Origin of the sequence: Nocardia sp. NPDC127526 (genome assembly GCF_042672265.1) — a bacterium.
Lineage (GTDB): Bacteria > Actinomycetota > Actinomycetes > Mycobacteriales > Mycobacteriaceae > Nocardia.
The window spans coordinates 256,063-369,992 of the sequence record NZ_JBHXVO010000005.1 but is presented as its reverse complement, the minus strand read 5'-3'; the positions used below and the strand labels follow the sequence as shown (position 1 = coordinate 369,992).

The window sequence follows — 113,930 nt, the reverse complement described above, 5'->3', positions numbered from 1 at the left end:
GTGGAGTCGCGCGGGAACGGCACCGCGCCGGTGAGCAGGTGGTAGAGGGTGCAGCCCAGGGCGTAGACGTCCACGCGCCGATCGAGCGCGTCCCCGCGTATCTGCTCCGGCGCGGCATAGGCCAGCGAGAACGGCGATCGCCGCGCGCTCGTCGAATCGTCTGCCGCGCCGGCGATTCCGAAGTCCGTGACCAGCACCCGATCCGGCCCGACGGCGGCTGGTTCGAGGAGAATATTGGCCGGCTTCACATCCCGATGCAGCAGCCCGGCGCGATGCGCCTCGTCCAATCCGGCCGCGGCCCCGGCGATAATGTCGATCACCCGCTCGAGCGGCACCGGCCCGGGACCACCGAGCAGTTCCGCCGCGTTGTATCCGGCGACGAATTGCATGGCGATCCACCACATGTCGTCGTCGACACCCCGGTCATGGATCGCGACGATATTCGGATGGTCGAGGCGCGCCGCGACCTGCGCTTCGCGATGGAATCCGGGCCCGTCATCGGTGTGATGTTCGGCGAACAGCACCTTGAGCGCGACCTTGCGCGGCAGCCGCGGATGCCGCGCCAGATAGACCGCGCCCGCGCCGCCGGTCCCCAGCAGCCGCTCGATCCGATACCCGGCGACGACCGATCCGGGCCCTAATGTCCGCATTCCCGCTTCAGCGGCCCTTGACCAGCAGCGCGTACTGCGCCGCCGCCATCTGCAGCGCCGACTGCCGGTCGGTCGCAGTGACATTCGCGACATACCTGCCGTCCATGACCTGGCAGTAATAGAACTCGAACCGCGGATCCCGGCTGCGGAAGCAGGCCGCGTCGTCGACCCCGGCCGGCCCGGCGATCTTCTCATCGGTCGTGCCGAACTCCGCCGCGCGCGCATCGAAGTACTGTCGCGCCCGAGCCGGATCCTGCAAGCGCAGCAGCCAGCGATCGTCGACCACGCCCATCCGGTCGACGACGGGCCGATCGGGCGAGGTGTTGTTGACGTCCCGGGTCCACTGGTCCGCGCCGCCGGGCCCGTAGACCACGCCGGTCGCGGCGTGCAGTCCGCCGTATCCGGCTGTGGTGCCGCGATCGAGATTGGTGATGGCGGGGTACGGCCACTTCCCGGTCTGCGCGGGCAGCATGCGCCGCAGCATGCCGTCGGTATCGAAGGCCAGCGTCGCCAGTTTGCCCGCCGGCGTCGCGGTGAACGCGCCCAGCCGCGATAGCTGGGCATCGAAGGTGGCCGTGGCGACGGCGGTCATCGCGGCAAGGTCGGTGGCCGCATCGGTGATGAAGAGGGTGACGACATAGGGCCCGCGTGCGACGGTGGCCGCGAGGGTCGGCACCTGCGGCCGCCAATGCGCCCGCGCCTCCGCGTATCCGGACAGCGCCACGGTGACATTGTCGGCGCTCACGGCGGCATCCGCGGTGTCGATCTCCTGGGCGGCGGCGCGGGCCGCGGCCTCGTCGGGCATCCGCAGCACCGTGATGCGCAGCGATTTCGATGTGCCGATGATCGGCTGGAAGTTGCTCGGGTCCACGGTATCCGCGCCGCCGACGCTGTATCCGGTGATCATGCCGCGGTTCGTCAGCACCGGGCTGATGGCGCCGGCCAGGATTCCGGTGGTGTCCTGCGGCGTCGGCAGCAGCGAGGGATGGCCGAAGGCGTAGGGCTTGCCGATGTCGTACGGATTGACGACGGCCTCGCCCAGCCGTGCCGCCTCGATGATCCGCCCGTACGACTCGTCGGTGTTCGCGGGCTCGGTCAGCGGGTCGCCGCCGAACGGGCCCACGTCCAGGTGGCTCAGATCCGGCGCCGGCGTGGTCGACGTCGCCGGTGTATTCGATGCCGGGACGCCGGATCCCGGCTCCCCGGTGCAGCCCGTGAGCGGGACGACCGCGAGCGCGATGGCTGCCATCGCTGTCGCACATGCTTTTCGGTCAGACCGGCGCACCCGGCCACCACCTTTCGTAGAGCGTCTGTCCCGACCCGTTGCGGCTGAATGCCGTGAGCAGGCAGAACGATTGGGCCGGATGGTCGAAGCTGATCTGCAGCACGCCGGTGGCGCGGCCGTCGGCGTCCTGCCCGTCGCCCCAGAACGCCCGGCCGCTGCCCGAACTCCGAGTCCATTGCTGTTCACCGGTTTTCGTGACGTCGGGCAGCGCCTGCGCCGGGAACGGGAGATGGGAGGAGTTGCAGGCCAGGGTGAGGCTGGACAGCGGATTGCCGTCGCCGGTGCAGTTCATCGCATCGAAGTCGGGGGAGACGGCCGACGGCATCACGGTCGCATTGACTTGGCTTCTCGTGCATCGCAACCCGCGATAGCCGGTGCCGAGGGTGGTGTGCGGCAGCAGATCGGGGAAGGCCGAGACGATATAGCCGACCTGACCCCACTGGGCCGAGAAGTCGCGGATCCCGGTGGTGGTGGGGGCGGCGGTTGTGCTGGTGCCGGCGGCAACCGCGGGGGAGTCGTCCCGGGATCCGGTGGCCCAGATCCCGATTCCGGCGGCCAGGGCGAGCACGACCACGAGAACGGCTGTGGCTATGACGATTCCGAGTCGCCGCCGGGGTGGCGGGACCGGTTCGGCGGGTTGCTCCTGCCCGCGCAGCGCCGCACCGGCGGCCGCGGCCAGGGCGCCGCAGCTGGGGTAGCGCTCGGCGGGGTTCTTGGCCATGGCCCGCGCGATGACGCCGTCCAGCTGCGCGGGCAATCCCGGAACGATCAGCGAGGGACGGGGCGGCGGATCGGTCAAGTGCGCGAACATGATCGCGGCGGGGGTGGGCCGCGGGAACGGTTTGGATCCGGTGAGCAGGTGATAGAGGGTGCCGCCGAGGGCGTACACATCGGCGCGGTGATCCAGCGGCTCGCCGCTGATCTGCTCGGGCGCGGCATAGGCGACGGTCGCCAGCACCTCGCCGTCGGCGGTCAGCGCCGTGGATTCGGCTGTCGCCCGGGCGATTCCGAAGTCGGTGACCAGGACGCGGTCGGGTGCGCCGGGTTTGGGCGAGACCAGGATATTGGCGGGTTTGACATCGCGGTGCAGCAGGCCCGCCGCATGGGCGGCGTCCAAGCCGCGGGCGGCCTCGGCAATCACGTGCAGCGCGCGTTCGACCGGTAGCGCACCCGGCCCCGACCCCGCCAGGTCGGCGGCATCGCAACCCTCCACATACTGCATGGCTATCCACAGCGCGCCTTCGAAGATCCCGCGGTCGTGGATCGCCACCACATTGGGATGGCTCAACCGCCCGGCCAATTCGGCCTCGCGCAGGAATCGGGCCCGGAACTCGCGGTCGGCGCTGGGACCCTGATTCAGTACCTTCAGGGCGTCGTAGCGGGGTAGGCGCGGGTGTTTGACCAGGTAGACCGAGCCCATGCCGCCGGAGCCGAGCTTGCGGATCACGCGGTAGCCCGCGAATACCTCGCCCACCCGTAGCACTACCGATCCTCCCCGGAACCCGCCGACAGCAGGTCATTCATACCGCACTTCGTGCGCCGCCGCAGAGCATTGGCGGGCGGCGGCTTTTCGTATTTCCGAATCAATTCGAAGGCATTGCCGCGGTAGATGAAAATCCAGCCGAATCTATGGGCTGACCACGGCGTTTCGTAGGAACCTACGAATCCCTCGGGAAGCCCTCGATGTGATTTGACCCACGAGCGCCGACTCGCGTACTTTCGGCAGCACACCCGGCGCATAGGACCTGGAAGGAGGCGACCCGGATGTTCACTCGCTCCGATCTCCGTCGCCTCGCCCACCGCACGGTGTGGGTTCCGGGTCGCGTCGCCCACGGCTTCTGACATCCGTTTTCTTTGATGTCCTGATTCGCTTCCCCGGCCTGTGGGTTTGCGTGCTCGAAGTAGAAAGCGGCCTAGAATGAAAATTCGAGATATAAACATGCCCGGATTCGGAAATGGGGGCGTGTCGTGACTACGCCACAGATCAAAATCAACGGCACGGTAACGCCGATTTCGGCCGCCCCGCACACCTCGATCCTGGACTTCCTGCGCGAGCGCGGTCTGACCGGAGCCAAGGAAGGCTGCGCCGAAGGCGAATGCGGCGCCTGTTCGATCCTGGTGGCGCGTCCCGGCGTCGTGGAGCCCACCGAGTGGGTGGCGGTCAATGCCTGCCTGATTCCGGCGGCCGCACTCGACGGCCAGGAGATCATCACGTCCGAGGGTCTCGGCACGCCCGCTGAGATGCACCCGGTGCAGCGCGAGATGGCGGTGCGCGGCGGATCCCAGTGCGGTTACTGCACTCCGGGCTTCATCTGCAGCATGGCGGCCGAGTACTACCGCCCCGATCGCACGCCCGCGGCGTCGCTCTGCGGCGGTGCGAACGGCAGCGCCTCCGCCAACGGCAGCGACCGGACCAACGGCAGCGCACAGACCAACGGCAGCGCACAGACCAACGGCAGCGTCAGCGCCAATGGCAGCGCCAACGGTCACGGCAGCCCCGAGGGCAATGGCAGCGCCGGCAGCAACGGCGGCGCCAACGGCCACGCCACGCCCTGCGGCGGCCACGGCGACGACGCCGAGCACGGCCCGAACGGTTTCGACCTGCACGCGCTCAGCGGCAATCTGTGCCGCTGCACCGGCTACCGCCCCATTCGCGACGCCGCCTACGCGGTCGGCGCGCCGGAGGCCGACGATCCGCTGGCCCAGCGCCGCGCCGAGGCCCCGGCCGAGCCGGTCCCCACCGTGCTCACCCAGGACGGCCGCACCTTCGTCCGCCCCGCCACCTTGGACGAGGCCCTGCGCCTGCGCCGCGAGCACCCGGAAGCCGTGGTCGTCGCCGGCAGCACCGACTGGGGCGTGGAGGTGAATATCCGTTCCCGCCGGGCGGATTACGCCATCGCCATCGACCGCCTCCCCGAATTGCGCGGTCTGCGTGTGGAATCCGATCGCATCGAGATCGGCGCGGCCCTCACCCTCACCGAGATCGAGCGTCGCCTGGACGGCAGCGTGCCGCTGCTGGCCCAGCTGTTCCCGCAGTTCGCCTCCCGCCTGATCCGCAACAGCGCGACCCTGGGCGGCAATCTCGGTACCGGTTCCCCGATCGGTGACAGCCCGCCGGTCCTGCTGGCCCTGGACGCGTCGGTCGTGCTGGCCGACGCCGACGGCGAACGCGAAGTGCCGTTGGCCGACTACTTCACCGGCTACCGCCAGTCGGTGCGCCGCCCGGACGAGCTGATCAAGGCCGTCCGCATCCCGACGCCGCTGGCCCCGGTCACCGCCTTCCACAAGATCGCCAAGCGCCGCTTCGACGATATCTCCAGTGTCGCGGTCGCTTTCGCGCTCGATATCGAGGACGGCGTGGTGCGTTCGGCGCGCATCGGCCTCGGCGGTGTGGCCGCCACCCCGATTCGCGCCCTCGACACCGAGGCCGCGCTGGTGGGTCAGTCCTGGTCGGAGGACACCGTCCGGCAGGCCGCGCAGATCCTGCAGGCCGCGGGCACCCCGATGAACGATCACCGCGCCAGCGCCCGGTATCGCACCGCGATGCTCGGCCAGAGCCTGTTGAAACTGTATGCGGATACCACCGCCGGGAAGGTGCTGTCATGAGCCACCTGTCACAGCGACCGGAGAACCCCGTGGTGGGTGTCGCGATGCCGCACGAGGCCGCCTCGCTGCACGTCACCGGCGCCGCCCTCTACACCGATGATCTGGTGTACCGCACCAAGGACATCCTGCACGCCTACCCGGTGCAGGTCTTCGAGACGCATGCGCGCATCAAGGCGATTCGCACCGAGCCCGCGCTGGCGGTGCCCGGCGTGGTCCGCGTGCTCACCGCTGCGGATGTGCCGGGCGTCAACGACGCCGGGGTGAAGCACGACGAGCCGCTGTTCCCGACCGAGGAGGTCTGCTTCCACGGTCACGCGGTGTGCTGGGTGCTCGGCGAGACCCTGGAGGCGGCGCGCCTGGGCGCGGCCGCCGTGGAGGTCGACACCGAGCCGCTGCCGTCGCTCATCACCATCGCGGATGCCATTGCGGCCGATGCCTTCCAGGGCGCGCAGCCGCTGGTGCAGCGCGGTGATACCGAGACCGGTTTCGCCGAGGCGGAGCACATCTTCACCGGCGAGTTCCAGTTCTCCGATCAGGAGCACTTCTACCTGGAAACCCATGCCGCGCTGGCCCTGGTCGACGAGAACGGGCAGATCTTCGTCCAGTCCAGCACCCAGCACCCGTCGGAGACGCAGGAGATAGTCGCCCACGTGCTGGGGCTGACCAATTCCGAGGTCACCGTGCAGTGCCTGCGCATGGGCGGCGGCTTCGGCGGCAAGGAGATGCAGCCGCACGGTTTCGCGGCCATCGCGGCGCTCGGCGCGACGCTCACCGGTCGCCCGGTTCGCTTGCGGCTCAACCGCACTCAGGATCTGACCATGTCGGGCAAGCGGCACGGCTTCCACGCCACCTGGAAGGCCGGCTTCGACGCCGACGGCCATCTGGTCGCGCTCGACACCACGCTGACCGCCGACGGCGGCTGGAGCCTGGATCTGTCGGAGCCGGTGCTGGCTCGCGCGCTGTGCCACCTGGACAACACCTACTGGGTGCCCAATGCCCGCTTCCAGGGCCGGATCGCCAAGACCAACAAGACCTCCAATACCGCCTTCCGCGGGTTCGGCGGCCCGCAGGGCATGCTCGTCATGGAGGACATCCTCGGTCGCTGCGCGCCGCTGCTGGGCTTGGATCCGATGGAGTTGCGCCGCCGCAACTTCTACCGTCCCGGCCAGGGCCAGACCACCCCGTACGGCCAGCCGGTGCGGCATCCGGAGCGCATCGAGGCCACCTGGGAGCAGGTCATCGAGAACGGCAATATCGAGGCCCGCAAGCGGGAGATCGAGCTGTTCAACGCCACCCACGAGCACACCAAGCGCGGGCTGGCCATCACCGGCATCAAGTTCGGCATCTCGTTCAATCTGACCGCCTTCAACCAGGCCGGCGCGCTCGTCCTCATCTACAAGGACGGCTCGGTGCTCATCAACCACGGCGGCACCGAGATGGGGCAGGGCCTGCACACCAAGATGCTGCAGGTGGCGGCGACCACCCTCGGCGTCCCGCTGCACAAGGTGCGGCTGGCTCCGACGCGAACCGACAAGGTGCCCAACACTTCCGCCACCGCGGCCAGCTCCGGCGCGGATCTCAATGGCGCGGCGGTGAAGAACGCCTGCGAACAGCTGCGGGAGCGCCTGTTGCAGGTCGCCGCAACGCAATTCGGCGTCAACCCGTCGGATGTGCGCATTGCCGACGGCATTGCGCGCCCGCTCGGCCCGGGTGAGAAGCAGCTGGAGTGGAACGACCTCTGCCGCACCGCCTACATGCAGCGCGTGCAGTTGTCGGCGTCGGGTTTCTACCGCACCGAGGGTCTGCACTGGGATGCGAAGACCATGCACGGTTCGCCGTTCAAGTACTTCGCCTACGGCAGCGCCGCCACCGAGGTCGAGGTGGACGGTTTCACCGGCGCGTACCGCATCCGCCGGGTCGACATCGTGCACGACGTGGGTGACAGCCTGTCCCCGCTCATCGATATCGGCCAGGTCGAAGGCGGTTTCGTGCAGGGCGCGGGCTGGATGACCCTGGAGGACATGCGCTGGGACGTCAGCGACGGTCCCGGTCGCGGGCGGCTGCTGACCCAGGCGGCCAGCACCTACAAGCTGCCCAGCTTCTCGGAGATGCCCGAGGTCTTCAATGTGACGCTGCTGGAGAACGCCACCGAAGAGGGCGCGGTGTTCGGCTCCAAGGCGGTCGGCGAACCGCCGCTCATGCTGGCGTTCTCGGTGCGCGAGGCGCTGCGCCAGGCGGCCGGTGCGTTCGGTCCGGCCGGGGTGAGCGTCGAGCTCGGCGCGCCCGCCACGCCCGAGGCGGTCTTCTGGGCGATCGATTCGGTGCGCAGCCGGGCCGAATCCGCCCCCGAACCGGGTCGAGTCGGTGTCTGACATGACGTGGGTGGCCGCGGTCGCGCGGTTGCGGGCCCGCCGGGAAACCGGCGTGCTCGTCACCGTCGCGACCGTGCGCGGTCACGCACCTCGTCCGGCCGGCGCGAAACTGGTTGTGGGCCGGACGGAATCGTGGGGATCGATCGGCGGCGGCAACGTCGAGGCCGTCGCCATCGACCGCGCGCGGGAGCTGCTCGGCAAGGCCGATGCGGAGCCCGAGCTGATGGAATTCGCCTTGAACGACAAGGTGACCAACCGCCACGGCGTGCAGTGCTGTGGCGGTGAGGTCACCGTGCTGCTGGAGCCGCTGCCGGTGGTGCCCGCCGTGGCGATCTTCGGAATGGGCCATGTCGGAATGGAATTGGCGCGCATTCTCGCGCGCCACGATCTGGATCTGCACCTGATCGATTCCCGGGGCGAGATGCTGGAGGCGGAACGCCTGGCGGCGCTGTCGGATTCGGTGGCGCAGGTGCATGTGCACCACACGCCGCTGCTGCCGGAGGAGGTGCTCGAGCAGCTGCCTCGGGGCACTCACATTCTGATCATGACCCATGATCACGCGGAGGACGCCGCCCTCTGCGACGCCGCCCTCCGCAGTGATCATCTGGCTTCCATCGGCCTGATCGGGTCCTCCGCCAAGTGGGCTCGCTTCCGCAAGCGCCTCACCACCGAGGGCGGACATTCGGAGCAGGATCTCACTCGCATCAAGACGCCGATCGGCCTGCCGGATATCGCGGGCAAGGAACCGGCCGTCATTGCCGTGAGCGTCGCCGCCGATCTGCTGCTCGCCTTCGAGAAGCAGCGCGCCAACCACTGAGCTCGCGCCGGCCGCCGAACTAGGGAAGCGGGTTGCTGTTGAACAGCGCCCACATCCGATTCCGCACATCGGCGCCGCGGTCACCGGCGGGCCAATCGTGCGCCTTGGTCACATCCTCGGGTCCGTCGTAGAGCCGGTAGACGACCTGGGTTCCGGCCGCGCAGTCGAAGCGCTGCCCGCGCAGTACTCCGGGCCCGGATTCGCTGTGCTCGGCGCCGCAGTCGTTCATCTCCCGCCAGTGATCGCGATGCTGTTCGGCGACCCACTGCCAGATGACCGGATCATTGTCGTTGAGCATCACCCCGAAGGCGATCGGGCGGTTGGTGGGGCATTCGTTCGCGCTGGTGTCCCACGCGCCCTTCGCGCCCGCCCAGACGGCCGCCGAGGCGATCAGATCCGATGCGTCACAAGCCATTCGCGAGGTCATCTGCCCGCCGTTGGAGTGGCCGACGAAATGGATTCGTTCGGAAGCGACGCAATATTTTCCGGTGATTTCGCCGACGACATTGCGCAGGAAGGGTACATCCGGCCCGACATTGCGGGCGAACTCCCATGCCCACTTGTCGGTGCCCTCGTTCTTGCTGCCGCGCGGATAGGCCACGATGACCTTGTTGGCACTGGCGAAGCCGGTCCACCCGCTCTCGCCCTCGAATTTCGCCGGATTGCTCTGTCCGCCATGTAAAGCCACGATCAGCGGTGCGGGTCCGGACAGCCCCGGCGGTACGAACAGCAGGTACGGCCGCCCGCCGATGTCCTCCTCGATCGTCTTGCCGGTGGAGGTGGTCGAGCAGGTCGCGGCAGGTTGGGCCGCCGCCGGGGCGTCCGTCACCAGGAACGAGGCCGCCAATAATGCCCCCGCTGCCGCCACCGTCGGCCATTTGATCCGCAATTTCATGAATGAACCTGTCTATCAGTCACTTTCGCGGTGACTGTAGCCAAGCGGCGCCCGCGCTGCGCCGGTCTCGGGCATTTCCGGGGTGGCGCAAACGAGTCGCTCGTACCCGGTCGTGAATTACGAAACGATTGTGAATTAGTCAAGGCTAATATAGGTTAGCCTAGCTTTTCACGCCGTGAAGGGCATCGCGCCTGAAGGAATGCTCATGAGAAACACCACCCTGCGGATGGCGGCCCTGGCGGCGGTCGCGGCCTTCGCCCTCACGGCCTGCTCCGGCAACGACGGCGGTACGGACCGCGCCGACGAGGTCGCCGCGAACTGCGACAACTCCGGCGATCCCAATACGGTCACCGTGTATTCGGGCCGCACGGAGAAACTGGTCGCGCCCCTGCTGAACTCGATCGGTCCCGACGTTCTGGGCGCCGGCGTGAAGATCGAGGCGCTCTACGACCAGAAGCCGGTCAAGGTCCTCGAAGAGGGCGGGAAGAGCCCCGCCGACGTCTGGTTCGGCCAGGATGCGGGCGAACTGGGCGCCCTGGCCGCGAACGGCTATCTGAGCGAACTCCCGGCGCAGGTCCTGGGGGCGGTGCCCGCCCAATACGCCGATCCGGGCAAGCGATGGGTCGCCATCACCCTGCGTTCCCGGGTGCTGGCCTACGATCCCCGCCAGATCCCCGCCGCCGACCTGCCCGGCGGCATCGACGGTCTGGTGGACGAGAAGTGGCGGGGCAAGATCGGATACGCGCCCACCAACGCCTCGTGGAAGAGCTTCGTCACCGCCCTGCGCGTGCTCCGCGGCGAGGACGGCGCCCGCGCCTGGCTGCAGAAGTTCAAGGCCGTCGAGCCCGTCGAATTCGACAAGAACAGCGCCGTTTTGGATGCGGTCGACCAGGGCCGGCTCACCCTCGGCCTGATCAACCACTACTACTGGTTCATGAAGGCCGCCGCCCAGGGAGCCGATAACGTGACCGCCAAGATCCACTACTTCAAGGGCTCCGAAGAACCGGGCGCGCTCGTCAATATCGCCGCCGCCGGCGTCCTCACCTGCTCCGACAACAAGGAAGCCGCCGCCAAACTCGTCGAATTCCTGCTCAGCGCCCGCGCCCAGCAGTACTTCGCCGACGAGACCGGCGAATACCCCGTGATCGCGAACATCACCTCCAAGCACAATCTCCCCACCCTGACCGAACTGAGCCCGCCCGCCATCGACCTGAACCAGCTCTCCTCGGTCTCCGAAACCGAGGCCATGCTCCGGGATGTCGGTCTACTCAAGTGACCCCTCCTCGCGCCGCAGCGACACCGCCCCCTGGGGCGGCGGGTTCGCTTGGTGCCGTGGTGAACTCGCCGCGCGGCGTTGGTGATCGGGCCTCGGCATGGCGGTGAAGGTATCCCCGGATCTGGTGCGGCGAGCGGTGCTGTCGCTCGCCGTGCTGCCGGCGGTCGCCATTGCTCTGCTGCCGTTGGTGTACACGGTGTTGCGGGCCACGGATCGCGGGTGGGCGCTGGTGTGGCGGTACACCTGGTCGGCTCGCACCGGGGAGTTGGCGCAGAACACGCTGAGTCTGCTGGCCGTCGTGACGGTGAGCGCCATGGTGCTCGGCACCGGGGCGGCGTACCTGCTGGCTCGGACGGATCTGCCGTGTCGGCGGATGCTGTTGCCCTTATTGGTGATGCCGCTGGCGATTCCCTCCTATGTGTCGGCATTCTCGTGGCTCACGCATTTCCCGGGGCTGGCGGGGTTCACCGGGTCGTGGCTGGTGCTGGCGACCAGTAATGCGCCGCTGGTGCTGTTGCCCGTGTATGCCGCGCTGCGGGGCGCCGATGCCGCGCCGGAGGAGGTCGCGCGGTCGCTCGGCGCGGGGCCGGTGCGCGCGTTCTTCTCCGTGACGCTGCCGCAGATTCGGTTGGCGTTGCTGGCGGGCGGGCTGTTGGTGGCGTTGTATGTGCTGCACGATTACGGCGCGGTGGCGATGATGCGCTACGAAACCTTCACCAAGGGAATCCATTACGCGTACAACGCCAGTTTCGATCGCACCGCCGCCGGGGTGATCAGCTTGGCGCTGGTCGTGCTGGCGCTGCTGTTCGCGGTGGCCGAAGCGGGGGCGCGCGGCCGGGGCGCGACCCGGGTGGGCGGGGGAGTCGCGCGCCCCGCCGCGCCACTGCGGCTGGGTCTCGCGCGGCCGGTGGCGTTGCTGGCGTGCGTGATTCTGGTGGCGGCGTCGGTGGTCATGCCGCTCGGCGGTCTGCTGCCGTGGCTCACCGGTCGCACCACCGGAAGCCTGGATATCGGCGAACTCGTTGCGGCGCTGGGCAACACCCTGTCGTTCGCGAGCTGGGGCGCGGTGCTGACCATACTGCTGGCGCTGCCGGTCGGCATTCTCGCCGCGCGCTCCGGGGGCCTGTTCGCTCGCGGCGTGGAACTGGCCGCGTACGCCGGATATGCGTTGCCCGCCATCTCGGTTGGGTTGGCGTTGGTGTATTTCGGGATCAATGCGGCGACGGCCTGGTACGGGCGCGGGCAGATGATCGTGCTGGCCTATATCGCCTTGTTCCTGCCGATCGCCATCAGCGCAGTCCGGGCATCGGTCGCGTCCTCGCCGCGCCAGTTCGAGGAAGTGGCTCGCTCACTAGGGAATTCCGGATTTGTCGCCCTGGCCCGGGTGACGGTGCCATTGGCCGCGCCGGGCATCCTGGCCGGTGCGGCTCTGGTATTCGTCAGCTGCGCAAAGGAATTGCCCGCGACACTCATCCTGCAGCCGCCGGGCCGGAACACCCTGGCACTGGAGCTGTGGAAGCACGCGGAGGTCATCAACTACACCCAGGCCGCGTGGTACGCGCTGGCGCTGGTAGTCGTGTCGGTGGTCCCGACGGTCGTGCTGCAACGGGTGGCCGAGGGGCGCGGTCGCGCTCCGCGGCCGGGGCCGCCGGGTGCGGGTGGAGCGGTGGGGCTGGGAACGCCGGGCGCGGGTGGAGCGGTGGGGCTGGGAACGCCGGGCACGGGCGGGGTGGCGTGGCTGGACGCGCCAGCCGCTGGACGCGTAGACAGCAGCTCCGCCCGTGGTCTAGCCGTGAGTTTTGCCCGTGGTCCAGCCGGGAGTCTTGCGCGTCGTCTCCCCGCGAGTCCTGCCCATCGGCTCGGCGCGAGTTTCGCCCGTCGTCTCGGCGTTGGTCCCGCCCGTCTCCTCGGCAGCGTCACCCGTCGTCCCGGTAGTTCCGGCCGTTTTCTCGGCGGTTCCGCCCGTCGTCCCGGTAGTTCCGGCCGTTTTCTCGGCGGTTCCGCCCGTCATCCCGGCATGCTTTTGGCCGGGATCTCGCCCGACGTGGTGGATTCCGGCCAAAAGTGCGCCGGAATGACGAAAGGGCTGGCGAAAGGGCTGACGAAAGGAATTGCGGGCTCGGGCGGCGGTGCGGCGACGGAGGTATTCCCATGAGCGAGTTGCGGATTCGCGGGCTGGACGTAGGGTACCGGGGTGTCGAGGTGTTGCGCGGGGTGGATCTGGATATTCCCGCGGGGAGTCTGACTGCGGTGCTCGGTCCCTCCGGGTGCGGGAAGACCACGTTGTTGCGGACGGTGGCGGGGTTCTTGCGGCCTACGGCGGGGGAGATTCGGGTGGGTGGTCGCGTGGTCGCGACGGCCACGTCCGTGCTGCCGCCGGAGCGGCGGAAGGTGACCATCGTCCCGCAGGAGGCGGCGTTGTTTCCGCACTTGTCGGTGGCGGCCAATATCGGTTACGGCCTGCGCGGCTGGAATGTTGCGGCGCGGCGACGGCGGCGCCGGCGGGTGGGGGAGTTGCTGGAAGTCGTTGGGTTGCAAGGTTATGCCGAGCGGCGGCCGCACGAGTTGTCCGGCGGGCAGCAGCAGCGGGTGGCCTTGGCGCGGGCGCTGGCTCCCGGGCCCGCGGCGGTGCTGCTGGATGAACCGTTCTCCGCCCTGGATGCCGGATTGCGCGGTCAGGTGCGGGATCAGGTGCGCGAGATTCTCACCGAACTCGGCGCCACCGCGGTGCTGGTCACCCACGATCAGGACGAGGCGCTGTCCATGGCCGACCAGGTCGCGGTGCTGCGCGAGGGCCGGGTGGCGCAGGCCGGGCCGCCGGAGGAGATCTACCGCAGACCGGTGGATATCGCGCTGGCCCGCTTCCTGGGTGAGGCGGTCCTGCTGACCGCCACCGCCGACGGCCCGGTGGCGCGCACCGCGCTGGGTACGGTGCCGCTCACCGCTCCGGCCAGCGGAAACGGCTCACTGCTGGTGCGACCGGAGCAATTGCGCCTGCGCCCGGTGACCGAATCCAACGGTCACGCCACCGCCATTGTGCGGCGGGTCAGTTTCCACGGCCACGACGCGGTCGTGCTGTTGCGCGCCGCCACGGGCGCGGATCTACTGGCCAGGGTGCCGTCACCGCTGCCGGTGCGACTCGGTGACGAGGTGGTGGTGGAGGTGGCGGGCAGCGCCGTGTTCTATCCCGAGGATTCCACGGGCGACCCGGTCAGTTCGAGTGCACGATGTGATCTCTGATGATGTCCTCGACCGGTTGCCCGGCAAGGGAATCGGTGGGTTCCGCGCCCTCGAGGATCGTATCGAGAATGTCGGCCCCGTCGAGCGTGGCCGGAAACCTGTGCGCCGCACGGGCACTGACGATGACGGCGTGCAGCACGGTGGCATAGACGCGCGAGCGCGGCGCGGTCAGCCGCCATCCGTGGCGCTCACGTTCGTGTAGCCGCGCCTCGACAATGTCCAGCACATCTTCGATCACACGGATTTCGATCTGGTCGCGCTCGTCGGTGTCCATTACGGGCCTCCGGTCCGGCTGATGTGATGTAGCCCGAGCACACCACTGGCATCGCCCCTGCGTACGGAGAATCGGGTGTTTGGGACCGGTTGCGGGAAATCGGCAGGAAGCGTTCCGTATTCGACGTACAGTCCGTTCCACGCGGGTATGTGTTTCCGTTCCGAATATTGCGGAGGGTACAGACATGACCAGCGCGGATGAACCGACGAGACTGCCCCGGCGCCAGCTGGGGAGGTTCCTGCGCGAGGCTCGTGAAGGCCAGGGGCTGTCGCTGGAGCGAGTCTCGCATCTGATGGAGCTGAGTAAGACCGCGTTGCACCGCATCGAAACCGGCGGGGTCAAGAAGCCTCGCATCCGGGACGTCCAAAGGCTGTGCGAGCTGTACGAACTCACTTCGAGCGACATCGATCGTGCGGTCGAACTCACCAAACAGGCACAGGTCGCATCCTGGTACACCGCCTTCGGCGGGCTCTACAGCGATACGACGTTCAACATGTACGTCGGGCTGGCGGCTGCCGCACGGCAGTTGATCGCCTACCACGAGATCGTCCTGGGTTTGGTGCAGACGGCCGACTACGCCCGGGCAACGATCAGCGCGTTCTACCACGATAGAGACGCCGAGGAAATCGACCGCCGCGTCGAGTTCCGTTTGCGGCGGCAGACGATCATCACTCGTAAAGCCGATCCAGTGAAACTCGAACTGCTCCTGCACGAGTCAGCACTGCATCGCGTTGTCGGCGGACCGCGCGTCATGGCAACTCAGCTGCACCACCTGGCGGAAGTCAGCAAGCTTCCCAATGTGTCGCTTCGCATACATCCGTTCACGGCAGGCTGTAGCTGGGGCGTGCTGCATGGACCGTTCGTACTTCTCGACTTCGGGATCGATTCCAAGGGACGCCAAGTGGAACCCCCGTTGATCTACTTCGAAGGCAACGGGAAACCAGACTTGTACCTGGAACACGCCGACGATATCCGGCGCTACCATGAAATGGCCTCGGCCATACGGCGTACGGCCTTGGACGAGACCCACACGCGAGACCTGCTCCGGCGGGTGGCGAGGAGTTATGTGACGTGAATACCTATCTCCCCGAGGCGAACTGGTTCAAGAGCAGCTACAGCGGTGGTCAGACCGACTGCGTCGAAGTGGCTTGGTTGCCGGAAGGCATTGTCGGCCTGCGTGACTCGAAGGACCCTAGTGGCCCTGCTCTGCTGTTCTCCGGAAACGATTGGGCCGCATTCACTGCTGCCGTCAGCAGTGGTGTGTTCTGATCCCAATGTGAAACATCGCCGACCGGGAAACTGTGGCGGCGGCTTCTCGCGAAATGCCGCCACAGTTTCCCGGTGATCTTGTTAGCTGACCAGAGTCAGGAACTCGGCGAGGCTGATGCGCTTGTCGCCGTCCAGATCGGTCTTCTCCAGGATGGCCAGGGCGGCCTTCTCGGCGTCGGCGTGCGAGAAACCGTACGCTTCAACCGCCTTGGTGTACTCCTCGACGGTGATGTACCCGTCGCCATTGGCGTCGACCCTCTCGAAGACCGCCTTGGCCTCTGCGACGGTGAACGCGCCCATGACCTTCTCCTTCATTCGTTCCGGAACAAACTGCCTCAGTCGTATCACATCCGCGCATACCGACCGGTACCGCGAGCGGTGATCGACTGTGTGATCACTGGGTGAACGATCGGGGCGATTGTTTTTCTCCGCGTGGCCCGGCGCTGAGTCGATCATCATAGGAACATGGGTGATCGCGAAGTCGTCATCTTCGACCTGGACGGCACACTGGTGCGGGGCGACAGCTTCTCCCGGTTCCTCACCGAACTGCTGGTCTCGCGGCCCGTGCGCGGGTTCCTGTCCTCGCTGGTCGCCGGGCCCATGCTGGTGTTTCCGCGGCTGCGGCGGCCCGCGGTGAACCTGTGGTTGTGGTGCGCCACGGTCGGCATGTCGGATGCGCACTACGAGCAGCTCGTGGAGTCCTACGTCGATCGCCACTATCGCCCGCAGTCGGGCCGCCGCATCGAGTCCGCGCTGGACCGGGTGCGCGAGCATCGCGCCGCCGGTCACGAGGTGGTCGTGGTGACCGGCAGTGAGGAGCGTCTCGCCCGCCGGATCTGCCGCCGACTCGGTCTCACCGGCGTGGAGGTGCTGGGCTCGACCCTGGTCCGCCGCCGGGGCGCGCTGGCCCTGAGCGTGCACTGCTACGGCCCGGTGAAGCTCGCCCGCCTGCGCGCCCAGGGCTTCCTCGGCCCCATCGCCTGCGCCTACACCGACAGCTCCGCCGACCTCCCGCTCCTGCTGGCCGCGACCGATCGCGTCCTGGTGGAGCCGGGCGCCTGGAACCGCCGCCGCGTGCACGCCAGAATCGGCGCCTGCCCCGTTCTCGAGAAGCCCGCCGATCCGGCTCCGCGCGGTCACCGCGCCTGGATCCGCTTCGCCATGACGATTTCTCGCCGGCCATCGGCCAGGACATCCCCCAACTCCCCGGTGGCCTCGAACCCATTGCGCCGGTAGAGCGCAATGGCCCGCGAGTTCCCGGGCGCCACCGTCAGCCGCAGGCTCCGCGCCCCCGTCTCGACGGCCCACTCCTCGACACCCCGCATCAGCCGATCGCCGACCCCGAGCCCGCGCCCGACCGGAGCGACCCACATCGAGATGAGCTCGGCCGCATCGAATTCGGGCCCGGGGATGCCGCTCGCCATCCCGACAGGCTCGTCATCCACCATCGCGATCAGATTGCGAGATCCCGGAATGCTCAGCCGATCCCGCCATCTCTCCTCCCGATCGCCCTCGCCCTGCCAGTCTTCGAGCCGCGACCCGAACGCGTACGGCGCTTCCGCCAGCGCAGCCAGCCGCAGTCGTCGCCACAGCTTCCAGTCGTCGGGGCTCAGCACTCGTAGGTCGGTCATTCCGAAAGGTTGCCCCGCGTCCGGCCCCGCCGACAAGCGAATTCGGCCGCGGCCCGCGAGCAGGGTGGTTCCACCGCGCTGCCGGATTGCCTCGCCATGCTGTTCATGGGCGAAATGCCGGAGTGAGGGGACAGCGGAGCTGTTAGCTTGCGATGCGTGGACCTCTTCGCACGCTCGTGGACAGCACTGCGCACCGCCGTCGCCGATCTTCCGGACGAGGACTTCGCCCGGCCGTCCGGGTGCGCCGGGTGGTTGGTTCGGGATCTGGTGTGCCACTTGATCATCGATGCCCAGGATGTTCTGATCACGCTGGTGACACCGGCCGACGGCGAACCGACTCGGACCGCGGTGACCTACTGGGAGACCACTGAAAAGCCGCCGACCGGGGACGATCCGCTCGACGCGCTGATCGTGCGATTGGCGGCGGCCTATCAGGAGCCGGGTCTGCTGAAGTTTCATCTCGACGATGTCGGCGCGGCGGCGGGACGGGCTGCCGCGCTTGCCGATCCGGACTTGCGTGTGAGCACTCGCGACATGGTTCTCACCGCCGGTGACTATCTGTCCGCGTATGTCCTGGAGTGGACTCTGCACCACTTGGATCTGATCGAACATCTCCCGAATGCGGCTCAGCCGCCTGCCGAGGTCCTCGCTTACACCCGGCATCTGCTCGAACAGATCGCGGGCACACCATTTCCGGCGTCGTTCTCCGACAATGATGCCCTGCTGATCGGCACCGGCCGCCGTGTCCCCACGCCCGGCGAGCGAGCCGAACTCGACAGCGCGAGCGCCCGTTTCCCCGTCTACCTCGCGTAAAGCGTTTGCGGATAGCGCGCGTTTTCCGGTCTATCGCGTAAGGCGTTTCCGGATCAGGGGAGCGCCCGACCGGCGTAGGCGGCGGCGAGGGTGCCGCCCAGAGCCGAGGCCGACACAATGGTCCAGGCGACGGGACCCAGTGGGACACAACCGAAGAAGGTGTTCACACCGGGCGTCATGATCACCCCGGCCAGCAGGGCGGCGCTGCCCGCGGCGGTCACCCACACCAAGGGGCTGTGGCGGCCGATCACCAGGGTTTGACCCAACTGGGTGGAGATGAGGGCGGCCAGGGCCATGGTCTCGGCTCGGCGCGGCCGTCCGGTGGCGCGGCCCAGCAGCCAGGCCGCTCCCGCGCCGGCGGTGGTGCACGCGCCGCGCACGGCGACCGCGCGCAGGAAATCGCCGCCCAGGTCGGGGCGGGGGAGAGCGCTCAACTCGGCGCCGGCGTCGGCGGGTTCGGTGGCGTCCTCGGCGGTGCGGGTGCCGGAGAGCGCGACGGCCATGGCCGGTCCGAGATCGGTGAGCAAGTTGACCAGGAGGAACTGGCGGGTGCCGATGGGCGCGCGGCCGGACAGCAGGGTGCCGAGCACGGTGAAGGTCACCTCGCCGGTATTGCCGCCGACCAATACTCCGATGGCATCGCGCACCCGCTGCCACATGCCTCGCCCCTCAACGAGCGCAGTGAGCAGCACGGACAGATCGATGCCACCGGGATCGGCTGCCGGGCTTCCCGGACCCGGCTGCGGTGCGCTCGATGCACCGGGCTCTTCACCGTCGGAGTCCTCGCCGTCCGAGCGCGATGCGGGCTCCGTGGTCGCCGCACCTGTCGCGGCCACTGTGTCGCCGAGCCCCTGGTCTGCGCGCCCGGAGGTCTTCGCGTCCCGGGAGTTCTCCGCGTCGTCGGCGGTTCCCGTGTCGTCGGCCGTTGCTGTGTTGTCCGCGGTTGCTGTGTCGTCGGCCGTTGCTGTGGTGTCCGCGGTTGCTGTGTCGTCGGCCGTTGCTGTGGTGTCCGCGGTTGCTGTGTCGTCGGCCGTTGCTGTGGTGTCCGCGGTTGCTGTGTTGTCCGCAGTTCCTGTGCCGTCGGCGGTTCCCGTGTCGTCCGCGGTCCCTGTGTCGTCCTCGGCCCCTGCGTCCTTCTCCGTCTCCGTGTCCTTCTCCGTCTCCGTGCGGATTTCGGTATCCGGTCCGGATGCGCGGTCGGTGTCGCCCGCCGAATCGGCCTCGGCGCGAACGTCGTCCGAGCCGGTGATGATCAGGTCCGCGGCCTCGCGGGCGGCGACCGAGCCGCGGGCGGCCAGGCCGATGCCGATATCGGCGGTGCGGATGGCGGCGGCGTCATTGCTGCCGTCGCCGGTCATGGCGACCACATGGCCGCGGCGTTGCAGGGCGGTGACTATGCGGACCTTGTGTTCGGGGGTGACGCGGGCGAAAACTGTTGCGCGGTCGATCAGATCGGCTTGGGCGTCCTCGTCGAGGGCGTCCAGGTCGGAGCCGGTGGCGACGGTGTCGGCGGGGATGCCGAGCTGTGCGGCGACGGCGCGGGCCGTGACCGGGTGGTCGCCGGTGATCATGCGGACGCTGATGTCGTTGCGGGACAGCTGTTCCACCAGGTCCGCCGTCTGCGGGCGGGGCGTGTCGGCCAGGCCGATGAAGCCGAGCAGGGTGAGTTCCTCGATCTCGTCGGCGACATCGTCGGGTTCGCGCTGGAAGTCGCGGCGGGCCACAACCAGTACGCGGAGCCCGCGTTCGGCGAGTTCGCGCACGGCGTCCTCGGCGGCGGCCTGCTCGTCCGGGGTGAACTTCACCAGTTCGCGGTCGCCGTTCCCATTGGTGCGCAGTACTTGACTGCAATGGGGGAACAGGACTTCCGGTGCGCCCTTCACCGCCAGCCGGATGTGGTGGGCGGTGTGCCCGACGGCCGCCGAATAGCCGCGGCTGCTCTCGAAGGGGATCTCTTCGATGGGATCCCAGGTGTGTGCGGCCCGTGCGCCGAGCGCGCGATCGGCGGCCTCGACGACGGCGCGGTCGGTGGCGTGCACCAGCGGCCCGTCCTCGGGATGCGGGCAGGCGCGCGCGGCGGCGCGCAGCAGTCGCCGGGACTGGGCGGTGTCGGCGGCGTGCTCGGTGTCCCAGGTCTCGTCCGTATCGCCCAGCGCGGCAAGGTGCAGTCGTCCGGCGGTGAGGGTGCCGGTCTTGTCGAAGCAGATGGTGTCCAGCCGGCCCAGGGCCTCGATGGTGCGGCTGGAGCGCACCAGCACGCCGCGCCGGGACAGCCGCCGGGTGGCGGAGAGCTGGGCGACGGTCGCCACCAGCGGCAGCCCCTCGGGCACCGCCGCCACCGCCACCGCCAGCCCGTCGGCGAGCGCCGGGCGCAGCGGCAGGCCGCGCAGGAAACTCGTTGCGGTGACCACGCTTCCGCCGCCGAGGGTGAGCGGCAGCACCCGCGCGGAGAGCTCCCGCAGCTGGGCCTGCACACCCCCGGTGCGCGGCGGTCCGGCCGCGGCCAGCGCGCGCCCCGCCTCGGTGGCCGTGCCCACCGCGACCACCACCGCCCGCGCGGAGCCGTTCACCACGACCCCGCCCTCGAACACCATGCAGTCCCGATTGCCCAGCGCCGCACCGGGTGTGGCGGACACCTGCTTGTCCACGGTCACCGATTCCCCGGTGAGCCCCGACTCGTCCATCTCCAGCCCGTCGGCCTCCAGCAGCCGCGCATCGGCGGGCACCACGTCCCCGCTGCGCAGCACGATGATGTCGCCCGGCCGCAGATCATCGGCGGGCGTATCGGTTTCGTCATCGTCGCGCACCACATGCGCCAGCAGCCGCTCCCCGACCAGCAGCCGATGCAGCGACTGCCCCGCCCGCTGCCGCTGCAAGGCCGACACCACCGCATTCAGCGCCAGCACCGACCCCACCAGCACCGCATCGGTCGGCGACCCCAGCAGCGCCGAGGCCACCGCCCCCACCGCCAGCAGCGGAGTCAGCGGATCCTCCAACTCCTTGCGCACCTGCCCCACGAACTGCATCACCCCCGTCGCCGGCGCACCGATCTTCTCCGCCGCCTTGATAGCCCCCGCCGCCACCACCCCGTGCTCCGGCCGCTCCCGTCCCCCCGGCTCCGGCAGCCGCGCCAGCACCTCATCCGGCTCCAGCGCATGCCACGGCACCAACGGCACCGGCGTCACCTCATCCGCCCGCCCCGCCTTCCGCGCCGCCAGCACCGCCCCCGCGAAACTCAACAGCGTCGCACTCGCCACCGGCGACATCACCGCCACCGGCCGCGCCCCCACCGGCCCACTGGCCAGCAACAACCCGCTCAACGTAGCCGCCGACAACGTCAACGTCCGCCCCCGCTCACTCACCGCCCGAGCCACCCCCGCCGCCCCCACAATCTGCCGCGCACACCCCAAATCCGGACAAACCACATCCGCCTGCCACGGAATCCGCACCCCCGCCCCCATGCCACCACCGTCCGCCGCCCGATCATCGTCGGATGCGGCAGCGGGTTCGTTCGCCTGTCGTTCCAGCAAGCCGATGCCCAGATCCGCGGCGGCCAGGGCCTTGTGCCCGCGCCCGCTCAGGACCGCGACCACGTGGCCCTGCTTCTGAAGCCGTCGCACCACGGTGCTCTCGGACCCACCGGCGGGAACGAATTCGTCGGCGCTGCGCCGCAATTCGCCGGTGGACTCGTCGCCGATCAAGACGACTCGCAACCCGGCGCGGCGGGCCGTCGCCAGCAGGGCCACCGCCTCCGGGTGCAGTTCGAGACCGATCAATACCCGTCCGACGGCGCGTTTCCCGTCGTACAGCCGATGCCACACCGGATCTCCGCGCCGGTCCTCGTCCGATTCCGCTGTCCCGCTGCGTTTCTCGCGACCTTGCTCATCGTCCTGCGCGCGAGTGCGTGCCGGGCGACCGCCGGGCGGAGCCGCGTCGGGCGGCTCGCACTCTTCGAGGCGCAGGCGGTCGCGTTCGCGGCCGCGCGGGGGTGGGATGGGGAGGTCGGATCCATTGCGCCACAGGAGTCTTTGGGCGGCGCTCCAGACGTGTTCGGTGGACCAGGCCGGGTCGTCGGTGTCGGCGGAGAGGACGACCGGTCGGTCGCCGCGGACGGCGTGGCGGTCCACTACCAGGGCGGAGACGCGGTCGAGGCGACGCCAGAGGATGGGGTCGATGGTGAGAACGCCGTGGCCGGCCATGAAGGTGGACAGCAATCCGGCGAAGGTTTCGCGCCCGGCGCGGGCCGCACGCGGTACGCCCGCTGCCACGGCGTCGGCGGCATCGGAGGATTCGCGGCCGCCGGTGAGGGTGGCCAGGGACACCAGAGTCGAACCGGTGCCGACTTGTTCGGCGCACCGCTCGATCGGGCCCTGCGGCAGGGGAGTGGGGCGGGGGCCGGGCGGTTCGTAGTCGTGCACGCCCGGCTGACCGGCATCCGCGATGAGTTCGTCCCACCGCCGCCACTGCGTGTATCGGGAGTACGCCTCGACTACGCGCACACCGCGTTGCAGGCTGTCGGCGAACAGTCCGGCGATCTGCGCGTCGAGCGCCTGCCCGAGCGCATTGCCGATGGTGAGCACCGTATCGGCGCGGTGCGTGCCCAGATGACGCACCAGCAAGGCCCGCACCCGCGGCTGCCCGTCCACGAATGCCACCCCGGCCCGCAGCAGTTGTGCGGTGGGCGACTTCGGAAACACCGAATTCGCCACGGCCAGTGCCATTCCCGTCACATCGCCCACCAACTGCACCGCAGCGGTGAGCACCGGCTCCCGATCCGCGGGATCGGCCCGGTGCCGGCTCCACTCCTCCTCGTCGGTCCCCACCTGTTCTTCCACCGCCGCCAGCCGGGCCTCCACATCCTCGGCGCAGCAGCGATCGGGATCGACCGCGACGGTCACCCGCCCGGTAGCCGCGTTCACCCGGACCCATCGCGTCCCCTCGGCCCCTTCGAGCGCCTCGCGCACCGCGGCCCCCACCCGCGCCGCGTTCTTGGACCGCAATCCCTTCACCTCGGCGTGAATCCGATTGCCCAGCATGGTGACCCGCCGCTGCCGCCGCCCCGCGTGCACATCCAGCAGCGACTCGAAGTCCCGCCCCGCCCCGTCCGCGAGCTCACCCACCACCGCGGTGACCTCATCGGCGAATTCATTGACCGCCTCGGGCAACAGCGGCTCCAGCAGCTCCCGAGTCTGCTGCGCCACCACCACCGCGGGCCGCCCGACCAGCCCCACGGCAATAGCCGTACCCCGCAACGGAATCCGCACCGAAGCACCCACAATCGACCCCAGCACCGACATCACTCATCAGCTCCCGCCGTCCGTCCCTGCACCGCCGACTCACCCGTGGCCCGCGCCGCCCCACGCCGCGCCGTCGCCGAGCCCGCCTCCTTCCCGCCGCCGTCCGCCGGTCCGCCGCCCTCGGGCAGCCTCTCGTTCTCACCGCCAGTGCGCCCAGCGCCGCGCTCGGATGCCCCACCGCTCGTTCGGGATGTCCGTCTCGGCCCGCCCCGCCCCGCCGAGCCTTTGCTTGTCGTGGCCGCCCGGGTGGTCCTGCTGCCAGCGGCAGAGGCCTTGGCCTTGCCGGTGGTGCGTCCGGATCCGGCACTGCTGGACGAGCTGTCGCCGCGACTGGCCGTGCGGGTGGATCCGCTCTTGGCGGACGAACTGCCGCTGGATGAACCTGCGCTCTTGCTGGTCTTGCTGGTCGAGTGTGCGGTTCCGCTGCCGCTGGATGAGTCGATGCGCGCCGCTCCGCTTCGAGTGGAAGTGCTGTCGCTCTTGGGGGATGCAGTCGCGCGCTTGCGTGTCGCGGGCTTCTCGGCTGAGCCGCTGGGCGCGGCGGCCGGTCCGCTCGGGGCGGAGGTGCTCGACTTGGGCCGGGTGGAGTGGCCATTGCCGGCGGCGTGGGATTTGCGCTGTTGGTCCGAATTCCTTTGTTGTCTGGCGCGTTTCACGGCGATGATGACGCCCACCGCTCCGGCCGTGGCCACCACGACGGGCCATTCCACCAGTCCGACCAGTCCGGCTGCCGCCGCGCCGAGAATCACCACCGTGGGTGTATCCAGGCGCGATTTCGCCCCCGAATAGGCCCCGGTCACCGCTCCTCGCGCGGCTCCCGTGGCCGCTCCGGCCGCCGCCCCGCCGGCCGCCGCGATCGCTCCGGTGGTTGCGGAAGCGGTCGCGCCCAACGCTTTTGCTCCCCCGACCGCGGTCGTGCTCGCGACCTTCGCGCCGGCGGCGGCCGTCACTCTCACCGTCTTCGCGGTTGCTGACGCTGTCGTGCTCAGCAAGTTCGCCGTACCCGATGCAATACCCATGATCGTTCCCGGAGATTGAAAGCCAAGACTTGTTGGTCGTGCCCGCGCATGCGGGATGCAAACATCTCCGGACGGGGTGATGTGGCTTTCTCAGGTGCGGCGAGCTCTGGTCAGAGGCCCCGGCTGAGGCGGAACGGCCCGCGGTCCCAGCGCCAGCCGTGGCGGAGGGTGAGGGCGGCCAGATCCAGGAGTTCCATGCCGGTCTCGGCGCGGTGTTCCTGGAGTTCGGACCAGGTCAGGGGACCGGTGGCGAGCCGGTTGCGGAGGATGTTCTCGTGGCGGGCGTCGACCTCGCGGCGCATGAGGTCGGCGACGCCGGAGCTGCTGCCGGTCCAGACGAGCCAGCCCCAGCCCTGCGCGTGGGCGTAGGCGCGCGCGGCCGCGGCTTTTGCCCGGTTCACATGGAATGCCACGTGTCCCAAGGGGATGACATCCAGGAGAACCACACGGCCGTCGGCGAATTGGGCCACGGCGGTGGGGTAGTGGAGGCGTTCCTGGCCGTCGATGTCGTAGACGATCTCGACCGGGTACTCCTGGAAGTGGTCGACGCGATCACTGCCGTCGAGCAGGCGGAGCAGTTGGGCTTGCAGACCGGTGTCGAATGTTGTTTCACGGCCCAGCTTTTCGGAGAAAATCGAGCCGCGTCCATCGTCATCGAAGTCGGCGGTGCGGGCCGGGACGACGGGCAGATCACCGGGAGACCCGTCGCCCCATTCCACCCGGCGCAGCCACGGATTCCAGATGCCCGCGGGCACCTCCTCCGGCTGCTGCGGCGGCAACAGATGCCAGCGCCCCTTCTGCTGCCACCCGGCAATGCGCTGGAATACGAAGCCCGCCATGCGTTTGGAGTCCTGCAGATCGTGCCCCGCCAGCCGCAGCTTGAGATACGCCCAGTCCTGAGCCGCGATATCGGTATCGGTGGCATAGGTTTCGCCGAGCAGCGTACGCACCAGCCGCTCGTAACCCCACCCCACGGGATACCGCTCGCCGAACACGCCCAGATCCGGCTGCCCGGTGGCCTGCGCCTGCCGCACCATATTCCCGACCGCCCGCGTATACAGCTGCCGCGCCCGATCCCGCGACACCCCGAACCGCAACCCCAGCAACGTCAACGTCTCGGGCGGCTCCCCGTCCAGCCCCAGCCGGCAGGTAATCAGCTCGGCCTCGCGCGGCCAGTCCACCGCCCGCTCGGCCACCATCCCCGCCAGCACCTCATTGACATCCTCGAGCCCGAAGGACACCCGCTCGCGCAGGTCGTCACGCAGCCCGGGGCGCAACTCGCCCCGCACCGACTCCATATCGCTGTTCCTTTCTGATCAGGCAGTTTCGGATGCCTTGTCAGTGGTCACCGCCTCCCGGATCGGCCTCACGCAGCACTCCATCACGGACGGCCCGTGCCTCTTCGCCGGTCTGTTCGACGAGCCTAACCGCGCACACCGACAGTTACCGCCATCCGGCGACTTGCCGAGCGCCGCATCGAAGCCTGGTTACACCGGTGAATCTCGACGCCGCTGATCGGTGAATCCTGACGTCATCCCCCGACCGGCGGGATGTCGTATCGGTGGAATATGACGTCAGAGTTCAGCTCGACATCCGACTCTGGCCGGTTCGGTCCGCGCGGTCAGCGGCATGCGCGGATACTCGACGTTCCCCGCCGAGCCGTGTTGTGTATGAGTTGATATGTGAAAGCAGATATCGATGGGGCAGCTCGCATCGCCCGCATCGCAAGCGAATTCGGCTGGACATGGACCGATCGGGACGTGGCTCGTTTCTGTGAAGCCACGCGGTGGAGCATCGTGGACGGAGTGCGAGGTAGCGGTCCTACCCTCCAGACCAACCTCGACGTTCATCAGCCTCGGTGTCACGTTGTCTTCACCAGGCGGTTCATGGACCGGCAGGCCGGAGGTGGTGGGGGCATCGACGAGATGAGGATCTACGTCGCTGATTCCGGACCGACGAAGCCCACGAAAGGCCAGTCCGCGGCGCTTCACCATCAACTCCGAGAACGTCTGGTCAAGGAGTTGGGACCGGAATCTGAGTACGTCTTCGGCGAGGATCTCGACAATGACTACTGGCGACTCCCCAAAGTGGTCATTACGGTTGCCCCGCACGACGATTTCATCCAGTTGGACCTGGTCAACCCGAGATATCAACGGTGCCTGGACGAAGAGGGCGCTCGCGACTTCATGTACGACGAGGACGAAGAGGATTGCGACGAGGACGAGAATGACAACTAGGTTCAGCGTGCTCGGGCAGTCCCGCCGGTAGGCCGGCTCGCACAGCGCGACCAGCGGCATTTGAGTGCGTTCTGTGCGCACCTGGGCACGACGTTGCATCTAGGATTCGATCCGATGGACACCGTGTTCGAAACCGCGCCCTACACAACCGATTGCAGCGAATGCGGGTCGCAGATGGAAGCCACGGTTGTCGAGGTTCTCTCAGCTGGCACCCACCAGTGGGATCTTGAAGGCGATTGTCCGAAGTGTGGCAGCCGCTGGAGCGAGTGTGGTTACGAAACACCGCTTGCCGGGATGCGCACGGCGATCTTGGTGGCGAACGGTCCCGCGACCATGCATCTCATTGGCGGCAACCTCACGCCCGCAGGGGTGATGCGTGCGCTTCGAACAGTTCGGACTCTGACCCTCGCGGAAGCACGAGTCCTGGCCAACGAGCTTGGCGAACGGGGGCTGGAAGGAACCCGAGTCGAGATGGAGGCGCTAGCGGCTCCTCTTCGCGCAGTTGGGGCATCCCTTCGGATCCGGTCCTCCAACACCCGGTGAGCTACTCGCTCATCGGCTGTTCAATGCGTTCGGCCGGCCGCGCGGCCTGGCTGACTCGGTCCGCGCGACCAGCGGCAATTGCGGATGTTGACGGATCAAGGATCGAGATAGGCTGAGCGAGGATTTCGCCAGCACAATCGGGAGGTTGCTCGAAGTGCGCGACAGGGAGCGCATCGTCGGTGAGCTGCGAACACGGGCTCAGCGAGGAGAAACACCAGCCGAAGTGGGCACCTGGTTGGTGCGAGAGCTTGGGGCCGCCCAGAACCGGGGGTTCCAGCTCGCCGGCTATGTGTTCCACGCCTTCGAGATCTCCATAAGGGCTCTCAAAGAGGCCCATGATTGGGTGGGTCTCGGGTACGGCGGCACGATGACAGATGACGAACTGAACCAGCTACTGGGTCCATTGGTTCCCCGGTCCGGTGACCGCGAGTTGGTCCAATATCCGGATGGCTCTTGGCGTGCGTGACCGGGCCCTGCTTGTCTGAACAGCCGATGACGACCGGCTCGATGGCGATTGCAGGGTGCGCGAAGCTCGATACTCTCGCGGGCGTGAACGATGATGTGATGAACTGGCTCCGCCGGCCCGGCCTGGGAAAGTACGCCCAACTCGAAAAGGAGAGGCGGTTCCTGCTTCCGGAGATGCCGGCGCAAGCCTGCGATCCCCGGTTCATCGAGGATCGCTACATCGTCGGAACCCGGCTCCGATTGCGGCGCCTCGAGGTCGGCTCGCAGGTTGTCTACAAGTTCTGTCAGAAGGTCCGCCCGGATGAGAGCGCTCCTTCCACAGCGGCGATCACCAATATCTACCTCGACGAGGCCGAGTACGACACGCTCTGCCAGTTGCCCGCCGCGACACTGCGAAAAACGCGCCGCGTCTGGCAGGTCGGCCACCACACCTTCGTCGTCGATGAGTTCCACGGCGACCTTGCCGGTCTGATCCTGGCCGAGATCGAGCTGTCCGAGCTTCCCCACGACCTGTCGCTACCGACACCAATCGGCAAGGAGGTCACCGCTGACGAACGGTTCACCGGTGGGTATCTGGCCCACGCCTCCGCCGAGGAGAGAACGCTGGTTCTCGCGCTGTGACTCCCTGCGCCGCAATCGATCTCGCGACGCAGAACACCGTCCGACCGTCAGCGGCATGTGCGGATGGTTCGACAGCCGGGGTGCCCAGTCCGAAGATGCTGAGCCAGCGATACTGCCGGTATGGGGAATCTTGTGATTCGGGCAGCCGGCCCTGGCGATCTGTTGGCAGTCTTGGCAATCCACGATCAGGGCGCTACGGCGGGAGGACAGGCCGTCGGAACAGCAACCCAGATGCTCATGCCGAATGTGACCTATCAGTGTGCGCCGACCGCGTTCGTTGAAGCCGTCGTGGTGGCTGTAGAGCATCGCCGGATGCTCGACGCGCGGAACGTCCGGCGGCAAGCGCAGGACTCGTTGACTCCCAGAGGGTTTCAGTCGTCGGTCAGAAGCTGTGATTCGGCCTCGAGTGGAGGCTGTCCCGCACCGGGAGGACAGATCGGCTCCTCGCGGGTTCCGAACAAGTAGTCGCGGAAAGCTCGTAGGTACTCGTCCAGGTCCCACTGATCAGCGAATCTGATTCCGGTTGGGTCGAACCACTCCTCCGGCGTCGGGCGCCACGCGATCATGAAGTCGAGGGCTTCGCTCAGCATCTTCCCATAGGTCGTATCCCTGGCCAGGGCGTCGCGCAGTGCCGAAGCGCTGAGCCGCATCCCGCGCGCGTGCGGGGCGCGGTGCATGTCGACCAGCGGCCACAGCAGACCGTCGATATGCGGAATTTCGTCCCACCATGTGGTGCTCGCGCCCAGGCTCTCGCTGACTCTCGCTCGGCGCAGCGGTTCTGTGACCGGTGCCGGGTAGTCCGGCGGTGCGCCGCTGCGGTCGATGTCGTGGATTGGTCCGGTTGTGAGGTTTCGGGGTGGGTACCACACGCCTCGCCACACCGGGACTCCCAGTCCGCGAGGATTCACGGGGAGGGGCTCGGCCAGGGAGATGTCGGCGACGATTCGACGCACGGGTGGCAACGGTCCGTCGGTGATCAGATCCGCCGCCATCGCCAAGCAGTCCCGCACGTCGAATCCGGTCACACCGATGGCTTTTCCGAACCATGGGGGAGAGCACTCCCGCACGTCGAATTCGATCCAGAACCGGCGCACCATCGGCATGCGCGCGCTCCTCCCCAAGCGTTTACCGCCGAGCGTGCGGTCGGTGGTGGATAGCGTCGCGCTCGCGGTGCGGTCCATCGGACTATCACCCGCACGATACCAACGGATCTCAGCCCAGTCGGCTGATGTCGAAGATCACCGATAATCGCCGTCGGAATTGACCGGCGTAGCCACGAAGTCAGTGTGGGGGCGCGCCAAGCTGGGTATCGGGCGAATCGACAGCTGGGACGCAGTGTCGGCGATGGTGTTTCGGAGATTTCGTATCTTCATCCGCAACCGCTGATCTTGTTGAATGCGCCCATGGCGAACCAGACCCGCATTCGCATCACCTGGCCTGCCGGCCACCTCACCGCCACCCTCGACGATGGCCCGACCACCACCGCCCTACGCGCGGCCCTGCCCATCGCGGCCACTGCGAGCACCTGGGGCGAGGAGGTCTACTTCGACACCGGTGTGTGCGTCGCCCGCGAACCCGATGCCCAGCAGGTCGTGGCTCCCGGCACCGTCGCCTTCTGGACCGACGGCGACGCCCTGGCCCTGCCCTACGGCCCGACCCCGATCTCGCACGGCTACGAATGCCGCCTGGCCAGTCCGTGCAATATCCTCGGCCGCATCGACGGCGACCCGCGCGATCTGGCCACCGTCCGTGGCGGTGACCCGATCCGCGTGGAGCTCGTGAACTAGGACCCCGTTATCCGATGGCCGCGTTCATGATGGTGCCCGCGCTGGTGGCGATGATGCCGCCGATCATGGCTCCCGCCACCATCTTCGGGGAGGCGAGCCCGCCGCCGGACCATTTCTCCCAGGCGAAGCGGCCGCCGGCGTAGGTGATGGCCAGGACGCCGCCCAGCAGCACGAACCAGGTGAAGTAGCGCACCAGTCGCATGAGTTTGTCCGCCGCGGGCGGTGTTTCGGGCGTGGGGTTGCCGATCTGCGCGTACACAGTCTCGTGGAGCGGGAGCACAGTGTCGTGGAAGGCGCTGAGCATGGTGATCACCCGATGAGATTACCGCGAAGAACGGGCAACATGCCCGGGATGTGCGCGAGATCTATTGCGCGGGAAGGGATTTCATTTTCGTCTGACGAGTGACGGGATTCGTTGAGCGGATGACGAGATTCGAACTCGCGACCCTCACCTTGGCAAGGTGATGCGCTACCAGCTGCGCTACATCCGCATGCTCACGTTTCCGGGGCGTTTGCCCCGTCCGGCTTGCGAGAAAGAACCTTAGCCGATGATCTGCCAAGTTCCAAAACGCCAGGGAATTGCCGGATCCACCTGCGTATTCACCGGGGCGTGGCTTCCTCCTTGAGCGGCACGATCGAGGAGACCAGGGTGCGGTTCCCGACCACGGTGGTGATCACCAGCTGGGCGGGCCAGGTGCGCTTGGTCCCGTCCGGATGGGTCTCGCTGACGATCATCACGTGCTGCCCGTCGAACGGCCCGGGCAGGATCTGCACGCAATAGGTGGTGCCCACCGGAATGGTGTCGATCCCGGCCTGGATCTCGGCCGCGGGCGGCGCGATGGCGTCGGGCGCGAACATCTCCCGCACCGCCTGCCCGGAGCGGTCTCCGTAATACCTGCTCTGTAGTGCGAGGATGACATCCGGCCCGGACCCGGTCCCGCCCGGCCCGTTGCCCCGCACATGCGCCCCGTTGACCTCGTTCGGGCATTCGGCCGAGGGTTCGGCGGCCGCCACGGCCGAGGTCGGCGTGGAGGTGGGCCCGGCCAGGGTGGAGATGGGCCGCGGTTCGGTCTCCGGGCTCATCTTGGCGACCTGCACCGCCACGGCCGCGACCACCGCGAGAATGGCCAGCAATCCGAGCAGCGGCACCGCCCACTGCTGCCGCGAGCTCTCCGCCATGCGTCGATGCCCGACCGGCCGCCGTGCCGCGCCCACGCGCCGCCGCGGCGCGGGTTCCTCGTAGTAGTAGTCGTCGTCCTCGTCGTAATCGTCGTAGTCGTCGTCGTATTCGTCGACGGGCTCCGGTTTCCGCGGTTCGGGAATCCAATCCGACCAGGAGCCGGTGTAATCCGCGTCCTCCCGCGGTAGCTGCGGGTCCGATTCGGTGGTGCTCATGGCGTCGCCTGCGGTTGGCCACTGGGAATGATGATCTGATACCCGCTGGTCGGCGCGCCCGAGGTGGTGAAGGACGGCGTCCCGCCGACGGTCGACGGCACGGTGGTCGCGCCGAAGTCGAAGGGCAGCTGCCCGCTGGGCGGGATGGTGGACGGCGCGGTCGACGGCTTGAAATCCAGTCCGCCGCCGGGCCGATCGCTGCCGCCGCTGGGTTCGCCACCGGATTCCACGACCCCGGCCAGATCATTGGCGACGGCCGCGAACCACTTGCCCACGAATTCCGCCGCGCTCTCACCGAATCCGGCGCCCTGCGGGTTGGCGTAGTCGTGCTTCTGCGCGGTGTTCCAGTACTTCACCCAGGTGGTGACATCCAGCAGATCCTTGTTGTCGGTGACATTGGTCACCACCGCGGTGAACGCCTGGCTCACCAGGCGGCTGATGGTCGCCGGCGGCACCAATTCGGTGACGGCCCCGAGCAGTTTGGTTCCGAGCACCGCCAGCCCGGCAAGCGGATTGGCCAGCCCCGCGGTGGCGATCTCGGCGATATTGGCCGGGGTGAGAATGCTCTTCGCCACGGCCACAATCGAGTTGAGCACGATCGAGCCGACCTTGACCACCGCCTGCAACGCCCCGCCCAGATCGACCGTGGTGCGCGGATCGGAAGCCTCGGCCACGCGCTGGGACAACGACTTCTGCGGCGAGATGGACAGATTGGTGATCGAGGTGCCGGAGATGTCCTTGTTCACCACATCGGTGAGCGTCTTGATCGAGGTGGAGGCGAGCGCGTCCACGATCGACCGCAGCGAGGCGATGGGATCCCCGCCCGACAATTCCACCTGTCCGGCGATATTGGCCACGGCCGTCACCAGCGGTGCGCCCGTCGGCGCGTCACACGCCAGATCGCCCGTGGTGCAGAAGCTCGCGACCCGTCCGCTGAGACTGCCGAAATTGGCGGCCGTATCGCTTTCGGGCCCGATGCCCTTCCCGCTGGCCGGCGTCGTCGACTGCGGCGGAGCCGGAAGCGCCGCCACCGCTTGACCATCGGTGCCCGGCGCGGGATCGGGCGCGGTCTTGCCGGGCGACCCCGGGAACAGCGGTGCGTTGGCATTGCGCGTCGGATCGCCGAACAGCGCCACCGCCGCGACCTTGTCGGCCGGGATGGCGCCCTTGCCCGCCCCGACCTCCTGCGCGAACAGCGAGGCCACATGCGCCCCTTGCGAATACCCGGTGATCGCGACCCGCGTCCCGTCGCAGCGCTCGATCGCCTGCTTCGCCATGGACTTCAACCGATCCAGCCCATTGGCGATCGACTGCGAGTACGGCGTCTTGTCATTGGACACCGCCCCGCCGAAGGAGGCCTCGTACGGCACATAGGCGCGGTCGACCATGCCCTCTTCACCGGCCCCGGCCATCATGGGCCGGAAGACCATCGACAGCATGCCGGTATCGGTCTGCACCTCGGCATCCGGCGAGGATTCCCCGGTGCCCTGAATCCCCAGCGCGTACAACGCCGGACATTGTTCGATGGGCAGCTCGGTCTCGGGCGGACTGCCGCCCGCACCACCGATGCCGACCCCCGTGAACACACACACGCTGGTCGCTATGAGCGCCGCATTGCGCATCGCCGCCAGGGGCAGTCGTTGTCGAGCCACGTCGCACCTCGTTCGGGTCAAGAAGCGGTGTCTGCGCCGGAGTGGGCGCGGGCGGTGATCCGCGCGCCGGCCGTGCGGGCGGCGGCGAGGATCTGCTCGGCCAGAAGCCGAACCGGTTGCGGTGGGGTGCGGGTGGGATCGCCGTCGTCACGCGGGGTGACGTCGGCGTCGGGATTCCATTCCGCGAGTTCGTGCGGTTCCAGGGCGCGCCACGGCTCCAGCCAGCCGAGCCGCCAGGATTGCGCGCCGAGGGCTCTGGCCAGGGTTTCGACCTCGTCGCGGCGCTCCTCGGCCCGATCCGGCAGCGGGCGGGCGGAATCGGCGACGGTAATGACGCCGACCACGTGACTTCCGGCGGGAGTGGCATTGTGCCGGTGCGAGAGCAGGGCGCGTTGCAGGGTGGCCAGACCGCGCAGGTGGGTGCGGGCGACCAGCACCACCAGCGGCGAATCCATATCCGCGCCCAGCCCGATGCGGGCGGGCCAGCGCTGTCCCGCGTCCCCGGCCCAGCTGAGGCTGGCGGCCAGCGAACTCACGCCCGCCCCGCCGTGCACGCCGACCAGCCAGACCAGCGGCGGGCGCGACGGCCGGTTCGGGACGGCGCGATGCCACATGGGCACGGGCGGCAGCGTGAGCGCGGTCATCGCAGCGCCCCCAGCAGTGTGAGATAGGCGTCGCGGGTTTCGGCGGCGAGCCGATGCCAGGAGATGACGCCGCCGCCGGCGAGATGAATATCGAAGGGCACCTGGACGACTTCGCGCACCCAGGAACCCAGATGGGTGCGCACGTGCTCGACCACGGTCTTCCCGGCCCCGGGCACCTGCTCGGTCAGCACGATCACCGCATCGCCGACCACGAACTCGCCGAAATTCTCGTCCAGCCATTGCAGGGCGGGCTGCAGCCGGTTGATGGCATCCGGGCGGGCGGCCACCGAGATCACCAGGCCCACCCGCGGATCGGCCAGCAGGGGAGCGGCCAGCCGGCTGGTCACCGGCGCGCCCGCATCGAAAACGGCCAGCAGACCGGCGGTTTCGAGATGCCGCTGCACCGACAGCAGCGATTCCCGCCGAGGCAGCGGATCCGGGCTGCGGTCCAGAATCCGCACACCCGTCGACGCCTGCCCCGAGCACGCGCCCACGGTGGAGGGCAGTTCGGGATGCGGGGTGAGCAGCCAATCCTGCACGGTGCTCACCGGTTTGGCCACGTCACAGCCGCGCAGCGCGAGATCGCCGCCGCCGAGGGTGGCGTCCACCGCCACCGGCCACACCTCGCCCTCGCTGTCCACGGCCGCCGCCGCGGCCAGCCCGAGCGCTGTCGTCGACGCCCCCGACGATCCGGATCCGCCGAGCACCAGCACCGAGGGCAGCGCAGCCCGCACCAGCCGCCCGTGCCCGCCCCGCAGCGGGACCGGGTCGGTGGGCTTGCCCGCGGGCGCGGGCTGCGCGAGTTCGGTTGTCTCGGAATCGCTCGCGCGGCGGATGAGATCGTGGACGTCGACCATCGCTCAACCACCTCCGGCATGGTCAGCGCTGCGGTCGGTCATGGCGGCTCAGCCTCCGGCGACGATCGAGCTGATCCGCACCTGGCCGTCGCGCACGGTGGTGGTCATGGTCTGCTGCCACGCCGATTGCGAACCGTCCAGGCGGCGTTCGTCCACCCGGACGTTCCAGCGGTCGGCGGCGACCTTGGCCACGGTCACGCAGTGCTGGGTGCCGACGGGGATGGCGGAGATCGCCTCGCGGGTGGACTGTTCCGGGGCGGCCAGCGCGTCCGGGGTGAGCAGGCCGCGCACGGCCTTCGCATCGCGCAGCACGTACCAGGAGTATTCGAGGCGCAGAATCACGCCCGGGCCGGTGGTGAGATCGCCTGCGCCGGAACCGCTGACGATATCGCCGCTATTGGCCTCCGGGCACCAGCCCGGCGCGGGCTCGGCCACCGGGGTGACATTCTCCGAGGTCGGCGAGACGGCCTGCGGCGGCTGCGTCTCCTCGGGCGTCACCGTCAGCAGCACACCGGCGATGACCAGCGCGACCACGCCCACCGCCGCCGCGACCAGCGTGATGCGCTGCCGCAGCTGCTGTTTGCGGCGTTCGATGCCCGCCCGCCGCCGGGCCTCCAGCACCAGCGGCGCCATCGGATCCTCGGCGAGCAGTTCCGCGGCCGCAACCCTCGATTTCCGCAGCGCACCGCGCTTGTGGAACGCCCCGTCGGCATCCCGGACCGGCGGCTGATCGCTGTCGAGCCACTCCGCCCATCCCGGAGCCGGTTTCGGTCCGGGGGCGGGATCCTCCTTGTCCAAGATCACCGGCAGGGCGGGCATCGGAGGGCGCGCCGCCGTGGTGTCATCGTCTTTCACGGCGTCACCTTCTCCGTTCCTCTCAAGCGGGCGGGGCCGCCTGCACCGCGGCCAGGAAATCCTCGGGGGTCAGCGCGGGCATCGCGGGCATGTTCGCGAGCGCGGCGCCGAGGGAGTTCACCTGCGTGGTGGCGTCGTGGACGGCCTGTTCGACGTTCTGGGAGAACTGATCGACCGCGGTGGAAACCTGTTCGACCACAGGGGCGACCGCGGCCGCGACGGGTTCGACGGCCTGCGCGATCGGGGCGGCCACATCGACGCCGGGGGCAATGGCCTCGGCCACCGGGGCGACGGCATTGATGATCGGCGCGGCCACTTCCTGGGCCGAGACGCTCGGAATCGGAGCCGAAAGCGGCGCTACCGCAGGCTGTTGGCCGATCGGCAATGCGGCATTCACCGTCGCAGGATCAGGAGGTGCTTGCTGAGGGATTACACCGGACAGACCACCGAAAGCACCGCCGGCGAGTGCGCCGACTGTCGCGCCCACCGCAAAGCCGGGAAGTGCGCCAATCGTGCCACCAACCAAACACCCCGCGCCGCCACCGATTGCTGCGCCTATCGGTGCGCCAGCCCCAGCGGTCGGGATTCCAGCAATCGCGGCGCCTGCGAGAACGCCGACCACACCACCGATCACGCATCCTCCGAGACCGAAGAGCGCTGTACCGGCGATACCGATACCACCGCCGATGGCACTTCCTGCCACGCTTCCTGCGGCCATCCGATCGGATTGTTCACGCGGGAAGCCCAAACCGTCGTACATCGCGGCGATCTGCCACTCGGCCATATCGAGGTAGGCCTGCGCCTTGTTGCGCGTCTTTTCATCGACGAAGTCAGGCAGCTGGATCTTGTTGGTGCCGACACGCAGCTGATGCGGATCAGTCGGCATGACGGATGGGGCATTCGGCCCAGGCACCTGCGGCTCAACCACTTCCGGCTCGCTCTCGCCCGAATCGGGCGTCTGCGGCGTGACCAGCGTGTCGATATTCGGCTGCGTCTGCTGCTGCGGTCTCGGCCGGTTGGGCGGAGCAACCGGCGGATCCGGAATGTAATCCGCCGGACTCGGCGCGGGCGCGACCACCGGCGGTTCCGGGGTGGTGCTCAACCCCGGCTGCCCCTCACCCGGTACCGCCAGCCCGGGCTGCCCGGGCTCCGCGCCCGCCACCCCGTGACCCGCCACCAGCATGAGCGGTAGGACAGATAATGCGAAGGAGGTACGTTTCGAAGTCATTCCCATTCCCCAATTCCCCGAAGATCCTGCGGGCCCTCCCGCTCGAAACCCCCTGCCAGTAGCGCATTGCGCGCCCCTGACCCGCGACATCGCTGATGGCCCATCCGAACTGGTTCGTGACGACCCATGACGAAACCCCACCACCGTGCGATGATCATGTTGCCGGGTCGATATTACCCGTAACCGCGCCCCTCACAAGGGGATACGGAGCAGTCGGAACGAATAATTCAAGCAACGGGTTCCCGCGTCGTAATATCGCTCCCACCCACGCAAGAGCCGTGCGCCGCAATCCCTCTCGCCCGCCCGCCGGTTCCCGGAAGGAATTCCCATGCGTGCCAAGGCAGCACACCTCACGCAACTTTTCTTGACCTTGGTCTTCACCGCCGCCGTCTCCGCCTGCGGAACCCCCACCCCCGCCGTCACCCCCACCACAACCACCCCACCTCCGGACCCGGCCCGCCCACCCGCCGAAATCCGCTGGGAGCCCTACCAAGGCATCCAGCTACCGATCGGCGCACAAGACGGCCCCGCCAAACCGACCCCCGTAGCCATCGGCTACTCCCATTCCCCCCAGGGCGCCGCCCTAGCCGCGATCAACCACACGCTTCGGCTTTCCCTGGCCCCCGACGGCGCCTGGCCCCAAATAGCCAACCTCACCCTCATCACCGGCCCCGCCAAAGACTCCTGGGTCCTCGCCCGAGCCCAAATCTCCATCACCACCCCCGCCGACCCCGCCACCGCCCCCCGCATCTCCGCCTACAAAATCGCCTCCTACACCCCCGACCGCAGCGCCGTAACCATCTACACCACCTACCCCGACGCCAGCATCGCCTCCACCACCCAATCCGTCCTCTGGTCCGCCAACGACTGGCGCCTCCAACTCCCCGACCCCAACTCCCAAGACCCCACCATCCAAGCCATCGACTTCATCCCCTACGACGCGATTCCCCTCGCTCCGCCCGCCTGACAGCGACCGATCAATTCAGATTCACGGTGTGCCGCCTAATGATGTCCTCGATCGGCCGCCCCGAACCGTCTCGGCCCGCCGATTCAGCACCATCGAAGATGACGTCCAGGATGTCAGCCCGATCGAGAGTGGCAGGCAGCCGATGCGACGCCCGCGCACTGACAATGACCGCATGCAGCACGGCCGCATAAACCCGCACCCGCGGCACGGCAAGCCTCCACCCCCACCCCTCCCACTCCCGCAACCGCGCCTCCACGGCATCGAGCACATCCACGATCACCTGAATCTCGATCCGGTCGGGGTCATCGCAACACATGACGCCCCCCGAGAAACACCGCCCCATAACCGAACACCGCAACCCGCATCATCGCGAACACCGACTTGCGCCTTCTCGCCGGCGGCTGCGCGGCCCGCCCATCGAGAACCATGCGCCCGGCCGCGACCAAGACCGCCCGCGCCCGCCGCCGCACCAGGCACCGATCCACCCCACACCCGAGATGCCACTGCATCGCGGTATGAGCCTGCGCAGTGGTCAATTCGCCGGGATCGGCATAACACGACCACAATCCGCGCACCGCATACTCCACCGCCGCCGGATCCGGGGGACCGGAACCAATGGCCCGCCGATTCTCTCGCTCGACTCGCTCAATGATCGTTTGCGCCGCCCATGGATTGGTGTGCTTGTTGCCGAACATCGCTGGCCTCCTTGGCCTCTCGTTGCTCCGGTACACCCGTGGCGCGGGAACGATGGTGAATGTCGGGCCCGGCGTGCCACCAGCACAGCACCAGCATGCGATAGAGACCAGCAAAAACGAGAACTCGATTATGATTGATCTGTTGCCGCAGAGTGGGATCCGCTTACGAGACGGAGTCAGATTCGCTTTCCTATCCGATGTGACTCGATTTCTGGGAGAAGAGCGTGAGCAGCATCGAAGACGACGGTCCTTCCTCGACCCTTCCGCGCCGCCAACTCGGGCGGTTTCTTCGCGAACGACGTGAATCGACCGGATTCACCATCGCCGAAGCGGCCAAACTGGTCGACCTGTCCAGAGCGGTCCTCCAGCGCATCGAGACCGGGCAGATTCAGAAAGTCCGCAAACAGGACGTCGACGCCTTGTGCAAGCTGTACGACGTCGGGGAAGACGAGACCGCGGCCGCCGTAGATCTTGCGGTACAAGCACGGGCCAAGAGCTGGTACCACGCCTACGGCGGGCTGTACAGCAGCGCCTTCAATATGTACGTCGGGCTCGAGGCCGCCGCCCGGCGGTTGACCACCTACCACGATCAACACATCCCGGGCCTGCTTCAGACGGCCGACTACGCGCGAGCGATCATCAGTGCATTGCCCAGCTTCACCAGCCGCGAGGACATAGATACGCGCGTTGAGTATCGAATGAAACGCCAGGTGCTGATCACGCGCCGGACGAACCCGGTAGAGATGGACGTCGTGCTCCATGCGTCGGTGCTCCACCGGGTGATCGGTGGCCCGAATGTCATGGCGGGAGCGTTGCGGCATATGGCCGAGATGTCCAAGCGCCCCAACATCACGATCCGAATCCACCCGTACAGCGCGGGCCTGACGTGGGGACGGCCGCACGGCTCGTTCATCCTCCTGGAGTTCGACCGGAACGCCAGAGGAGAGGCGATCGAACCCCCGGTGGTTTACATGGATGGCGGGCTGTCCCAAGACGTTTACCTCGAGAAGACCGACGATGTGCGGCTCTATAGTGAGCTTGCTACGGCCATCCGGGGTACATGTCTGGGTGATACAGAAAGCAGAAGCCTGTTGCGGCAGGTAGCGAAGGAGCACGAACGTGGTGAACGGTAACCTATCCGCGATGACGTGGTTCAAAAGCAGCTACAGCGAAGGCAGTTCGACCTGTGTTGAGGTGGCCTGGCTCGAGGGGGGAGCGGTCGGCATCCGCGACTCCAAGAATCCCACCGGCCCCGCACTGGTCTTCGCTCCTGGCGAGTGGGATGCCTTCACCGCCAACGTAATCGACGGCAACCTCACCAACCCATAACGAACCCTGTTGGCGCTGACCCCATCACGATCAGCGAAGCGGCCGCTGAGCCGAGAACAACGTGACGTCACCGACGTCGGTGATCTCAACCTCGGCGAACGCTGCCCGCAACGCCGCCTCCAGCCCAACTCGATCATCGGCGGCGTTGTTGAACGCCCCAACGCGTGTGTAAGCAGCGGTAAGCGCACGCCCGAACAGCGTGCGCGGCCGCTGGTTCAGGATCGTCGACCCGAACAACGTGCCATCCTTGGCAAGTACTCGCGCAAAATGCGCGAACGCGACACCTTTCTCCGCGAAAGAGCCCGGCACGCAGTGCATCACGAAGTTCACCCCGACGGAATCGAAACCAATCCCCGCGCTGTCGGGCACCGGATCGAGCACGTTACCGGTAACGGCTCGTACCTCACATCCCTTGCCGCGCAGACGCCGCCGAGTGTGCTCCATCGGGACCGGGTTCAGATCCATCAAGGTGACGACGGCCCCGGCGACCCGCCGCGCGTTGACCAGATACCACCCCCGACCCAGGCCCAACCTCGAGATGCCGCCGCCCAAAATGCTTGTCGTATGCCGCAAGCATGGCCTCAGCCGGACACCGCCACGCAAACCGATCCGACAACCGAATCACCCACAGGTCATAAATCGCCAGAAACACCGGCGTATACGGCCGCACAGCACGAACCGCATCCTCGTCGACCATCATGTTGCACTCCCTCCCGAGCGGCCACCCATTATGGATTCATAAGCAAAGGACGACTCGGTCGCCGCATAATTCTGTGACAGATAGATCGTGTTGAACGACCTATTCAGGACCGCCGAGCGCGATCGGCCGGTACGCCAGTGCCTTGTCGACGATCTGCTCCGGTGTCAGTCGGGGGTCCGAGTCGTCCCAGAAGATGTAGTCGCCGATCCGGGGGTCGGCTAACGAGTCTTTGAGCGTCTGCAGCCATGCGTCTTGCTGAATTTCGTCACCCTGGCCTTCGTAGAGCCGGGTGATGAGTTCGATGAGTTGTTCCCTGTCCAATGCCGCCATGTTTCACCTCAGCGGTTGTAGTCGAACTCTGGGTCGAGTATCTCGGCATAGAAGCGTGGGGTTACGACGGCTAGATTGTCCAGATCGTAGACTCCTCCGCCGTTATGGATCGGATTTATGTGGTGTAGGTTGTACCTTGTTGCGCCGCCGACCGACTGGGAGTCGGCGACAAACGGGGCTTTGCCTTGGGCCATGAGCACTCTGTTGCCCGGGCTGAATTGATTGGCCAGTTCCTTCGAGAATCCGTGAGAACGCCTCTGTGTCCCCGTCGTCCGCGAGTTTCTGAAGGATTCCGCTGCCGCGTTCTGCACAAGCCAGCGCAAAGGCGCCAAGTCCTTCAGCACTTGCGGTTCGAAGTTCTTGATATGACCACATTTCGAGTCAATCGAACTATCCGTCTCGCTTGGACACCGCTCGACCCCACACGTCATCGAACTGTTCGGGCGAGATTACGAATGCGGAGAATTCCGGCTGTGCGGCAACGTCTTCGATCTCGCCGACGGGGATTTCGCTCAATCCTATCTCCGCAGTCTCGTCGGTGCCATCGGTACGCAACAGGCGGCCATCGCGATACTCTTGAACCTTACGGGTTTCGTACCCGTCTTCGGCGATCTCGCTGAAGATTACGATCGGTTCGGCGTCGAAATCATGGTGCCAGATTACTTTCCAGTATTTCATATGTCAGTTCTTTCCATGTCTGAGTATTCGTCCGGATAGATCCAGCGCAGCCTGATTGGGGATTAGATACACGTCCGGCCGCTCTATCGATCGCCATACGTCCAGGCCGCGTACATCAATTTCCAAGAAGTGAGTGTACTTGTGCCCAGCCCAGGGCACCCGCAGGAACGCGTGCGACAACTGGCCTGCTGTCTTCGTTCCAGGTTGAATATCCGATAGGTACTGTCCATCACCGAATCGGGCATCGTTCGGGTTGTGCTCCTTCGTCGATGGGTTGAGTTCTCCGCTGTCCAGAATCCCTTCGTGGCCACGCTCATTCGTGTAGTGGAACAGCGATCCGACCTCATCGCCCGAGACTCGTTCCATGCGATAAGGGTCACATGGAGTCAGGCCGAGCGGGTCGATCCATCGAGTGGGGTTGTTTGGGTAGGTGTTCGGATTGGGTGCGGGTGCCAGCCCGAGGGGATCCTGGGTGAGGAATCTGCCGGTGTCCGGGTCGTATGTGCGGTATAGCGAGTGGTGAAGTCCTGTTTCGGCGTCGAGTATCTGTCCCGGAAATCGGAGTGGTGTCGCGGCCTCGCCGCACCAGTTGGTGGATCCCCATAACGTGGTGAACGCAGCGGCCGTGGAGCGCGCGGTCGCAGGGTCGATGAGTTCGACAGGTGTTCCGACGAAGTCGGTGACGATGGCGTAGAACTGGCGATCAATCGCAGCTTGGTCGGTCTGGGCCAGTGGTGTATGAGTTCCCGGTTGATAGTGCCAGCGCGTCGTAGCATCGCTGGTGGTCTGCTCGACGAGAGATGTTCCGTCCCAACAGTAATCGCAACGTTCGAGGACTGCGCCGTCAGCAGCGAGACGTTGCCTGGTGACACGACGGCCGAGTGCGTCGTAGGTGTAATGCCACCATTGGTGGTCGGGGGTCCAGACGTCGGTGAGCTGGTCGAAGCTGTTGTAGCGATAGTGCCAAACGTCCGGCTTGCGAGACAGCCGGGTGGTGGTCTTGCGGATCAAGCGGCCGGATTCGTCGTAGTGGTAGCGAGTGCGACCGTCACGGATCAGGAGGTTGTTGCGATATTCACGGCGACCGTCGTCGACCAGTTCAAGAGGTTCGGAGTGGAGTTCGGCGATCGCCGTCGCCGTGCCGGAGAGTGCGGGGCTCTGGCTGCGAACAATGTTGCTCAGCGGGTCGTAGTCGAACCTCTCGGTGGAGGCGCCGTTGTGGGTGACGGTTGTGACGCGGCCTAGCGAGTCGAGGTGGTAGTCGCGTTTGAGCGGTCTGCCATCGGCGTGGTGGGTGGCGTGGTGAGTGATGTGCCCGTCGGGCCGCCAAGCGTATTCGTCGGTGCGTAGCTTTCGGGGGCCGGAGCTGGAGCTGGTGTCTAGTCCGAGGTTGAGAAGTCGTACCGGGTTGGCGATCACGTCCTGGCGTAGAAGGCGTCCGACCGAGTCGTGGGCGTTCTCGATGGCTAGTTCGTCGATCTGCCAGCGGGATAGTCGGCCGGATAGATCGTGGGTGAAGCTGATGTCGTGCCCGTCGGCGATCATGCCGCTAGGGCGGCTGGCAAAATCGTAGAACCAGCGGGTTTCCGCGCCGCTGGGGGTGATTCGGCGGGTGCGGCGGCCCAGCTGGTCGAACTCGGATCGCATGGGCGCTTGGTCATCGAGTTGCTGGGAGGATTGCTGCCCGGAGTCTGTGTAAGTGAATTCGAGTTTGTGAGTGATGGTTTCGCCTTGACCATTGAGCGCCGACAGCAGCCGACCCGCTGGGTCGTGCTCATAGCGGATCCAATCCCCCAAATCGGTGCAGATCTCGGTCAGGTGTCCCAGAATGTCGTGAGTGTGTCGGTGAATGATGCCGGTCGGTCGCACCACAGCGGTCGTACGACCGACAAGATCGTAGGTGTATTGCGAGGTCGCCCCGTTATAGTCGGTCTCCGAGGCCAGTCTGCCCGCGGAGTCGTAGCGATAGTGCCAGGTGTGGCCGAGGGGGTTTGAGACTGCGGTGAGACGGCATTCGGTGTCGTAGGAGTAGCGGGTGGTGGAGCCGTCGGGGTCCGTCCGTGAGACGGGCAGATCCCAGCTGCCGTAGGTGTATTCGGTGGTGCCGCCTGCGCGGTTGGTGTGGGTGAGCAGGTTGCCTTCGCCGTCGTAGGTCCACGACTCGTGGTGTCCGTCGGGGTCGAGGCGGCGGAGGAGTTTCCCTTCCGCGGACCAGAGATAGCGGGTGGTGTGGCCGAGGGGGTCGGTGACCGCGATGGGGCGGCCGAAGCCGTCGCGAACGATGTGGGTGGTGGCGCCGAGCGGGTCGACCACCGTAATCGGAAGACCTGCCGTGTCGACGGTGATAGCGGTACGGGCGGTATTGGGTTCGGTGATCGTGGCGACCGCGCCACCCGGGTGATACGTGTAGGCGGTGCGGATTCCACCGAGGTCAGTTGTGGCGGTGAGGTTTCCGTGTGCGTCCCAGTCGCGGTGCTCGGTGCTGCCGTCGGGGTGGGTGATCGTTTCCGGCCGATTGCGCCAGGCGTAGTCGATATCGATCGCGAGACCGTCGGGGCGGACGATGCGGGTGACGTCGCCGTCGGCGGTGTAGGCGTAGTGGGTGACCGCGTTGTCGGGGGCGGTGACCCGCAGAGGTTTTCGGGCGGCGTTGTAGTCGATGCGGGTGTGCCCACCCGCCGGGTCCATGATGTCGCGGACGCGCAGATCGTGGTCGAATCCCCGGGTGGTGACCGCGCCCTGGGAATTGATGTGGCGGGTGAGGTGGCCGGAACCGTCGGGGTAGGCGAGATAGTCGAATCCGGCGTTGAGGATGCCGTCTGTGCCGTGTTGCAGGATCACCCGACCGGCGCTGTCGTAGGTGTTGACCATCGACGTGCCGCGGGAATCGGTCCACGACAGCATGCGGTCGCGGTCGTCGTAGGTGTAACCGGTGGTGGCACCGGCGCCATTGGTCACTGCCGCCAGATTGCCGGCCGCATAACCGAATCGACGCACCACCACGCGCTCAGGGTGATCGGAACCGAACTGGCCGGCCCCCTCGGCATCGTCGAAACCGCCGCTGCCGCTGGACGTTCGGCTCGAGTCGAGGACGGTGAGTGCCGTGACCCGTCCGATGCCGGGATCGGTGGTGATCTCGACTCGGTAGCCGCCACTGTGCGTGATCGCGGCCGGCGCGCCGTCGGCGTCGTAATGGAATCGAATGCGATTGCGGTGCCGATCGGTGATCGCCGCGAGCAGATACACCCCGAACATCCCGTCGAGGCCGGGCTCGGGAGCGAAATGCCAGATGATCTCGCGTTCGGGATCGGCGACGCGGTAGGTGCCGGTATCAGCGCGCACGCACGTGTACCGCACCCCGCCGGTGAGTGGCGGCACCGCGGCACCGGGGTCGGCGTGCGGGTAGGCGAGCAGGAGCCCGTCCTCGCCGAGGAAGGTCACCTGCTCGGCGTCGACGACCACCCGCATATCCAATGTCGAGGACCAGGTGGGCCCGAACCAGCGGCCCCACCGATAATTCGAGCGATGCCGCCGCCGCAACACCAGCGGCAGCACGCCCGGCAGGGTGAGATCGGTTTCGGGCAGCAGGAATTCGCCCGTCGCCGCATCGACCGGGTCACCGCATTCGGCGACGTCACGAGCGGTTTGCGTATTCGCCGGGTCTCCGGCCGCATCGGCGACATCGCGGTTGGGGTCGGATGGGTCCTGCGGTGAATCCGAATCCGGTTGCCCGCCTTGGTTGTCGGGTTCGGGGCTCGGCTCGTGGTTTTTCGGGTCGTGCGGCCGGTCACCGGCATCGTCGTGGTCGCCACGCGTATCGGGATCGCGGCTATGAGGGGAGTCGCTATCGGGAGACGATCCGTGCTCAGGTTCGGTGTGTGCGCCGGGTTCGGGGTCGCGGCGTGGTGTGTCCGGGGCGTCGGAATGCGGGCGCGGCGGGTTTCCGGCGTCCAGGTTGGTGCGTGGAGTTGTCGCGTCACCGGGGTGTGGGCGAGGACCTGCCGGGGTGTCCGGGGCAGGCCGGGCGCCCGGTGCCGGGTTGCTGGTTCCCGGGCCGTGGTGGGCGGGGCTGACCGACGCTGGAGACGACGGACCTCGGCCGGACGGGCTGTCCGCCCGTGCCGGACCGGCGACCGGATCCGGGCGGGTCACGGACCCGGGAGCATCCCGCACCGGGGCTGAAGGGGCGGTCGAGGATACGGGCCCCGCAGTCGGTTCGTCCGCGCGAGAACTGGGTTCCACAGCCCGTTCGGGCGCGGAGCCGGTGGTGTCGGCGCGCCCGGTTCCCTCGGCGGGTGTGTGGCCGCCTGGTTCGGTGTCTGGGGCATCGGATCGGGTTGTCGCCGGTGAGCCTGGCTCGGAATCCGGTTGGTGCCCAGGGCTGTTCGTGCCGGGATCGGTGTGCACCGGACCCGTACCGTCGGGAGTGATATTGGTGTCGGCGCGTGCCGGTGCAGGAGCGTCACCGGCTGGGCGGGTCGCGGGGGAGTCGGAGTCCGGACGTGTGCCGGGGGTAGCCGGGTCGTCGGCTCGTGCCGGTCCGGTCGAGTCGTCCGGGTGTTGCGCCGGTGCGTCGGGCGTCTGATCGAGATGCGTTGGTGGAGTGTAGGTGTCGCGCTCCGGTCCGGGTGGGTCGGAGTCCGGCCGCGTACCGGGCGTGGCCGGGTCGTCGAGTCCGGACCCCGCCGACGGCTCGCCGGCGCGAGGACCGGGCGTGTCGACTGTCGTATCGGGCCGCGCCGTCGGTGAGTCCGGGCTGGGCTGCCCTCGCCCGTCCGACACCTCGACCTGCCCGCCGCCGTCATCGTCGGTGTGCTTGCGACCGCTGGGCTGCTCGCGCGCGGGCGCGGGTTGATCCTGATGTGCCGCTTGCACATTCGCGTCGGGACGCGCCGGTTCCGGGGCTGCGCCCGCACCGCGATCCTGCGGCGGAGCGTCCACGTCCCGTGGGCTCTGGTCCGCCATATCTGGCGTATCCCGTTGCGGCACACCGCTGCTGGTATCGGCATGGTGATCGACCGGCGAGCCGGATCTGTCCGGCGCCGTCCGGCCGAGGTCGGGTGTGCGAGTCGGCGCATGGGGCGACGGGGCGAGATTGTCCACCCTGTTCAGCAGCGACACCGGCTTGGTGGCCAGCCCGGCGCCGCCGGTCGGAATGGCGGTCACCGCGTCGAAGGTCAACGCGCCCAGCGCCTCGAACGGGTTGCCCTTCGCGTCGTCGATCATCGCGTCGACCGCCGGTCCCGGGTCGGCGGCGGTGGTCACCAGGCCCCCGGCCATATTCGACAAATTCTCCAGGTACTCACCCGGATGAGTCAGGTTGTAGACATCGGTAGGGTTGAGTTGCCGGACGAACTGCACCAGTCCCGATCCCGCGGTCGAGAGCCCGTCGATGAAGCTCAACTTCGCGTATTCGCCGATCTGCCCCAGATCTTCGAGATCGGCGCCCATGCGCGAGATGAACGGCGGCTCCTCCGGCGCGAGCGCCTTGGCCGCCGAAAGTGCCGTCACCGTTGTCGCCGCAGCGGTATCACGGTTGGTCCGGGCTCGCGCCAGGGTGTCCCGCGCGGCCTGGAACATTGGTGACCAGGTGTCGACGACCGTGGTCCTGGCCTTCTCCTCATCCGAGAGCGAATTCCACCGCGCCAGCACCCGCCGCCGCTCCTGCACGGCCGCATTCCACTGCGCGATCGCATCCGCGGCCAATCCTTGGGCCGCGAATACCGCCGCCGACCATGCGTCCAACGCGGTCTTGGCATCGGTGAACGCGTCGGCGGCCTCGGTCCACTTCCCGGGTTGCGGGGAGAACCCGACCTGAAAACCGTCCGCGCCCAAGCCCTCCCAGTCGTTCACATTCCCGACCGCACGCAACCCCTCCCCGGTCTGATCCGCCGCGGTCGACAGCTTCCCGAGACTGGTGCCGGCCTCGGTGATCGCCGACGGTTCCCCGCGGATCAGCTCCTTCGGGTCCTCGGTCTCGCCCAGCTCGCGCTCCTCGACCTCACCGCCCAGCGCCGAGGACACCTGATCACCCAGATCGTCGAGGGACTCGCCGAGCGAATCCCACCCGAGTCCGTGTGCGGCGTCCGCGCCGACGTCGAGCACATCGTCGACCGCCTCGCCGAGTTTCGCGGTGGCGGTTTCGGCCGCATCCTCGACGGCCTCCCCGACCTGATTGACCTTGTCCCCGAGCCAGTCCCCGATACCCACGCCCGGCTTACTCCCCCTGACTGGATTGCGGATTCAGCAGCGGCTCGTACTTCTTCTGGATCTGCTCGACCTGCGCGGCCGCGCCCGTGTTCCAGCCCGGCGCCGGCATGCCGTCGACGTCCGTGACCAGCGTCGCCGGATTGGCCACCACACCCAGGTTGGCCGCCGCCTGCGGCCCGACCGCTTGAATGATCTCCATGTTCATCTGTGTGGCAATCGCCGCCCGGTCGAACGATTCCCGGCTGTAATCGGCATTGAGCACCTGCGTGAACGCATTATCGGAGAACGTGTCACCCCAATCCCGGGCAGCGATCTGATCGCGCGTCAGGTGCGGGTTGCTGGCCAGGTTGGTCCACAACACCTTGAACATCTCCTCGGCCTTGGCATCCATCGCGTGATAGCGGCCCGCCGCCAACCCCAACGCCTGCGCGATCTCGTTGCCCGACTGCACCAGCGCCCGCACACCCCACGACCACCGCTCGGTATAGGACTCGAACTCGGTCTGCACCGACGCCTTGCCCGCCTCCAGGGCCGACAACGCCAGCAACGCCAACCCACGCCCGGACGCGGCGGTCTCCTTGAACCCCACCTCCGCCAGCGCATCGATCATTCCCGTAATGCCATTGGCCGCCTGCTCCAACGCCGCCGGATCGACCCGCAACCGCTCATCCGCCACTACCCAGCCTCCCTCATCAGGAATTCCGTGCCCAACCGAATTCCGGCTACATCCGATACGTGATTCGAAGCGGCGCAGCCTCTTCCCATTGCGGGGTTCCGGTGGTGGGCGCCGCTGGCCGGCTGTCGTGTGCGAGCTGCCCCAGTAACTGGGCGGCTTCGGCTTCGGCTTGCTCCCTCGCTCGGCGATGACAGCGTGAGATCACGGCGGCGAGTCGGGCGGCATCGGCTTTCATCGCCTCGGGATCGATCCGCAGGTCCGTGATCGTCCCGTACGCATCCGTCTCGACAACCACCATCCCCCGCGACTCCTGCGCACGCCCACGCACTTTCGACATCGCCTCATCGACCTGCCGGGCGCGAGCGGCCCGTTGCTGCGAATCCACCCTCACACCCCCTCATCCACCACCGAAACCGAGCATGCGCCGATCCGGGCGTCCCGCCCGATGCTAATCACCAGCCGGGAGGCGGACAACTTCGCCCGCGGCATCCCTTTCACCGCGCCTGCGCTAGGCGCGCTTGACCTTCGTTCTCCGCACGAGCCACGGATTCCCGTCCGGTGCCGCGCCTGTGCTCGCAAGTGGCGAGACTGCTCTCGCAGCGATCGGATATGCGTCAGTCGTGCTGTGTGACTACGAGATCAGCTTCAGGCCCACCACGCAGGCGACGATGCCCGCCAGCAGCAGGACCTTCAGCGAGCCGACGGCCTCGCCGCCGGTCGCCATCGAATAGACGACGGTCAGCACCGCGCCGATGCCGACCCACACGGCATACGCCGTACCGACCGGCAGATCGCGCATCGCCCACGCCAGGCCGGCCATGCTGCCGATCAATGCCACACCGAAGAGCGCGGTGGGGCCGAGGCGCGAGAACCCTTCGGACTTCCCCAGCGCGGTGGCCCACACGGCTTCCAGCGCGCCGGACAGCACAAGAATCACCCAAGACATGACAGACCTCCGAGGCCGTCTTGTCGCGCGCCGGGTACGGCTCCCTCGTCCGGGGTTCCAGAGCGGAACCGCCTTCCACCATGGCAAACAATGCGCTATCCGGGCAAGTTCGGGCCCGGTGACTTCGGTCGCCCTCGGGTCGCGCGGGCGAAATAGACGGTGCATGCCGCGTACAGCAGCAGGAACGGTAGCGCCGCCCATAGCGGGACCAACGGGCGATCGGGCTCGGCATCGCTCAGCTGTGGCGTTGCCCAGCTGTTGCGATCCCAGCGCACGACAATGACTTCGCCGGGCTCGAAACCTGCGCGTGCCACGGTGTGGGGGAGTCGCTCGCCATCGAGGGTGGCGATGGCGGTGTGGAAGGTGCACACGCCTTTGACTTTCCGGCACACGGTTTCCACGGCAATGACTTCCCGTGGCTCGGTGAACGCCGCGCGGTAGGCATGGGAGATGTGGGCGGGCACGATCAGAATCAGCGGGAGGGTCGTCAGCACGGCCGCCGCCAGGGGCGCCTTCCAGCTGGGCTGCTCGGAAATACTCGACCAGAGCCAGGCCGTGGCGAAAACACTCGAGATCGTCACCAGCCCGCCGGCGATATTGCCCGGATCGGTATCGCGGAGGCCGATGACCGGCCCGGCGATCAGGGCGGCGGGCAGCCATACGGCGAGAACCGCCACTTTCACCCAAAGCCGCACGGCCGCAGTGTAAGTCCAGCCGGGTGCGGGTAGGGTCTGCTTTCCGGTGTGGGTTCCGGATCAGAGAGCGATGTGGGGGATATGGACCCGGTTGAGCGTCCGAGCGAGTTCGAGCTGTTGCTGCGCAGCGTTACCGAGCCCGAATCCGGGGGTGCTCTGCTGCTCGGGCCGATGGGCTCGGGAAAGACCACCCTGCTGCGCGTACTCGAGGAGTCGCTGAACCGCCGGGGCCGCGCCGTCTTCCTGGTACCCCTTGCCGGGCTGCGCTATCCGGACGGGGTCGGGGAACGCATCGTGACGGTGATCGCGGCGTCGTCCTATGGTCGGCTCGTCGGAACGACGCGTTTTCTGCGTTCTTCCGCCGGCGCTCCGCCGATCCGCGAGACGGCGGCATTCCTGCAACGCTTCGCCGACCGTCTTCCCGCACCGGTGCTGCTGCTGGATTCCCTCGACGATACGGCCAGCCCGTCGCGTTTCGCCGCAGCGATCGAGGAGCTCACCTCGCTGCTCGGCGACTGGAAGTTCGTGCTCGCCGCCCGCGAGGACTTCCGGGAGTATCGCCGCTTCGCGGCCTTGCAGGTGATCCGGCTACCGGGCGTCGCGCCGAACGGATCGTGGGGCCAGGCCGCTCCGCCCGCACCCGGCGCGCCACCGTCCGACGTGGGCGCGATGCCTGCCGCGTCCTCGGCATTCGCCCGGGCAGGATCGCTGGGCGACAGCGTGGACGAGGCGATCGATGCGTCGCCGGAACCCGCGAAGACCGCCCGGCTGCTCGAGGAGATCGCCCTCGCCGGCGGCTCGGAGACGATAGTCGCCCTGGCCGCGAAGACCTCCATCCCGGAGGACGAGGTCCGCAATCTGCTCGCCGCGGTACGGCTGGGGCTGCGACCACTGTATGTCGCGGGCGTGGACGATTCGTCGGTGACAATGGGGGAGCCGCACAAGCGCGCGATTCTCGCCGCCCGCATTCTCGTCCCACGATTTCGATTGGCGGACTTGACGTTCGGATCCGAGGAAGCCGAACGCGACGAGTTTCTGGACCGCAGCTTCGTCCACCGCGGAAAGCTGAAAGCGATTGTCGGCCAGCGCCGCTCCCTCGTCATCGGCGATCGCGGCTCCGGCAAGAGCGCGATATTCCGGAAGCTGTGCACCGATGAGTCGGTGGACCGTACGCGAATCGATGTGCGTCCGGTGGCGAATACCGGTGAGCTGCTGCATCGCATAGTCGATGGCGATTCCTGGCTCGATGTGGACGGTTTGCGCGCCGTCTGGCTGATCGTCGTCGCCTCCGTGGTGGCGTCGGCGCTGCCCGCCTCCGCCTCGAAGCGACTGCGCCGCGACGCCGCCGATCTGCGCGCCGCCCTCGGCATGGCCGAGCCGCCCGGGCCGGGCCGCCGGATGCTCCGCGCGCTGGTTCATCCCCTGCGCGGTACGAGCGTGAAATTCGCGGTGGGACCGGTCAATCTCGAAACCCAACTGCCCTCCGGCGCCGAAACCGGTTCGCGCAGGGCCGAAGTGGATGTCGAAGCGTTTCTGCGGGAGGCGGATCACACCCTGCGGCAGGCGGGGCGGCGGGTGCTCGTGCTGTTCGACCGCATCGACGAGACCTTCAAATATGATCGGGCCAAACAGGAAGCCGTGGTGCAGTCCCTTTTGCAGGCCGAAGGGCGCGTATCGCTGTTCGAGAACATCGGCCTCACCATCTTTCTGCGGACCGACCTTTTCGAGCTGTACGACATTCAAGAGAAGAACAAGGTGGTGTCGCGGACGCTCACCCTGGAGTGGTCCGAGGATCAGTGGTTGCAGGTGCTGATCCGTCGTGTGCTCGCCAATGAGGAGTTGGCGAAACTGGCCGACCGAGCGCGAAATGCGGACGGCTCCCTGAAGATCCGCGCCGCTCTGGAGATGATCTTCCCGACCGAGATCGAGGGCCGGCCGATCGACCGCTGGCTGATCGACTCGCTGCGCAATGGAAACGGCGACATCTCACCGCGCTCGGCCGTACTGCTCCTGCATCTGACCCGCGAACTGTCGAACAAGTCGGACGAGTACGTCACCGACCTGCCGCTCTTCCCCGAAGACTCGGTGACACCCGCCATGACGAAGGTCTCCGACCTGAGCTTCTCCGAGGTCGTCAACGACTTCAAAGTCGCGCCGTCGTTCGTATTGAACTGCCGCGCCGGGAAACTCACCGAATTCGCACTCCACGAAGTCGCCGACCTCTTCGAGGAATCCGAAGGCAAGATCAGCGAACAGGTTCGCCTGCTCGAGCGTCTCGGCTTCCTCGAACGCGTGGTGCGGGAGACCGAGACGGGGACCCGATCGCTGTTCCGGATTCCCCGCCTCTACACGCGCTGCTGGGACTACGCCTGACGGCTCAGGCGAAGCGCTGCACGAACTTCAGCGCGGCCTCGGCGACCTCACGCCAGCCGCTGTCGATGGTGAGGGCGTGCCCGCGGCCCGGGATCTCCGCGAACTCGGTGACATCCGGGTTCCTCCGCTGCTTGTGGAAGGCCGCTTCGCTGATGGCGCGCGGCACGGTGTTGTCCTTCTCGCCCGAAATGATCAGCAGCGGGCCGCGTTCCGGATTCTCGGTGTCGACCTTGTCCTCCGACCACGGGTTCAGATTGGCCGCGGCGGCCTGGAACAGCGGTGCGCCGGGGGCGGCGACGGCGAAGGTGTCGTAGAGCTGCCGCGCTTCGTCCTCGCCGACCGCATTGGCGAAGGAGTAGCGGAACTGCTCGTAGGTCAGCGGGACCGCGCGATGGCGATTGGCCGGATTGGTGAGCACCGGTGCGGCGGCGCGCAGCGAGCTGATCGGCAGGGGCAGCACGCCACGGAAGGGCGCGGCATCGATGGCGACGGTGGCGACGGACAGGCCGCGCCCGGCGATGATCTGGGCGAGCAAGCCGCCGAAGGAGTGCCCGACGACCGCGGGCTTGCGGGACAGCTCGCCGATGACGGCCGCGACATGATCGGCGACCTGTCCGATCGTCTTGCCCGCGAACGCTTCCGGGTGTTCGTGGGCCGCTGCGACGGTCTCCGGGTCATCGGGCCAATTGGCGGTCACGGGCGCGTAGCCGGCGGCGGCGAACACCTCGGCCCAGCGGTCCCAGCTGCTGGCCAGCAGCCACAGGCCGTGGATGAAAACCACTGGCGTGCGGCCGCTCTCATTGGCGCGGGCGATCTGCTCGCGGGTGTGCGCGTCGATGGAGGACGGTGTGGTCACGGCGAATTCCCTCTACTGGGCGGCTTGTTCGATGAAGCCGGCGACGACGGCGGGCTGGGAGACGAGCGAGGCGTGCGAAGCGGTGATCTCGGACCCGTCGGCGCGCAGCGCGGCGGCGACGCCGTCCCAGCTGGTGGCGTCGGCGAACGCGCCATGCACCAGCACGATGGTCGGGGCCGTGGGTGCGGCGGCGGCCGGGACCGCGGCGATCGCGCTCGCCGCCGCCACGGCCATCGCCGCCACCAGGGCTTTTCGTTTTCCGGTCATGATCTCGCCTCTCCTCGGCTGCACCCCCTCCGCCTCACAGTTTTATTGAGGGCCAGGGAGATTCGCCCCACCGAATGCGACACGAAGACCTGAAATCCGGACAAGGCCCCGCGACGCCGGGAGGTCAGCCCGCGCTGCGCATGGCCGACCGGAAGCGCTGCTGATACTTCTTGGGCGAGATCCCCAGCCGCATGATGAAGGCCCGCCGCATGGCCTCGCTATTGCCGAATCCGGAGATCATGGCGGCCTCGGTGACCGTATGCCCGGCCTCCAGCTTGTCCCGCGCCACCGCGAAGCGCACGAAGCTCACGTACTCGGCCGGGGAGCTGTCCAGCTCGGTCCGGAACAGCCGGGTCAGATGCCGCGGGCTCACCCGCGCATGCGCCGCAAGGGATTCCACCGTGTACGGCGACACCGGATCCGACCAGATCAGATCCGCGACCTTGCTCACCAGCGGGCTGCGCGGCAGCGGCCCGGTCGCCGCCGCCGAGAACTGGGACTGCCCGCCCGCGCGCTGCATGTACACCAGCAGCGACTGGGCCACCCGGCGCGCGATATCGGCGCCGTGATCCTCTTCCACCAGGGCCAGGGCGAGATCCACGCCCGCCGCGACGCCCGCGGAGCTGTAGATGTGGCCGTCGCGCACATAGATGGCATCGGGATCGACGTCGATCTCCGGAAACCGCGCGGCGAGGTCCTTGGTGAACTTCCAGTGCGTGGTGGCCCGCCGCCCGTCCAGCAGCCCCAGCTGCGCGAGCACGAACGCGCCGCTGCAAATAGAGGTCAGCCGCCGGGTCCGCCGCGCCAGCCCGCCGGCGGCCGCCAGCAACTCCGGCGTCACGAATCGCGCGGGCGCCCACTCACTGCCGGGAATCACCACGGTGTCGAATGCCCCCGCGTCCGCCGCCGCGGCCGCGACGCCCACCGGCCCGCCGACCGAGGTCTGCACGGGCCGCCCGTCCGGGGACAGCAACACCACCTCATAGGCGGGCAGCGACTGATTGGCCTCGACGAAAACCTCTGCCGGGCCGACGAAGTCGAGCATCTTCACGCCGTCGAACAACAGCACCCCGACACGCTTGCGGGTCATTGCCCGACTCCTTCTCCGAGGCGATGCGCTTCCCGCCACTCCCGTGGCGTCATGCCGTACCGCTCGCGGAAACGCCGATGGAAGTGACTGACATTGGTGAACCCGCACGCCCGCACCACCGCCGCGATGGGCGCGTCATTGCCCGGATCGGCGAGCACCTGACCGGCGCGTTCCAGCCGCCGCCGCAGGATCCACTCGGCCAGCCCCGGCTCGTGGCCCGCGCGCGACCACCGGTAGTACAGCTGCCGCACCGAAATACTGTGCGCCGCAGCGATCCGGCGCGGATCCAGCCCCGGATCGTGCAGGTGCGCGTCGATGAACAGCCCGATGCGCAGCAGCAGCGAATCGTCCATGGCCTCGCCGCGCCGGCTGTCGCGCGCCGCCGTGGCGACCAGCGCCCGGATCAACTGCACCGTGGCCTGCCCGACCGCGAACGCCGCCTCCTCGGGCAGCTCCGTCGGCGTATTGCACAACTCCAGGAAATGCGCCCGCACCAGCGGATACACCGGACTTGACGGCAATGCGGCAGCGGCCGACCGGATGACATCGACCGGCAATCCCAGCAGCCCGGGTTCGAGGATCACCACCTTGTGATCACTGGAGGCCGACTGCCGATACGAATACGGCCGCGTCGTATCCAGCAGGCTCAGCCGGCCCGGCTCGATCACCCCCTGCCCTTCCACCGCCGTCAGCAGCCCCGATCCGCGCAGCTGCATGAACAGCGCGAACTGTTCCGGCGCCCCCTGCGCGACATGCCGGGCATTGCGCACGATGTACAGCCCGGTCCCGCTGTTGCGCAGCACATGCACCCCCGGCCCGAGGTCGTACAGATACATCCGATGCCGCCCGACCGCCTCGGTCGCATACGTCACCGCCTGCGGGCTCTCCTTGTCATTGAAGACCGCGTTCACCGCCTCGACCCGCTCGTGCGGAGCGATCAAGGCCGTGTCGTGCACGAGCATGCCGAATCCCTTGTCACCGAAACCAACCGCCACCATCACACTCCGGAGATTACGGTCGGATCTGCGCGAACACCCCGCCGCGGCGCGAGGTTTGCACGCACAGCAAACAGTGGTGCACGCACGGCGAGGCGTCCGGACGCGCACAGACCGAAACAGCGGAAGGGCCCGGTCGAAACCGGGCCCTTCCGCTGTGCTCTGGTGCGCGATACTGGGATTGAACCAGTGACCTCTTCCGTGTCAGGGAAGCGCTCTCCCGCTGAGCTAATCGCGCATGATAATCCCCCGTTGAGCGGATGACGAGATTCGAACTCGCGACCCTCACCTTGGCAAGGTGATGCGCTACCAGCTGCGCTACATCCGCATTCGCTTGCCGGGGCTCTGGGAGCCGATCGGCTTGCGGGACAGAACTTTAGCGTACAACCGGGGTGCCAATGCAAATCGGCACGTCAAGGGGCCGGGGCGGCTGATCGCGGCGCACCGGTGGCACGGTGGGGCGCTGAGCGGGAGCGCCCGGCAGGACTACGATTGGGCCGTGCCCGGATGTCTGCTGCCGCCCGCGGTGCCGTGGATTCGTCCGGCATCGCGGCGCCGACCATGAACACCGACGACGCCGCCGACAAATACAGCGTGGTCGCCATCGCGTCCTCGGCCGGGGGGATCGGCGCGCTCATCCGGGTACTCGGGGCCCTGCCCGCCACCTTGCCGATCCCCGTGTTGGTCGTGCAGCATCTCGATCCCCGCCACCGGACGATCATCGCCGAATTGCTCGGCCGCAGAACAGGACTGCGGGTCGAGTTGGCCAGGGCGGGGGTGACGGCCGAGCCGGGGACGGTGTACATCGCACCGCCGAACTACCATCTGCTGGTCGAGCCGCACGGCGTGCTGACCCTGTCCAGCAGCGAACTCGTGCATTTCGTGCGCCCCTCGGCCGATCTGCTGTTCGAATCGGTCGCCGGCGCCTACGGCGCCCGCGCCATCGCGGTGGTGCTCACCGGCACCGGCAGCGATGGCGCGATGGGAGTGAGCGCGGTGAAATCCCGAGGTGGCACAGTGATCGTGCAAGATCCCGAGGACGCGGAGTTCCGGGGAATGCCCACGGCGGCCCGGGCGACCGGGGCGGCGGATCTGGTCCTGCCGCTGGACGAGATCGCCGCGGTCGTCCGTGGTTTGGTGGAGCCGGGTGAGGTATGACCGAGTCGAAGAAGGAGATCATGTCCGAACCGAGCGAGACCGCCGACCCGGCGGCCGACGCCGCGCTGGAGGACCTGCTGGTTTTCATTCGTGATTCCCGCGGATTCGATTTCACCGGATACAAGCGCTCGTCGCTGACCCGACGCATTCGCAAGCGCATGAACGAGGTGCGAGTCGGGGATTACCTCGACTACCGGGATTTGCTCGAGAGCAATGCCGAGGAATTCCGCCATCTGTTCAACACCATCCTGATCAATGTGACGAGTTTTTTCCGGGATCTGGAATCCTGGGAGTATCTGCAGCGCGAGGTGCTGCCCGAGATCATTGCGGCCGGTGATCCGGGCGACGAGATCCGGATCTGGAGCGCCGGCTGCTCCAGCGGCGAGGAAACCTATTCGCTGGCCATCGCCCTGGCCGAGGTGCTCGGTCTCGAGGAGGCCGCACGCCGGATCAAGATCTACGGCACCGATGTCGACGAGGAGGCGCTGCGCGAGGCCCGCGCCGGCATCTACCCCGCTCGCGCGCTGGAGAAGATGTCCAAGCAGCTGCGGGACAGGTATTTCGAACCGGTGGGCGACAAGTTCGCCTTCCGCTCCGATCTGCGGCGGCGGGTCATCTTCGGCCGTCACGACATCACCCGCGACGCGCCGATTTCCCGCCTCGACCTGCTGGTGTGCCGGAATACCCTGATGTACTTCAATGTCGAGGCGCAGACGCAGATCGTGGACCGTTTCCACTTCGCGGTCCGCGAGGGCGGTTTCCTGTTTCTCGGGAAGGCCGAACTATTGGTCTCCGATGGTGAACGATTCGAGGTCACCAATATGCGCCAGCGGATTTTCCGCCGCCGGGCGGGGCAGACCGGGCCCGCGTATCTGCCCGGTCCCGCCCGGCTCGACGGCGAACTGGGGCAGGAGGTGCAAGGCTTGGTCAAGAAGCGGCAGCTCGGTGACCTGGCACTCGAGACCGCGCCGTTCGGGATGCTCGGCATCGACGCCGACGGCCGGGTCTCGATCATCAACAGCCAGATGCGCAGCCAGTTCGGCATGGCGGTGCACGATGTCGGCCGGCCACTGAGCGAACTGGAGATCTCGTATCGGCCGGTGGAATTGCGGTCCCTCATCGAGCAGGCGATCAGCGAGCACCGCGCCATCCGGATCAACTCCGCTGAACGCAAGCTGGGCCCGGAGGAGGTCCAGTACTTCGAGGTGCACATTCAGCCGCTGTGGGCCGCGGACGGGACCGGCGTCGGTGTGGCGGTCACCTTCGTCGACACCACGTTCTCCACTCGGCTCTCGATGGAAGTCAAGATCAAGCGCGAGGAGCTCGAGACCGCCTACGAGGAACTCCAGTCCACCAACGAGGAACTCGAGACCACCAACGAGGAATTGCAATCCGGCAACGAGGAACTCGAGACCATGAACGAGGAGATGCGCCTGCGCACCGACGAATTGGACGAGGCCCGAACGTTTTTGGAAGGCGTCCTCTACAGCGTCGGCGCCGGCGTGGTGGTCATCGATGGCGATCTGCGCGTACGCAGCTGGAACCGGGGCGCCGAGGAGCTGTGGGGATTGCGTTCCGAGGAGGTGCAGAACGAGAGCTTCTTCACGCTGGATTTCGGCTTGCCGACCGAGCTGATCCACGAAAGCCTGCAACAGTGCCTGAAAACCGGCAGACGCGTTGGGCCGCTGGATATTCCGGCGCGGAATCGGCTCGGGCGGCCGATCGTCTGCTCGATCGTCTGCTCGCCGCTGGACGGGAGCCGGGACGGCGTGGTGCTGCTGATGGAGGAGTCCACGGCGAGCCCGGACGCGCGTATGGACTGATTGACCGCGCTACCGGGCTGGTGAGCGTACCCTTTTTACGTGCCGAGCGACCCGGACTATCCGGCCTTGATCGTCCGCGAATGGCAGGAGTACAGCGCCGAACGCGAACGCGCCGCACGGGCGGCAGCCATTGCTACAAGGTTCGAAATGCAGTCCACGCAGGCCCCGTTGAGCCTGCAACCGCTCCGCGAGCGCATGGCCGAACTGTATCGGGGCATCGAGGAGCGCCACCTGTCCTGCGCGCGGCTGCACCAGAACTACGCGCGCCGTTTGCAGCGCTGGCTGACCGGCAGCCGTGCGACCTCGCGCCCGGTGTTCATGTCGGCCGTCGCCGCTCAACTCGGCGTGGACGGCGCAGCGATCACCCTGTTCGGCCCCGAACGGGAGGAACTGCTGGTGGCGGCCTCGGACAGTACCGCCCGCACGGCCCACGACCTGGAGCTGACCATGGAGGAGGGGCCGGCGCGAGATGTGCTGAACGGCAACGACCTCGTGCTGGCCCACCCCGACGAGCTGCCGGTGCGCTGGCCGCACTTCGGCCCGGCCCTGACCAATCTCGGTGTGCGCGCCGTGCTCGCGGTGCCGCTGCGCTCGTCGGGTCTGCTCGGCGCCATGTGCGCCTATGCCAGCCGCACCGAGTTGCACCGCGAGATCGCGCCGACGGCCGGCCAGGTGGCCGATGTGCTGACCAATGCGGTGTTGCTCGCTCCGAGCCCCGCCGATTCCGATGGTCTCGGCCTCGGCGGCGCGCTGTTCGAGGAGGCCGACTATCTGTCGAATGTGCACCAAGCGGTCGGCAAGGTGGCGGTGCAGTGCGGGTGCGACGTCGACTCGGCGTGGGCGCTGCTGCGGGCGCGTGCCTTCGCCAGCGGAATATCGGTCGAGGAGCTGGCTCGCCAAGTCGTTTCCGGAGGTCACCAATTGTGCTGATACACAGGGCTGTTCATGCTCGATAACGTAGCAGCCGGGATGTCGGAGCTGGCAGCGCTGCTGCTCGCCGGAGACGATGTCACCGAATCTTTGCGCGCGATACCCGATATCGTGTCCCGCATGCTGCCCGGGCAGCCGCTGGTCCGGGTCGTCGTCCCCGGCCCCGGTGGCACCGGCGTCGACGAATCCTCTGGGGCCGAAGCGGTTTCCGTTCCGGGATTCCGCTCCATCTGTGTGCTGCCGCTCGCGGTGAACAACCGGCAGGTCGGTACTCTCGCGCTCTATGCCACTCGCCGCGCCGGGATCAGCGACGAGACCCGGCACGCGGCGACCTTGACCGCCGACTACATCGGCGTGCTGCTGGATGTGGCGCGCGGCGCCGCACGGCGGGCGAAGCTGACCACCCAGCTGCGCGCGACGCTGGCCTCACGCTCCACCATCGACCAAGCGCTCGGCATTGTCATGGGCCAGCAACGATGCACCCGGGCGGCCGCGTTCGACCGGTTGCGCGAGATCTCGATGCGGCGCAATATCAAGATCTCCGCGCTGTCCGCGGAGATCATCGAACAGGTCACCGGCGCGAAGCCGGTCGAACCGCATTTCGTGGAGCCCGGATAGCGTGCCGGGCAAGGTGTCCAGGCATATGAGCTTGTCGCAATCGGTCTCGGTGAGGCCCGCCACCGCCCGCTCGGTGGCCAGTGGCGCGGCGAGCACGACCCGGATCGCGCCGAGGTCGTAGGCATGATGGCAGACGGCGCGGGCCGTGGCCGGATCGTCGAGCACATCGGCGATGACGACCACGGTGCACCGGGCCACCGGGCTCGGACCACGACCGTGCCCGGATCCCGGGGCGTCGGCGATGTACAGGGGTACATCGAGGGTCTCGGCGACTTCGCGGGCCACCTCGACACCGCCCGGCGGAATGGCGAGCATCGCCACATCGGGCCCGCGGAAGGCGCGCAGTCGATCGACCAGTCGGCGACCTGCCTCCCGGCGATCACGAAACAACATGAGCGTGCCCCCGTGGTCTCGGCTTCGCAGGTTCACCTGTCGCGAAAGATGGCGTTTCGCAACGCATTCAGCCGCAGTTCGGCGAAGAGCAGACGCCGGGTGAGGTAGTTGCCCAGTGCGGCGATCACCGGTGTGCCGGGTAGGCGCGCACGCCCGGCGCGCGGGGGCGGGATGTGCAGAAAGGCGTCGACCATGGCGGTCTCCTGAGTCGCTCGGGTGGCTCCGGAGCCGCGCTTCGGGACTCGAGGGAGAACGTAGTACGAAGGTTACGCTCGTCGAACCGTCGGAGACAGCGGAACTTTCGCATTCCGAAGGGTATGAACAGTCGAGAGGAACGCGCCGATTCCCGCACCGGCGGCATTCATCAGCACATCGTCGATCGACGAATACCGTCCCAGGTCGAAGACGTACTGCGCGGTCTCGAGCGCGGCGGACAGCGCGGCGCCGACCGCGAACATGCGGAAGACACCCGCGAACCACGGAAAACGCAGCGGCAGACAGAAGCCCAGGGGGATGAAGAGAATCGTGTTGGCGACGATCTGCACCACGGTATTGGTCGACGCCTCCATCACCGTGGCGATCAAATCCCGGAACGGAACCAGGATCACCTTCCGCTCGCCATGTGCGGGGGTGAGGATCATCCATATCCACGGCAAGGTCCCCAGCAGTATCCCCGCCTCCGCGATCGACCATCGCAACGCTTCGCCGGGAGTCCGCCCGCGCCGCATCCGCATCCGTGCCAGACCCGCCGCCCCGAACGCGACGACCGGCACCGCGATCGCCCACACCACGAGCACGTCCCCCCACGATTCCCACACCTGCCGCATCAGCCCACAGTAACCGCGCCCCGAGACCGGCAGCCGCCGTCATTTCCGGGGTCCTCGCCACCCGGACCGCCCGCGCACGCCGGCGGTCCGGTAATTTCCCGCATGTGAGCACCGATTACGACACGATCGTCGACGAGATCCGCACGCTCCACAACGACCTGGCGCTATGGCTGGGCACCGCCGGCGCCACGGCGGCCCTGGACCGGTTCCTGACCCAGCAGCACCCCGACTTCTCCATGGTCACCCAAACCGGAATGGTGGTGGCCCGCGAGCCGCTGGCCGCGGGCCTGCAAGGCGCCGGCAACTCGACCCCCGGGCTCACCATCGACATCCTCGACATCGAAATCCTGCACCATTCGCCGGATTCCACCGTGGCCCGCTTCAAGGAAGTGCACCACCACCCCTCCGGCCCCCGCGCCCGGCTCACCACCGCCCTTCTGCTGGCCGATCCGGAGGCCCGCAACGGCCTGCGCTGGCGCACCGTCCACGAAACCGCGGTGGCGCGCTGACCTTGCGGCTCAGGAACGAGCGGCCTCCCGGGTGGCGGTGGCCCGGATGTCCCTGCGCCGGGAGCGGGGAAACCGGCAGCCGGGCAGCGGGTTCCGGTTAGGATCGGGGGCACGACATGATCACCGCGTGGGGTGCTCGGGCCGCATGTCGGTAGCGGTGTTCGGCGCTCAGGAAGAGATTTCCGCCATGACCACCAGACGCACTGTCACTGTATTGTCCGCTCTACCAGTGATTTTGGCCGCAGGTCAGGGGGTGGCGACGGGGGAGCCCGTTGCCGAACCGCAGCCGCTGCGGGCCGGGACGACCATTATCGAAGTGCCCGCGTGGGTGGATGCCCGCACTCGGGAGAAGGCCCAGGCGTATCTCGATGTCGCCGAATGGCAGATCGCCAGCGCCTACGACAGCATCGGGTTCTCGCGGGAGGAGTCCGATCGGCGGGCCGCCTCGACGGTGATCGGCGGGGGTATCGGTGCGGTGGTCGGCACCCTCGCCGGGGGGACCTTCGCGGTCGAGGGGTGTCTCAAAGGGATGGCGGTGGGCGGCATTATCGGCGGCGCGGCGGCCGGGGCGCCCAGTGCGGGCATCGGCGTTCCGCTGGGGGCGGCGATCGGCGGGACCGTGGGATGCATGGTGGGCGGCGTCGTCGAGGGCGTGCCCGCCGCCGCCCTGGGGGCCGCAATCGGTGCGTCCGTGGGCGGCACGGCCGGTGGGGCGCTGGGCAGCGGGGTCGATGTGGAGCAGCCCGCGCCGCCACCGCCGCTGATCGAGGTGACTGCGCCGGCGCCGAATTCGCAGCCCGCGGTGGGGATTCCGGGGGCCGATCTCGGCGCGGCGGTGCACGAGACCGCGGCTACCGTTGCCGCGATCAGTCCCGAAGCCGGTGCGGCGGTTACCTCTTTGCGGGCCGCGATCGCCGCGATGCCGCCGTTGGATCCCGAGATTCTCGGTCCGCTCGCCGCGCCGATGAATGATCTGGTGACCACACTGGGTGCGGGGCTCTGACGGGCGGCCGCGGTGTCAGCAGTAGACCGGTGGTGGTGGCGTCTCCGGGTCGTAGCGTGAGAATTCGAGTCGCACGGCGCCGGGGCCGGTGCGCGGCAACACCATTGCGGTGCCCTGTGCGCTGGTCCACCCGCGCGGGACGATCACATACGCGTGGCTGGTGCTCATGGCCAGGACCAGGCCGTCATAGCGGTAGCGGTAGGCCGAATTCGGATCGACGCAGGTCGTGCGGCGCACGCCCGCGGAGTTGAGTTCGAGTTCCTTTTCCGAATACAGCGTCAGCCCCGGAGCGGCGGGAATCGAGTTCTCGAAAATAATCGCGCGGCCCTTGCCGACGGCCAGCGAGTACGCCGTCGCGCCCCAGAAGAAGCTGCCGGCGATGAGAGTGACGACCAGCGTCCATTCCAGCGGCGTCGTGGTCGGCGGCCGGTCGGGGGATCCGGCCGAGAGCTGGCGGCGGCGCGCTCGAACAGCGGTCCACAGCAGGAGCAATCCGGAGATCACGCAGAGCGGGGCGACACCGAGACCGCGATTGAACACCGTCTCGAATTGCAGCTGCGACAAACCATTGAGCAGCAGCACACCGCCCACCGCGGCGCAGCCGAGCACCAGCCATTTCGGGGGCTGTTCCTCGCGATACCGCCGCGGCAGCGCCACCCGGCCCCACGTGAGGGCCAACGCGATGGTGGCGACGGTCGCGACCGGAATGAACAAGCCGTCGGCGCTGCGCATGACGTAATCGGTGGTGTTGAATCCGAGGGAGGCGGAATCCACGCCGATATGGGCGCAGAATCCGCGCGCGTGGAAATAGCCCCAGTAGTAGAGCAATCCGGCCAGCAGCGTCGCGGGCGCGACGAACTGCGCGATCAGTTGTGCGACCTGCGACAGGTCGGCGAACGAGGAACGCCTGCTCGCCGGCTGGTCCGGCGGGTCCTCAGCCACCGGAACCCGTGGTGGTCGTCGCGGGTGGCTCGGTGGTCGTCGGCGGTGCGGTGGTCGACGTCTCCGGAGTCGTGGTGTCGATTACTTCCTCGGGTTCGCATTTCTTGGTGTAGATGTACAGCGTCTCACCGGAATTGAGGTATGCCCGCGGACCTTCACCGGCCGACGGCAATTCCTTGCTCATCCCGACATAGGCGAGGTAGGGCGCGGGATCCGGATCATCGGGAGTGGGTTTGCACGTCGGGGTCGGCGCACTGGCCACGCTCTGAGTTTCGATCCGCACGCAGTCGCCGGGCAGCTCCTCCGCCTTGCAACTCTTCGCGATATTGCCGCTCACCACCTGGATCACGAATTCGACCGGGTCGCCGGTATCGAACAGCGTCTCACCCAGATCGATCGGAATCCCTTTGGCGCTCCCGCCCTTGTTGCCCTCGGTGAGCGGAATCCCCCTGCCGGTGTCACCCGATGAGTCCTCGGTCCGCGGCGGCGAGGCGTTATCGCAACTCGCGAGCAGGATCAGCGCCGCGAGAGCGGCGAGGACCCGTGTCATTGTTCTCATACGAGCTCCCCATACGGTCACCCCGACCCGAGAGGTAATAGCTGATTGTTCCTGATCAGGCCGTATTTTGCAGCTGATTTCCGCGCAAATTCGGATTACGATCGGATCGCCGTATGGGATCATGGGCCGGGTGAGCGGGAGATTCCTCAACATCGATGTCGACGTCCACGCGGACACGGATTTGTCCGAGCTGCAGGCGGAACTCGGGGACGATATCAACGTCCTGTACTGCGGTGCGGACGAGCCGCGCGGGTTCCGGCTGTCCTTCGAATGGAACGAGGCCGTCGGCGACGTGACACCGGACGAGGTCGCGCGCGGTTTGTGCGCGGTCGTCGAGCGATTGCCGGTGCGCGGCCGCGAATTGTGGGACGCCGCCGCCGATCGGGTCTTCGATATCGGGTTCGAGGCGGAATCGGGCCGGGAGACCGGGCAGGCCCTGCTGCAGCCCGGCACGCTGGTGCGGATCGGTGAACTCGGCGCACGCCTGGCATGCTCGATCTACACCCTCGACCTCACCGAAGCATCGCCATCTGGCGTGAATCAGTGAACAAGCGTACTCTCACTACTCGTTGATCAAGGAGTACTTGACACGCTGAAGAGGGGCGATCAGGCATGAAGTCGCAGTATTCGAGTGAACGATCGTTCCTCGGTGAACTCGCTCGTGAACTGTCCCGCGTCGGCCGCCGCAGCGGTCGCCGGCTCTCCCGCGTCGGCAGTGATGCCGCCTATCAGACGGCCGTCGAAGTCCAGGAACTGCTGACGGAGAGCAGGCATCTGGTGCTCGGCGCCATTCGCGCGAAGGCCGACGAACTGGGCGTGCGCGCCCGGCGGCTCTGACGAATCCTCAACGGTAGGAGCAGTTTCGGCTCGGCGGGACCGGAGGCTGCGATTCTCCGTGCGCCGGCGCTTGTGTGCAGCGCAGCCGGTCGAGACTGCTGCCGTTCCCGGCCGTGACGACCTGCGGCGCGAGCACGTCGAGCAGGCGCCGCGGGTCGCCGGTTTCCAGTGCGCGCCGGAATGATTCGAGCACCGCGCGGGTCCGGATGGGGGAGACCTCGGCGCGCGGACGGCGGGTCTGGACGTGCCGGCGCGCCCGGTGCGCGATCTGGCGGACGGCCTCGGGGGACTTGCGAATGGCGGCGCCGATCTCGTCGCAGCCGACGTCGAACACCTCGCGCAGGATGAATACGGCCCGCTCGGTCGGCGACAGGGTCTCGAGCACGACCAGCAGCGCCATCGACACGCTCTCCGCACGCTCGACGTCCTCGGCCACATCCGGCGCGGTGAGCAGCGGTTCGGGCAGCCATGAGCCGACGTACTCCTCATTGCGGCGCTGCTTGCTGCGCAACCTGTTGAGCGACAACTGAGTTGCGGCCCGCGCCAGGTACGCGCGCTGATTGCGCACCCGGCTCAGGTCGACCCCGATCCAGCGCAGCCAGGTCTCCTGCACCACGTCCTCGGCGTCGGCCGCGGAGCCGAGGATCTCGCAGGCCACCGTGAACAGCAGGTTGCGGTGGGCGAGGAAGGCCGCGGTGGCGGGGGCGGTGGCATGGTCGTGCCTTGTTGCGTCGTCGCGCATTGTCGAGCCGTTCTCCTTCGTGGCCGACCTGGGACAACTCAGGTTCGGCTATGCAGTTATTGCACACGTGTGCAGTGACTGCATGAATGTATACTCACGAATCGGGGGCGGCGTCAAGACGACGAACCCGGCCGCGAACAGCCGATCAGAGGAGCAACAGCCACGATGACCAAGGACGACCCGACCCGCTCGGGCGGCCGTGAAGCTCAACGCCGGCGCACCCGCAAAGCCATCATCGAAGCCGCGATCAAACTCAGCGAGACCGGCGCATCGCCGTCGATCGACGAGATCGCCGCTGCCGCCGATGTCTCCCGCCGCACCGTCTACACCTACTTCCCGACCCTCGACCAGCTCCTGATCGATGCCACCGCGGGCGCGCTCATCGAACCGCCGGTCGAAGCGGTGCTCGCCGATCCGTCTCTGGCGGGCGACGCGGCCGGCCGGGTGGACGCCCTCCTCAGGACGCTGCTCCGCTACTCCCCGCAGTCACTTCCGTTGGGCCGCAGAATGATCCGACTGACCATGGACCCGCAGGACCTGGACCCGAACGCACCCGTGACGCCGCGCCGCGGCCACCGCCGTCTGGAGTGGATCGAGCAAGCCTGCGAGCCCCTGCGCGCCACCTTGACCGAGCCGGAGTATCAGCGCCTGATCTCGGCGCTGAGCATCTTCGGCTGGGAAGCCCAGATCGCCCTCCGCGATATTCGCGGCCTCGACGCCGAGGCCGAGGAGGATGTCATCACCTGGGCGGCGCGTGTGCTGGTGGAGGCCGCGATCAAGGAGAGCGACGCAAACACGGTGCGCGACAGCGCAATTTGATCATGCGCGGGCGGGTGCGCCGCGCGATACCGATTCGCGAAGCAGCCCGGCGAAGTACCGTCGATCGGTATGGCGGAACTGGTTCTCGGTCCGGTGTTGCGGCATGTCGACGCGACCTCGGCGACCGTCTGGGTGGAAACCGACAGTGCGTGCGAAGTGGATGTGCTCGGCTGCCGGGCGCGCACCTTCCAGGTGGGGGAGTTGCACTTCGCGCTGGTGATCGTCGACGGGCTCGAGACCGGTGCGTCGATTCCCTACGAGGTGCGCCTCGATGGCGAAATCGTCTGGCCGGAACCGGAATCGGCGTTCCCGCCGAGCCGTATTCGCACCCGGCCGGTCGAAAGCCTGCTGTTCGGCTCCTGCCGTGCGGCCAAAGCCACGCCGGGCGCGCTGGAATCGGACAAGGTCGGCCCCGATGCGTTGGACGCCTACGCCATCCGAATGAGCCGATTGCCGGACAGCGAATGGCCCGACGCGCTCCTGCTGCTCGGCGACCAGGTGTACGCCGACCAGCCGACCCCGCAACTGCGCGCCTGGCTGACCGCGCGGCGCGCCGGCGAAGAACCCGAGGACGAAGTTGTCTCGTTCCGCGAATACGCCGAGCTCTACCACGAGTCCTGGTCGGACCCGGAGATCCGCTGGCTCATGTCCACCGTCCCCACCTCGATGATCTTCGACGACCACGACATTCGCGACGACTGGAACACCTCCCGCACCTGGCGCCGCCAGATGGCCGAAAAGCCCTGGTGGCGCAGGCGCATTCGCGCCGGGCTCGCGTCCTACTGGGTGTACCAGCACATCGGAAACCTGGATCCGGCCGAGCTCCAGAGCAATTCACTCTTCCGCGAGGTCACCGAATCGGAGAAGGACGTCCAAGACCTCCTGGAGGACTTCGCCGAACAGGCCGACCAGGAAGTCGACGGCCGCAAGCCGACCCGATGGAGCTACCGCCGCGACTTCGGCCGAATCCGCCTGCTGGTCATAGACACCCGCAGCGGCCGCATCCTCGACGGGCAGCGCCTCATGGTCGGCGACGACGAATTCACCTGGATCGAACAGAACGCCGCCGGCGACTACGACCACCTCCTGATCGGCTCCTCCCTCCCATGGCTGATGCCCCCCGTGGTCAGCCACATCCAATCCCTCAACGAGCGCGCCGCCGGCCTCCCCGGCTGGCGCGGCCGACTGGGCGAAAGTCTCAGGCAGGCAGCCGATCTAGAACATTGGCCCGCCTTCCGAGGCTCCTTCCACCGCCTGGCCGCCCTCATCCACCGCCTGGCCGCCGCCCCCGCAGCGCCCGGCACGATCTGCGTCCTCTCCGGCGATGTACACCACAGCTACGCCGTCCGCGCCGACTACCCCATTCCCACGAAATCCAAAGTCCTCCAACTGGTCTGCTCACCCGTCCACAACGACCCGCCCAAACGCTTCCACCTCCTCTTCACCCTCTTGTGGGCACCCCCACTGGCCCGCCTCCTCCGCCGCCTGGCAACCCTCCGCGGCATCCCACCCGACCCGATCCGCTGGCACAAAGCCAGCGGCCCCCACTTCGGAAACTCCATAGCCACCCTTCGCTTCACCGCCCGCTCCGCCCACTTCACCCTCGAAACAGCCCACCCCCACTCCGGCCTCCACCCCGTCACCCACCTCCCCCTCACCCCCTCATTGACCCCAGGAAATTCAGCGTCCGCCGTGGCCGAAGCCGAATGGTGGCGAACGTCCCTCCCCAAGTTCCCCAGCAGTAGGCAACCCCCGAGCTAGCCTGTCCTCGCACAAGATTCGAGACGGGAGCACCACATGGGCCTATTCGACAACCTCAAAGACGCCGCAGGCAAAGCCGCCGACCTGGCATCCCAACACGCCGACAAACTCGACCCCCTGGTGGACAAGGCCGGCGACCTGCTGGACGAGCGCACCGAGGGCAAATACGCCGAACACGTAGACCGAGCCCAAGACGCAGTCAAAAAGGCCCTCCACGAACAGTCCACCCGGTAACAGCTCCTCGCCGGATCTGAAACATCGTCGACCGGGGACTGGTGGCGACCCCTTCCCGGGCTTCGCCGCCACCAGTTCCCGGTCGATGCCGTTTCACATGGGTCGGCGGGGCCCGATTGTCGAACGCGCCGTGCTGGTCGCCGTCGACGAGTTACGCGGGTACTCCGAGTCCTTCGGCGAGCATCGGCCAGGATTTGTAGAACGCGTCGCGCCAGTAGCCCCAGGAATGGGTGCCCGCCGGTGCGTAATCGAAGGTGGCCGGGATCTGCAGTTGGTCGAGGCGGTCCTGGAGGTTACGGGTGCACCAGCCGGTGGCGGCCTCGATGACGCCGCCGACGAGCAGCTGGTTGGCGAGGCCGTAGGGGCCGGGCAGGGCGTAGTCGCCGTCGAGGGTGTCCCACTGGCCGGGCACGCCGTTGCCGGTGGACACGAACAGCCTTGTGCCACGCAGGGCTTCGGCATTGACAACCGGATCGTTCGCGACCCACGCCGGATCGTCGTCCTCGCCATACATGTTGCGGACGTCACCGCCGCCATAGGTCTCGACCACAAGTTTGGTGAACTGCTTGCCGGCCGGATCCGAGATCTGCGCGCATCCGCTGTATCCGGCGACGGTCCGATAGAAGCCGGGCTTGGCTTCGGCCATCTGCAGCACAGCGGTGGCTGTCATCGAATTCGCGGCAATCGCATTGATCCCGTTGGTGCCCAACGCTTCATCGATCAGCGGCGGCAGCTCCCCCAGAAAGAACGTCCGCCACTTGTTGCGCCCCATCGCAGGGTCGTCATTCCGCCAATCGGTGTAGTAGGCGAACGCGCCGCCGATCGGCATCACAACATTGACATCCTTGGTGGCCAGGAACTCTCCGACATCGGTCTTGGCCCACCAGGTCGCCGCATCCGTCCCGCCCCCTGCGCCGTTGACGAGGTACAGCACCGGCCGAGGCGCAGACGCATCGCTGGGCCGCTGCACCTTGACCGTGACGTTCCTGCCCATCGCAGCGGAGTAGACCTGCAGCGTCAGATTGCGGCCGTCAATCGTCCCGGAAGCGATCTTCGACCCGTTCGGTGCGACCGGGTCCGCAAGCAGCTTCTTGGACTCGATAATCGGATCACCGGTGTCCGCCAAGCCATTTCCCGCACCGAAAGCCGCGCCAAACGCCGCGAACATCACGCCGGTAACCACGAATGACAATGCCCGCCTGAGCGATTGGCGTCTCAACCTGCCCCCAAATCCGATCCATCCGCGGATCCACCACCGCAACCAACGACACTAACGCAATCTGGACAGTTGATCGAACGGCCTACACTAGCCTCCGTCGCATGTCCAGAGCGCTGTGCGCCGGCTCTTTCGACCCGGTGACCAATGGCCATATCAACGTGTTCGAGCGGGCGGCAGCCCAGTTCGACGAGCTCGTGGTCACGGTCATGGTCGCGAGCAGGAGATCACCGCGATCGTGAAGGGGCTGCGCGACGGCGACGCCGACTACGAGCTGCCCATGGCACAGCTGCACCGCACGCTCACCGGCATGGACACCTACTTCTTCGCCAGCGACCCGGCCTACGGGTCCTTGTCCAGCTCGTTGGTCAAGGAGCTCGCCGCGCGGGGTGGTGATGTGATCGACCTGCTGCCGGTGGCTGCGCATCGCAGGCTACTGACGCGGCTGGCGGAAAGTAGGTCATGACAGCAGAAAGGCCCGGTGGAAACCGGGCCTGATCTGGGCTTTCTCTGGTGCGCGATACTGGGATTGAACCAGTGACCTCTTCCGTGTCAGGGAAGCGCTCTCCCGCTGAGCTAATCGCGCGGGTTTGTTCTCTTCAATGAAGAAGAGGCGGCGACGGGAATCGAACCCGTGTGCACGGCTTTGCAGGCCGTTGCCTCACCACTCGGCCACACCGCCAAGCAGGCCGTGTTGGCCTCTCGAGCGGATGACGGGATTCGAACCCGCGACCCTCACCTTGGCAAGGTGATGCGCTACCAGCTGCGCTACATCCGCATTTCGTCCCGGGGGCCTCTCGGCTGGTCCCGCTGACGAGAGAGAACATTAGCCGACTATCTGCGTAGACAACAAATCGCCTGGTAGGAGGGGGTGAAAGTGAACTACAAGCGTGTAGTTCGCTACGCATCACCGAACACCTGGGAACCGGGCATCCAGTTGATACCGACCGGTCCGGTTCGCGGTCCCTGTTGACCCTCTGGGGCCCTGAGGGGACAGGTGGCGGCACTGTCTGCAGATAGGAGGTGGCCGGCGATCTGCGGCGCGTCGCGGGTCGCGCCCCGGTCGCGGGCTGGTTTTACGGCGTTGTGCACGCGATTTGGTGTGGTGGTGGGGGTGCGTGTTAATGTTCTTTCTCGTTCGGAGCGGCAGAAAAGCCGGGACGAACAGCCACTTCGGTGGAACCCTCTGGTTCTATAGCTCAGCGGGAGAGCACTCGCCTCACACGCGAGGGGTCGCTGGTTCGAACCCAGCTAGAACCACCATCAGGGGCTTATTCCAACCAGCGTTCGCTCGCTGGCAGGGATGAGCCCCTTTCGCTTTTCTCTGAGGCGGGGCGCCGAGGCGGCGGTCAGCGGCGGCTGAAGGCGGTGTGGTGGGCGGCTTTCAGCAGTTCGACGAGTTCGCGGCCGGATTCTTCGTCGAGGGCGGCGAAGGCGGGGGCGATCAGTTCGTCGGTGAGTGCCTCGGCCGCCTCCCAGCGCTTCCGCAGGTCGGGCGTGATGTCCTCGAAGGGTTCCGGCCAGCCGTACCAGCGTGCTTGGTCGGCGCCGCTGTTGAGCGGCGATCCCGAAATGAGGACGGCCTGCAGGGGAGTGAGGCCTTGGGCGCGCACCGCGAGCAGGTGCAAGCCGCCCCGGAGCTCGCGGAGCACGTGCAGGAGCTGCGCCACACGGCCGGGTGCATCCGCGGCCAGGGGCATTGCGCGCCAGCCCGCGAACAGCGGTGCTCCCGCCGCGTCCGCGCTGTCGACGACTGGTTGCAGGAGTTCGGCGAGGCGGCCGGCGTGGGCGAAGTCGGCGAGTTTGCGGCGTCCGAAATCCTGGCAGGCGGTGAGGTAGTCCGCGGCGACCTTGGCGGCCGGTGCGGGCACCGATTCCCAATGCGTGCGTACGGCTTTCGGAGGGAAGAACCCGAATGCCGCGACCACGACATCGGCGTCCACATCGCCGAGCACCCCGCCCCGCCCGCGGGTGTAAGGACCCCAGTAGCCGTCGACTCCCGTCGCGGCTCCGAATTCCTTGGCCTCGCGGCCGATCATGAAGGCTCCACCGAGCTCACCGACATACTTCTTCACCGCGGCAGCGATCGACACGGCCAGCCCCCTTCCCCTGTAAGGCAACTCGCTCACCCTATCTCACTATGGTCAACTATTGCCAGATGTTGCGAGATGCGGACCGCGCCAGCCGCGCCTTCTTCTCGCGATTGCCGCACGTGTTCATGTCACACCGTGCGGGTGCGACTTCGACTGTGAGCTGGGGCAATGGAGGACAACCTCACCGGCCGTGCGGCGCCCCGGCGGCCGCACCGCGCGGGTGCGTGCGCAAATCCATGCCGCGACAGCCGAACTCGTGGCGCGCGACGGCATCGCGGGCTTCGGCTACGAAGAGTCGCCGAACTCGCCGGGGTGAACCGCACCAGCGTCTACCGCAACGGCCCGACCGCGAGGAACTGGTGGTCGAAGCCCTGCTGCGCTACGCCGAGGACCTCGCCTCGGTCGCCGACACCGGCGACATCCGCCGCGACCTGGCGGACTTCCCGGTGGCACTCGCCGATGCCGAGCGCATCGTCGATGTGGTGCTCGCCGGCATCCGTGCCACGGCACCACCCGCGTGAGCGATCGGCTACATACCGCTCTCAACGGGCTGATCGATGCGGTGACCGGGTAGGTGCGAGCGCGAATTCCCTTCGAGGAGCGGCCGAGTGCCATCTCGGTGAGCCCCGGACGGGCGAGATACCTACGTGGCCATCGCTGACCGAGTTCTCGGGCATTGTCTCGGTGATCGATCTGCGAACCAACACCGTGATCGACCGCATCGAAATAGCCGGTGTCGCAGGTAATTTCCATGCGCTGACGGTGAGGGCCGACGGTCGTGCGCTATACCTCGACCTCGCTGATTCGGAGAATCACGGACAGGTCGTGATCATCGACGTCGGCCGTTACGCCGAGTAGGGCGACGAACGCGAGGGCGGGCAGCTCGAATCGATCATGATCATATAATCGGGCACACCATCGAGGGAGGGGATCCGATGCCGCAACTGCCAGAGCCGGTGCCGGCCGAAGTGGCGCAGGCCGCCGAACAGCATCGGTTGGGGCTACCGCGCGACGTGTTCATCGTCGCTCGTAAACAAGGCGTGTTCAAGGCAACCGATGTCGGGAACCGGGTGTACGCCTACGAGCACGGGCTGGTGCGCAAGATGGTCGGTCAGCCGCTGTATGCGATGCGATGGGAGCAGTTCGACACGGTCGAGCAGACTTGGGTGAATCACAGCACCAACCGGGCGTACAACGGCACAACATTCCGGATCGTGCTGCGCAGCCGGGGTGGGGGCTCCGTATCCTTCGATGATCGGTACAAGGATCCCGCGCACAGCATGACCGATCCTCAGCACAACGACTGCCGTTACGCAATGTACCTGCGCGCCAATATCGAACCCATCTGGCAGCGGCAGATTCAGAAATCGCTGCACGCCGTGCAGCGTGGCGAGGTGTTGACCTTCGGCCCCATCCGTCTCGATGCCGCCGGAATCCAGACGCCCAAGGGCGAATTGGCATGGGATCAGGTCGAGAAGGTCGAAGTCAGTGACGGCTACGTCGTGGTCGACAAAAAGCGGCGCCTGTGGCCTGCCGCCATGGTCCCCGTCGCGCAAGTCCCGGACTGCACGCTGCTCCTCACGGTCGCGAGGGCGCTGCGCGAAGGGTGGGTCGCCGCGCCGGTGCGGAATCCGCCGCCCCCACCTCCGCGCGCACCCGAGCCGGTCCATCAGGTGCCGCGGACGTCGTTCCGAACGCCACCGCCTGCACACGCCCCAGCTGCGCCCGTGGATCCGGTCGCGCGTGTGCGGCCGGTACTCGCGGACAGCGAGTTTCCTGCACTGCCGGTGATGTGGTCCCGATGGGCAACCATCGCAGCGGCATTGGTCGCGATCCGCTCCGAGGTCGGTCCGCGCATCTCCTCCGCCACTATGGCGACATTCGAAGGTTCGACCGGCAGCGGATCCACATTCCGCCGACTACCGCGGGACCGCGCCGTATTCTCCGGCGGCACAATCGATCACGGACCGACTCAGGCGCTGGCCGGTGCACCGGAATGGATCACCACTTCCGTCCTGAACAGTCGAACGCACGACGGCCGCTTGAACTTCTGCTATTGGTGGGACGGCGGGCATTGGTACCGCGGCCAATCCCTGGACGCCGCACTGCTGTCGAACGCGATGCCCGGCATCTGGACCGATGGCACCGTCGCCGATGTGGTTACCGGTCTCGTCGATCATCGACCGGGTGACCACAGCCGGCAAGCAGTCGCACGGCTACAGTCCGCGGCAGCTCACCAAGCGGTCACCCGGGCGCACCTCGAGGAGGTATTCGGTGGCGGCAATCTCGATGTGGACGGCGCGTACAACCAGTTCGTTCTGGCAGAGCTCACCGCACCCTGACTCCATCGTGTGCCGGCACGGCGTCGGGTACGACCTCCGGCTCGGTGGTCTCGGAAACGACGTTGCCGAGCGTGTTCCGGGACCAGCGAGTCGATCCCCTCCGGGGTCGTACTCGACGTCGGCCGCGAGTCCGCGGGTGTGGCGGTCAGGTCTGCGACGGCGTTGTCGCGGTTGCCCATGCGATGGCGTTCGGGTGGCCGGATCGTGGGCAGGTTTTCCAGCTGCACAGTGCGCATGACGTGCTGTGCGGGGACAGTGCCGGGTTTCGCCAGAGCAGCCAGAGTGGGCGTGGGGGTGCGGGGGAGGATTCTGGGCGGGATGTGTTCATCGATGGGCTCCGATTCCGCTGTCGGCTCATGGGTCGGGTCCGGGGGCGCGGGTTGTTCATGAAATTACGGAGGTTCGGGGGGCGCGCCATCCGTGCTGGCCCAGTGGAAATCTCCGTGCTGGCACGGAGTTCGGGCTCGCCGGGGCGGTGGGGTGGCGGATACTGGGCTGGATCCGGCGGGAGTGCGAGGAGCGGCGGATGAACCGGTGGGCGGGGATCGGTGCGGGGTGCGCGACCGTTCTGCTGGCCGCGGTGGTGACGGCGGCGGTGGATTGGTCGTGGGCGGCGTTGCATGATCCGGCGCGCACCCTGTTGCTCGGGCCGCGTGCGTCTTTCGTGTATGCGCGGAGTCCGGATCCGCCGGTGTTCGGGGTGGGCGAGATGGCGCTGTTCCTGGTGTGCGGGATCGGGTTCGTCGGGGCGGGCGTGGTGGTGTGCCGCACGCGTCCGGGGGACCGGGCGGGGTGGTTGATCGTGGTGGGCGGGTTGCTGTGGCTGGCGGCGGGGCTGCGTCGATCGAGTAGCCCGATCTTGTTCACCGTGGGGATCGTTCTGACGAATGCTCCTCTGCTGGCGGTCATTCCGCTCACTCTCGGATTTCCGACCGGTCGGTTGCGGCGTTGGTGGGAACGCTGGTTCGTGGGGGCGTACCTGGCGATCTCGACCGTGGGGGTGGCGGCCGGGTGGATGTTTCTCGACCCGCGGGCCGAGCCCGCGCCGCACCCGTCGTCGTCGGTGAATCTGCTTCTCGTGCGCCACGATCCGGCGGTCGCGGAGCCGATCCAGGTCACGGTGGGTTCGATGGGCCTGCTGCTGGATGTGATCCTGGTTGCCGTCGTGGTGGCGCGCTGGCGGTCCGGCACGCCCGCCTATCGATTCGCGTTCGCGCCGTTGGCCCTCAGCTTCCTGCTGTCGGCGCTGGTGAGCGTGGTGGCCGCCGCCAGTTCGATGCAGGTGCCCGGCCTGAGCACCGGCTGGGTGATCTATCTGCGGTACCCGGCCACCATGCTGCTGCCCGTGGCGGTGGCGATCGGTGTCATCCGCTTCCATATGGCGCGCGCCGCGGTCGGCACGGCGATAGTCGAGATCGGCGCGGCGCCCCTCGGCGATGAATTCCGCACCGCACTGCGCCGCGCGGTGCGCGACCCCACGCTGGAATTGTGGACCTACGACCCCGAATCGGGGTCCTATCGGGATCCGCACGGCAATCACCGGCAGTTGGACTGCATCGACGACACCATGGCCGCGACCGCGCTCGAACGCGACGGCAAGCCGATCGGCGCGCTGGTCCACGACGCCACCTTGGCCACCAATGACCCCGGACTCCTGGCCGCGGTCCGCGCGACCGCGGCCCTCGCGCTCCAGCACGAGCGGCTGAATATCGACCTGCGCGCCCAACTGGCCGAGATGCGCCGCTCCCGCGAGCGGATCGTCACCGCCGCCGACACCGAACGCCGCCGGATCGAGCGCAACCTGCACGACGGCGCCCAGCAACGCCTGGTCTTCGCCGCGATCCTGCTGCGCCGCGCGCATCGCGCCGAGGACCTCGAGACCCAGCGCACGCTGCTCACCGACAGCGCCGCCGAACTCGACACCGCGATCGCCGAGCTGCGTGAGCTCGCGCGGGGCGTGTATCCGCCGGTCCTCACCGAGCGCGGATTGTCCGCGGCCCTGCATTCGCTGGCCGAGCGCGCACCGCTCCCGGTGCGGGTCAGCGGCGGGCTGACCGGGCGGCCACCGGCCGCCGTGGAGGCGGTCGCGTATTTCCTCGCCGCGGAGGCCGTCGCCAATACGATCAAGCACGCGGGCGCGACCGCGGCCGAGATCTGCCTCGCGCACGAGGGGGACTCGCTGCGAATCACCGTGTCCGACAACGGGTCCGGCGGCGCCACCGCATCACCCGGAGGCGGACTCGACGGGCTCGGCGACCGCGTCGCCGCGCTCGGCGGCAGCCTCACGGTGGCGAGTCCGGCGGGCGGCGGCACCCGCGTCGCCGCAACCCTCCCGCTGAGCCGCACCTGATCGGAGCACCGGTTGTGTCCCTCACCGTCGCCCTCGCCGATGATTCCGCCTTGCTGCGCAATGGAATCGCGCTGCTGCTCGGTGCGGAAGGCATCGATGTCGTCGGCCAGGCGGCCGATCCGGACGCGCTGCTGGAGATCGTCGAGGCGCATCGGCCCGAGGTCGCGGTCATCGACATTCGCATGCCGCCCTCCTACACCTCCGAAGGCATCGACGTCGCCGCCGTCATCCGCGCCCGCTACCCGCGCACCGCGGTGCTGCTGCTGTCGCAATACGTGGAAACCGAACACGCTCGGGAATTGCTGGCGGGCGGTGCGGCGGGTGTCGGTTATCTGCTGAAGGACCGCGTGTCGCACATCGACCAATTCCTCGACGCCCTGCATCGAGTCGCCCACGGCGGCACGGCGATCGACCCCAGTCTCATCACCCGCATGCTCGCCACGCCCAGTCGTGACCGCACCCCGATCGGCGATCTCTCACCGCGAGAACTCCAGGTCCTCGCCGTCATGGCGGAGGGCAGATCCAATCGCGGCATCGCGGCGGCGCTCTCGCTCACCGAGCGCACCATCGAAACTCACGTCAGCGCCATATTCGCCAAACTCGCCCTGGCTCCCGAACCCGACGACCACCGCCGCGTGCTGGCCGTCCTGCATCACCTCAATGCCATCTCCTGACCCCGCCCACCCCGCGAGTCCGAACCAATGGTTATGGGGCCGGATCGCGGGCGGACGGCTCCATGTGCAAGATGGGACGTATGCCCAACTCCAATCCGATCAGTGCATGGAAGTCGCTTCGCGAGGGAAACGAGCGGTTCGTCAATGGCGAGCTGCTGCATCCGAGCCAGGGGGCGGCGGACCGGGCCAAGCTGGCCGGCGGGCAGCAGCCCTCGGCGATTCTGTTCGGATGCGGTGACTCGCGGGTGGCCGCGGAGATCATTTTCGATCGCGGGCTGGGGGACATGTTCGTGGTCCGGACCGCGGGGCATGTCGTGGACAGTTCGGTGCTGGGATCCATCGAGTACGGCGTGCAGGTCTTGAATGTGCCGCTGATCGTCGTGCTCGGGCACGACAGCTGCGGTGCCGTGCGGGCGACCATCGACGCGCTGGACAACGGGGCGGTGCCGGGCGGGTTCATTCGCAGCGTGGTGGAGCGGGTGACGCCGTCGATTCTGCTCGGGCGGCGAGAAGGGCTGACCACGGTGGACGAGCTCGAGGCCCGCCACGTCGAGGAGACGGCCCGGCAGCTGTTGCAGCGGTCGACCGTTGTCTCGCAGCGGGTCATGGCCGGTGAATGCGCGATCGTGTGTGTCACCTACAACCTCGCCGACGGGCAGGCCAAGCTGAACAGTGTGTTCGGCAATATCGGCGAACTCGTTTAGCGCGGCGCCGGGCCCGGGACGTTCGCGGGCCCTGTGAGAGTTCACAATCAGCGATCGGATGCGCTGGTCCGAGCGGCTGTTCCGGCCGGTGAGAGCAAGCACACACCATTGCCTGGCGTTTGCCGAACCTAGACTGCCGGACGTGTCTCGTGCGAATTCTCCCGAGGAGCCGATCCAGTTGAGCAGCGCCTTCCGACGCCGCATCTCACCCACCGAACGGATGTATCTCTCGGCACGAGAAGTGCATCCGCCCTTCCTGATTCAGGTGCTGGTCGAAGGGGCGGGCACGCTGGATCCCGATCGGCTCCAGCGCGCGGTGGACCTCGCGTCGCGGGTGCATCCCGGTGCGCGGCTGGCGCGGTCGGGACGGGACTGGATCGCCGGTGCGGCCGCGCCTCGGGTGCGGGCGATACCGAATACCGTGGTCGATTACGACCGGTTGACCGACGACAGTGTCGTGAACAGCCCCATTGCGCGCCCGGACTACCTGTCCGAGGCGCCGAACTGCGAGGTACTGCTGCTCACAGCGGATCCGGTCACCGTGATCTTCCGGGCCTTCCACGGCGTCATGGACGCCAAGGGGCTCCAGATGTGGGCCGGTGACGTGTTCCGGGTGCTGCGCGGTGCGGCTCCCGAGGGTGCGTCCGACACCACGACCGATCTGGAACTCGCACTGCGCCTGGGCATTCCGGGCAAGCCGGTGCCGATGCGGATGGGTTTCCGCTCGCCCGCCGGGCGCGGCGCGGGCATGGCGGGCCGCCCGTTCCTGCTGCGGCATCGCACCCTGCCGGGCACGAATGCCGCCATCGTGGCGCGAATCGGTGAAATCGTCACCGGTGCAATCGGTTCGCGGTCGCGGCTGATGATTCCGGTCGATCTGCGCAGGCATGATCCGGAACTGGCGTCCACCGCGAACCTCACCCTGCCGTTGTTCCTGGACGTCACGCCGGGGGAGGGCTGGCGGGAGATCAACGCGCGCATGCTCGCCGGGCTCATGCGCCGCGACGAGCTCAATCAGATGAAGCACCCTGGGCTGGAGCAGATTCCGGCGCCGATCGCGAAGGCCGTCATGCGGTCCGTCGACGCGGTGGGCAGGCGGACGGGGCGAAACCTGTGCTCGGCCATCATTTCTCATGCGGGCAAGACCTCGCTGGAGGATTTCGCCGGGCCCGATTTCACGCCGACGAGCGTGGTCGCGATTCCGGCGCACACCGGGCTCGCGCCGATCAGCTTCGCGATCGTCGAATCGGAGCACTCGACCGGAATCACGGTGTCCTGCCGCAATGGTCGCGGCGTGGCGGAACGCCTGGAGCGCCTGCTCGACGAGATCGCGGGCGTGCTCGGGGAATCGGACCCGGAGTCCGTCCCGGCAGCCGTCTCGACTCCCGGCGCGAAGCCCGAGCCCGCCTCCGCGACCGTGACGAGCGCCGTCGCCGAGCCGGAGGTCGCGCGGCTGCCCGCGACCCTGGTGGGGGTGTTGCGCGCACAGGTCGCGACGCGGCCCGAGGCGGTCGCGATCACCGGGCCGGACGGGTCCCTGACCTACGGCCGGCTCGGGGAGCGTTCGGCCGCGATCGCCGCCGTGCTGCGCGAGCACGGCGTCCGCCGGGGCGATATCGTGGCCATTCTCGCGGGGCGGACCCTGGCCGGTCAGGCGGGGCAGTGGGGCATCCTGGAAGCCGGGGCGGCCTTCCTTCCGCTGGATCCCAAGCACCCCCGGGATCGGATCACCGAGACCCTGCGCGATTCCGGCGCACGCCTGTGCCTGGTCGAACGCCGTTACGCGGATATCGCCGGTGACGCGCTGCCCACGCTCGTGCTCGACGACCTGCCGGACAGCGGATTCGATCCCGTCGACGCCGGCGTCACGCCCGCCGATATCGCCTACGTGACCTACACCTCCGGTTCGACCGGACGGCCCAAGGGCGTGCGGGTCACCCACGACGGTGTCGTGCACTATCTGCGCGCCGCCCTGGACTGGTACCGGCTCACCCCGGCCACCCGGTACGCGCACTATCACACGCCCGCAGCCGATATGGCGTGCATGGCCATGGTGTCCCCGGCCGCCGCGGGTGGCACGCTGCTGCTGGTGCCGGGGGAGATGAACCACCTCAGCCTGTCGGTCATGCTGGGCGAGAACGGCGCGGACACCCTGTTCTTCACACCCAGTCTCGCGGAAGTCGCACTGCGCCAGGGTATTCGGCCGGTCCGCATGCGCACCGTGGTGCTCGGCGGCGAGCAGCTCAGCCGCGACCTGGCCGAACGGGTGCGCGAATTCTTCGGCCCGGACGTGCGATTGGTCAACAGCTACGGTCCCACCGAGGTGAGTCTCGTGTGCACCTCGCACCTGCTCGCCGGCGCGCTCCCGGCGGGCGCGGCCTCGGTCCCGATCGGCTTGCCGTCGCCGGGCGCCACCGTGCACCTGCTCGACGCCGACGGGCTGCCGGTGCCCGACGGGGAGGTGGGCGAATTGTATGTGGGCGGACCGCAAGTCGCCGCCGGCTACCTCGACCGGCCGGAGCTGACCGCCGAGCGATTCGTCATCGTGCGCGGCGAGCGCACCTACCGCACCGGCGATCTGGTGCGCCGCCTGCCCGGCGGCGCCCTCGAATTCGCCGGCCGCGTCGACCACCAGGTCAAGATTCGCGGCAATCGCGTGGAACCCGACGAGATCGCGTGCGTGCTGGACTCGCATCCCGATATCGCCGCCGCGGCCGTCGTGGGCCGCCGCCGCGAGGAACACAGCGACCACGTCCTGGACGCCTTCGTGGTGCCCGCGCCCGGTCTGTCCGAGGATAAGCCGGACGACCGCGCGCTGCGCGACTTCCTCGCCGAACGGCTACCGGTCTACATGATCCCCAGCGCCTTCCACCGGCTCGCCGAACTGCCGCTGACCAGCAATGGCAAGACCGACCGCACCGCACTCGCGGCAATGCGTGCCAACCCCGTTCCGGCGCTGCGTTCCGCCCCCGTTCCGGAGTCGGAGCCGAACCCCCTGCCCGCCATCGCCGAGGAGACCGTCGGCGACGTCCAGAGCCAGGTGGCCGAAATCTGGGCCCGCATCCTGCGCTGCGACTCCACGGACCTGGCCGCCGACTCCGACTTCTTCGCCCTGGGCGGCGATTCGCTCGCCACGGTGGAAATGCTCGCGCAGGTCTCCCGTCAAATCGTCGGCACCGCAGCCGAACAGGCCTTCGTGGCCCAGGTGGAAGGTCTCATCCACCACCTGACCCTGAACCGAGTGTGCGAGGCCGTGACCGCGGCGAACGGAGGAAACCGATGATCTTCATCGGCAGCGGTTCCCTACTCTGGCGCGCGGTCGACTTCACCACCGCCGCAGGACATCCCGTAGACCTCGTCGTAATCCCCGCGGGCCAGGAAACAACGGCCGCCCACCGCACGGTGCCGGTCCTCGCCACCACCGATGTGAACACCGAAGCCGATCGGCTGGCCACCGCCTGCACCGACACCATCGTGTTCTCCATCAACAACGCCACCATCCTGCGAGCCCCCTTGCTGGGCAAAGGCTTCCGCATCTACAACATCCACAACGGCCTCCTGCCCCGCCACCGCGGCCTCCCCGAAGCCGCCATCGCCCACGCCATCCTCAACGGCGACCCCGCCTACGGCGCCACCCTCCACGAAATCGACGCCGGCGTCGACACCGGCGCCATCCTCGACACCGAACAATTCCCCATCACCCCCACCGACGGCTTCCAGGACGTCATGCTCCAGGGCCTCCGCGCCTGCACCCTCCTCTTCGAACGCAACCTCCCCCTCATCGCCACCGGCAACATCACCCCCCACCCCCAACCCACCGAAGGCGGCAACTACTACGGCCGCAAATCCCTCCAATCCCTCCGCGACCTCACCACACACCCCGCCTTCCCCCGAGCCACCGACCTAGGCATCTTCGCGGCCTTCTACCCCGAACTATCCGCCGCAACCCGCGTGCTCACACCCCATCGATAGCGGCAATTAGTCATCCGCCGGGATGTGATGCTAATGTTCTCCCTCGTCCGGAACAGCCGAAGCGCCGCCCGGACAGCCGCTTTCGAGCGGCGAGCTACGGTTCTATAGCTCAGCGGGAGAGCACTCGCTTCACACGCGAGGGGTCGCTGGTTCGATCCCAGCTAGAACCACCATAAGGGGCTTATTCAAAACAGCGTTCGCTCGCTGGCTTGGGTAAGCCCCTTCGTCTTTCGCGTGACGGGCGGCCGAGGCAGGCGCGTCCAGCGTGCTGGAGTACGCCTACGCCGATGGTGAGCTTCTCGGCGGTGTTCACCAGTCCTGCTTCCAGCCGTTTTGCGTTGATTCTCGAGCTCGATCAATTTCATGCGGACCTTCGCCTGTGGCGTAGCGGCGAGCAGGTCGATCGGCCTGTTTCGCTCTTGTCGATTTCCTCGAGCGTGATGGCGTCCTCGACTACGTCGACATCGCATGTCGAACACGAACCCATCCCTGTCCATAACCCGCGTCATCACGTGAGGTGGTTGGCCGAGGCGGTCTGTAGCACGCGGACCAGGCGCGGGAAACTGCGCGTTTGCTCGCTCCGGTTGGGGATGTGTGGCGTGTGGGTCGTGCCCAGGATGGTCGTATCAGACCGACATCCCGGCGACGAGGGAGAGCATTGTGGTTCGAATTCACCTGCGCGCCAGCGCTGATCGATGGTCGGGGGATATTCGGCCGGGTAGGACCGGCCGGCCGTGAACGAGCTGGGGACGACCGTGTGCATCGCCGGTGGTGGTCCTGCCGGAATGATGCTGGGGCTGTTGCTGGCTCGTGCGGGGATCGAGGTCGTCGTCTTGGAGAAGCATGCCGACTTCCTGCGTGACTTCCGCGGGGACACCGTGCATCCCGCCACTCTCGAGATCCTGGACGATATCGGGCTCGGGGAGGATTTTCATGCGCTGCCCCATCAGCGGGTCTCGACCATCGGGGTGGTTCAGGGCGGTAGGCGCGTCGATATCGCGGATTTCCGGATGCTGCGGGTGCGCCATCCGTATATGGCGTTCGTGCCGCAGTGGGACTTCCTCACGTTGCTGGCCCGGGCGGCGGAACGATATCCGACGTTCCGCCTCATCATGAATGCCGAAGTCGTGGATGTGTTGCGCGCCGGCGGTCACGTCGCCGGGGTGCGTGTGCGGGGTCCCGGTGGGGAGTTCGTGGTGCGGTCCACGCTGACCGTGGGAGCCGACGGCCGTCACTCGGCGCTGCGCCGGGCAATGGGCATGGCCCCCAAGGATTTCGCCAGCGCGCTGGATGTGATCTTCTTCCGGATCTCCCGCCGGGACACCGATCCGGACGAGGGCATCTGCGTGCGGATCGGGAACGGCCGGGTCTTCGGCGCCACCGACCGTGGCACGTACTGGCAGATGTCCTACGAAACCAGCCGAGGCGCCTTCGAACGATTGCGCGAGACCGATTTATCGCAATTCCGTGCGGATCTGGCGGAACTGGTGCCGTTCTTGGCCGACCGGGTCGACGAGATCCGCGGGATCGGCGATCTCAGTCCGCTCGAATGCCGGATCGACCGGCTCCCGTCCTGGCACCGGCCGGGGATCCTGTTCATCGGCGATGCGGCGCACGCCATGTCCCCGGTCGCCGGATTCGGCGTCAACCTGGCCATTCAGGATGCCGTCGCGGCGGCGAACACGCTGTGGCGGCCGCTGTACCAGGCTCAGGAATACGGTGCGGCATTCGATCACGAGATCCTGGCCGCGGTCCGGCGCCGGCGCGTGGCCGCCACGGCGCTGTCACAGGGCCTGCAACGCCTGGTCCAGAGATTCGGGATCGACGGCGCCCTGCGCGAGGGCGGAAAACCCAGAGCCCCGGTGATTTTCGAGTGCGTACCAATTCTGCGGAAGGCCATGAGCCGGATCATCGGTACCGGATTCCGGCCCGAGCACGTCCGTGTACCGCACATGGGAAAGGAAGACGTAGGTGTTGGAGAAAGTAGTGATCGTCGGCGGCGGGACGTCGGGATGGATGACCGCGTCGTACCTCTGCGCCGCATTCGGCGATCGGGTTTCGGTGACCCTGGTCGAGTCGGAACAGGTCGGCAGGATCGGCGTCGGTGAGGCGACGTTCAGCACCGTCCGGCACTTCTTCGAGTACCTCGGCCTCGCCGAATCCGATTGGATGCCCGCCTGCAACGCCACTTACAAGCTGGGCATCCGCTTCGAGAACTGGCGCGAACCGGGCCACCACTTCTACCACCCGTTCGAACGGCAGCGCGTGGTCGACGGATTCAGCCTGACCGACTGGTGGCTGCACGACCCCCGGACCACCCGATTCGACAACGACTGCTTCCTCGTCGGAACCCTGTGCGACAACCAGAAATCCCCGCGCTACCTGAATGGTTCACTGTTCGAGGAACAGCTCGCCGAACCGGGCCTGCGCCGCACCACCCTCACCGAGCAGCGCACCCAGTTCCCCTACGCCTACCACTTCGACGCCGGTCTGCTGGCCGACTTCCTGCGCGATTACGCGGTGCGCCGGGGTGTCCGGCACATAGTCGACGACGTGGTCCACGTCGAACGCGACGATCGGGGCTGGATCGGCTCGGTCCGCACCCGCGGGCACGGCGATCTGACCGGTGATCTGTTCATCGACTGCACCGGATTCCGCAGCCTGCTCATGCAGAACACACTGGGCGAACCGTTCGAGTCCTACCAGGACAGCCTCCCCAACGACCGCGCGGTCGCGCTCCGGGTGCCCGTCGACATGGACCAAGCCGGGCTGCGGCCCTACACCACCGCAACCGCGCAGGACGCGGGCTGGATCTGGACCATCCCGCTGTTCGGCCGCATCGGGACCGGTTACGTCTATTCCGGCGACTACTGCGACGCCGAGGAGGCCGAGCGGACGCTGCGCGCATTCGTCGGCCCGGCCGCGGATGACCTGGAGGCCAACCACATTCGCATGCGAATCGGCCGCAGCCGGCGGTCCTGGGTCGGCAACTGCGTGGCCGTGGGACTGTCCAGCGGCTTCGTCGAACCGCTGGAATCGACCGGAATCTTCTTCATCCAGCACGCGATCGAACAACTGATCAAACACTTCCCCGACCCGACCTGGGACGAGGCCCTGCGCGACTCCTACAACCGGCTCGTGGCCCGGTGCATGGACGGCGTCCGCGAATTCCTGGTGCTGCACTACTACGGCGCGGCGCGCGCGGACAACGACTACTGGCGCGATACCAAGCGGCGCGAGATCCCGGGCGAACTCGCCGAGCGGGTCGAGCGCTGGCGCACCAAGCTGCCCGATTCGGAATCGGTGTACCCGTACTACCACGGCTTCGAGCCCTATTCGTACGTGTGCATGCTGCTCGGCCTCGGCGGCATCCGATTGCAGGCGTCACCGGCCCTGCGCCTGCTCGACGACCGGCCCGCCCGGCGCGAGTTCGACCGGGTGGCCGCGCAGGCGCGCAGCCTCCGGGAGTCGCTGCCCACTCAGCACGAGTACTTCGCCCAATTCCACTGAGCTCGAATCCCACCGAGCCCGAGTTCCATGGAGGAAGCGACGATGACCGAACTGCTGCGCGCTGCCGGGCGCCACGAGGCGGCGGCGCTCGGCGACGCCGTCACCCCGGCGGGCTTCCGAGAGGCGATGTCCCGCTTTCCCACCGGCGTGACGGTGCTGACCAGCCGGGCCGCGGACGGCACGCCGCGCGGCCTGACCTGTTCCTCGCTGTGCAGCGTGGCGCTGCACCCGCCCACGCTGCTGGTCTGCGTGCGCCGCGGCAGCCCCGCCCTGCACGCCATGCTGGAGCGGGGCGCCTTCGCCGTGAACCTGCTGCACCGCGGCGCACACCGGACCGCGGAACTGTTCGCCTCCGGTGCGCCGGATCGTTTCGACCGGGTGACCTGGCAATTCGAGCCCGGGCACGGCGGCCCGCATCTGATCGAGGCCGCGCATACGATCGCCGACTGCCGCATCGCGTCCAGGCGCGATGTCGGCGACCATACGGTGATCTTCGGCGAGGTCTTCGGGACGACCCGGCTCTGCGATCGCGAGCCCCTGCTATACGGCTTGCGGCGGTATGCGGAATGGCCTTCGGAGAATAGTTGAAGATGGCCAAGTCAACCTTCAGCAATCTCTCAGCGTTGGCTGTTTGAATCGACAACGACGGCCACCGATCAGCCCGGCCACACCGTTTCGAGAGAGAGCCGACATTGCGCGAGAGTCATGAATTCCTAGACTACGGTTGACGTTTCGAACCGAGCGCCGCCCTCGCCGCCCCGATCGCATTTCATTTTCCGAGACTCGTGAACGTCACGGTATAAAGCGCAATCATGGCCACCGGCAAGCGGCCGGCGCGCACTCCTTCGCGAATTTCCGAAATTACATTTCGCGAAATCTCGCGCCCCTGAAATTGCGTATCTCGTGACAATGATCGAGGGATCACCCCATGACGAATACGAGGCCGGTATCGAACCGGTCGCTACCGCTGCGCGGGCGCACCGCCCAGGTGGAGCGGATCGCCGGCGCCCTGAGCACCGCGGCGGGCACCCGCCGCGGCCGGATCATCCTGCTGGAATCGCCCGCGGGCAGCGGTAAGACCCGGTTGCTGCGGGAGGCGATGGCCCTGGCCGAGCGGCGCGGTTTCGCCGTGGTGGACGGATGGGAGGACCGGCTGCCGCACAGCGCGCCCGCCGAATCGCGGCCACCGAGCACCTGCAGGCCGATCGCGCGCGGACCGCGCCCTCCCGGTCCGGACCGCGAGGGACGGAGCAGACCCGCCGGGCTCTGGGAGAACCGGCTCATCACCCTGCTCGATCGAGGTCCCGTCCTGATCGCCCTCGACGACCTGCACTGGCTGGACGCGTCCGCGCTGGTGGAACTCGCCGCGCTCGCCATCCGGCTCGACGAGCATCCGCTGGTGTGGTTCTGCACCATCCGCTCCGGTCACCCGCACGGCGCCGCGGCCGCCGTACTGGACGCTCTGGGCCGGCACGAACGCACCGAATGGCTGGAACCTCTCGGCGCACTGCCCGCGGCGACCGTGGCCGAGATCGCCGCGGATCTGCTCGACGCCACACCGCATCCGGATCTCCTGGCCCTGGCCGAATGTCTGGACACCGATGTCCGGGCCCTGGTCGACCTGTGCCACGGCCTGCGCCAGGACAAGGCGATCGAGATCGAAGGCGGTGTCGCCCGGCTGACCGACGGCGGCCATGCCCCCGCCGCCGCGGTCCACGCCGAACCCGCGCCCATCCCGCGGCGCTTCCAGTCGCTGATGGATCAGCGCCTGGGCGCGCTGTCCGAGCCGACCCGCCGCATGCTGCGGGTGGCCGCCGTGCTCGGCAGCTGCTTCACGCCCCGGGATCTGTCGGACATGCTCGCCGAACCGCCCGCGGCCCTGTTGCAGCCCTTGGCGGAGGCGCTCAACGAAGGCATCCTGGTCAGCCGGTCCGAGGATTTCACCTTCCGCCGCGACCCCATCTGGCGTGCGGTCCTGGCGGGCGTTCCGCCGCCGATGCTGTCGCTGCTGCATCGCCAGGCCGCGACCATCCTGCTCGCCAGGGAGGGCGCGAGCACCGAGGAGGCCGCCGCTCATCTCGTGCACTGCGCCCGGCCGGATGACGCCGAGGCCATCGAAACCATCACCCGCACAGCGCATCAGCTGCTCGAGGCCGCTCCCGACGAGGCGGCCACGCTGGCGGTGCGCGGTATGGAGATCGCCGAGCGTGGCGGGCCGGACCACCTCGCCATGGCCTCGACGGCCATGACCGCGCTGGTGCGCTGCGGCAGCCTGGATCGCGCCGCCGAGATCGCCGGGCAGATCGTCTGGCAGACGCCCAATGGCACCGGTGTCAGCGGCCAGACCGCGCAGGCGGGGCTGGCCACGATCAATCTGCTGCGCGGCGATCTGGAGGAGGCGCTGAAACTCACCTCCCGGGTCTGCTCCTGCGGTGATCTGGTGTGCGGCGGCGTCTGTATCCAGCTGGTCCGGCTCAGCGCCGCGCTGTTCACCGGTGATGAGGCCACCGGCCAAGCGGCCGAGGACATTCTGGCCGCGCCCGAGAACCAGTGCGAGGATGTCGCCGCCGCGGCCTTCGTGGTGCGCGCGGTGTCACTGTGGGATGGCGGGCGCATCGACGAGGCCTTCCACGCGGTCGAGCAGGCAGCCGGACGGTCCAACGACGTGGTGCGGGCGTATCCGTTGTGGCAGCAGGCGTGGATGTTGATGCGGCTGCACCGATTCGACGAAGCCGATACGGCGATCGCGACTCTGACCACCCTCATCGAATCGAGCCGGACCGAGGTGCTGGCCGCCATACCGCCGACCCTGCGGGCCTGGGTGCGGCTCGGCCGGGGCGATCTGGCGGGCGCCGAGGCCGATGCGACCGACGCCCTGGATCGCTGCCACGAGACGCGCATGGCGCTGCCTCTGCCCGCGCTGCACGCGGTTCTCGCGCTGACGGCGTTGCGCCGGGGTGATCTGGGGACGGCGCAGGAACGGGTCCGGGCGCTCGAGCACACGGTGCCCCGCAACGAGAAGCATCCGCTGTGGATCATGCGCTGCCGGGTGACGGCGTTCGTGGCCGCGGCCTCCGGGGAGAACGAATCGGCGCTGCGAATGCTGTTGGAAGCGGGCGATGTTCGTACCCTGGTGCGGTCGGATCCGGTGGGCACGCCGTCGTCCGTGCGGCTCCTGCTCGCCGCCGGACGCGAGGACGTCGCCGGTGACGTGGTGCGGGAGATCGAGTCGATCGGCGCGGCCAATCCTGGGCACGCCGTCCTCGCCAGGGCGGCGAATCACGCACGGGCCCTGCTGAATCGGGACGGATCCGCCATCGCCGCACTGGCCGACGACTACGCCGATCCGTGGGTGCGGGCGACCGCTTTGGAGGACTGCGGCGTGCTGTTGTGCGAGTCCGACCGGGAATCCGCTGTCGCCCAGCTCATCCGGGCCTCCGCGGCCTATCAGGACATCGGCGCGGACCGGGACACCGCCCGGGTGCGGCGACGGCTGCGGCGGCTCGGGGTCCGGCGACGCCATTGGAATCACGCGCCGCGCCCGGAATCCGGGTGGGAGAGCCTGACCAGCACCGAGGAGAAGGTGGCGCGCCTGGTGGCGCGCGGCCTGACCAATCGGCTGGTGGCCCGGGAATTGTTCATCTCGCCGCATACCGTGGGTTTCCACCTCCGCCAGATCTATCGCAAGCTGGATGTCAATTCGCGGGTGGACCTGGCCCGGCTCGCGCCGTGAGCCGGGGCCGCCGCTACCCTTGGCGTCACCGCGCCGTCGGCAGCGGTTCGGCCTCGGCGCGGCCGGAATCCACCGGTGCCAGAATCCATTCGATGGATTCGCGAATGACCGGTGCGCGCCATTCCCATCGCTGGGTGTCGCCGATCTCGACCAGCCGATGCGGGCACCGCAGCGCCGCGGCGGCGGTGCGCGAGGAGTCGACCGGCACCGGCGTCGGGCCCGCGCCGTGCACGATGAGCACCGGCGCGGTGATCGCCTCGAGCACGCCGCGCGGCTGCAACCAGAACACCTCGTTGAGCATGGCGCGGCCGAGCACGTACGCGGGCGCGCGGTCGAGGCGGCCGGTGCCGCGCAGCACGGCGGCCGCGTCCGGATCGAGACGACCGTCCGACCAGTTCGGGGCCTCGTCCACGAACTGCCTCTGGTAGTCGATCAGCGGATTGATCAGAACGAGCCGGTCGATCTCGGACCCGCGCCGGGCCGCATAGCCCGCCGCGACTCCGCCGGTGAGCCCGGAGGCGAACAGCGTGAGCCGCGCGCCCGGCAGCAGGGTGCGCAGATCACGCAGTCCGGCATCGATCACATTGAGCAGACCGGACAGGGTGAGCTCCTCCGGCCGCCCCTCGCTCTCGCCGTGGCCGGGCAGGTCGAAACGCAGGCTGCCGATGCCCGCCGCCGCGAATTCGGCCGCCAGCCGGGGGAAGAAGCCGCCGTGGTCGCGGTCGGCGCCTTCGCCGTGCAGTAGCAGAACGGCGTGCTCCGGTTCGCCGGAGGCGGTGTGCTCCCCTGCGCCGGAGGTGACGACCGCCGTGCCCGCGAGCCGCAGGCCGTCGTAAGTGGTCATGCTCCTTGCCATTTCGCCGGCGGCCGCGCCGCCGCGATTCCCGTTCTCGGTCATCCCGTTCTCCTCCCTGGTGCGATGCCCAGTATCGCTCCGGGTTCGCCGCTCGGACCGGTGGCGCGACGATCCCGCCGACTCGTGCGGTGTGCGCCGAAATCGGCTCGGGGCTGCCGGGAGTCGCGTCGCCGAAACCCACCCACCGCTTCCGATCGCGCGGGATGTGCGGACCATTTGCCCGAAACGAGCATGGAGGCCGAGTCGTCACCCGAGGCGTGGAGGAGCGAGCGCAGATGGATCTGCTACCGGAGGAATGCCGTACCGCGGCGAGAGCCGTGCAGCCCAAACACGTCACCGTGATCGGTGCGGGAGTCGCGGGCTTGACCGCGGCGCACGAGCTGGAGCGGCTCGGGCATCGGGTCCGGGTGCTGGAGGCGCGCCTCGGCCTGGGCGGACGGCTGCGCACCCACGCCTTCACCCCGCACGGCAGCGGGCCGATCGCGGAGCTGGGCGCGATGCGGATTCCGGCGGCACACCACCGGACCATGCGCATGATCGATCAGCTCGGCCTGGCCGACCGGGTCCGGCAGTTCCGCACGCTGTTCTCCGACAATGCCGCCTACGTGGAGACTCCCGCCGGTCATGCCCGCGTGCTCGCCGCATCGCCGATCCTGGTGGAGGAGTTCCGCAAGGCCATACCACCGGACCGCGACTGCCGCGCGGAGACGCTGCTGTGCGCGGCCTGGCTTGCGGCCAGTGTGAATGCCATTGCGCCCGCGAAGTTCCGGTGCACCCTGGAAGCCGATCTGAATGTGGAGCTGCTGGACCTGCTGGAGCGAATCGACGTGCGGCCGTTCATCGTCCGGCACGGCGCCGATGAGCGCATCGACCTGAACCGCTTCTTCGCCAATCACCGGGATTTCGCCGCAACCAGCCGCCTCCAGCATTTCTTCGACGACGTCATCACGGAGACGTCCTCGGCGCTGTTCCGGCTGGAGGGCGGGATCGACCAGATCGCGCTGCGGCTGGCGGAGCGGCTGCGCGGGCCGGTGCATCGCGGCCGCCGGGTGGAGGGCCTGCACGTCACGCCCGACGGCGTCCTGGTGCGGCAGCGGCACGGCCTGACCACCGTGACCACCCACTGCGATTACGTGCTGTGCACGGTGCCGTTCTCGGTGGTCCGGGGGATGGAGCTGTCCGGGTTGACCGCAGACAAGACCGCGGTGATCCACGATATGCAGTACTGGCCGGCGACCAAGATCGCCGTGCACTGCCGGGAGGCCTTCTGGGAGCAGGACGGGATCACCGGCGGCGGCTCGTTCACCGGCGGCCTGGTGCGCCAGACCTACTACCCGCCGGTGGAGAACGATCCGCGTCTGGGCGCGGCCCTGCTGGCCAGCTACACCATCGGGCCGGATGCCGAACTGCTGGACCGGATTCCGGCGCGGGAGCGGGTCGCCACGGTGCTGACGGAATTGCGTGCCATCCACCCGGAGCTGGCCCGGCCGGGCATGGTGCTCGATGCGGTGGTGCAGGCGTGGGGCGAGGATCCGCTGAGCCGGGGCGCGGCCTCGGTGCGCTGGAGCAAGGATGTCGACACCGCCGAGGCGGAACGCGCGCTCGCCGCCGCGCCGCAGGGGCGGCTGTTCTTCGCGGGGGAGCACTGTTCCACGGCTCCGGCGTGGATCGAGGGCGCCATCGAATCGGGTCTGACCGCCGCGGCCGCTGTGCACGCCTGTGCTCCACCAGCGATCGCGGTGTCGGTCAACGGATTCCAGCACGTTTCCGGTGGCGCCGCATGAGGGCGCGCAGGGTCGAGAGCACCGACGTCCTCATTGTCGGCGGCGGTCCGACCGGACTGGCCATGGCGCTCGAACTTCGCTCGCGGGGTGTGGAGTTCGTGTTGGTGGAAGCCGGTGACGGTGCGCTGTCGCATCCGCGGGTGAGCGGAATCGGGCCGCGCTCGATGGAATACTTCCGGCGCTGGGGCGTCGCGGACCGGATTCGGCAGGCGGGCTGGCCGGGCGACCATCCGCTGGACTGCGCCTGGGTCACCCGGATCGGCGGGCACGAGCTGTTCCGCCTGCCGCGGTTCACCATGGACACCCGCCCGGAGTTCCGGCACACGCCCGAACCCGACGCCATCTGCCCGCAGCACTGGCTCGCGCCGCTGCTGCGCGAGGAGCTCGGCGTGGCGCCGGACGGTCCCGTGCGCATGCGCGTCCGCCTGGACCGATTCGATCAGGATGAGGACGGAATCCACGCGCACACAACCGATGTGGCGACCGGCACCGAGACGATCGTGCACGCGAGCTACCTCATCGCCTGCGACGGCACCTCATCGGCCATCCGGCACGGCTGCGGCATTCCCGCACCGGCGTTGCACGAGACCCAGGTCTTCCGCAACATTCTGTTCCGCGCACCGCGGCTGCGCGCCGAACTGGGCGAACACGCCGCGGGTTTCTACTATCTGATGATCTCCTCCGCGCTGCGTTTCCCGGTGCGGGCACTGGACGGTCGCGAACTCTATCGCTTGACCGTGGGACTGCACGGCGATCCGGAATCCACGGCCGACGCCGAGACCCTGGTGCGCCGGGCCATCGCCTTCGACACCCCGACGGAGGTGATCTCGGACAATGAATGGCATCTCGTGCATCGCGTGGCCGAGGATTTCCGTCGCGACCGGGTTTTCCTGGTCGGTGACGCGGCCCATTCGCTCTCGCCGTCGGGCGGGTTCGGCATGAACATCGGCATCTGCGGCGCCGCCAATCTGGGATGGAAGCTCGCCGCCGCATTGGACGGCTGGGCGGGCCCGCAGCTGCTGGACAGCTATACGACCGAGCGGCGGCCGATCGCCATGGAGGGCATCGAGGAGGCGAACCGGAATCTGGTGCGCGCCATGCGGCGCCGAGTGCCCGGGGAACTGGACGAGGATTCCGCGGCGGGGGAGCAGGCCCGCGAACGCGTCCGGGAGTTGCTCGGAAAGTCCGGGGTGGAACAGGAATTCGATGCCCCCGAGATCCATCTCGGTTTCGCCTACCCGGATTCGCCACTGGTGCTGCCCGATCCCGAAGTGCGCGCATCCGATGTCGCGGACCGGCGGCCCAATACGCGTCCGGGCTCGCGCGCACCGCACGCCTGGATCGCACCGGGAGTCTCCACCTTGGATCTCTTCGGCGCGGGCTTCGTCCTGCTGTGCTTCACCGGCTCCGCGCGGATTCCCCGGTTGGAGGCGGCCTTCCGCGCGCGCGACGTGCCGTTGCACATCGTGCCGTGCACCGTGCCCGGCGTCGCCGCCGCCTACGAGCGCCTGTTCGTGCTCGTCCGCCCGGATGGTCATGTGGCCTGGCGTGGTGACGAATTGCCCACGGAACCAGAACAACTCGCGGACCGAGTGCGCGGCGCGATCGGGGTGGCGAGGTGACCGTGACGACCGAGAGCACACTCCCGCCCTTCGGCCTGACCGGCTGGGCCGCGGCGGATATCGCGAATCCCTATCCGGTCTACCGGCGTTACCGGGAAGCCGCCCCCGTCCACCGCGCGCAGGACGGCACGCATTACGTATTCGGCTATGACGCGGTGACCACCCTGCTGGCCGCGCGGGACTTCGGACGCCGTGCGCACACGGCCGACGGCGCGGCCCGCCCGCTGGTGCCCAACCGATTCGCCGCATTGCGGACCATGGTCGAGAACTGGCTCGTTTTCCTGGATCCGCCGCGGCACACCGCACTTCGCTCGGCACTGAGCCGGGAGTTCTCGCTGACGGTGGTGACGAATCTGCGCGGCCGGATCACCGAGATCGGCACGGCGCTGCTCGATGACATCGCCGCGGCCGCCGAATTCGATTTCGTGCGCGCCTTCGCCGCGCCGCTGCCGATCCTGGTCATCTGTGAACTGCTGGGGGTGCCCGCCGAGCGCTGGGACTGGCTGCGCGAGCGTGCGGTCGCCATTCAGGGGGCCAGCAGCAGCCGGGCCGGAGGCCGGACGGACACCCTGGCGGCCGCGGACGCCGCAGCGCACGACCTCCGCGACTATTTCCTGTCCGTGGCGGGCCAGCGCCGCACCGCGCCGCGGGATGATCTGATCTCGCTGCTGCTGCGCTGCGATGGCCTGTCCGATGACGAATTCGCCGCGACCTGTGTGCATTTGATGACGGCCGGGCACGAAACCACCACGAACGCGCTCGGGAAGGCGGTGCTCACCCTGGCCGCGCACCCGGATGCGGCGGCCCGCTTGCGCGCCGCACCGCGCCTGCACGCCCGCGCCGTCGACGAGTTGATCCGATTCGACGGGCCCGTCCAGGCGGTGACCCGCTGGGCGCAGCACGATCTGGTGCTGGCCGGACAGCGCATCCCCCGGGGCGCCAAAATGGTGGCCATGCTCGGCGCCGCCAATCGCGATCCGGCCCGCTTCGCCGAGCCGGACGCCTTCCTGCCGGCGCGGCCCACCGCCGGTCACCTCGGATTCGGTCGCGGCATTCACTACTGCCTGGGCGCGACGCTGGCGCGGACCGAGCTCGAGATCGGCCTCGGCCTGCTGCTGCCGATCCTGGACCGGTGCACGGTGGCGGCCGTGGAATACCCGCACGACATGGTTTTCCACGGCCCCGAACTGCTCCGGCTCCGCCGCGCGTGACCGGCTGCGGCCCTCACCCGGCGCGCGGCCCGGCCGCGCGCCGCAGGTCGTAGTCCACGGAAACGCCGCCCCAGGATTCACCGGCGCCGTAGGCGACCGCCCCCAGGCGCCCGCGCGGGGGCAGCGCGGCGGCATCCAGTTCGTCGGCGAGGGCCAGCGGAATGGTCGCCGAGCAGGTGTTGGCGGAGTGCGCGATGCGATTGACGAAGGGCACGCCCAGATCGGCGGTGTGCAGCCGGATCTGCTCGAGGATTCGCCCATTGGCCTGATGCCCCACCAGCACAGAGGGTTTCGGGTCGACGTCGAACAAGCGCCGGGCGGACTCGCTCATCTTGCGGACCGCACGGTGGTAGACGGAAATTCCGTCCAGCTGGATGCCGCCGGCCGGGTCCTCCCGCATCAGCGCCGCGCCCGCGCCGTCGCCGCCCGCCACACAGTGGAAGGGCCGGAATTCGGGGCGGGCCGCGACCAGCACGGCGGCCGCGCCGTCGCCGAACAGGCAGGCGGTCTTGCGGTCGGTCCGGTCCACCACCGCGGACATGGCCTCGGCGGTGCACACCAGCACCGATCCGACCCGGCCGGAGTCGCACAGCGACAACGCGTTCACCAGACCGAAGACGAATCCGCAGCAGGCCGCGTTCATATCCAGGGCCATGACCGATCCGGTCAGTCCGGCGCGCTCGGCGATCTCCTGCGCGATTCCCGGAATGCGCTGTCGCGTCGAGGTATTGATTACCAGCAGCGCCCCGATCGCGTTGTCGTCCGCGGTCCGTTCGATGACGGGAGCGCACGCGGCGGCGGCGAGCTCGGCGAGTGACCCGTCCGCGGGCAACCAGTGCCTGCCGGCAATGCCGGTGCGGCGGCGGATCCACTCGTCGGTCAGCCCGATCGCTTCGAACCGCTCATTGCCGATGAGCTCGCCCGGCCGCGCCACCGCGAGATCCACGATGCCGGAATTCATCGCGCCCCCGACTCTTCGCCGTCGTCCTCGGCGGCGAGGCGATACAACGGCTGCCCGGGCCGGACGATGGAGCGCGCGTCCACGCACCGGGCGACGATCGACCCGGACCGTTCCGCGACGACATCGACTGCCGCCTTGTCGGTTTCGAGCACCGCCACCAGGTCGCCGCGCCGCACGCGCGCGCCGACGGCGACGCGCCATTCGATCAGCAGGGCCTCGTCCAGCCCGTGGCCGAGCGCCGGGACCGGTACGACCGCCGCGTGGGTATTCATCCGACCGCCTTCCGCATTTCCTCGATGATCCGTTCGACCCCGGGCACGTGGTCGTTCTCGAAATCGGCGGGCGGGTAACCGCCGCCCCGCGCCGCCACCCGGCGAATCGGGCCGTGCAAATGATGAAAACCGTTCTCGCACACCATCGCCGCGATCTCCGCGCCGATGCCCGCGAACCCGGCCGCCTCGTGCACGATCAGCAATCGGCCGGTCCGGGCGACCGAGGTCAGAATGGCGTCGACGTCGATGGGCGATACCCAGCGCAGATCGATGACCTCGGCCTCCACGTCGGCCGCCGCCGCGGCCGTGAGCACATCGCAGGTAATGGCCCCGAAGGTCACGACCGTGAGATCCGCACCCGTGCGGGCGATGCGCGCACCGGTCGCGGACTCCGCGCCGATGTCGGCGCGCTCGGGCAGCTCCCTGCGCCAGTACAACCGAATCGGCTCGTAGATCATGACCGGGCGGCCGAGGCCCGCGGCGTGGCGCAGAATGCGCGCCGCGTCGCCGGGTGTGGACGGGCAGGCCACCGAAATCCCGGGCGCGTGCGCGAAGAACGCCTCGTTGGAATCGCTGTGATGTTCGACGCCGCGGAATCCGCCGCCGCTGGGCACCCGCACGACGAGGTTCAGCGCCAGGTCGCCGTTCCACCGGTCGACCATTCGGCTCGCCTGGGTGACAAGCTGATTCGCCGCCGGGAAGACGAACCCGTCGAATTGGATCTCGCAGATGGGGACCAGCCCGGCCAGGGACATCCCGATGGCGCTGCCGATGATGCTGGACTCGGCCAGCACCGCATCGCGCACGCGGTCCGGACCGAAACGCCGCCGCAGATCACGAGTAACCCGGAATACCCCGCCCAGCCGGCCGATGTCCTCGCCCAGCAGGACGGTGCGCGGATCATCGGCCAGCAGTCCGGCGAGGGTGTCATTGATGGCCTCGGCCAGGCATGGCGACCGCGTCTCGTTCAGCATTGATCCCTCCGCGATTGATACCTCCGCGCCAGCTCCCGCCGGGCGTGCGCGACCTCGGCGGCGACGGTGTCCAGCCATTCGCGGTCCACGACGCGCTCATCCAGCAGCCGCGCGGTGTAGGCGGCAACAGGGTCGGCGGCCTCGGCGCGCTCCATGTCATCCGCATCGCGATACAGCTGCTGCGCATCCGCGGTCGAATGCCCGAGCATGCGATCGACTTTCATTTCGAGGAGATAGGGCCGCCCGGTGCGGCGGACGCTCTCGGCGGCGAGCGCGGTGGCGCGGTGCACGATCTCGGGATCGCCGCCGTCGACGCGCGCGGCCCGGATGCCGAAACCACCGGCGCGCGCGGCCAGCGTGGTGGCCATCTGCTCGGCGACGGGTTTGGATATCGCCCACCCGTTGTTCTGGCACAGGAACAGCACCGGCGCCGATTCGACGGCGGCGAGGTTCAGCGCCTCGGACATATCCCCCTCACTGGTCGCTCCGTCGCCGACGTAGACCAGCACCAGCTCCGCATGCCCGCTCAGCCGCCTGCCCAGCGCATACCCCACCGCGTGCAGCGTCTGCGCGGCGAGCACCAGGGTGTAGGGAAAGAACCGCAGCTCGCGGGGCCGCCAGCCGCACAATGTGCGCCCGGCCCATTGCGCGACCAGTTCCTCCGGCCGCACCCCGCGCACCAGCGCCACCGCATGCTCGCGATAGCTGGGGAAGACGACCGAATCGCTTCCGGCGCCGAACGCCGAACCGACCTGCGCGGCCTCCTGACCGCGGCAGGACAGCCACAGGTCCACCACACCCTGCTTCTGCAGCAGGGTCGCCTCCTCGTCGATCCCGCGCGCGACGAGCATGGACCGCAGCAGCGACCGCCGTGTCCCCGTCCCGAGTTCGGTGCACGCCACCGTTCCGCCGGTCACCGCGCCACCTCGGTTGTGGGCAGCGTGGCTCGCCCGGTCTGCGTTGCGATCCCGGTGCGGACCGGCGTCGATCCCCGGGTCATGGCGCGACCTCGCAACCGGGTGTCACGGCGGGGCGCGCGGCGGCAATGGACACCGTGCGTGTCGCATCCACGTGCAGCATGGATTGGGCCATGAGCAGTTGGCAGCCGAATACGGCCGCGCCGACACTGCCGAAAGACCTTCGGCACGAATCGATATCGAGGTGCGGCCCGGGTTCCGGCGGCGGTTCCGGCGGTGTCACGCGCATCCGGAACAAGCGGTCGTCCACGCTGCCCGGCCGGAGCAGGAAGGCCGTGGCGGCCTCCGCGCAGGCCGGGCGTGCGGCCGGCGCGCAGGCGGCAAGCCGATGCGGCGACAGTTCCTCGGCCACCACCAGCAGCGATGCCTCGATCATGTCCGCTTCGAACAGGGTGGTCAGGTAGCGCAGCGCGGTGAGACCGGCGGACTCGCCGCCCGCGATGGTGGTGTTCGCGCCGCGCAGCCGGTGTCGAATGGCGATCTGCCCCGCGGCGAAGTTCATGACCGCAGTCGGAAACCGGAGGGGTGGAACGTCATACGGCTTCTCCTCGAGCAGCGGGCGGCTCGCGAAATCGGCGGCGGCCTCGAATCCCCCGATGGTCGTGCCCACCGTTACCCCGGTGCCGTCGGGGTCGATCTCGCGGCCCGCCAGGCAATCGCGCGCGGCGAGCAGCGCGAGCACGGCGGTGCGATCCAGCATGCCGAATCCCTTGCGTCCCAGCTCTTCCCTGGCATCGAAGGGCGGCAGCGCGAGGTCGCCGCGCGGGGCCCCGGTGTAGTCCGCGCCGGGATCGAAGCCGAGACCGAATCGCGTGACCGCGCCGACGCTCTGACACGAGATCCACATCAGGCGGCCCCGAGGACGACAATGGCATTGTTGCCGCCGAAGGCGAACCCGTGGTTCTGGACCACGCGCAGCGCGGCGGGCTGCGCGGCGCCCGCCACCACATTCGGCAGGCCGAGGGCGGGATCGAGGCGGCGCAGGTTCGCGGTGGGCGGGCACTGCCCGCGCAGCAAGGCCAGCACGCAGGCCACGGCCCCGAACCCGGCGGCCGCGCCCATGGTGTGGCCGAGCATCGACTTGATCGAACTGACCGGCGGGGGTTGGCTTCCGAAGACATCGAGGATGGCCGCGGCCTCCGTCGCGTCATTGGCTCGGGTGCCGGTGCCGTGCGCGCAGATGTAGTCGATATCGCCGGGCGCTATCCCGGCGCGCCGGTGTGCCATGCGAATGCAGCGGGCGATGGAGTCGCGATCGGGCGCGGAGACGTGTGCGGCGTCGCAGTTCATGCCCGCGCCCAGCACGTAGGCGAGGATCTCGGCGCCGCGTGCGCGTGCGTGCGTCTCGGATTCCAGCACCAGCGCCACGCCGCCCTCGGCGGTGAGAATGCCCTGCCGGTCGGCGTCGAAGGGACGGCACACATCCGGGGCGAGCGCGCCGACCCGGAAGAACGCGGCGTGCGCCCACCGCACCACCGAGTCCGCGCCGCCCGCCACCACGATATCGGCGGCCCCCGACTCGATCAGCATTGCGCCGTAGGCGATCGAGTAGTTGCTCGCCGCGCAGGCGGTGCCGAACAGGTGGTCGGGGCCGGGTCCCGCGGCGATCTCCGTACGCACCGCGCGGGTGATGGCTGCGGGCGCCAGCCGGGCGGCGACCACGGGGCTCATATGGCCCGGTGTGGAGAGATAGAACTGCTCGGTCGCATGCTCGACTTCCCGCGACTCGCCCTTCGTCGTGCCCATGCAGACCGTGGTGCGCGCGGCGGCCAGATCCGCACCCGACAGTCCGGCGTCCCGCACCGCCAGCCGCGCGGCGCTCGCGGCGAACAGCGAGGTTCTGCCGAAGTCCCGCTCCTCCACGTGTTCACAGATGTCGTCCGGCGCGAACCCCTTGACCTCCCCGGCCCGGTGGGTCCGGAATCCGGACGAGTCGAACGATTCGATCTCGCTCGTGCCGACGACACCGGCGAACAGGTTCCGTTCGAAGTCCGCCCGCCCGATGCCGATGCTCGAGACCGGTCCCAGGCCCGTGACGGCGACGCGGGTCACCGCGCATCCCAGCGGGCGTACGCGGCGACCACGTCGTACACGTGCACCAGGTTGTCCATTCGCTCGACTTCCGCGGTCGGGATCTCGACGCCGAACTCCTTGTCGATGCGGGACAGGATCTCGATGGCACTGAGCGAATCCGCGTCGTACTCCTCGCCGAACTGCCCTTCGTCGGTCAGTTCCTCCGGCTCGATCTCGAGGACCGCGGCGATCAGTCCGCGCAGGGTCTCGAGGCGGTCGGTCCGGCGCTCGATGGTATTGCCGTCCATATTCTCTCCTTCGTCGATAGGTGTCATGCGGACCGGTCCGGACGCGGCCGGCCGGTTGCGCCGACGAGCGATTCGGCGACGACCATCAATTCGCCGTCGCACGTGGTGCGGCCGCTCATGAAGGCGACCCCGCCGATCTGCTTCGCTATGGCGATGTGATGGCGCAGGACCTGTCCCGGCCGGGCGGACCCGAGAAACCGCACCCGCTCCGCCTTCCCGAACAGCAGGGTGGGGTCGGCGGCTTCGGCGACCTCCACGCGGCGCAGCGAAACCCACAGCGCCGCACAGGTTTGCAGCATGGACTCGAGGACGAGCCCGGGCGGATAGGCGATGCCGCCGGTCGATTCACACCGGCCGTAGCACGGTTCGACCGCGGTAATGCTCTTGTGCCCCACGGCCGTTCGCTCGGCGAGATTCAGATCGACCTGATCGACCAGCAGCATGGGCGGGCGGTGCGGCAGCACGCACCGCAGCGCCTTACCGGACAGAATCATGCCGAATCACCCGACAGGTGCAGGGTGAACGCCGTGGTCCCGTCCCGTGTGCGTCCGAGGAACCGGCTTCCGGCGCCGGACCGTGATCCGCGGATGGTGATCTCGTCGCCCGGCCGGATGGGCCTGAAAAAGCGCACCGAGCGCAGCGTGAAGCGGTCCGCGGCGGCACCGGACAGCTCCGGAACCATCTTGAGGCACAGGTCGATCAGAAAGACGCCCGGATACACCGGATCACCGGGAAAGTGCCCGGACAGATAGGGTTCGTCCGCGGCGATGCGCTTCACCAGCACGACCTCATCACCCTCGCGGCGCAGCGAATCCGGGACGTCGGTGCACGAAGCGTAGGCGCTCACAGCCGGGTACCGCCGTCCACGACAATGGTCTGTCCGGTGATGTATCCGGCCCCCGCCGAATGCAGGAATGCGACCACGCTCGCGACATCACCGGGAACGCCCAACCGGCGCAGGGAGATCGACGCGGTGACGCGCTTGCGCTGGGTCTCGGTGAGTCCGGCGGTCATATCGGTGTCGATGAAGCCCGGCGCGACCGAATTGACCCGCACCCCCGATCTGCCGACCTCCTTGGCGAGAGATCGGGTGAACCCGTCCAGCCCGGCTTTGGCGGCGGCGTAGTTGGCCTGCCCCGCATTGCCGTGCACACCGGAGATACTGGAGATGTTCGTGACGACCCCGAAGCCGTTCCGCATGGCGGGATACACGAATTGCCTTGTCACATTGTAGGTTCCGGTCAGATTGGTGCGCACGACGTCATCCCAGTTCGCATCGGGCATGAGGGCGAGCGGGCCGTCCCGGGTCACGCCCGCGCAGTTGACGAGATCGGTGACCGCGCCCATCGTCTCGGTGATGCGGGCGAACACCTCCGCGACGCGGGGTCGGTCGGTGGTATCGCACACCATCAACTCATTGCGCGAGTCGACGGCCCGGATCCGGTCCCGCACGGCCTCCGACGAATCCGTCTGCCGGACATGCAGTCCCACCGTCAGATATCCGGCGGCCGCCAACTCGCAGATGATCGCCGCACCGATTCCCCGGGAGGCGCCGGAGACGACGGCGACGCGGCCGGTCATGCCGCCACCACGGGAATCAGCACCCAGTCGAGATATCGCAGCACGGAGTCGATCTCGCCGGGGTCGACGGGATTCGCGATGGCGGCGATATGACCGTCCGGGCGCACCAGCACCAGCTTGGGTCCGTCGACGCGATAGGCGGCGTACGCCGCGGTCTCCTGTCGCGGCAGCACGTGGCAGGAGACCGCGGACGCGTACCGGGTGACCAGCAGGTCGGCCAGCTCTCCGGCCCGCGCGCAGCCGTCGACGCCGAAAAACAGAGCGTGATAACCAGTTTCGTGCGTCAAGTCCAGCACGCTGCGCGCGCCGTCCGGACTCTCGGCCAGCGGCGCATAGGGTGCGCGGTCGCCCGGCCGCGGCCCCCGTCCGCGCGCGGTCGCGACGGCGGGACTGTCCCGGTAGGAGATCCACAACTGGGAGAACAGCTGGAAGAACAGCCGCCGCACCGGCGCGAGCCGGCTGACAATGCCGATGAGCCGGGTGGCGACGTGCGCACGCATCCACACGGCCACCGCATCGGTGGCGGTCTCCAGTTTGAAGCCGATATCGGTGCGCGCCAGCACGGTCGCCGCAATGGGGCGCCGCTCGACCTCATAGGTGTCCAACAGCCACGCCGGCGCCTGCCCATTGACCACCTGGGCCAGCTTCCACGCCAGGTTCACGGCGTCGCCGACGCCGAGATTGAGTCCCTGCCCACCCGCCGGATTGTGGATGTGCGCGGCATCGCCGACGAGGAAGACGTTCCCGGCGCGGAAACGCTGCGCGATCCGGCTGTGGAAGCGGAACATCGAAGCCCACACCACCTCTCGCAGCCGCGCGTCCACCCGGAAGTACTCGTCGAACCAGCGCTGCAGATCCGCGTGGTCGAGCGGCGCGTACGCCTCGTGGGTCGGGGCGCCGCCGGCGTCCGGGGCGCGGTGCAGACTCGGTGGCACCACGCCGAAGAGGCGGTAGCGTCCGCTGGCGAGCGGGAGCAGCCCGACAAAGCCGCCGGGGGTGAGATTGAGCCGCATCCCCTCGATGCCGAGGTCGACATCGAGAGTGACATCGGCGAGCATGCCGCTCTGCGTGTAGGTTTCGCCGTCGAAGTCCAGTCCCAGCAGCCGCCGCACGGTGCTGCTCGCGCCGTCCGCGCCGACGACCCACCGCGCGGTCACCTCCACGGTGGTCCCGCCGCGTCGCGCGAGCACCCGCAGACCTTCGCCTGTTTCGATGAGATCCTGGACGGCACAACCCCATTCGATTTCCACCTGGTGCGCCGCGAGGGCGGCCACCAGCAGCTGTTCGGTCTCGGATTGCTCCAGCGCCAAGGCGTAGGGGAAACGCGTCCGATCGGCGGCGCCCGCGCCCGCCAAGGGCATCTCCCCCACATGGCGGCCGGTTTCGTGCAGGGCCACATGGGTGATGGGCAGTCCCCGTGCCACGGCCTGCCCGGCGACGCCGAGACGATCGAACAACTCCAGGGTGCGCGCGTGCACGATGGCGGCGCGCGCCTGCTCGACCGGACCGTGCTTGGGATCCAGGACGCGTACTCGAACTCCGTTCTGCGCCAGCAATAGTGCGGCGCACAGCCCGCTCGGGCCCGCTCCTGCGACGAGCACATCGCAATCGTGATCGGCGTGCACGGCTTCGCTGTTCATTCGGTGACCCGCGTGAATTCGGTGCTCATGCGGCGAGTATTCCCAAGGGCCGGGGCGCACCACATCATGTGTTCGACGGCTCGGACACCGCCTCGGTGTGTAGTTTCGATATCCGGGCGAACGCCCGCTGCCGCGCCGTATCCCGCATTCGCCCGCGGCCACCCCGCACGAGTGCGCGGTTTCCCGGTCCGGGCCGCTCTGGGCCCTGACGTCGCCGCGACGGCGGACGTACGTTCGCGGTATGACCACTCGAGCCGGTACGCCAGTGCCAGAATCCGAACCCTATTTCGACGACCTCGCCGAACTGTACGAGCGATTCACCCAGGTTCGCGATGCGGTCACCAGCCCGATCCGGAAATGGCTCATCGAGCAATTGCCGCCGGGCAGCCGGGCGCTCGACGCCGGCTGCGGCAGCGGCAACAACTGCGTCCTGCTCACCGAACGCTACGACGAGGTCGTCGGCGTGGACATCGCCCAGCGCATGCTCGATATCGCCGCGGCGAAGCCCAGCCGGGTTCCGGTGCGGTACGACTGCCGCAGCGCCCTCAGCCTCGACCCGGCCCAAGACGGCAGATTCGACCTGGTCATGTCGGTGAACGCGGTATTCCACATGGGTCCCGTACAGACGGTGCTGCCACGGCTGCGCGATCTGGTCGCGCCCGGGGGCCGGCTGATCGTCATCGACGTCACCCGCCCGGACGGCACCCCGGCCGACCTGCCGAGCTCCTACGCGTTCGACACCGCCCGCATCATCTACGAAGCCTCCGGCGATGTGGAGGCCGCCGTCGATTCCATGCGCATGATGCTGCATCCGCGCTGGCGGGAAATGAGCGCCACCTGCCTGCCGCTCACCGACTCCGAATTCACCCGCGAATACGCGGCGGCGCTGCCGGGCGTGCGGATCACTCCGAATCTGATTCCGACCATGACCGGCGCGGTGTGGGACGCGCCGTGAGCCGTCGAATTCCGGCGGGAAGGGAGGGTGCGTGAGCGTCCTCGAGACACCGCGGCTGCATTTCTCCGGCGTCGCGGTGACGCGGCTGCCGACCGGGCCGCGCTCCGGACTACTGGATTTGGCCACCAATCGCGCGCTGACCGATGACGGGCCGTTTCCGCTGGATCGACCGGTCGGCGAATACACCGAATTCCTGGAACGACGCGGCGAACACTGCGGGGGCAATGGGCACTTCTGGATCGACGCGGCGGTGACCGGCTGTGAGCGGGTGGCCGGGCTGGTGGACACCAAGGATCCGATCGTGGGGCGGCAGATCGATTTCTGGGGGCACTACTGCGAGTACACCGCGGGCACCGCCAATCGGTCCCGGGTCTTCGATGTGGATCCGGCCTCGAACTGGACCACCACGGTCATGGTCGGGCAACTGGCGCTGGGCAGGCTCGGGCGCTCGCACGAGGTCGGTTATCTGGTGACCGGCGACGTCGAGGGCTGCAGCCCGCCGCGCTGGCAGGACTTCGCCCATATTCGCGAGGTCGGCGAACATCCACTCGCACAATGGTTTCGGCGCTCAGCGGTATACCAGTTCACGGTACGCGGCGACGAGGATCTGCACTGGCTGGCGGGCGCCGCCGGCTCCCCGGTCCTGGCCGCGCTGCGGCAGCTCGTCGATTCGGGCTCCGCCGACGGCCTGGTGGTGCAGTTCGCGCTCACCAATATGGCCACGCCGACCGCTCCGGACGAGCCGGACCACTGGGATGTGCGCGGCACGGTCGGGCCGTGGCGGGCACACGAATTGCGGACCTATCCCGCCGGACGGCTGCTGAGCGCGACGGCAGGCGGGCCCGGCGGCGCGGCGGCCCCGCTGCACACCATGAGCGTGCGGATCGGCGACACCGAGGTGACCGCGAATCTCGTCACCGCGATTCGCGCCGGACACCGTGCCGCGCAACGCGGCCCAGGTCCCACCCATCGCGTCGTCCCGGCCGCCGATATCGGGGATCTCGAATTGCGCACGGCGCACGGAACACTCGTCGCCGTCATCCCGGCCGGCGCCTACGGGGATCGGGAGCTCGAACGAACCTCGGGCATCGTCACCGTGCCCCGCCTGGACGACGGGTGCGGGAATCCCGGCGCCGCGCTGCACATCTCCGCCGGGGGACGGGTGCTCCTGGAGGAGGTCGAGACGGTCGTGCAGTCCGATGAGGCGTGCCTGTTCCTGGAGCATCCCAACAGCCGCACCGGCGAGGACTTCGCGGTCGAGATTCCGCTGCGCTGCTATGTGCGCGGTGAACCCGCGCATGTCAGCGAGATTCACGTCCGGCAGTTCTTCAATCCGCGCGCCCTGCCCCTCGATCCGGTCGCACAGGCTCCGGATGCCGGGCCGGAAGACATTGCCGTCGTGGCGTTCCGGGGTCCGGGCGACGCCGAGTACGCCGCCGAGTGCACCGTCGGCACGGATGTGCGCGGTCGCGCCGTGATCACGGTCAAGGGCTTGCGGGGCGGGGCCACCAGGGTGCTGCTGCAGCCGGGCGGCACGCCCTCCCCGCCCGCTGCCACGGCCGCCGCGGCCTACGACAATGACGATGAGTTCGAATACTGGTCCGCCGCCGGTAGTCTCGCGGTGCGGGTGCTGCCGGACTACTGGCACCTCGACGATCTGGCCGACGACGAGGTCACCTTCGACGTGCTCTACCGCGAGGTGTTCGCGTACTACGAGCTGCTGTACTCGTTCATGCGCGCGGAGGTTTTCAGCCTCGCCGACGAGTTCAAGGTGGAACCGTACGCCCGGCTGATCTGGCACGTCAGCGACGCCCGCCATCGCGACCGCACCTTCTACATGCCGTCCACCCGCGACCTCGGCACACCGCAGATCCGGCTGCTGCTGCGCTATCTCGAAGCGGGCGAGGCGAAACGGCAGACGCCGCCCGCCCTGACCTCGCGCCGCCGCGAGATCGGCGTCATCACCACGCGGGAGGAGTTGCTGCGGGCGCTGTATCAGGCGCTGACCGTCGAATTGGCCGTCATGATCCAGTACCTGTACGCGGCCTACTCCATACCGACGCACGGGGCCGCGAAACAGTATGTGGCACAGGGTGAATGGAGTGCCGAGCAATTGGATCTCGCCTGCGGCTCCGGCGCCGGGACGCTGGCCAACGGCTGGCGCGGCGCGCTGCTGAATGTGGCCAGGGAAGAGATGATGCACTTTCTGGCGATCAACAACATTCTGATGGCCATGGGCCGCCCGTTCCATGTGCCGAGGCTGGATTTCGGCGCGCTCAACGGCCAGGTGTGCGTACCGCTCGAATTCTCCTTGGAGCCCTTCGGTCTCGCTGCCGTGCAGCGGTTCGCCGCGCTGGAACAGCCTTTCGATCTGCTGCCCGACCTCGCCGGGGATACCGGTGTGCCCAATGCGGCGCACGCGTACGGCTCGCTGAGCGAGCTGTACGCCGCCATTCGCGACGGCATTCAGCGTGTGCCGGGTGCGCTCGTCGCCCGCAAGGGTCACAGCGGCGGAACACATCATCTGTTCATGCGCGAATCCGTCAATGCCGTGCACCCGGACTATCAGCTGGCGGTCGACGATGTCGAGAGCGCGGTGTTCGCCATCGATTTCGTGACCGAGCACGGGGAGGGCGGGAAGATCGGCTCGCCGCTGCCCGCGGAGGAGTCGCACTTCGACACCTTCCTGCGCATCTCCGACGCGCTGGCCATCGAGCGCACGAAAGACCCTGCGGGACGCCGTATCCCGTGGAACCCCGCCTACCCCGTGCTGCGCAATCCGACCCTGCGGGCCGGGGACGCCGCCAAGGATCTCGTCACGCATCCGCCCGCGCGGCTGGCAATGACCGTGTTCAACCGCTCCTATCAGCTGGCCATGCAGCTCATGGTGCAGCATTTCGGCTACTGCCCGGACAGCAATCTGCGGCGGTCGCGGCTGATGAATTGGTCCTTGGACCTGATGGTCGCGGTGCTGCGCCCCGTCGGCGAGCTGATCGTGACCCTGCCCTCCGGACGGCCGGGCCGCACGGCGGGGCCGTCCTTCGAGCTGGAGGGCGAATTGCTGTACATCCCGCGACCCGACGTCGCGATGGAATGCCTGGCGCGCGAGGCCGAGCAGATCGCCGGGCTGGCCCGGCAGTGCACCGGGCTGACGCCCGCGGTGGCGGACCTGCTGGCGTTTCTCGCCGGGCAGTTCCGGACCGCGGGCGCGGATATCCCCTGATCGGCGCGCCGGCACTCGTATTTCGGCACGCCGACAACTATTCGAGGAGTTCTTTCGGTGGAAATCGTTCGTCCCACACTGGCTCTCACCCGCGCCCAGCTGGGCCAGTGGCTGGCCGTGCCGCCGGCCGACGGCTCCGCGGGCACCGTCGCGCTCTGCGTCGAGATATCGGGCGTGGTCGATGCCCCGCTGCTGGAGCGCGCCTGTACGGACGAATTCACCGCGACCGGCACCGGATTGATCCGATTCGGCGAACGGGACGGCATTCCCTTCCAATGGCTGGCCGACACCATCGGCCCGCCCATGCGCTCGCTGGACCTGACCGCCGACGCCGATCCGATCGCCGCGGCGCACCGGTGGATGCGCCGCGACCACACCGCGCCGCTGGCCATGATCGACAATCCGCTGACCTCGCTGGCATTGCTGAAAGTCGGTGTCGGGCACTACTTCTGGTACATGCGCTCACATCACGCGGTGCTGGACGGAGTCGGCGGGCTGGGTCTGGCGACGCGGATCGCCGACCGCTATTCGGCACTGGTCGCGGGCCGCGAACCCGCGCCCTATCGCGGCGTGTCGGCCGAGGACCTGCTGGACCTGGAGAACCGATATCGCGCCTCGGATCGCTTCCACTCCGACCGCGCCTACTGGTCCGGACGCCTGACCGAACTGCAACGGCCCAGCAGCGTCACCGCCCCGGAGTCCGGGCGGCCGGAAATCCGAGCGCACGGCGCCTTGCCCGCCGCACTGTGCACCCGGCTGGAGACCATTGCCGCCGAGGCTCGAACGAGTATCGCCCGAGTGCTGGTGGCGGCGCTGTGCGCATTCGAGGCGGCCATGACGGGCGAGCGCACCGGCGTCCTCTCCCTGGCCACCGCCCGTCGCACCACCGCGGCCCTGAAGTCCTCCGGCGGCATGCTCGCCAACCTCGTGCCCATCGGACTCGATTGCGGCTTCCCGGTGACCCGCGACGAGCTGATCCGTGCCGCCACCGCCGAAGTGACGACGGCGCTGCGGCATTCCCGCTACCGGTACGAGGATATTCGCCGGGATGCCGGTGCGGCACAGGGTGATCGCGATGTCTTCGGGCCGACGGTCGATCTGCTGTTCTTCGACACCACCATTCGATTCGGCGAAACCCTCGGCAAAGTACAGATTCTCACCGCGGGCCGCACCGAAGGCCTGCACATGGACATCTACCGCACCGGCCCCGATGCGCCGATCTCGGTGAACCTCATCGGTAATGCCGACCTGTACACCGAACCCGATATCCGACGGCGGCTCGATCGCCTCCTGCACTTCGTATCCGAGTTCCTGACGCTGCCCGGCGACACGCCCCTCGGCCGTATCGAACTGCTCGGCCCCGCCGAGCGACGCCGGGTGCTGAGCCAGGGCATCGGCGCCGCGCCGGCCGATCTGCCGCGGCCGAGCACCTGCGCCGCACCGGATTCCGGTGTCGATCCGGCGCCGGACTCGACCTTGCCTGCCATGTTCGGAGCGCGCGCGGCGGCGTGCCCGGACACCGTGGCGCTGCGCTACGCGGGAGAATCCCTGACCTACGGCGAGTTCGCGCGACAGGTGAACCGCCTGGCGCGATATCTGATCGCGCACGGGGTGGGACCGGGCACCGTGGCCGGAGTCGCCATGACCCGCTCGATCGATCTGCTGACCGGCATGTACGCGGTCCTGGCGGCCGGTGGCGCATACCTCCCGGTGGATCCCGCCCTACCGGCCGAGCGCATCGCGTACATGATCGAGACGGCGCGGCCGCTGTGCATCCTGACCACCGCCCGGGACCGGGCGCTCACCGCAGTGCCCGCGGCCGTGCGGACGGTGGAGATCGACCGCCTCGCCCTGCACGACTTCGCCGACACCCCGATCGGCGACGCCGAACGGATCGCGCCGCTCCGGCGCGACGACCTCGCCTACGTCATCTTCACCTCGGGCTCGACCGGAAAACCCAAGGGCGTCATGGTGACCCACGCCTCGATCACCGCTCAGCTCCGCTGGTTCCAGACCGAATATCCGGTCGAGCCCGGCGACGTCATGCTGCACAAGACCCCGATCACCTTCGACGTGTCGATCTGGGAACTGTTGTGGCCCATACTGTCCGGCGCCCGACTCGTCATCGCCGAACCGGACCGGCACGCCGACCCGCTGTACCTGGCTGCGCTCATCGCCGCCGAACGGGTGACCCTCGCACACTTCGTCCCCGCGGTGCTGGCGGTCTTCCTCACCGAATCCGATCTCGAATCCTGTCCCACGCTGCGCCAGGTCTTCTGCTCCGGCGAAGCCCTGCCTGCCGATCTGGCGGCCCGACTGCGCGCCCGTCATATCGCCGTGCACAACCTGTACGGTCCCACCGAGGCGACGGTCCACGTCACCTTCCATCCCGTCGGCGACGCCGATTCCGAACCGGTGCCGATCGGCGCACCGGTGGCGGATACCCGCGCCTTCGTCCTGGACGCATGGTTACGACCGGTGCCGCCCCGGGTTCCCGGTGAGCTGTACCTGTCGGGCGTTCAATTGGCGCGCGGCTACGCGCAACGGCCAGGACTGACCGCGGACCGCTTCGTGGCCAACCCCTTCGAGCACGATCAGCGCATGTACCGGACCGGGGATCTGGTCCGCTGGGGGGCATCGGGAGCGCTGGAATACTTGGGGCGCACAGACTTCCAGGTGAAAATCCACGGAGTGCGCATCGAGCCCGGCGAAATCGAGGCCGTGCTGTCGGATCACGAGGCGGTGGACCGGGCCGTGGTCATGGCGCACCGCCCGGACCGAGCGAGAGACGCCCAGCTGATCTGCTACGTTCTGCCCGTCACGCCGGCCGCGAGCAGCCTCGGATCCGCGCCGCTGCCGGAGGCGCTCCGCGAATTCGCGGCGGATCGCTTGCCGCCGTACATGGTTCCGGCACACTTCGTCGAACTGGCCGAGTGGCCCGTGACGGCAAACGGAAAGCTGAATCGAGCGGCCCTCCCCGCGCCGCAGACCGAACGCGTCGCCTATCGCGCCCCCGAGGGTCCCGTGGAGGAGGCATTGTGCGCGGTATTCGCCGACGTGCTGGGAATCGACCGGGTCGGCGTGGACGACGACTTCTTCGCCCTGGGCGGCGACAGCATTCTGTCCACCCGGGTGGTGGCACGAGCCCGTGCCCGCGGACTCACCCTCACCCCGCGCGATGTGCTCGAACAGCGGTCCGCGGCGGCCCTGGCGCAGGTGACCTGCGAAGGTGACATCGCCCCGGCGCTGCCCGAAATCACCGGTGGCGGTGTCGGAGACATGGCGCTGGCGCCGGTGGCGCGGTGGCTGATGGACCTGGGCGGCAGCATCGACCGCTTCCACCTCTCGGTTCTGGTGCGCCTGCCGAACGGTATCGATCGTGCGGGCCTGACAGCCACCCTGCAAGCGGTGCTGGATCGGCACGACATGCTGCGAGCCCGGCTGTGCCGCACCGGAACCGAGGCCCGGCCGGACTGGCGGCTCATCGCGGATCCGCCCGGATCGGTAGACGCGGCCGACCTGCTACGCCGGGTGGCAGTGGACGACGACTCGGCGCCTCTCGGTGAGGTGTGGGAATCGGCTGTGGCCGAACTGGATCCGCACACGGGTGCGGTCCTGCGAGCGGTCTGGCTCGACAGCGGACCCGACCGCTCCGGCAGGCTGCTGCTGGTCGCCCACCACTTGGTGCTCGATGGGGTGTCAGCGCGGATCGTCCTCGAGGAATTGGCGTCGGCCTGGTCACAGGTAGCCGCGGGAGCCACACCCGTCCTGGACGCCGCGGGCACCTCCATGCGCACCTGGATGCACGCCCTGGAAACCGAAGCCCGCTCCCTCGCCCGCACCGCCGAACTGCCCATGTGGCAGTCGATTCTCGACGGCCCCGACCCCCTCCCCAACCTCCGCCCCCTGAACCCCGCCGTCGACATCACCTCCCGATGCAGCCGAGTCCACGCCGGAGTCGATCCCCAAGTGACCGCTGCCATCCTCGGCGAGGTCCCCGCCGCCCTGAACGCCGAAGTCAGCGAGGTCCTCATGGCCACCCTGGGAGTGGCCGTGGCCCAATGGCATCGCCGCCACGACCGCGACATCCCATCCGTACTCCTCCGCCTGGTAGGCCACGGCCGCGAGGAGCAAATCGCGGGAGCCGACCTGTCGCGCACGGTTGGCTGGTTCAATTCCATGTTCCCCATGCGCGTCGACCTCTCCGATATCGACATCGCTGCCGCCGCCGCGGGCGGCCCGGAGATCGCAACGGTCGTAGCCGCCGTCCGCCGACGCCTGCACGCCATCCCCGACAAAGGCATCGGCTACCCCCTCCTCCGCTACCTCAACCCCGACACCGCCCGCCACCTCCCCACCGCCATGCCCGGCCAAATCTGCTTCAACTACCTGGGCCAGATTCGCACCGGCACGAACTCCGCCGCCCCCTGGACCCAAATTACCGAATCCTTCTACAACGCCATGCCCGACCCCGGCCTCGCCGTAGCCGCCCCCCTCGACATCACCGCCATCGTCCTGGACGGCACCCTGGTCACCGAACTCCGCTTCCCCGAAACCCTTCTCGATCCCGCCGACATCCAACACCTGGCCAACGACTGGACCACCGTGCTCTCAGCCCTGGCCCAATCCACCGCCTCCCCCACTGTTTGATCTCACCCACACCCGCGGAGCGCTGCTGCGCTACGGCCTATTCTGGATAAGACAGAATTGCGGCGGTGGGGCTCGCCGCTCCGGACCGTGATCCGGAACAACCGCGGCACCCGCGCCGCCAACAGTCCCTACCCCACGTAACCGCTCACGCAGCGCACCTGGAGTAGGAGACCCCTGTGACTCGTGACCCCCGCACCACCGGTGTGGCCGAGCCGATCGACCCCGATATCGACCTGCACCAGCCCGCCCAGCGCGATGAACTGTGGCGTTCGCATGGCGCGATCCTGGCTGCGATATCCCTCGGCGGCGGTATCGGCGCCCTGGGCCGCTACGGCTTGGCTCTGCTGCTGCCCACCCCCGTCGGCGGATTCCCTTGGGCCACCTTCACCACCAACGTCGCGGGCTGCTTCGTGATCGGGGTCTTGATGGTCACCATCACCGACATTCTCACCGCGCATCCGCTCGTGCGGCCGTTCCTCGGTGTCGGCGTCCTCGGCGGGTTCACCACCTTCTCCACCTACGCCAACGACACCCGGGCACTGCTGGCACCCGGTGCCGTCACCACCGCGTTCGTCTACCTGTTCGCGACCCTGGGATGCGCGCTGCTGGCGACCCTGCTCGGTGTGTGGCTCACCCGCACGGCCTACGCGGCGCGCACTCGCCGGTCACGGAGGCCGGTCGCGTGAGCGCGCTCCTGGTCGTGCTCGGCGCGATGGTCGGCGCACCGCTGCGCTATCTGACCGACCGTGCAATCCAAACCCGCCACGACAGCGTGTTCCCCTGGGGCACATTCGTTGTCAACCTCACCGGATCGCTCATCCTCGGAGCCCTGACCGGCGCCTCGGTAGCCACTCCCGCTCTCGCCCTGCTGGGCACCGGCTTCTGCGGGGCCCTGACCACCTACAGCACCTTCAGCTACGAAACAATCCGACTCGCCGAACAACGCGTCTACCTCTACGCCATCCTCAACACCACAGTCAGCGTGATAACCGGGCTCGGCGCAGCTCTGCTCGGCTACACCACCGCACAAGCCATCATCTGAAAGATTGCCGCCATCGCTCAACCCGGTACCGACGAACGCGGACGTGGGATAGGTCACCGTGCGCGCATGTGTCAAATCTGCAACACTGTGATCTGTAAGTGGATCGTAGGAAGGGGCAAGGAGTTTCATGCGTGTAGTCGGTGTTGTCGCGGTCGCGATCTCTCTGGGGGTATTTGCTTCTGCTGGAGCCGTGTTCGGTACGCCTTCGGCCAGGGCGATTTCGGAGTGGGAGTGTGAGGCATACGGCGGTGAAAGCAGTGGCCCGGGATCGATGTGTATGGGCGGACTCAACTCGGGCGAATTCGTCGACTCCTACTAAGGGCTTTCATTCTCGTGCGGCGTGGATTTCGTGGTGCTGTAGGAAGCGGCGGCAGAGCGATCTATCACGCAACCAGTTTCTCGCCGGTGACCACTGGGGCGAATGAGCAAAGCTGGACCGTTGCCAAGCTTGTGAAAGGAAGACAACTATGAACACCCGAGCCGTGCCGTTTTCCATCCGTGCCCAGGATGTCGAGCTCTCCGAGGACCGGGAATTCCCTGGAGAAGTGATCGCCGGCAACCCGCGATTCAGCTCCGC

At 68.1% G+C, this 113,930-nt stretch carries 102 protein-coding genes, 8 tRNA genes, 2 pseudogenes and 1 riboswitch (2 of these 113 only partly in view); of the genes and pseudogenes, 55 read left to right on the top strand and 57 right to left on the bottom strand.

Annotated features, from left to right (window positions below):
* The 3 genes in view from ACFVIV_RS12785 to ACFVIV_RS12775 are tightly spaced (at most 22 nt apart) and all read right to left on the bottom strand, a layout consistent with a single transcriptional unit that may run on beyond the window.
* Window positions 1-650, bottom strand: partial view of a serine/threonine-protein kinase gene (locus ACFVIV_RS12785; protein WP_379195596.1) — the beginning only. Its footprint begins 802 nt before the window's first position; only the first 650 of its 1,452 coding nucleotides appear in the window; it begins with the start codon at window positions 648-650; its stop codon lies off the left edge, out of view.
* 7 nt (window positions 651-657) lie between these two features.
* Complete coding sequence (locus tag ACFVIV_RS12780; RefSeq protein WP_379195594.1) at window positions 658-1,899, bottom strand: hypothetical protein; 1,242 nt, start codon at window positions 1,897-1,899, stop codon at window positions 658-660.
* Window positions 1,900-1,921: 22 nt separating this feature from the next.
* Window positions 1,922-3,418, bottom strand: a complete 1,497-nt coding sequence (locus ACFVIV_RS12775; protein WP_379195592.1) for a serine/threonine-protein kinase — start codon at window positions 3,416-3,418, stop codon at window positions 1,922-1,924.
* A 485-nt stretch (window positions 3,419-3,903) separates the two neighbouring features.
* Between ACFVIV_RS12775 and ACFVIV_RS12770 the strand changes: the two genes are divergently transcribed.
* Genes ACFVIV_RS12770 through xdhC form a run of 3 tightly spaced genes read left to right on the top strand, consistent with a single transcriptional unit; the run spans window position 3,904 to window position 8,730 of the window.
* Entirely contained in the window at window positions 3,904-5,541 is a 1,638-nt protein-coding gene (locus tag ACFVIV_RS12770; protein ID WP_379195590.1) for an FAD binding domain-containing protein, read from the top strand.
* Complete coding sequence (xdhB, locus tag ACFVIV_RS12765; RefSeq protein ID WP_379195588.1) at window positions 5,538-7,913, top strand: xanthine dehydrogenase molybdopterin binding subunit; 2,376 nt, start codon at window positions 5,538-5,540, stop codon at window positions 7,911-7,913. Before ACFVIV_RS12770 ends, xdhB begins: the two co-directional genes overlap by 4 nt.
* A 1-nt stretch (window position 7,914) precedes the next feature.
* Window positions 7,915-8,730 (top strand): xanthine dehydrogenase accessory protein XdhC, encoded by an 816-nt coding sequence (xdhC, locus tag ACFVIV_RS12760; protein WP_379195586.1) that lies wholly within the window; start codon window positions 7,915-7,917, stop codon window positions 8,728-8,730.
* 19 nt (window positions 8,731-8,749) lie between these two features.
* Here xdhC and ACFVIV_RS12755 read toward each other — a convergent pair whose 3' ends face one another.
* The gene (locus tag ACFVIV_RS12755; RefSeq protein WP_379195584.1) at window positions 8,750-9,625 is read right to left on the bottom strand and encodes an alpha/beta hydrolase family esterase; all 876 of its coding nucleotides are present in this window, start codon (window positions 9,623-9,625) and stop codon (window positions 8,750-8,752) included.
* Window positions 9,626-9,830: 205 nt separating this feature from the next.
* Between ACFVIV_RS12755 and ACFVIV_RS12750 the strand changes: the two genes are divergently transcribed.
* The 3 genes from ACFVIV_RS12750 (at window position 9,831) to ACFVIV_RS12740 (ending at window position 14,141) form a co-directional block, all read left to right on the top strand.
* Window positions 9,831-10,901, top strand: coding sequence for an extracellular solute-binding protein (locus ACFVIV_RS12750; protein ID WP_379195583.1), 1,071 nt, complete (start codon window positions 9,831-9,833; stop codon window positions 10,899-10,901).
* 97 nt (window positions 10,902-10,998) lie between these two features.
* Window positions 10,999-13,056, top strand: a complete 2,058-nt coding sequence (locus tag ACFVIV_RS12745) for an ABC transporter permease (RefSeq protein WP_379195581.1) — start codon at window positions 10,999-11,001, stop codon at window positions 13,054-13,056.
* The gene (locus tag ACFVIV_RS12740; RefSeq protein WP_379195579.1) at window positions 13,053-14,141 is read left to right on the top strand and encodes an ABC transporter ATP-binding protein; all 1,089 of its coding nucleotides are present in this window, start codon (window positions 13,053-13,055) and stop codon (window positions 14,139-14,141) included. The genes ACFVIV_RS12745 and ACFVIV_RS12740 overlap by 4 nt, the downstream gene beginning before the upstream one ends.
* On the opposite strand, the gene ACFVIV_RS12735 is transcribed toward ACFVIV_RS12740, so the two are convergent.
* Window positions 14,113-14,415, bottom strand: coding sequence for a hypothetical protein (locus tag ACFVIV_RS12735; RefSeq protein ID WP_379195577.1), 303 nt, complete (start codon window positions 14,413-14,415; stop codon window positions 14,113-14,115). The two genes, ACFVIV_RS12740 and ACFVIV_RS12735, sit on opposite strands and share 29 nt — an antisense overlap.
* Before the next feature lie 184 nt (window positions 14,416-14,599).
* Between ACFVIV_RS12735 and ACFVIV_RS12730 the strand changes: the two genes are divergently transcribed.
* Together ACFVIV_RS12730 and ACFVIV_RS12725 are read left to right on the top strand one after the other, a co-directional pair.
* A complete protein-coding gene (locus ACFVIV_RS12730) occupies window positions 14,600-15,490 on the top strand; it encodes a helix-turn-helix domain-containing protein (RefSeq protein ID WP_379195575.1) in 891 nt (296 codons plus the stop codon).
* Complete coding sequence (locus ACFVIV_RS12725) at window positions 15,487-15,684, top strand: DUF397 domain-containing protein (protein WP_379195573.1); 198 nt, start codon at window positions 15,487-15,489, stop codon at window positions 15,682-15,684. The genes ACFVIV_RS12730 and ACFVIV_RS12725 overlap by 4 nt, the downstream gene beginning before the upstream one ends.
* An 81-nt stretch (window positions 15,685-15,765) precedes the next feature.
* Here the strand turns inward: ACFVIV_RS12725 and ACFVIV_RS12720 are convergent, their stop codons facing one another.
* Window positions 15,766-15,984 carry an EF-hand domain-containing protein gene (locus ACFVIV_RS12720; protein WP_379195572.1) on the bottom strand — a complete coding sequence of 73 codons (219 nt, stop codon included), beginning with the start codon at window positions 15,982-15,984 and terminating at the stop codon, window positions 15,766-15,768.
* Between the two features lie 165 nt (window positions 15,985-16,149).
* On the opposite strand from ACFVIV_RS12720, the gene ACFVIV_RS12715 reads away from it, so the two are divergent.
* Entirely contained in the window at window positions 16,150-16,920 is a 771-nt protein-coding gene (locus tag ACFVIV_RS12715; RefSeq protein WP_379195570.1) for an HAD-IB family phosphatase, read from the top strand.
* Here the strand turns inward: ACFVIV_RS12715 and ACFVIV_RS12710 are convergent.
* Window positions 16,821-17,315, bottom strand: coding sequence for a GNAT family N-acetyltransferase (locus tag ACFVIV_RS12710; protein WP_379195568.1), 495 nt, complete (start codon window positions 17,313-17,315; stop codon window positions 16,821-16,823). The two genes, ACFVIV_RS12715 and ACFVIV_RS12710, sit on opposite strands and share 100 nt — an antisense overlap.
* Window positions 17,316-17,471: 156 nt before the next feature.
* Between ACFVIV_RS12710 and ACFVIV_RS12705 the strand changes: the two genes are divergently transcribed.
* Window positions 17,472-18,128 carry a maleylpyruvate isomerase N-terminal domain-containing protein gene (locus ACFVIV_RS12705; protein ID WP_379195566.1) on the top strand — a complete coding sequence of 219 codons (657 nt, stop codon included), beginning with the start codon at window positions 17,472-17,474 and terminating at the stop codon, window positions 18,126-18,128.
* A gap of 53 nt (window positions 18,129-18,181) precedes the next feature.
* Here the strand turns inward: ACFVIV_RS12705 and ACFVIV_RS12700 are convergent, their stop codons facing one another.
* A complete protein-coding gene (locus ACFVIV_RS12700; protein ID WP_379195648.1) occupies window positions 18,182-23,425 on the bottom strand; it encodes an HAD-IC family P-type ATPase in 5,244 nt (1,747 codons plus the stop codon).
* A gap of 234 nt (window positions 23,426-23,659) precedes the next feature.
* Here ACFVIV_RS12700 and ACFVIV_RS12695 point away from each other — a divergent pair, with 234 nt between their 5' ends.
* Window positions 23,660-24,214 carry a hypothetical protein gene (locus tag ACFVIV_RS12695; protein WP_379195564.1) on the top strand — a complete coding sequence of 185 codons (555 nt, stop codon included), beginning with the start codon at window positions 23,660-23,662 and terminating at the stop codon, window positions 24,212-24,214.
* A gap of 340 nt (window positions 24,215-24,554) precedes the next feature.
* Here the strand turns inward: ACFVIV_RS12695 and ACFVIV_RS12690 are convergent, their stop codons facing one another.
* Window positions 24,555-25,742: a hypothetical protein gene (locus ACFVIV_RS12690; RefSeq protein WP_379195562.1), complete on the bottom strand. Its 1,188-nt coding sequence runs from the start codon at window positions 25,740-25,742 to the stop codon at window positions 24,555-24,557.
* A 384-nt stretch (window positions 25,743-26,126) separates the two neighbouring features.
* Between ACFVIV_RS12690 and ACFVIV_RS12685 the strand changes: the two genes are divergently transcribed.
* From ACFVIV_RS12685 to ACFVIV_RS12670, 4 genes are all read left to right on the top strand, one after another.
* A complete protein-coding gene (locus ACFVIV_RS12685) occupies window positions 26,127-26,681 on the top strand; it encodes a DUF6301 family protein (RefSeq protein WP_379195560.1) in 555 nt (184 codons plus the stop codon).
* 114 nt (window positions 26,682-26,795) lie between these two features.
* The gene (locus tag ACFVIV_RS12680) at window positions 26,796-27,224 is read left to right on the top strand and encodes a hypothetical protein (RefSeq protein WP_379195558.1); all 429 of its coding nucleotides are present in this window, start codon (window positions 26,796-26,798) and stop codon (window positions 27,222-27,224) included.
* Between the two features lie 145 nt (window positions 27,225-27,369).
* Complete coding sequence (locus ACFVIV_RS12675) at window positions 27,370-27,690, top strand: hypothetical protein (RefSeq protein ID WP_379195556.1); 321 nt, start codon at window positions 27,370-27,372, stop codon at window positions 27,688-27,690.
* A gap of 83 nt (window positions 27,691-27,773) precedes the next feature.
* Window positions 27,774-28,310 carry a hypothetical protein gene (locus ACFVIV_RS12670; protein ID WP_379195554.1) on the top strand — a complete coding sequence of 179 codons (537 nt, stop codon included), beginning with the start codon at window positions 27,774-27,776 and terminating at the stop codon, window positions 28,308-28,310.
* 371 nt (window positions 28,311-28,681) lie between these two features.
* Here the strand turns inward: ACFVIV_RS12670 and ACFVIV_RS12665 are convergent, their stop codons facing one another.
* Window positions 28,682-29,491, bottom strand: coding sequence for a hypothetical protein (locus tag ACFVIV_RS12665; protein ID WP_379195552.1), 810 nt, complete (start codon window positions 29,489-29,491; stop codon window positions 28,682-28,684).
* Window positions 29,492-29,713: 222 nt separating this feature from the next.
* On the opposite strand from ACFVIV_RS12665, the gene ACFVIV_RS12660 reads away from it, so the two are divergent.
* Entirely contained in the window at window positions 29,714-30,097 is a 384-nt protein-coding gene (locus ACFVIV_RS12660; RefSeq protein ID WP_379195550.1) for a cyclophilin-like fold protein, read from the top strand.
* A 7-nt stretch (window positions 30,098-30,104) separates the two neighbouring features.
* Here the strand turns inward: ACFVIV_RS12660 and ACFVIV_RS12655 are convergent, their stop codons facing one another.
* The 8 genes from ACFVIV_RS12655 to ACFVIV_RS12620 form a co-directional block, all read right to left on the bottom strand.
* Window positions 30,105-30,401 (bottom strand): hypothetical protein, encoded by a 297-nt coding sequence (locus ACFVIV_RS12655; RefSeq protein ID WP_379195646.1) that lies wholly within the window; start codon window positions 30,399-30,401, stop codon window positions 30,105-30,107.
* 114 nt (window positions 30,402-30,515) lie between these two features.
* Window positions 30,516-30,588: transfer RNA gene (locus ACFVIV_RS12650), tRNA-Gly, on the bottom strand.
* 109 nt (window positions 30,589-30,697) lie between these two features.
* Window positions 30,698-31,492: a hypothetical protein gene (locus ACFVIV_RS12645; protein WP_379195548.1), complete on the bottom strand. Its 795-nt coding sequence runs from the start codon at window positions 31,490-31,492 to the stop codon at window positions 30,698-30,700.
* A complete protein-coding gene (locus tag ACFVIV_RS12640; RefSeq protein ID WP_379195546.1) occupies window positions 31,489-33,144 on the bottom strand; it encodes a cutinase family protein in 1,656 nt (551 codons plus the stop codon). Before ACFVIV_RS12640 ends, ACFVIV_RS12645 begins: the two co-directional genes overlap by 4 nt.
* Window positions 33,145-33,161: 17 nt before the next feature.
* On the bottom strand, window positions 33,162-33,788 hold the full coding sequence (locus ACFVIV_RS12635; RefSeq protein WP_379195545.1) for a hypothetical protein: 627 nt from the start codon (window positions 33,786-33,788) through the stop codon (window positions 33,162-33,164).
* Window positions 33,785-34,645: a hypothetical protein gene (locus tag ACFVIV_RS12630; RefSeq protein ID WP_379195543.1), complete on the bottom strand. Its 861-nt coding sequence runs from the start codon at window positions 34,643-34,645 to the stop codon at window positions 33,785-33,787. Before ACFVIV_RS12630 ends, ACFVIV_RS12635 begins: the two co-directional genes overlap by 4 nt.
* 48 nt (window positions 34,646-34,693) lie before the next feature.
* Entirely contained in the window at window positions 34,694-35,500 is an 807-nt protein-coding gene (locus tag ACFVIV_RS12625) for a hypothetical protein (protein ID WP_379195541.1), read from the bottom strand.
* Between the two features lie 22 nt (window positions 35,501-35,522).
* Window positions 35,523-36,602 (bottom strand): hypothetical protein, encoded by a 1,080-nt coding sequence (locus ACFVIV_RS12620; RefSeq protein ID WP_379195540.1) that lies wholly within the window; start codon window positions 36,600-36,602, stop codon window positions 35,523-35,525.
* A 454-nt stretch (window positions 36,603-37,056) separates the two neighbouring features.
* Between ACFVIV_RS12620 and ACFVIV_RS12615 the strand changes: the two genes are divergently transcribed.
* The gene (locus tag ACFVIV_RS12615) at window positions 37,057-37,695 is read left to right on the top strand and encodes a hypothetical protein (RefSeq protein ID WP_379195538.1); all 639 of its coding nucleotides are present in this window, start codon (window positions 37,057-37,059) and stop codon (window positions 37,693-37,695) included.
* Window positions 37,696-37,705: 10 nt separating this feature from the next.
* On the opposite strand, the gene ACFVIV_RS12610 is transcribed toward ACFVIV_RS12615, so the two are convergent.
* A complete protein-coding gene (locus ACFVIV_RS12610; RefSeq protein ID WP_379195536.1) occupies window positions 37,706-38,011 on the bottom strand; it encodes a hypothetical protein in 306 nt (101 codons plus the stop codon).
* Window positions 37,998-38,390 carry a hypothetical protein gene (locus tag ACFVIV_RS12605; RefSeq protein WP_379195534.1) on the bottom strand — a complete coding sequence of 131 codons (393 nt, stop codon included), beginning with the start codon at window positions 38,388-38,390 and terminating at the stop codon, window positions 37,998-38,000. Before ACFVIV_RS12605 ends, ACFVIV_RS12610 begins: the two co-directional genes overlap by 14 nt.
* A gap of 224 nt (window positions 38,391-38,614) precedes the next feature.
* Between ACFVIV_RS12605 and ACFVIV_RS12600 the strand changes: the two genes are divergently transcribed.
* Window positions 38,615-39,523, top strand: coding sequence for a helix-turn-helix domain-containing protein (locus ACFVIV_RS12600; protein ID WP_379195532.1), 909 nt, complete (start codon window positions 38,615-38,617; stop codon window positions 39,521-39,523).
* Window positions 39,524-39,533: 10 nt separating this feature from the next.
* Window positions 39,534-39,719 carry a DUF397 domain-containing protein gene (locus tag ACFVIV_RS12595; protein ID WP_379195531.1) on the top strand — a complete coding sequence of 62 codons (186 nt, stop codon included), beginning with the start codon at window positions 39,534-39,536 and terminating at the stop codon, window positions 39,717-39,719.
* 30 nt (window positions 39,720-39,749) lie between these two features.
* Here ACFVIV_RS12595 and ACFVIV_RS12590 read toward each other — a convergent pair whose 3' ends face one another.
* The 9 genes from ACFVIV_RS12590 to ACFVIV_RS12550 form a co-directional block, all read right to left on the bottom strand.
* Window positions 39,750-40,250, bottom strand: coding sequence for a class I SAM-dependent methyltransferase (locus ACFVIV_RS12590; RefSeq protein WP_379195644.1), 501 nt, complete (start codon window positions 40,248-40,250; stop codon window positions 39,750-39,752).
* Between the two features lie 268 nt (window positions 40,251-40,518).
* Complete coding sequence (locus ACFVIV_RS12585) at window positions 40,519-40,749, bottom strand: hypothetical protein (RefSeq protein WP_379195529.1); 231 nt, start codon at window positions 40,747-40,749, stop codon at window positions 40,519-40,521.
* Between the two features lie 8 nt (window positions 40,750-40,757).
* Entirely contained in the window at window positions 40,758-41,180 is a 423-nt protein-coding gene (locus ACFVIV_RS12580; RefSeq protein WP_379195527.1) for a hypothetical protein, read from the bottom strand.
* Complete coding sequence (locus tag ACFVIV_RS12575) at window positions 41,140-41,427, bottom strand: DUF6881 domain-containing protein (RefSeq protein ID WP_379195525.1); 288 nt, start codon at window positions 41,425-41,427, stop codon at window positions 41,140-41,142. Before ACFVIV_RS12575 ends, ACFVIV_RS12580 begins: the two co-directional genes overlap by 41 nt.
* A gap of 3 nt (window positions 41,428-41,430) precedes the next feature.
* Window positions 41,431-47,637 carry a putative T7SS-secreted protein gene (locus ACFVIV_RS12570; RefSeq protein ID WP_379195523.1) on the bottom strand — a complete coding sequence of 2,069 codons (6,207 nt, stop codon included), beginning with the start codon at window positions 47,635-47,637 and terminating at the stop codon, window positions 41,431-41,433.
* A 7-nt stretch (window positions 47,638-47,644) separates the two neighbouring features.
* Complete coding sequence (locus ACFVIV_RS12565; RefSeq protein ID WP_379195521.1) at window positions 47,645-48,313, bottom strand: hypothetical protein; 669 nt, start codon at window positions 48,311-48,313, stop codon at window positions 47,645-47,647.
* Between the two features lie 46 nt (window positions 48,314-48,359).
* Window positions 48,360-48,698, bottom strand: a complete 339-nt coding sequence (locus ACFVIV_RS12560) for a YbaB/EbfC family nucleoid-associated protein (protein ID WP_379195519.1) — start codon at window positions 48,696-48,698, stop codon at window positions 48,360-48,362.
* A 246-nt stretch (window positions 48,699-48,944) separates the two neighbouring features.
* Entirely contained in the window at window positions 48,945-49,259 is a 315-nt protein-coding gene (locus tag ACFVIV_RS12555) for a DMT family transporter (protein ID WP_379195517.1), read from the bottom strand.
* Window positions 49,260-49,267: 8 nt separating this feature from the next.
* A riboswitch (guanidine-III (ykkC-III) riboswitch) is annotated at window positions 49,268-49,333 on the bottom strand.
* Between the two features lie 21 nt (window positions 49,334-49,354).
* Entirely contained in the window at window positions 49,355-49,954 is a 600-nt protein-coding gene (locus tag ACFVIV_RS12550; RefSeq protein WP_379195515.1) for a hypothetical protein, read from the bottom strand.
* An 81-nt stretch (window positions 49,955-50,035) separates the two neighbouring features.
* On the opposite strand from ACFVIV_RS12550, the gene ACFVIV_RS12545 reads away from it, so the two are divergent.
* The gene (locus ACFVIV_RS12545; protein WP_379195513.1) at window positions 50,036-52,327 is read left to right on the top strand and encodes a P-loop ATPase, Sll1717 family; all 2,292 of its coding nucleotides are present in this window, start codon (window positions 50,036-50,038) and stop codon (window positions 52,325-52,327) included.
* 4 nt (window positions 52,328-52,331) lie between these two features.
* On the opposite strand, the gene ACFVIV_RS12540 is transcribed toward ACFVIV_RS12545, so the two are convergent.
* The 6 genes from ACFVIV_RS12540 to ACFVIV_RS12515 form a co-directional block, all read right to left on the bottom strand.
* A complete protein-coding gene (locus ACFVIV_RS12540) occupies window positions 52,332-53,183 on the bottom strand; it encodes an alpha/beta hydrolase (RefSeq protein WP_379195511.1) in 852 nt (283 codons plus the stop codon).
* A 12-nt stretch (window positions 53,184-53,195) separates the two neighbouring features.
* A complete protein-coding gene (locus ACFVIV_RS12535) occupies window positions 53,196-53,450 on the bottom strand; it encodes a hypothetical protein (protein ID WP_379195509.1) in 255 nt (84 codons plus the stop codon).
* 124 nt (window positions 53,451-53,574) lie between these two features.
* Window positions 53,575-54,540, bottom strand: a complete 966-nt coding sequence (locus tag ACFVIV_RS12530; protein WP_379195507.1) for a GlxA family transcriptional regulator — start codon at window positions 54,538-54,540, stop codon at window positions 53,575-53,577.
* Window positions 54,537-55,538, bottom strand: coding sequence for a helix-turn-helix domain-containing protein (locus ACFVIV_RS12525; RefSeq protein ID WP_379195642.1), 1,002 nt, complete (start codon window positions 55,536-55,538; stop codon window positions 54,537-54,539). The genes ACFVIV_RS12530 and ACFVIV_RS12525 overlap by 4 nt, the downstream gene beginning before the upstream one ends.
* Window positions 55,539-55,698: 160 nt before the next feature.
* Window positions 55,699-55,773: transfer RNA gene (locus ACFVIV_RS12520), tRNA-Val, on the bottom strand.
* A gap of 17 nt (window positions 55,774-55,790) precedes the next feature.
* Window positions 55,791-55,863: transfer RNA gene (locus ACFVIV_RS12515), tRNA-Gly, on the bottom strand.
* 179 nt (window positions 55,864-56,042) lie between these two features.
* Between ACFVIV_RS12515 and ACFVIV_RS12510 the strand changes: the two genes are divergently transcribed.
* The 4 genes from ACFVIV_RS12510 to ACFVIV_RS12495 are packed head-to-tail and all read left to right on the top strand — an operon-like array spanning window position 56,043 to window position 60,064.
* Window positions 56,043-56,693 (top strand): chemotaxis protein CheB, encoded by a 651-nt coding sequence (locus ACFVIV_RS12510; RefSeq protein ID WP_379195505.1) that lies wholly within the window; start codon window positions 56,043-56,045, stop codon window positions 56,691-56,693.
* The gene (locus ACFVIV_RS12505) at window positions 56,690-58,516 is read left to right on the top strand and encodes a CheR family methyltransferase (protein ID WP_379195503.1); all 1,827 of its coding nucleotides are present in this window, start codon (window positions 56,690-56,692) and stop codon (window positions 58,514-58,516) included. Before ACFVIV_RS12510 ends, ACFVIV_RS12505 begins: the two co-directional genes overlap by 4 nt.
* A gap of 39 nt (window positions 58,517-58,555) precedes the next feature.
* Window positions 58,556-59,446, top strand: coding sequence for a GAF and ANTAR domain-containing protein (locus ACFVIV_RS12500; protein ID WP_379195501.1), 891 nt, complete (start codon window positions 58,556-58,558; stop codon window positions 59,444-59,446).
* Between the two features lie 39 nt (window positions 59,447-59,485).
* Window positions 59,486-60,064 (top strand): GAF and ANTAR domain-containing protein, encoded by a 579-nt coding sequence (locus tag ACFVIV_RS12495; protein WP_379195499.1) that lies wholly within the window; start codon window positions 59,486-59,488, stop codon window positions 60,062-60,064.
* 425 nt (window positions 60,065-60,489) lie between these two features.
* Here the strand turns inward: ACFVIV_RS12495 and ACFVIV_RS12490 are convergent, their stop codons facing one another.
* Both ACFVIV_RS12490 and ACFVIV_RS12485 read right to left on the bottom strand, forming a co-directional pair.
* A complete protein-coding gene (locus ACFVIV_RS12490; RefSeq protein WP_379195497.1) occupies window positions 60,490-60,651 on the bottom strand; it encodes a hypothetical protein in 162 nt (53 codons plus the stop codon).
* A 72-nt stretch (window positions 60,652-60,723) separates the two neighbouring features.
* Window positions 60,724-61,284 (bottom strand): VanZ family protein, encoded by a 561-nt coding sequence (locus ACFVIV_RS12485; RefSeq protein WP_379195495.1) that lies wholly within the window; start codon window positions 61,282-61,284, stop codon window positions 60,724-60,726.
* Window positions 61,285-61,388: 104 nt separating this feature from the next.
* Here ACFVIV_RS12485 and ACFVIV_RS12480 point away from each other — a divergent pair, with 104 nt between their 5' ends.
* Together ACFVIV_RS12480 and ACFVIV_RS12475 are read left to right on the top strand one after the other, a co-directional pair.
* A complete protein-coding gene (locus tag ACFVIV_RS12480; RefSeq protein ID WP_379195494.1) occupies window positions 61,389-61,793 on the top strand; it encodes a hypothetical protein in 405 nt (134 codons plus the stop codon).
* A 229-nt stretch (window positions 61,794-62,022) separates the two neighbouring features.
* Window positions 62,023-62,796: a hypothetical protein gene (locus tag ACFVIV_RS12475; protein ID WP_379195492.1), complete on the top strand. Its 774-nt coding sequence runs from the start codon at window positions 62,023-62,025 to the stop codon at window positions 62,794-62,796.
* A 15-nt stretch (window positions 62,797-62,811) separates the two neighbouring features.
* Here ACFVIV_RS12475 and ACFVIV_RS12470 read toward each other — a convergent pair whose 3' ends face one another.
* Window positions 62,812-63,738 carry a hypothetical protein gene (locus tag ACFVIV_RS12470; RefSeq protein WP_379195490.1) on the bottom strand — a complete coding sequence of 309 codons (927 nt, stop codon included), beginning with the start codon at window positions 63,736-63,738 and terminating at the stop codon, window positions 62,812-62,814.
* On the bottom strand, window positions 63,731-64,297 hold the full coding sequence (locus tag ACFVIV_RS12465) for a hypothetical protein (RefSeq protein ID WP_379195488.1): 567 nt from the start codon (window positions 64,295-64,297) through the stop codon (window positions 63,731-63,733). Before ACFVIV_RS12465 ends, ACFVIV_RS12470 begins: the two co-directional genes overlap by 8 nt.
* 130 nt (window positions 64,298-64,427) lie before the next feature.
* On the opposite strand from ACFVIV_RS12465, the gene ACFVIV_RS12460 reads away from it, so the two are divergent.
* Window positions 64,428-64,844, top strand: a complete 417-nt coding sequence (locus ACFVIV_RS12460) for a hypothetical protein (RefSeq protein WP_379195486.1) — start codon at window positions 64,428-64,430, stop codon at window positions 64,842-64,844.
* Between the two features lie 65 nt (window positions 64,845-64,909).
* Entirely contained in the window at window positions 64,910-65,134 is a 225-nt protein-coding gene (locus ACFVIV_RS12455; RefSeq protein ID WP_379195484.1) for a hypothetical protein, read from the top strand.
* Between the two features lie 91 nt (window positions 65,135-65,225).
* On the opposite strand, the pseudogene ACFVIV_RS12450 reads toward ACFVIV_RS12455, so the two are convergent.
* Window positions 65,226-65,876 (bottom strand): annotated as a pseudogene (locus tag ACFVIV_RS12450) (sigma-70 family RNA polymerase sigma factor); the annotation flags it as partial.
* Window positions 65,877-66,041: 165 nt separating this feature from the next.
* Between ACFVIV_RS12450 and ACFVIV_RS12445 the strand changes: the two are divergent.
* The 3 genes from ACFVIV_RS12445 to ACFVIV_RS12435 all read left to right on the top strand — a co-directional run bounded on the left by ACFVIV_RS12445 (window position 66,042) and on the right by ACFVIV_RS12435 (window position 68,690).
* Window positions 66,042-66,695: a TetR/AcrR family transcriptional regulator gene (locus tag ACFVIV_RS12445; RefSeq protein WP_379195482.1), complete on the top strand. Its 654-nt coding sequence runs from the start codon at window positions 66,042-66,044 to the stop codon at window positions 66,693-66,695.
* 69 nt (window positions 66,696-66,764) lie between these two features.
* The gene (locus tag ACFVIV_RS12440; protein WP_379195480.1) at window positions 66,765-68,456 is read left to right on the top strand and encodes an alkaline phosphatase D family protein; all 1,692 of its coding nucleotides are present in this window, start codon (window positions 66,765-66,767) and stop codon (window positions 68,454-68,456) included.
* 36 nt (window positions 68,457-68,492) lie between these two features.
* Window positions 68,493-68,690: an antitoxin gene (locus ACFVIV_RS12435; protein WP_379195478.1), complete on the top strand. Its 198-nt coding sequence runs from the start codon at window positions 68,493-68,495 to the stop codon at window positions 68,688-68,690.
* Between the two features lie 151 nt (window positions 68,691-68,841).
* Here ACFVIV_RS12435 and ACFVIV_RS12430 read toward each other — a convergent pair whose 3' ends face one another.
* Window positions 68,842-69,858: an alpha/beta hydrolase gene (locus tag ACFVIV_RS12430; protein ID WP_379195640.1), complete on the bottom strand. Its 1,017-nt coding sequence runs from the start codon at window positions 69,856-69,858 to the stop codon at window positions 68,842-68,844.
* Window positions 69,859-70,010: 152 nt separating this feature from the next.
* Here ACFVIV_RS12430 and ACFVIV_RS12425 point away from each other — a divergent pair.
* Window positions 70,011-70,372, top strand: a pseudogene (locus ACFVIV_RS12425) (adenylyltransferase/cytidyltransferase family protein).
* A gap of 45 nt (window positions 70,373-70,417) precedes the next feature.
* Here ACFVIV_RS12425 and ACFVIV_RS12420 read toward each other — a convergent pair.
* From ACFVIV_RS12420 to ACFVIV_RS12410, 3 genes are all read right to left on the bottom strand, one after another.
* Window positions 70,418-70,492: transfer RNA gene (locus tag ACFVIV_RS12420), tRNA-Val, on the bottom strand.
* Window positions 70,493-70,517: 25 nt separating this feature from the next.
* Window positions 70,518-70,588, bottom strand: a tRNA-Cys gene (locus ACFVIV_RS12415).
* 23 nt (window positions 70,589-70,611) lie between these two features.
* Window positions 70,612-70,684 (bottom strand) — tRNA-Gly (locus tag ACFVIV_RS12410).
* Between the two features lie 410 nt (window positions 70,685-71,094).
* On the opposite strand from ACFVIV_RS12410, the gene ACFVIV_RS12405 reads away from it, so the two are divergent.
* Window positions 71,095-71,169 (top strand) — tRNA-Val (locus tag ACFVIV_RS12405).
* Between the two features lie 86 nt (window positions 71,170-71,255).
* Here ACFVIV_RS12405 and ACFVIV_RS12400 read toward each other — a convergent pair.
* A complete protein-coding gene (locus tag ACFVIV_RS12400) occupies window positions 71,256-71,999 on the bottom strand; it encodes a hypothetical protein (protein ID WP_379195476.1) in 744 nt (247 codons plus the stop codon).
* Window positions 72,000-72,358: 359 nt separating this feature from the next.
* Between ACFVIV_RS12400 and ACFVIV_RS12395 the strand changes: the two genes are divergently transcribed.
* The 13 genes from ACFVIV_RS12395 to ACFVIV_RS12335 all read left to right on the top strand — a co-directional run bounded on the left by ACFVIV_RS12395 (window position 72,359) and on the right by ACFVIV_RS12335 (window position 89,284).
* Window positions 72,359-72,520: a hypothetical protein gene (locus ACFVIV_RS12395; RefSeq protein ID WP_379195474.1), complete on the top strand. Its 162-nt coding sequence runs from the start codon at window positions 72,359-72,361 to the stop codon at window positions 72,518-72,520.
* Between the two features lie 163 nt (window positions 72,521-72,683).
* Window positions 72,684-72,857 (top strand): hypothetical protein, encoded by a 174-nt coding sequence (locus ACFVIV_RS12390; protein ID WP_379195472.1) that lies wholly within the window; start codon window positions 72,684-72,686, stop codon window positions 72,855-72,857.
* A gap of 77 nt (window positions 72,858-72,934) precedes the next feature.
* A complete protein-coding gene (locus ACFVIV_RS12385) occupies window positions 72,935-74,341 on the top strand; it encodes a DUF6585 family protein (protein WP_379195470.1) in 1,407 nt (468 codons plus the stop codon).
* Window positions 74,342-74,867: 526 nt separating this feature from the next.
* Window positions 74,868-76,691, top strand: a complete 1,824-nt coding sequence (locus tag ACFVIV_RS12380; protein ID WP_379195468.1) for a sensor histidine kinase — start codon at window positions 74,868-74,870, stop codon at window positions 76,689-76,691.
* A gap of 14 nt (window positions 76,692-76,705) precedes the next feature.
* Window positions 76,706-77,365: a response regulator gene (locus tag ACFVIV_RS12375; RefSeq protein ID WP_379195466.1), complete on the top strand. Its 660-nt coding sequence runs from the start codon at window positions 76,706-76,708 to the stop codon at window positions 77,363-77,365.
* Between the two features lie 80 nt (window positions 77,366-77,445).
* The gene (locus ACFVIV_RS12370) at window positions 77,446-78,069 is read left to right on the top strand and encodes a carbonic anhydrase (protein ID WP_379195464.1); all 624 of its coding nucleotides are present in this window, start codon (window positions 77,446-77,448) and stop codon (window positions 78,067-78,069) included.
* A gap of 142 nt (window positions 78,070-78,211) precedes the next feature.
* Window positions 78,212-81,352: a non-ribosomal peptide synthetase gene (locus ACFVIV_RS12365; RefSeq protein ID WP_379195462.1), complete on the top strand. Its 3,141-nt coding sequence runs from the start codon at window positions 78,212-78,214 to the stop codon at window positions 81,350-81,352.
* Window positions 81,349-82,041: a formyltransferase family protein gene (locus ACFVIV_RS12360; RefSeq protein ID WP_379195460.1), complete on the top strand. Its 693-nt coding sequence runs from the start codon at window positions 81,349-81,351 to the stop codon at window positions 82,039-82,041. The genes ACFVIV_RS12365 and ACFVIV_RS12360 overlap by 4 nt, the downstream gene beginning before the upstream one ends.
* A gap of 98 nt (window positions 82,042-82,139) precedes the next feature.
* Window positions 82,140-82,214, top strand: a tRNA-Val gene (locus tag ACFVIV_RS12355).
* 561 nt (window positions 82,215-82,775) lie between these two features.
* Window positions 82,776-84,149: an FAD-dependent oxidoreductase gene (locus tag ACFVIV_RS12350; RefSeq protein ID WP_379195458.1), complete on the top strand. Its 1,374-nt coding sequence runs from the start codon at window positions 82,776-82,778 to the stop codon at window positions 84,147-84,149.
* Entirely contained in the window at window positions 84,058-85,551 is a 1,494-nt protein-coding gene (locus ACFVIV_RS12345) for a tryptophan halogenase family protein (RefSeq protein WP_379195638.1), read from the top strand. Before ACFVIV_RS12350 ends, ACFVIV_RS12345 begins: the two co-directional genes overlap by 92 nt.
* A 42-nt stretch (window positions 85,552-85,593) precedes the next feature.
* On the top strand, window positions 85,594-86,139 hold the full coding sequence (locus ACFVIV_RS12340) for a flavin reductase family protein (RefSeq protein WP_379195456.1): 546 nt from the start codon (window positions 85,594-85,596) through the stop codon (window positions 86,137-86,139).
* 340 nt (window positions 86,140-86,479) lie between these two features.
* A complete protein-coding gene (locus tag ACFVIV_RS12335) occupies window positions 86,480-89,284 on the top strand; it encodes a LuxR C-terminal-related transcriptional regulator (RefSeq protein ID WP_379195454.1) in 2,805 nt (934 codons plus the stop codon).
* Window positions 89,285-89,309: 25 nt separating this feature from the next.
* On the opposite strand, the gene ACFVIV_RS12330 is transcribed toward ACFVIV_RS12335, so the two are convergent.
* Window positions 89,310-90,182: an alpha/beta hydrolase gene (locus ACFVIV_RS12330; RefSeq protein WP_379195452.1), complete on the bottom strand. Its 873-nt coding sequence runs from the start codon at window positions 90,180-90,182 to the stop codon at window positions 89,310-89,312.
* A 233-nt stretch (window positions 90,183-90,415) separates the two neighbouring features.
* On the opposite strand from ACFVIV_RS12330, the gene ACFVIV_RS12325 reads away from it, so the two are divergent.
* From ACFVIV_RS12325 to ACFVIV_RS12315, 3 genes are read left to right on the top strand one after another with little or no spacing between them, the layout of a single operon-like run.
* A complete protein-coding gene (locus ACFVIV_RS12325) occupies window positions 90,416-91,924 on the top strand; it encodes a flavin monoamine oxidase family protein (RefSeq protein ID WP_379195450.1) in 1,509 nt (502 codons plus the stop codon).
* Window positions 91,921-93,546 (top strand): FAD-dependent monooxygenase, encoded by a 1,626-nt coding sequence (locus tag ACFVIV_RS12320; RefSeq protein WP_379195448.1) that lies wholly within the window; start codon window positions 91,921-91,923, stop codon window positions 93,544-93,546. The genes ACFVIV_RS12325 and ACFVIV_RS12320 overlap by 4 nt, the downstream gene beginning before the upstream one ends.
* Window positions 93,543-94,757 (top strand): cytochrome P450, encoded by a 1,215-nt coding sequence (locus ACFVIV_RS12315; protein WP_379195446.1) that lies wholly within the window; start codon window positions 93,543-93,545, stop codon window positions 94,755-94,757. The genes ACFVIV_RS12320 and ACFVIV_RS12315 overlap by 4 nt, the downstream gene beginning before the upstream one ends.
* Before the next feature lie 13 nt (window positions 94,758-94,770).
* On the opposite strand, the gene ACFVIV_RS12310 is transcribed toward ACFVIV_RS12315, so the two are convergent.
* The 11 genes from ACFVIV_RS12310 to ACFVIV_RS12260 form a co-directional block, all read right to left on the bottom strand.
* Window positions 94,771-95,718 (bottom strand): 3-oxoacyl-[acyl-carrier-protein] synthase III C-terminal domain-containing protein, encoded by a 948-nt coding sequence (locus ACFVIV_RS12310; protein ID WP_379195444.1) that lies wholly within the window; start codon window positions 95,716-95,718, stop codon window positions 94,771-94,773.
* Window positions 95,715-95,990 (bottom strand): lipoyl domain-containing protein, encoded by a 276-nt coding sequence (locus tag ACFVIV_RS12305; RefSeq protein WP_379195442.1) that lies wholly within the window; start codon window positions 95,988-95,990, stop codon window positions 95,715-95,717. The genes ACFVIV_RS12310 and ACFVIV_RS12305 overlap by 4 nt, the downstream gene beginning before the upstream one ends.
* The gene (locus tag ACFVIV_RS12300) at window positions 95,987-96,964 is read right to left on the bottom strand and encodes an alpha-ketoacid dehydrogenase subunit beta (RefSeq protein ID WP_379195440.1); all 978 of its coding nucleotides are present in this window, start codon (window positions 96,962-96,964) and stop codon (window positions 95,987-95,989) included. Before ACFVIV_RS12300 ends, ACFVIV_RS12305 begins: the two co-directional genes overlap by 4 nt.
* Window positions 96,958-97,881 (bottom strand): thiamine pyrophosphate-dependent dehydrogenase E1 component subunit alpha, encoded by a 924-nt coding sequence (locus ACFVIV_RS12295; protein ID WP_379195438.1) that lies wholly within the window; start codon window positions 97,879-97,881, stop codon window positions 96,958-96,960. Before ACFVIV_RS12295 ends, ACFVIV_RS12300 begins: the two co-directional genes overlap by 7 nt.
* Window positions 97,882-97,960: 79 nt before the next feature.
* Window positions 97,961-98,788 carry a beta-ketoacyl synthase N-terminal-like domain-containing protein gene (locus ACFVIV_RS12290; RefSeq protein ID WP_379195436.1) on the bottom strand — a complete coding sequence of 276 codons (828 nt, stop codon included), beginning with the start codon at window positions 98,786-98,788 and terminating at the stop codon, window positions 97,961-97,963.
* Window positions 98,788-99,993, bottom strand: a complete 1,206-nt coding sequence (locus ACFVIV_RS12285) for a beta-ketoacyl-[acyl-carrier-protein] synthase family protein (protein WP_379195435.1) — start codon at window positions 99,991-99,993, stop codon at window positions 98,788-98,790. Before ACFVIV_RS12285 ends, ACFVIV_RS12290 begins: the two co-directional genes overlap by 1 nt.
* Entirely contained in the window at window positions 99,990-100,262 is a 273-nt protein-coding gene (locus ACFVIV_RS12280; protein ID WP_379195433.1) for an acyl carrier protein, read from the bottom strand. The genes ACFVIV_RS12285 and ACFVIV_RS12280 overlap by 4 nt, the downstream gene beginning before the upstream one ends.
* A gap of 23 nt (window positions 100,263-100,285) precedes the next feature.
* Entirely contained in the window at window positions 100,286-100,756 is a 471-nt protein-coding gene (locus ACFVIV_RS12275; RefSeq protein WP_379195431.1) for a 3-hydroxyacyl-ACP dehydratase FabZ family protein, read from the bottom strand.
* A complete protein-coding gene (locus ACFVIV_RS12270; RefSeq protein ID WP_379195429.1) occupies window positions 100,753-101,109 on the bottom strand; it encodes a 3-hydroxyacyl-ACP dehydratase FabZ family protein in 357 nt (118 codons plus the stop codon). The genes ACFVIV_RS12275 and ACFVIV_RS12270 overlap by 4 nt, the downstream gene beginning before the upstream one ends.
* Window positions 101,106-101,843 (bottom strand): 3-oxoacyl-ACP reductase FabG, encoded by a 738-nt coding sequence (gene fabG, locus ACFVIV_RS12265; RefSeq protein ID WP_379195427.1) that lies wholly within the window; start codon window positions 101,841-101,843, stop codon window positions 101,106-101,108. Before fabG ends, ACFVIV_RS12270 begins: the two co-directional genes overlap by 4 nt.
* Window positions 101,840-103,483 carry an FAD-dependent monooxygenase gene (locus tag ACFVIV_RS12260; protein ID WP_379195425.1) on the bottom strand — a complete coding sequence of 548 codons (1,644 nt, stop codon included), beginning with the start codon at window positions 103,481-103,483 and terminating at the stop codon, window positions 101,840-101,842. The genes fabG and ACFVIV_RS12260 overlap by 4 nt, the downstream gene beginning before the upstream one ends.
* A 241-nt stretch (window positions 103,484-103,724) precedes the next feature.
* Between ACFVIV_RS12260 and ACFVIV_RS12255 the strand changes: the two genes are divergently transcribed.
* From ACFVIV_RS12255 to ACFVIV_RS12230, 6 genes are all read left to right on the top strand, one after another.
* Window positions 103,725-104,438 (top strand): class I SAM-dependent methyltransferase, encoded by a 714-nt coding sequence (locus tag ACFVIV_RS12255; RefSeq protein ID WP_379195423.1) that lies wholly within the window; start codon window positions 103,725-103,727, stop codon window positions 104,436-104,438.
* Between the two features lie 31 nt (window positions 104,439-104,469).
* Window positions 104,470-107,661 carry a ferritin-like domain-containing protein gene (locus tag ACFVIV_RS12250; protein WP_379195421.1) on the top strand — a complete coding sequence of 1,064 codons (3,192 nt, stop codon included), beginning with the start codon at window positions 104,470-104,472 and terminating at the stop codon, window positions 107,659-107,661.
* 57 nt (window positions 107,662-107,718) lie between these two features.
* Window positions 107,719-112,311, top strand: coding sequence for an amino acid adenylation domain-containing protein (locus ACFVIV_RS12245; RefSeq protein ID WP_379195419.1), 4,593 nt, complete (start codon window positions 107,719-107,721; stop codon window positions 112,309-112,311).
* Window positions 112,312-112,487: 176 nt separating this feature from the next.
* On the top strand, window positions 112,488-112,997 hold the full coding sequence (crcB, locus tag ACFVIV_RS12240) for a fluoride efflux transporter CrcB (protein ID WP_379195417.1): 510 nt from the start codon (window positions 112,488-112,490) through the stop codon (window positions 112,995-112,997).
* Entirely contained in the window at window positions 112,994-113,353 is a 360-nt protein-coding gene (gene crcB, locus ACFVIV_RS12235) for a fluoride efflux transporter CrcB (RefSeq protein ID WP_379195415.1), read from the top strand. The genes crcB (ACFVIV_RS12240) and crcB (ACFVIV_RS12235) overlap by 4 nt, the downstream gene beginning before the upstream one ends.
* 467 nt (window positions 113,354-113,820) lie before the next feature.
* Window positions 113,821-113,930, top strand: the 5' end (the start) of a protein-coding gene (locus ACFVIV_RS12230) for a cupin domain-containing protein (RefSeq protein ID WP_379195413.1). 250 nt of this gene lie beyond the right edge of the window; the window shows 110 of its 360 coding nt (coding positions 1-110); the start codon lies at window positions 113,821-113,823; the stop codon falls past the right edge of the window.

What these genes read in the sequence shown, in the direction of transcription:
- ACFVIV_RS12780 (WP_379195594.1), bottom strand. Translation starts at nt 1,899, where the DNA reads ATGGCAGCCATCGCGCTCGCGGTCGTCCCGCTCACGGGCTGCACCGGG.
- xdhB (WP_379195588.1), top strand. Translation starts at nt 5,538, where the DNA reads ATGAGCCACCTGTCACAGCGACCGGAGAACCCCGTGGTGGGTGTCGCG.
- xdhC (WP_379195586.1), top strand. Translation starts at nt 7,915, where the DNA reads ATGACGTGGGTGGCCGCGGTCGCGCGGTTGCGGGCCCGCCGGGAAACC.
- ACFVIV_RS12755 (WP_379195584.1), bottom strand. Translation starts at nt 9,625, where the DNA reads ATGAAATTGCGGATCAAATGGCCGACGGTGGCGGCAGCGGGGGCATTA.
- ACFVIV_RS12750 (WP_379195583.1), top strand. Translation starts at nt 9,831, where the DNA reads ATGAGAAACACCACCCTGCGGATGGCGGCCCTGGCGGCGGTCGCGGCC.
- ACFVIV_RS12745 (WP_379195581.1), top strand. Translation starts at nt 10,999, where the DNA reads ATGGCGGTGAAGGTATCCCCGGATCTGGTGCGGCGAGCGGTGCTGTCG.
- ACFVIV_RS12740 (WP_379195579.1), top strand. Translation starts at nt 13,053, where the DNA reads ATGAGCGAGTTGCGGATTCGCGGGCTGGACGTAGGGTACCGGGGTGTC.
- ACFVIV_RS12735 (WP_379195577.1), bottom strand. Translation starts at nt 14,415, where the DNA reads ATGGACACCGACGAGCGCGACCAGATCGAAATCCGTGTGATCGAAGAT.
- ACFVIV_RS12730 (WP_379195575.1), top strand. Translation starts at nt 14,600, where the DNA reads ATGACCAGCGCGGATGAACCGACGAGACTGCCCCGGCGCCAGCTGGGG.
- ACFVIV_RS12720 (WP_379195572.1), bottom strand. Translation starts at nt 15,984, where the DNA reads ATGGGCGCGTTCACCGTCGCAGAGGCCAAGGCGGTCTTCGAGAGGGTC.
- ACFVIV_RS12715 (WP_379195570.1), top strand. Translation starts at nt 16,150, where the DNA reads ATGGGTGATCGCGAAGTCGTCATCTTCGACCTGGACGGCACACTGGTG.
- ACFVIV_RS12710 (WP_379195568.1), bottom strand. Translation starts at nt 17,315, where the DNA reads ATGACCGACCTACGAGTGCTGAGCCCCGACGACTGGAAGCTGTGGCGA.
- ACFVIV_RS12700 (WP_379195648.1), bottom strand. Translation starts at nt 23,425, where the DNA reads ATGTCGGTGCTGGGGTCGATTGTGGGTGCTTCGGTGCGGATTCCGTTG.
- ACFVIV_RS12690 (WP_379195562.1), bottom strand. Translation starts at nt 25,742, where the DNA reads ATGGAGTCGGTGCGGGGCGAGTTGCGCCCCGGGCTGCGTGACGACCTG.
- ACFVIV_RS12680 (WP_379195558.1), top strand. Translation starts at nt 26,796, where the DNA reads ATGGACACCGTGTTCGAAACCGCGCCCTACACAACCGATTGCAGCGAA.
- ACFVIV_RS12665 (WP_379195552.1), bottom strand. Translation starts at nt 29,491, where the DNA reads ATGGACCGCACCGCGAGCGCGACGCTATCCACCACCGACCGCACGCTC.
- ACFVIV_RS12660 (WP_379195550.1), top strand. Translation starts at nt 29,714, where the DNA reads ATGGCGAACCAGACCCGCATTCGCATCACCTGGCCTGCCGGCCACCTC.
- ACFVIV_RS12655 (WP_379195646.1), bottom strand. Translation starts at nt 30,401, where the DNA reads ATGCTCAGCGCCTTCCACGACACTGTGCTCCCGCTCCACGAGACTGTG.
- ACFVIV_RS12645 (WP_379195548.1), bottom strand. Translation starts at nt 31,492, where the DNA reads ATGAGCACCACCGAATCGGACCCGCAGCTACCGCGGGAGGACGCGGAT.
- ACFVIV_RS12635 (WP_379195545.1), bottom strand. Translation starts at nt 33,788, where the DNA reads ATGACCGCGCTCACGCTGCCGCCCGTGCCCATGTGGCATCGCGCCGTC.
- ACFVIV_RS12630 (WP_379195543.1), bottom strand. Translation starts at nt 34,645, where the DNA reads ATGGTCGACGTCCACGATCTCATCCGCCGCGCGAGCGATTCCGAGACA.
- ACFVIV_RS12615 (WP_379195538.1), top strand. Translation starts at nt 37,057, where the DNA reads ATGCGTGCCAAGGCAGCACACCTCACGCAACTTTTCTTGACCTTGGTC.
- ACFVIV_RS12610 (WP_379195536.1), bottom strand. Translation starts at nt 38,011, where the DNA reads ATGTGTTGCGATGACCCCGACCGGATCGAGATTCAGGTGATCGTGGAT.
- ACFVIV_RS12605 (WP_379195534.1), bottom strand. Translation starts at nt 38,390, where the DNA reads ATGTTCGGCAACAAGCACACCAATCCATGGGCGGCGCAAACGATCATT.
- ACFVIV_RS12595 (WP_379195531.1), top strand. Translation starts at nt 39,534, where the DNA reads ATGACGTGGTTCAAAAGCAGCTACAGCGAAGGCAGTTCGACCTGTGTT.
- ACFVIV_RS12585 (WP_379195529.1), bottom strand. Translation starts at nt 40,749, where the DNA reads ATGGCGGCATTGGACAGGGAACAACTCATCGAACTCATCACCCGGCTC.
- ACFVIV_RS12580 (WP_379195527.1), bottom strand. Translation starts at nt 41,180, where the DNA reads ATGACGTGTGGGGTCGAGCGGTGTCCAAGCGAGACGGATAGTTCGATT.
- ACFVIV_RS12575 (WP_379195525.1), bottom strand. Translation starts at nt 41,427, where the DNA reads ATGAAATACTGGAAAGTAATCTGGCACCATGATTTCGACGCCGAACCG.
- ACFVIV_RS12555 (WP_379195517.1), bottom strand. Translation starts at nt 49,259, where the DNA reads ATGTCTTGGGTGATTCTTGTGCTGTCCGGCGCGCTGGAAGCCGTGTGG.
- ACFVIV_RS12545 (WP_379195513.1), top strand. Translation starts at nt 50,036, where the DNA reads ATGGACCCGGTTGAGCGTCCGAGCGAGTTCGAGCTGTTGCTGCGCAGC.
- ACFVIV_RS12535 (WP_379195509.1), bottom strand. Translation starts at nt 53,450, where the DNA reads ATGACCGGAAAACGAAAAGCCCTGGTGGCGGCGATGGCCGTGGCGGCG.
- ACFVIV_RS12530 (WP_379195507.1), bottom strand. Translation starts at nt 54,540, where the DNA reads ATGACCCGCAAGCGTGTCGGGGTGCTGTTGTTCGACGGCGTGAAGATG.
- ACFVIV_RS12525 (WP_379195642.1), bottom strand. Translation starts at nt 55,538, where the DNA reads ATGGTGGCGGTTGGTTTCGGTGACAAGGGATTCGGCATGCTCGTGCAC.
- ACFVIV_RS12510 (WP_379195505.1), top strand. Translation starts at nt 56,043, where the DNA reads ATGTCTGCTGCCGCCCGCGGTGCCGTGGATTCGTCCGGCATCGCGGCG.
- ACFVIV_RS12505 (WP_379195503.1), top strand. Translation starts at nt 56,690, where the DNA reads ATGACCGAGTCGAAGAAGGAGATCATGTCCGAACCGAGCGAGACCGCC.
- ACFVIV_RS12495 (WP_379195499.1), top strand. Translation starts at nt 59,486, where the DNA reads ATGTCGGAGCTGGCAGCGCTGCTGCTCGCCGGAGACGATGTCACCGAA.
- ACFVIV_RS12490 (WP_379195497.1), bottom strand. Translation starts at nt 60,651, where the DNA reads ATGGTCGACGCCTTTCTGCACATCCCGCCCCCGCGCGCCGGGCGTGCG.
- ACFVIV_RS12485 (WP_379195495.1), bottom strand. Translation starts at nt 61,284, where the DNA reads ATGCGGCAGGTGTGGGAATCGTGGGGGGACGTGCTCGTGGTGTGGGCG.
- ACFVIV_RS12465 (WP_379195488.1), bottom strand. Translation starts at nt 64,297, where the DNA reads ATGAGAACAATGACACGGGTCCTCGCCGCTCTCGCGGCGCTGATCCTG.
- ACFVIV_RS12455 (WP_379195484.1), top strand. Translation starts at nt 64,910, where the DNA reads ATGAAGTCGCAGTATTCGAGTGAACGATCGTTCCTCGGTGAACTCGCT.
- ACFVIV_RS12445 (WP_379195482.1), top strand. Translation starts at nt 66,042, where the DNA reads ATGACCAAGGACGACCCGACCCGCTCGGGCGGCCGTGAAGCTCAACGC.
- ACFVIV_RS12440 (WP_379195480.1), top strand. Translation starts at nt 66,765, where the DNA reads ATGGCGGAACTGGTTCTCGGTCCGGTGTTGCGGCATGTCGACGCGACC.
- ACFVIV_RS12435 (WP_379195478.1), top strand. Translation starts at nt 68,493, where the DNA reads ATGGGCCTATTCGACAACCTCAAAGACGCCGCAGGCAAAGCCGCCGAC.
- ACFVIV_RS12430 (WP_379195640.1), bottom strand. Translation starts at nt 69,858, where the DNA reads ATGTTCGCGGCGTTTGGCGCGGCTTTCGGTGCGGGAAATGGCTTGGCG.
- ACFVIV_RS12385 (WP_379195470.1), top strand. Translation starts at nt 72,935, where the DNA reads ATGCCGCAACTGCCAGAGCCGGTGCCGGCCGAAGTGGCGCAGGCCGCC.
- ACFVIV_RS12380 (WP_379195468.1), top strand. Translation starts at nt 74,868, where the DNA reads ATGAACCGGTGGGCGGGGATCGGTGCGGGGTGCGCGACCGTTCTGCTG.
- ACFVIV_RS12370 (WP_379195464.1), top strand. Translation starts at nt 77,446, where the DNA reads ATGCCCAACTCCAATCCGATCAGTGCATGGAAGTCGCTTCGCGAGGGA.
- ACFVIV_RS12360 (WP_379195460.1), top strand. Translation starts at nt 81,349, where the DNA reads ATGATCTTCATCGGCAGCGGTTCCCTACTCTGGCGCGCGGTCGACTTC.
- ACFVIV_RS12345 (WP_379195638.1), top strand. Translation starts at nt 84,058, where the DNA reads ATGACCGCGTCGTACCTCTGCGCCGCATTCGGCGATCGGGTTTCGGTG.
- ACFVIV_RS12340 (WP_379195456.1), top strand. Translation starts at nt 85,594, where the DNA reads ATGACCGAACTGCTGCGCGCTGCCGGGCGCCACGAGGCGGCGGCGCTC.
- ACFVIV_RS12335 (WP_379195454.1), top strand. Translation starts at nt 86,480, where the DNA reads ATGACGAATACGAGGCCGGTATCGAACCGGTCGCTACCGCTGCGCGGG.
- ACFVIV_RS12330 (WP_379195452.1), bottom strand. Translation starts at nt 90,182, where the DNA reads ATGACCGAGAACGGGAATCGCGGCGGCGCGGCCGCCGGCGAAATGGCA.
- ACFVIV_RS12325 (WP_379195450.1), top strand. Translation starts at nt 90,416, where the DNA reads ATGGATCTGCTACCGGAGGAATGCCGTACCGCGGCGAGAGCCGTGCAG.
- ACFVIV_RS12320 (WP_379195448.1), top strand. Translation starts at nt 91,921, where the DNA reads ATGAGGGCGCGCAGGGTCGAGAGCACCGACGTCCTCATTGTCGGCGGC.
- ACFVIV_RS12310 (WP_379195444.1), bottom strand. Translation starts at nt 95,718, where the DNA reads ATGAATTCCGGCATCGTGGATCTCGCGGTGGCGCGGCCGGGCGAGCTC.
- ACFVIV_RS12305 (WP_379195442.1), bottom strand. Translation starts at nt 95,990, where the DNA reads ATGAATACCCACGCGGCGGTCGTACCGGTCCCGGCGCTCGGCCACGGG.
- ACFVIV_RS12300 (WP_379195440.1), bottom strand. Translation starts at nt 96,964, where the DNA reads ATGCTGAACGAGACGCGGTCGCCATGCCTGGCCGAGGCCATCAATGAC.
- ACFVIV_RS12290 (WP_379195436.1), bottom strand. Translation starts at nt 98,788, where the DNA reads ATGTGGATCTCGTGTCAGAGCGTCGGCGCGGTCACGCGATTCGGTCTC.
- ACFVIV_RS12280 (WP_379195433.1), bottom strand. Translation starts at nt 100,262, where the DNA reads ATGGACGGCAATACCATCGAGCGCCGGACCGACCGCCTCGAGACCCTG.
- ACFVIV_RS12275 (WP_379195431.1), bottom strand. Translation starts at nt 100,756, where the DNA reads ATGATTCTGTCCGGTAAGGCGCTGCGGTGCGTGCTGCCGCACCGCCCG.
- fabG (WP_379195427.1), bottom strand. Translation starts at nt 101,843, where the DNA reads ATGACCGGCCGCGTCGCCGTCGTCTCCGGCGCCTCCCGGGGAATCGGT.
- ACFVIV_RS12260 (WP_379195425.1), bottom strand. Translation starts at nt 103,483, where the DNA reads ATGAACAGCGAAGCCGTGCACGCCGATCACGATTGCGATGTGCTCGTC.
- ACFVIV_RS12255 (WP_379195423.1), top strand. Translation starts at nt 103,725, where the DNA reads ATGACCACTCGAGCCGGTACGCCAGTGCCAGAATCCGAACCCTATTTC.